Origin of the sequence: Brachybacterium sp. J153 (genome assembly GCF_036311905.1) — a bacterium.
Lineage (GTDB): Bacteria > Actinomycetota > Actinomycetes > Actinomycetales > Dermabacteraceae > Brachybacterium.
This window is the reverse complement of record NZ_JAZDCH010000002.1, coordinates 55,849-166,049: the sequence shown is the minus strand read 5'-3', so window position 1 is coordinate 166,049 and position 110,201 is coordinate 55,849. Positions and strand designations below refer to the sequence as shown.

The window sequence follows — 110,201 nt, the reverse complement described above, 5'->3', positions numbered from 1 at the left end:
GATGTACGGCTGCTCGAGGGCGCGCTCGTTGGGCTGGACGCGGAACTGCTGGATCGCCCACGGGTAGGCGTTGCCGACCACCAGGGTGGTCAGCAGCATCAGGCCGGCGCCGACGGCGGGGATCCGCCAGTCCGCCCGCAGGATCCACAGCACGAACAGCGCAGCGACGACGATCGAGGAGATCGCGATGATGGTCTGGGCAGGCAGGATCGCGGTGACGTCGGTGAAGCTCGCCCCGTCGAAGCGGTCATGCTCGTTGACCAGCATGTCGTAGCGCTGGAACCAGTGCCCCGCACCGAGGAAGAGCACGTACAGCGCAGCGAGCACGCCGAGATGACGGCGGGCGGCGGTGGTGACCTCGAGGCCGCGCTCCTGGCCCCAGGCGACGCCGCCGTAGATGAAGTGGCCGATCACGGCGCCGACGATCGCGACCAGGAGCACGAACTGCCCGTAGGACACGACCATGTCGATGACCGGCAGGGTGAACACGTAGAAGCCGATGTCGTTGCCGAAGACCGGATCGGTCTGCCCGAAGTCCTGGGAATGCATGAACAGCTGCACGTCCTGCCAGCGGCGCGAGGCGGCGAGACCGCCGAAGGCCCCGATCACGACCGGCGCGGCGTAGGTCAGTCCCCGGCGCAGCGGGTCGACGGCCGCGCGGAACTGCTCCAGCGCCTCCTGCTCGCGGGTGATCGGCGGATAGACGGGACGCTGCGTGTAAGAGATCCGCAGGCTGAAGAAGAGCGGGACGGCGAGCACCGCGAAGGCGATCGCGAAGAGGACCGCCTGCGTCCCCCAACGCACCAGGAGGACGTCGGCCGCGCCCAGCTGATCCATCCACAGGTACTTGGTCCACACCTCCGAGGCGATGACCAGGCCGACGAGCAGCAGACCGATCGCGAGGGCGGTGATGGCCAGCGGGGAGATCCGACGCGGCCCCTCCTCGCCGGCGCCCGACGCCGGTCTCGGAGAGGGGCGGGGGACGTCGCCGAACGGGGCGGAGAAGCTCACGGGGTACCTCAAAGTGCCTCGGGGTCGGAGCCGTGGTGGTCACCCGCCGCAGCGCGGGACCGGTCCTCGACGTCCGGGTACAGTGGAGTGCCCCCGCGCAGGGCGAGGGCCACACCATTCTGTCAGGCCTTCCTGGAAGAGAGTTCTCGATCTGATGACGATCCCCGCCCAGGACCCCCTCGACGCCCCCACCGCGGCACTGGCCGCGAGCGTGCTGGAGATCGCCCGCCACGTCGGCGAAGGAGACCTCCCCGCACCGCGCCTGTTCGCCCTGGCCCGCAGCGCCGAGCTGATGGCGGCCTCGCCCTCGCTCGCCGCCCTGCTGGGCATCGGGCAGGAGACCGCTCCGGATCCCCTGCACCTCACCCCGATCGACCTCGACGACGGCACCGCGGACCAGCCCACCGATCCGCTGGCCGCCCTCGAGCAGGTGCAGTGGCCGGACCTGGCCGCCGGTGGCGCGCTCGCCGGTGACCTGGCGCCTTCTGCGGTGGAGCTTCGCGGGAGCGAGGCGACAGATGCCCGGCCTCTCGGAAAGCTGCGGGTCGTCGTCGCGGCCCTGGCGGACGGCACGACCTGGTCTGCGGTCGACCGGGGCGACGGGCGCGGATACGCCCTGGGCGCTGCTCTGCTGCCGGACATCACCACGGCCCTGCAGCAGACCTTCGCCTCGGACTGAGCGCCCGCCGCGGTCGCTGCGCTCAGAAGGGCGCGGATCCGGCGAGCTCGCGTTCTTCGGAGGTCTCCTCCTCGGCCTCGTCCTGGCGGAGATCCTCCGCTCCGTCGGAGACGTCCTCCGGCAGGATCACGCCGGTGTCGTGGTCGAACACGGGCACATCGGCGGCGCGGGTCGGGCGGGTGAACACGGCACTGCCGTAGCGGAGATCGTGGCCGATGGTCTCGGCCCACAGGGTGAGGCTGAACCGCGTCACGCCCTCCTTGTCAACCCACTCGGAGCTGCCGAGGCGACCGCTGACCACGAGCGGCTGCCCCTTGCGCACGGAGTGGGCGAGGTTCTGGCCGAGTCCGCGCCGGGCGTACACGGTGATGAACTCGGTGCGGCGGTCGACGAACTCGCCCTTCTCGCGGTCGAAGTAGCTGCCGGTCACCGCGATCCGCACCGAGGTGCTCTCGCTGCCGTCGCGATGCTTGTGGATGGCCGGGTCGGCGGTGGCGTTGCCGGTGATGCTGGTCTGGATGTCGCGCATGGTGCGTCGTCCTTCCTGAGGTGCCGGGACCGTCCCGGCCTCGGCACGGTGCCGATGGACTTCAGCGTCCTCGGCATGACGCGGCGCTTCCAGGGCGGCGCGGATCCTGTGGATGAACGGGGTGTGGGGAGGAACGGTCCACGGCTCGACCCTGCTGGAATTCCGCGCCTGGCGTGACCTCACCGCCCCACAGGCCCTGAGGTCACGCCACACGCAGTCTTTCAGCAGCGGCAGCAGGGACCGGGCCGCAGAACCCCGGTCACAGAAGTGGCCGGCTCCGGACCGGGCGTCACCGGCGGCGGAGACCCCCGGAACACACGAAACGGCCGGCCCCTCCGGAGAGGGACCGACCGTCCGACGGCAGAGCGGATCAGGCGCCGGGCACCACGATCGTGCTCGCGTTCGCCCGCGCGTTCTCGAACCGCGCCTGGACATCCGCCCAGTTCACGATGTTCCAGACCGCCTTCACGTAATCAGCCTTCACGTTCTGGTAATCCAGGTAGAACGCGTGCTCCCACATATCCAGCTGGAACAGCGGGATCGTCGCCACCGGCACCCCGTTCTGCTGATCGTAGAACTGCTCGATCACCAGGTTCCCGCCAGCCGGCTCATAGGCGAGCACCGCCCAGCCCGAGCCCTGGATCCCCAGCGCCGCGGCCGTGAAGTGCGCGCGGAACGCATCGAAGGACCCGAAGAACTCGTCGATCGCGGCCGCCAGCTCACCGGTCGGCTTGTCGCCGCCCTCCGGGGAGAGGTTCTTCCAGAAGATCGAGTGGTTCGTGTGACCACCGAGGTTGAACGCGAGATCCTTCGACAGCTGGTTCACCGTGCCGAAATCGTTCGCCTCACGCGCCGCCGCCAGCTTCTCCAGCGCCGTGTTCGCACCCTTGACATAGGTCGCGTGGTGCTTGGAGTGGTGCAGCTCCATGATCCGGCCCGAGATCGAGGGATCCAGAGCGCCGTAGTCGTAATCGAGATCGGGAAGCGTGAACTCCGCCATGTGGATCATCCCTTCGTCAGAAGTGCGCAGGACCAGCCGCTGCGGGCCCCGCCGTGCCGTCCATCCTGCCACGCGGCGCGGAGCGGCGGCAGGCGTGGTCGCGGGGCGATCGCCGGTCGCGCGACTCCGCCCCCGTCGGCCTCGGCGGATCCGCACCGGGCGTCGGCCCCCCGCGCGACAATGGACCGATGGCCCGCCCCCGCAGCGCCCTCCCCTCCTCGTTCTCGCGCTCCACGGCGACCTGGTTCGAGGAGTCCTTCGCGGCACCCACCGCCGCCCAGGAGGAGGCGTGGACCGCGATCGCCCGGGGTGAGGACACGCTCGTCGTCGCGCCGACCGGCTCCGGCAAGACCCTCGCCGCCTTCCTCAGCGCGATCGATCGGCTCTCCGCCGCACCGCCCCCGGACTCCCCACGCACCTCCGTCCTGTACATCTCGCCGCTCAAGGCGCTGGGCGTCGACGTCGAGCGGAACCTGACCTCGCCGCTCGTGGGCACGGCGCGCATGGCGGAGCGGCTCGGCGAGGATCATCGGCCGCTGAGCGTGGGCGTCCGCACCGGGGACACCCCGCCCGCGGAGCGCCGTCGGCTCGCCGCCCGTCCGCCGGACATTCTCATCACCACCCCCGAGTCGCTGTTCCTGTTGCTCACCTCGCAGGCGCGCAAGACGCTCACCGGGGTCGACACGGTGATCCTCGACGAGGTCCACGCGGTCGCCGGCACCAAGCGCGGCGTGCACCTGGCTCTGTCGCTCGCACGGCTCGACGCGCTGCTGGAGCGTCCCGCGCAGCGGATCGGGCTGTCGGCGACGGTCGAGCCCGTGGACGAGGTGGCGGCCTTCCTCAGCGGCTCCGGGCGCGGGCGCTCGGCGACGGTGGTGCGCCCTGCCTCGACCAAGCGATGGGACCTGAGCATCTCCCTCCCCGTCCCGGACCTGCAGGCGATCGAGCCGCCGGCCGATGCCGTCGACGACGAGGACGTCTCGGGGACGATCTGGCCGCACGTCGAGCGGGCGGTGTACGAGGAGGTCCTCGCCCACCGCTCCACGATCGTGTTCACGAACTCTCGCAGCCAGGCGGAGCGCCTCACCGGGAAGCTGAACCGGCTCCACACCCGCCGTCTCGCCGCCGCGTCGGACGACTCCGCGGGCTCGTCCGACGACGCGGAGCTTGAGGAGGCGCCGGACATCGCCCGTGCCCATCACGGCTCGATGGCGAAGGAGGTGCGCGCGCAGATCGAGGACCAGCTGAAGGCGGGGACGCTGCGCTGCGTGGTCGCGACCAGCTCCCTCGAGCTCGGCATCGACATGGGCGCGGTCGACCTCGTGCTGCAGGTCGCGGCCCCGATGTCGGTCTCGAGCCTGCTGCAGCGGGTGGGCCGGGCCGGGCACGACGTCGGCGCCGTCTCCACCGGGTCCCTCCACCCCCTGCACGCGGCCGACGTGCTCCGCTCCGCGGTCGCGGTGCAGGAGGCCGTCGCCGGACGGATCGAGCCGCTCGCCGTGCCCCGCAACGCCCTGGACGTCCTGGCCCAGCACACGGTCTCGGCCGCCGCCATGGAGGACCTGCAGATCGACGCCTGGTTCGATCTGGTCCGCTCCGCGCATCCCTATCGGGCCCTGCCGCGCGTCGCCTTCGACCAGACGATCGATCTGCTCGCCGGCCGCTACCCCTCGACCGCCTTCACGGAGTTGCGCCCACGGCTGGTCCACGACCATGCCACAGGCACCCTCACCGCACGTCCCGGAGCGCAGCGCCTCGCCGTGACCAGCGGTGGCACCATCCCCGATCGAGGTCTGTACCCGGTGCACCTGGTCGCCTCCGACGGCGACTCCCAGCCGCGGCGGGTGGGAGAGCTCGACGAGGAGATGGTCTACGAGTCCCGGCGAGGGGACGTCATCACGCTCGGGACCAGCAGCTGGCGGATCGAGGAGATCACCGCGTCACGCGTCACGGTCTCCCCCGCCTTCGGGCTCAGCGGCCGGATCCCGTTCTGGCATGGCGACGGGGACGGCCGTCCCGCGAGCCTCGGCCGGGCAATCTCCACGGCGCAGGCCGAGCTCGCCGCCCTCCCCCGCGCCGAGGCCGAGGAGCGGCTGAGCGGACTGGGACTGGACGAGAACGCGCGCACCGTCCTCCTCGACCATCTCGCCGAGCAGCTGCAGGTCACCTCCGTGATGCCGGGTCCAGACCGGCTCGTGGTCGAACGCTTCCTCGACGAGCTCGGGGACTGGCGGGTGGTGCTGCACTGCGCGGCCGGGCAGCGGATCACGGCGCCGTGGGCGCTCGCGGTCGGTGCCCGCGTCGAGGAGCGCTACGGCCTGGACGGCCAGGTGATGGCGGCCGATGACGGGATCGTGCTGCGCATCCCCCACGGTGAGCAGCCCCCGGGAGCGGACCTTTTCACCTTCGAGCCGGAGGAGATCGCGGAGGAGGTGCGGCGTCTGGTCGGCTCCTCCGCACTGTTCGCGGCCCGGTTCCGGGAGTGCGCCGCCCGGGCGCTGCTGCTGCCGCGCCGGGACCCGAACCAGCGGGCGCCGCTGTGGCAGCAGCGACAGCGGTCGGCACATCTGCTCGAGGTGGCGCGTCCCTATCCGGACTTCCCGATCATGCTCGAGGCGGCGCGGGAGTGCCTCCAGGACGTGTACGACCTGCCGGCCCTGGTGGAACTGATGACCCAGGTCGGGCGCCGACGGGTGCAGGTGCACGAGGTCGAGACCCCCTCCCCCTCCCCGTTCGCCCGCTCCCTGCTCTTCGGCTACATGGCGCAGTTCCTCTACGACGCCGACGCCCCGCTGGCCGAACGGCGCACCGCGGCCCTCGCCCTGGACCAGTCGTTGCTGGCCGAGCTGCTGGGCACGGTGAGCCTGCGGGAGCTGTTGGACGCCGAGGTGATCGCCGAGGTCGAGCGGAGCCTGCAGGGGCTCACGGCGGAGCGGGCGCTGCGCAGCGCCGAGCAGCTCGCCGACGCCCTGCGGCGCCTCGGCCCGCTCACCGTGGGGCAGATCGCCGAGCGCGCGGCCGACGAGCTCGACGTCGAGGAAGCGCTCGCGGAGCTCGAGCGGGCGCGTCGCGTCATCCGGGTGCGGATCTCGGGCACCGAGCATCTGGCGGCGGTCGAGGATGCGGGACTGCTGCGCGATGCGCTGGGCACGGCGCTGCCGACGGGAGTGCCCACCGCTCTCCTCGCCCCGGTGGACCGGGCGGTCGCGCAGCTAATCGCCCGCTGGGCCCGGGGGCGGGGCCCGTTCCCGGCCGGGGCGCCGACGGAGGCCTTCGGCCTCGCGCCGGGGGTGGCGCGGGCGGCGCTCGAGCAGCTCACCGCTGAGCGCGTCCTCTCCCAGGGCGAGTTCACCCCGGGCCGCGAGGGGGAGGAATGGGTCGAGGTGGATGTGCTGCGCCGCATCCGTCGGGCGAGCCTCGCCGCCTCGCGCCGCGAGATCGCGCCGGTCCCCGGCCCCGTCTACGCCCGCTTCCTGGGTCAGTGGCAGCACCTCGTGGGGCGTAGGGCCGACGGCCGCCGCGAGCGCGCATCCTGGTCCGGACACGACGGACTGCTCTCCGTGGTGGACCAGCTGGCGGGGGTCTCGCTACCGCTGTCCGCCTGGGAGCGCCAGGTGCTCCCGGCCCGCCTGCCCGAGATGACCCCCGCCCTGCTGGATGCCGCCTTCGCGAGCGGGGAACTGGTGTGGACCGGGCACGGCCGCCTCGGCGCCGACGACGGCTGGGTCCGGCTCCACCTCGCCGACGCGCTGCCCCTGGGCCTCGACGCCGCAGCCCTCGAGGAGGCCGCGGACGCCCTGCCGCAGGACTCGCTCGCCGCGCGCGTCCTCGCCCTGCTGCGCGCCACGCCCGGCGCACTGCGTCACGGGGAGATCCTCGCGGCACTGGCGGGCGAGGACGGCACCCCGGTGGACCCCGCCGCGCTCGAGGAGGCGGTGTGGGATCTCGCCTTCCAGGGACTGATCACCAACGACTCCTTCGCGGCGCTGCGCGCCCTCGCCCACGGACCCTCGGGCAGCGGTGCCGCCCGCACCGGGAGCGCCCGACGCTCGGGCACGCCGTCCCGGTCACGGACCCTCGGCCGACGCGGCGCCGCCCGGCTCTCCGCGGCGATGATGCGCCAGCGCGTCACGAGCAGCGCGGAGCTCGCCAGCACCGCGCTCGGCACCGGCCGCTGGTCCGCAGTGCGGGTCGATGCGGTGGATCCCGCCGCCCGGGCGGCGGCCCTCGCGGCGCTGCTGCTGGACCGCCACGGCGTGGTCACCCGCGGCGCGATGGACGTGGAGGACGTCCCCGGGGGCTTCGCCGGCGTGTACCGAGTGCTCTCCGCGCTCGAGGACAGCGGCGGCTGCCGCCGGGGCTACTTCGTGGACCATCTCGGCGCCTCCCAGTTCGCCCCCGCCGAGGCGGTGGACCTGCTCCGCGACCGCGACCGGGAGGCCTCGGCGAGCTCCGGGGCCGAGGCGGCGGGGACGGGCCCGTCGGCCGATGCCGTCGCGGTGGCGCTCGCGGCGACCGATCCGGCGAACCCCTATGGTGCGGCCCTCCCCTGGCCTGCGCTGCCGATCGCCCCGCCGGAGGGCCGGGCGGTGCGCCCCGCGCGCCGCGCCGGAGCTCTCGTGCTGCTCCGGGACGGCCACGTGCAGGCGTTCGTCGATCGGGGCGGGAAGCACCTGATGTGGTGGGCCGACGAGGCCGCGACACCGGAAACCGCGGAGCAGCTGGTCCGCGCCGTGGCGGAGGACTCCCGCCTGCCGCAGCTGCGGATCGAGCGCATCACCGGCCACGGCCTCGACGCGGAGCCGGTCGCCCACGTCACCGCAGCCCTCGCGGAGGCCGGCTGCTACCGCTCCCCCCGTTCGCTGCGGCTGCGGGCGGGTGAGCGCTGATGCCCGAGGGCGACACCGTCGCGCGTCAGTGCCGGATCCTCGACGAGGCGCTCGCCGGCGCCGTGCTCACCACCTGCGACCTCCGGGTGCCGCGCGCGGCGACCGCCGACCTGGCCGGCTGGAGCGTGCTCGAAGTGCGACCGCGCGGCAAGCACCTCCTGATCCGGCTCGCCCCTCCCGGGCCCGGACCGAGCCCGCTGACCCTGCACAGCCATCTGATGATGGACGGGATCTGGCACGTCGACGGGCGGGCGCTGCGCTCGAGCGACACCAGCGCCGGACCTCGCTCCCCCGACACGATCCGCATCGAGCTCCAGGCCCGGCACGGGGACGGGAGGTCGGTGCGGGCCGTCGCCTACGACGTCAAGCAGGTGCGGCTGCTGCGCACGGCCGACGAGGAGCAGCTGCTCGGGAGCCTGGGCCCCGATCTGCTGGACCCGGCCTGGGACACCGATGAGTCACTGCGCGCGCGAGCGATCGCGAACCTCGCCGCCGAGCCCGCACGTCCGATCGGCCTCGCCCTGCTGGACCAGCACGTCCTCGCCGGGATCGGGAACATCTACCGCAGCGAGTTGTGCTTCCTGCGCCGGGTGCATCCCGCCGCCCCCGTCTCCGCCGCCGGGGACCTCGGGGAGCTCGTCGACCTCGCCCACCGGCTGCTGGTGCTGAACCGAGACCGGGAGGTGCGGGTGACCACCGGCGGGATGCTCGGCCGGGACGGCGACCTCTGGGTGTACGGCCGCGGGGGCCGCCAGTGCCGCCGCTGCCGCACCCGGATCGAGCGGGGAGAGCTGGCCGAGCCGCGGCTCGAGGGGACCGAGGCGCGAGTGCTGTGGTCCTGTCCCCGCTGCCAGGCAGGACCGGGTGCGCCCGAGGTGAGCGGGACGCCACCGGCCTCTCGGGCCCGGGGTCGACGCGCGCCTCGGTAGACTCGTGCGCCGTCAGCCTCCATAGCTCAATGGATAGAGCAACGGCCTTCTAATCCGTAGGTTGCAGGTTCGAGTCCTGCTGGGGGCGCCGCCCGTCGGCACACCGCCGATCCCCACCCGCCGCAGAGGTGCCGCACTGATGATCCTGAAGGTCCTCACGTTCGGCGCGATCGCCCTGCTGATCCTGCTGCGCCTGACGCGCACGCCGCTCGGTGCCCGGCTGCTCGGTGTCTCCCGGAGGGTGCTCGACGCCGTCTACTTCGGGGCGCTGCTGGTCACCGGCGTGCTCGCCGCGGCCTTCGAGCAGTGGATCCTGCTCGGCGCGGTGGTGGTGCTGCTCGTGCTCGGCCTCGTCGAAGAGGTCCGCCGACGCTCGCGAGCCGCTCGCCTCGTCACAGACCCCGGCCGTGCGCCGAGGAGCCCTCGTTCCAGGCGATGACCCAGGCGGGCAGCTCTCGGTCCGCGGGCATCGGACCGGAGAGCTCGAGCACCTCGGAGACCGGGACGGAGCCGCCCTCCTCGCGCAGGAAGCGGGCCCGCACGACCGCGTCGGCGATGACGCGGCCCTCGCGGCGGAACACCTGCTCCATGTAGATCCACCGCTCGTCGTGCCCGATCACCCGCGTGTCCAGATCGAACTTCTGCCCGAGCGTGAGGGAGCGGCGATAGGTGATGGTCTGGCCCGCAACGACCGGGTACCACCCGGCATCGGTGATCCGCTTCCAGAAGCCGGAGCGGAGCATGAGGTCCATCCGGCCGAGGTCCATGATCGAGAGGTAGCGGCCGTTGTTCATGTGCCGCTGCACGTCGAGATCGGCGGGGTTCACGCGAAAGTGCGCCCTCGAGGTGTCCCAGATCGAGAGCGGGGTCTTCCCGCGCACCCGCACCAGGAACAGGAGGAGGCGGATGTACATGTTCACGGCAGGATCCTCCCCGGGCCCCCGTCGGCCCGCCCTCGACTCCGGATGACCACAGGGTAATCTCTCGCGGCCCGCGTCCCGGCCGCCGGGCGGGACCGGCCCTCGCGCTACTGTTGCCCGGTGACCTCCAGCTCCTCCCGCTCCGTGAACGACCGCATCATCTGGGTCGACTGCGAGATGACCGGACTCGACAAGCAGCGCGATGCGCTCGTCGAGATCGCGGTGCTCGTGACCGACGCCGATCTGAACATCCTCGGAGACGGCGTCGACGTCGTGATCAAGCCGCCCGCAGAGGCGCTCGAGGGCATGGACCCGTTCGTGGTCGACATGCACACCACCTCCGGTCTCCTCGACGAGCTCGAGGCGGGCATGACCCTCGAGGAGGCGCAGGAGCTGTGCCTCGAGTACGTGAGGGAGTTCTGCCCCGAGCAGGGCAAGGCGCCGCTCGCCGGCAACAGCGTCGGCACGGACCGTGCGTTCCTGGACCGCGACGTGCCCGAGTTCGCGAGCTGGCTCTCGTACCGCACGATCGACGTCTCGAGCCTCAAGGAGCTGGCCAAGCGCTGGTTCCCGCGCGTCTACTACAACATCCCCGCGAAGCACGGCGGCCACCGCGCCCTCGCCGACATCCGCGAGTCGATCCAGGAGCTGAAGTACTACCGCGAGGTGCTGCTCGTCGACGAGCCCGGACCGACCTCCGCCCAGGCCCAGGCCGCCGCACGCACCTTTGAGCTCACCGACGAGGAGAACCCCGTGACCCCTGCCCCCGGCCCCCACCAGCCCTGGCTGTCCCGCCCCTCCCACCGCTCCTGGCTCGAGGGCGAGGGCGACGAGCTGCTCGTCTTCGGCTCCGAGTCGGTGCGCGAGGACGGCGGCTTCGCGTGGCTCGACGAGGAGGGTGCCCCGGATATCTCCCGCCCCGCCGAGCTGTGGATCACCTGCCGGATGACGCACTGTTTCGCCCTCGGCCATCTGCTGGGCCGCCCCGACTTCGGGCGCTTCGCCGACCACGGCATCGCCTCGCTGCGCGGGGTCTTCCGCGACGCGGAGCACGGCGGCTGGTTCGCCTCCGTGCAGGACGGCGCGCCGGTCGACGACACCAAGCAGGCCTATGCGCACGCCTTCGTGGTGCTCGCCGCCGCCTCCGCGACGGCCGCCGGTCGTCCCGGCGCCGCCGAGCTGCTGGAGGAGGCGCTCACCGTCCTCGAGGAGAAGTTCTTCGACGAGGCCGCGGGGATGAGCGTCGACACCTTCGACCGCACCTTCACCGAGTGCGAGGAGTACCGCGGGATCAACGCCAACATGCACACCGTGGAGGCCCTGCTGGCCGCCGCGGACGTCACCGGCGAGCGTCGCTGGCTGGACCGGGCCGTCGGCATCGCAACCCGGGCGATCGACGAGTTCGCCCGCGCGAACGACTGGGCGCTGCCCGAGCACTTCGACGTCGACTGGAACCCGCTCCTGGACTACAACCGGGACGAGCCGAACCACCCGTTCCGCCCCTACGGGGCGACCGTCGGCCACTGGATCGAGTGGGCGCGCCTGGTGCTCCACGCACGGGCGGCGCTCCTCGCGGCCGACGGCGTGGCGCCCGAGTGGATGCTCGAGGCGGCGACCGCGCTGATGGAGAAGGCCGCGGCCAGCTTCGGCATCGACGGCGCCCCCGGCTTCGTCTACACGGTCGACTGGGACGGCTCCCCCGTCGCCCGCGAGCGCATGCACTGGGTCGCCGCGGAGGCCGTGGGCGCCGCCGCCGTGATGCACGAGGTCACCGGCGAGCGGATCTGGGCCGAGCGCTACGAGCAGTGGTGGGAGTACATCTCCACCTTCCTCCTCGACGCGGAGGACGGCTCGTGGTTCCACGAGCTCGATGCCGACAACGAGCCGCAAGGCGTGACCTGGCCGGGTAAGCCCGACATCTACCACTCCTTCCAGGCGACTCTGATCCCCCGCCTGCCCGTCACGCCGACCCTGGCCGCCGCGCTGCGGGACGGTCTGCTCGACGCGAACCTCTGAGACGCCGGGGTGCCCGCGAGGAGTGCAATGCGACTCACACTCCTGCGGGCCGCCGGACGGCTCGGAGCAGGCCGCGGAGACGGTATGCTTGCTTCTCGTTGCACGGCATCGCCGCGCACATGGTGGTCGTAGCTCAGTTGGTAGAGCTCCTGGTTGTGGTCCAGGCGGTCGCGGGTTCAAATCCCGTCGATCACCCCAAGAAACGCCCTGGTGACAGGGCGTTTTCTCGTTTCCCGGCAGAGTGCGGGATCTCCGGGATGAGCACCTGAGGGATGGGAGACGGCCCCGGACTCCCGGCCCGGGCTCGGCCCCGCAGCGACCTCGACTCCACCTCGCATCCAGTCCGTTCTGGCAGGATCGATCCTCCGACCCCGACCCGCGAGGAGTGCCCCGGATGGACGACGCAGCGTCACCGCAGGAGAGGCCCTCGCCGGTCGTCGCGGCCCAGCCGGTCCGCGACCTCGTCGCCGCTCGCGCGGAGCAGGCCGTGCTGACGGAGTCCGAGCAGGACGAGATCGCAGCGGGGCTGCGACAGGTGTACGAGGAGTTCATCGCCCTGCGAATGCACTACCAGTTCGGCATCGACGAGGTGCTCACGAAGGTGGAGATCCTCCGCAAGGAGTTCGAGCAGATGCACGACTACTCCCCCATCGAGCATGTGCGCACACGGCTGAAGTCCGTCGAGTCCCTCATGGACAAGGCACTGCGCACCGGCGGGGAGATGACGGTGCGCGCGATCCGGGAGCGGATCCACGACATCGCCGGCATCCGCATCACCACGAGCTTCGTCGCGGACGCGTACTGGATCGCGGACATCCTCGCCTCGCAGGGGGACCTCGAGGTGCTCACCGTCAAGGACTACATCGCCGCCCCCAAGCCCAACGGCTACCGCTCCCTGCATCTCATCGTGCAGGTGCCGGTGTACCTGTCCACGCATGTCGAGCAGGTGCCGGTCGAACTGCAGATCCGCACGATCGCCATGGACTTCTGGGCGAGCACCGAGCACAAGCTCTCCTACAAGTACGAGAAGAACCTCCCGCCCGCGCTGCGCGAGGAGCTCGACGACGCGGCCCGGGTCGCGAACGAGCTGGATGCGCGGATGGAACGGCTGCGCGGGGAGATCCGGCCGCAAGCCGCGCCCGGTGGGGGCAGCGGCCTGTTCTCGGGCCGCCCCGGCTCCCCCGCCTGAGCCCGGTCGCGTGTGACTGGGGTCATGCGCGCCATACTGGGGGCATGTCACGGAACACTGACCGACGACGTGTACTGATCACGGGGGCCACCGGAGGCGTCGGCTCCCACCTGGCCAGCACCCTGGCCGACGACTACGAGCTCGTGCTCCACAGCCGCAGCCCGGAGAAGACACCCGAGGGCACGGCGCTGAAGATCGCCCAGCTCGGCGAGTACCAGCAGGTCCTGGATTTGATGGACGGCATCGACACGGTAGTCCACATGGCCGGGGCGGCTTCGCCCGAGTCCAGCTGGGAGCTCGTGCTCGAGGCGAACATCATCGGCGTGCGCAACGTCCTGGAAGCCGCCCGGGAGGCGGGTGTGCGTCGCGTGGTGCTCGCCTCCTCCAACCACGCTATGGGCATGTACGACCGCCACGAGCAGTGGCCGGTCTACCCCCACCAGCTGCAGCGGGCCGACTCCCTGTACGGGGTCTCGAAGGTCTTCGCGGAGGGGATCGGACGCTTCTACCACGACGAGCACGGCCTGGACGTGATCGCCCTGCGCATCGGCTGGTTCACCGAGGACCCGCTCGCCGCGGAGGAGGACATCCTGCGCGCCATGTGGCTCAGCCCCCGCGATTGCACCGAGGTGGTGCGCTGCGCGATCGAGGCCGAGGTGACCTTCGGACTGTTCTACGCCATCTCCGACAATCCCAACCGTCGCTGGTCCACGACGAACACGCAGCTGGAGCTGGGGTATCGGCCGCAGGACTCCTGGACCCGCCTGCCCGGGGCCGGCGAGCACGTGGTCGAGGGCGGTGCCGAGGTGCGGGACGACTGGCCGCTCGGGTCATGACCGCCGTCCCCGGGCGAGGTCCGGGCGAACCCGGCCCACATCGACGCCGCGACGCACTCACCACGGTGCTGCGAGCGGCGGTCGCGGTGCTCGTGCTCGCGGCGCTCGCCTGGAGCTCCCTCGAGGCGGCCCGCGCCGGGACCCTCCCTCAGCACGTCTCCTTCTTCACGAACCAGTCGAACTTCGCCTTCGCGCTCGTGCTCCTCGCGATGGCGATGCTCCCGCCGGCGCGGCACCCGAGGTGGTGGGAGCACCTTCGGGGCGCGGTCGCGTTCTACCTGGCGATGACGGGGATCATCTACGCCCTGCTGGTCGCCCCGCTGGACGAGCTGCTGCGCTGGGACATCGGCTGGACGGGCATCGTGCTGCACCGGGTGGCGCCCGTGGTCGCGGTGCTCGACTGGCTGCTGACCCCGCGGCGCTCCCGCCCGCGACCGGTGCGTCTGCTCGTCTGGCAGGGGTACCCGGTGCTCTTCCTCGCGCTGACCTGGATCCGGGGCGCGGTCACCGGCTGGTACCCGTACGACTTCCTCGACCCCACGGCGTCCTCGTGGGGGCAAGTGCTCGTGACCACCGCCGTCGTGCTGGTCGCCTTCCTCACGGTTGCCCTCGGGATCCATCTCCTGCAGGGACGGCTCGTTCGCCGCCGACCCGCTCCGAGAGACGGCGGATCGGCCGTCCGGTCCTCGACCGAGGAGCGGACCGGCTGAATGACCTGCCCGGGCCCCGGCGACCGGTGCCGCTCCCCGCGGAGAACCCCGGCCCGCGGGTCAGCTCAGTCGTGCCCCTCGGCGATCAGCGCCTCGAGCTGGGCGACGGCCTCGGGATCGCCGTCCACATTCACCGTCTGGGGTCCGCCCGGGAGTCGGTCCAGCGCCCGGACCCTGCCCCAGGCCCACAGGTCCAGGGCCTGCGGGGTGCCGGCGGCCCGCGCACGCGGCAGGCCGTCGGCGTCCGCCGGATCGGCGAGGGGCCGGCCGACGGGGGCGTCGAACTCCTGACCGTCGCGGGGTCGGGCCCCGGACCAGCGGCTGATCAGCAGCTGCCGGACCTCGTAACCCGCGGGGGCGATCTCGACCACGGCGACGGGGCGCAGCGTCGCCCAGTCGGGGATCCACTCGAAGCCCGCCGGCCACATCACCTGCAGGACGTGGTCGAGTCCGGCGAGAGCGTCCTCGGGAGCGATTGGGCTGAGCTGGTCGAGATCCGCGGTGAGCTCGGCGTCCACCCTGTGCACCGTCGCCTCGTGGGGCTGCATGCGACGGGTCGCGCCGACGCCCTGCACCTCGGAGAACCAGAACCAGGCGGGGTCCTCGTCCTCGTGCGCCCCGAGCTGCTCGAGCAGGGCCGCGGTGGCCGCCGCGCGACGGGCCAGCAGCTCCTCGCGATCCTCGGGCCGCGGGGACTTGGCCTCCTCGATCCGCTGGACCTCCTCCTCGCTCGTGACGCCCTCGCGGAGGATGGCCGCCCAGAACTCGTGGACCTCGGTGAGGTGCCACAGCAGGTCGTCAGCGGTCCAGTCGGGGCAGGTGGGAACGCGTGCGGCGGGGTCGGTCCGGGCGAGGACGGCGGCGAGGCGATCGGCCTCGCGGGCGATGGTGGCGTGCGCGTCGATGCTCATGGGCCCATCGAAGCACCTCGGGGTGACGCACGACACCCGATCGGGGGCAGGAGACCTTGCGGCACATACCCCCAAGGGGTATAAAGGACCTGTGCGGAGCGACCGCCCGCCCATCGTCGACCCGAGGAGAACCCCATGACCACCGCCACCTTCCAGGTCTCCGGGATGACCTGCGGCCACTGCGAGATGTCCGTGCGCGAGGAGGTCTCCGAGCTGCCTGGCGTGCAGGACGTCCAGGTCAGCCACGAGTCCGGGATCCTCTCGATCTCCTCCGAGCAGGAGCTCGAGGACTCCGCCGTGCTCGCCGCCGTCGAGGAGGCCGGCTACACCGCCGTCCGAGCCTGACCCGTCCGGAGGCCCTGCGCCGCGACCTCCTGCCCCTCCCGGGACTTCCCCGTCTCGCACCCGACCTCCCGTCCCACCCGCCCCGAAGGAGGACCCATGTCCGCCGGATCGTCCCCATCGCCCCTCGGCGCCGAGATCGACCTCGAGATCACTGGGATGACCTGCGCCTCCTGCGCGAACCGCATCGAGCGAAAGCTCAACAGGGTCGAGGGCGTCTCCGCGAGCGTGAACTACGCGACCGAGAAGGCCAGGATCACGGCCCCCGCGGGAACCGACCCCGCCGCGCTCGTCGCCGTGGTCGAACAGGCGGGGTACGGGGCGACGCTCCCCGCTCCCCCGACTCCCGCGCCGGGTGAGGACGGCTCCGGCGCGGACGCGTCGGCCGATCCGGACGACCCGGAGCTACACGCGCTCCGGCAGCGGCTGATCGGTGCGGCGGTGCTCGGGATCCCGGTGATCCTGCTGTCGATGATCCCGGCGCTGCAGTTCCCGAACTGGCAGTGGGCGGTCCTCGCCCTGAGCGCGCCGGTCGTGGTGTGGGCAGCCTGGCCCTTCCACCGCGCGGCGCTGATCACCGCCCGTCACGGCGCCACCACGATGGACACCCTGATCTCCGTGGGCGTCTCCGCGGCCTTCCTCTGGTCGCTGTACGCCCTGTTCCTCGGCGAGGCGGGCATGCCGGGGATGGCCCACGAGTTCTCCCTGTCCCTCGCCCGGACCGACGGCTCGGCCAACATCTACCTCGAGGTCGCCGCCGGGGTCACCCTGTTCATCCTGCTCGGCCGCTACCTCGAGAAGCGCTCCAAGCGCCAGGCCGGGGCGGCGCTGCGGGCCCTGATGGACCTCGGGGCGAAGGATGTCGCGGTGCTCCGCGACGGCGTCGAGACCCGCATCCCGATCACCGAGCTCGCCGTGGGCGACGAGTTCGTGGTGCGCCCCGGCGAGAAGATCGCGACCGACGGCACCGTCCTGACCGGCACCTCCGCGGTGGACCTGGCCATGCTCACCGGGGAGTCCGTCCCGCAGGAGGTCGCCGCGGGGGACGCGGTCACCGGGGCGACCGTGAACGTCGGCGGCCGCCTCGTGGTCCGCGCGTCCCGCGTCGGCGCCGACACCCAGCTCGCCCGGATGGCGCGCCTCGTCGAGGACGCTCAGTCCGGGAAGGCCGCCGCCCAGAGGCTCGCCGACCGGGTCTCCGGGGTGTTCGTGCCCATCGTGCTGGTCCTCGCGGTCGTCGTGCTCATCGCCTGGATCGCGACCGGGCACCCGCTCGAGACGGCGTTCACCGCCGCGGTGGCGGTGCTGATCATCGCCTGCCCCTGCGCGCTCGGCCTCGCGACCCCCACGGCGCTGCTCGTGGGCACCGGCCGCGGCGCCCAGATGGGCGTGCTGCTGAAGGGCCCCGAGGTGCTCGAGTCCACCCGCCGCGTCGACACGGTGCTCCTGGACAAGACCGGCACAGTCACCACCGGCACGATGACCCTCGTGGACACGGTGGCCGCCGAGGGCGTCTCCCCCGAGGAGCTGCTGCGCGCCGCGGGCTCCCTCGAGGACGCCTCCGAGCACCCGATCGCCCGGGCCGTCGCCGACGGCGCCCGCGAGCGTCTCGGCGGGCTGATCGTCCCGACCGGCTTCAAGAACCTCCCGGGCCGCGGGGTGCGCGGCGAGATCGAGGGCCGCGAGGTCCTCGTCGGCCGCGAGTCGCTGTTCCCCGGCGCCCTGCCCGCGGAGCTCGCCCTCGCGAAGTCCGAGGCGGAGGCCGCCGGACGCACCGCGGTCGTCGCCGGCTGGGACGGTGCCCCGCGCGGGGTCCTGATGGTGGCCGATGCCGTCAAGCCCACCAGCGCCGAGGCCGTCGCCCGACTGCGGGACCTGGGCCTCACCCCGATCCTGCTCACCGGGGATCACCGCGCCACGGCCGAGCAGATCGCCGCCGAGGTGGGCATCGACGAGGTGATCGCCGAGGTCCTCCCCGAGGACAAGGTGCAGGCGGTCGCCGATCTCCAGGCGCAGGGACGGGTCGTGGCGATGGTCGGGGACGGCGTGAACGACGCCGCCGCTCTCGCCCGGGCCGATCTGGGCCTCGCGATGGGCACCGGCACCGATGCGGCGATCGAGGCCTCGGACATCACGCTGGTGCGCGGCGATCTGCGCGCGGCGGCCGACGCGATCCGCCTCGCCCGCCGCACCCTCGGCACCATCAAGGGCAACCTGTTCTGGGCCTTCGCCTACAACGTCGCGGCGATCCCGCTCGCGGCGCTGGGGCTGCTGAACCCGATGCTCGCCGGGGCCGCGATGGCGTTCTCGAGCGTGTTCGTCGTCGGCAACAGCCTGCGCCTGCGCTCGGTGCGCAGCCTCTCGCGCGATGTCCCGCCGGCGCCGTCGGCCCCTTCCGGATCAGATGCCCCCGCCCTCTCGTCGGTCTGAGGGCGCCCGCCGCCGACCGCTCTCGAAAGCGCCCTCCCACGACCGGTCCCGCCGGTCCCGGGTGCACTAGGGTGAGCGAGGACAGAGCGCGGACGAGTACCGCGAGCACCTCGCTCAAAAGATGCGATTCCCGTTGCCTCTGACCCGTGCAACCAGGGACGAGGAGAACCGTGTCCGACAGCGAGGGCCCTCCGGGGGCGAACCCGGATCAGCCGCAAGGGCGGCGCGAGCACATCATCGACGGCGCGGCCGAGATGTTCGCCGAGCACGGCTACTACGGCTCGAGCCTGCGCGACATCTCCCGCCACGTCGGCATCTCACGCTCCGGGATGCTGCATCACGTCGAGTCCAAGGACGTGCTCCTCGGCGCCGTGATCGATCGGCTGGAGGACCACGCTGAGATGGCCATGAAGCGGGTCCGGGACGTCGAGGGGAGCCGCGAGGCCTTCCTGCAGATCCTGGCAGAGGTCTGGAATCCCTCCTCGCTGCCTGTGCGCCTGCTCGCGACGCTGGACGCCGAGACCGTGAGCGAGGACCACCCGGGGCGGTACCGTCTGGCGCGTCTGCGCAAGGTCCACGAGCACCTGCTCGAGACCTGCTTCTCCCGCCTCGACCAGGAGAAGCTGCCGGACGGGGAGAGCGATGCGGCGTTCGCCGGTCGCGCCCTGTTCGCGATGGTGCTGAATCTCGCGGTGCGCGAGAAGACGGTGCGGTCCTATCAGCATGCGGACGCGGACGACGCCCCGCTCGCGGACCTCGCCCGTCTGGTGGACGCCGTGCTCGCCCCGGAGACCCTCGAGCCCCCGGCCGGCGAGACCTCTGAGTCGGCGGTGACTCGGCCTCAGGACCACCAGCGCTCGAGGGCGTCCTCGACCGTGACCACCTCCGCCTGACGATCCGCGACCAGCAGGTCCAGGACCGCGTGCATGTGGTCGACGCGCTCGTCGGCCACGGCATCGGCGACGACCCCCGCGCGGACGTTGTGGGCGTAGGCGTCCCGCGCGGTCTGCGCGATGCAGGCGTGCGTGGACACGCCGGCGATGAGCACCCGGTGCACGCCGAGGTTCCGCAGCCGCAGCGACAGGTCGGTGCCGAACCACGCGCTGTCGCGGGTCTTCTCGATCCTCGTCATCCCCGTCGTGTCCAGCTCGTGGACGACCGCCGTGCCGGGATCGCCGTGGAACAGGTAGCCCTGGTCGTCCTCGAGCATGCTCAGCGTCCAGGTGGAGCGGTCTTGGCTGTGCTCCGTCGTGATGAGCAGGACGGGGGCTCCGGCCGCACGAGCACCCTGCGCGAGCGTCCGCGCCGCGGCGACCACCGCGGTGCGTGACGCGGCGAGCGCCGGGTCCTCGAAGAAGGCCTCCTGCAGGTCGACCAGCAGCAGCGCGGTGGCCGTGGGCGGCTCGCCTTCCACGACATCCGGGCGGCTCATGGCGTGGGGCTCCCTCCCGTCACGGCGAGGGTCTCCCCGAGCACGTAGCTGGATTCCGAGGAGGTCAGGAAGACGTACGCCGGCGCGAGCTCGGTGGGCTGGCCGGCCCGGCCGATCGGGGTGCTCTTCCCGAACTCCGGCAGCGCCTCCTTCGGCTGCCCGTCGGAGACCTGCAGCGGGGTCCAGATGGGTCCCGGAGCGACCGCGTTGACGCGGATGCCGCGCGGGGCGAGCTGCTGGGCGAGCCCCTTGGTGAAGTTGTTGATCGCGGCCTTGGTCGAGGCGTAGTCCACGAGCGTGGGCGAGGGGTCGTAGGCCTGGATCGAGGTGGTGTTCACGATCGTGGCGCCGGCGGGGAGGTGCTTCAGCGCCGCCTTGGTGATGCGGAACATCGCGTGGATGTTGACCGCATACGTGTCCTCCCACTGCTGGTCGTCGATCTCCTCGAGGGACTCGACCGCGATCTGACGACCCGCATTGTTCACGAGGGCGTCGAGACCGCCGAGCCCTTCCACCGCGTCCTCGACGAGCCGGCGGCAGAACTCGGGATCGGCGAGATCGCCGGGCAGCAGCACGACGGTGCGGCCGGCCTCCCGGATCACGCCGGCGACGTGCTGGGCGTCCTCCTCCTCCTCCGGGAGGTAGTTCATCGCGACATCCGCTCCCTCGCGGGCGAAGGCGATGGCGACGGCCGCGCCGATGCCGGAGTCGGCGCCGGTGATCAGCGCGCGGCGTCCCTCGAGACGACCGGTGCCGCGATAGGACTTCTCGCCGCGGTCGGTGCCGGGGATCAGCTCGGCATCCAGTCCGGGCTCGGGCTGGTCCTGCTTCGGCGGGGTGATGTCGGGGAAGCGGGTGACGGGGTTCGTGAAGGTGAGCTGGTCGGACATGGGTCATCCTCGGGATCGGTGGCTGGTGTCCGCGGCGGTGGGCCGGCGGCGGTTCAGAGGGCGGGCGTGGGAGCCGCGGGGATCGTGGGGTCGAGGACGACCTTGATGCAGCCATCGTGCTTGCGCTGGAAGAGGTCGTAACCTGCGGCCGCCTCGTCCAGGGGGAGCCGATGGGTGACCAGGTCGCCGACGCCCAGCGGGTCCGCGGGATCCTCGACCAGCGGCAGCAGCGTGTCGGTCCAGACCCGCACGTTGCACTGGCCCATGCGCAGCTGGAGCTGCTTGTCGAACATGGTCAGCAGCGGCATCGGGCTGGCCGCACCGCCGTAGACGCCGGCGAGGGACACGGTGCCGCCGCGCCGGACCAGGTCGATGGCGGTGTGCAGGGCAGCGAGCCGATCCACCCCGGCGCGCTCCATGAGCGGCTGCGCGACCGCGTCGGGAAGCTTGCCGGCGAGGGTCTGGGCGAGACCGGCGACCGGGCTGCCCTCGGCCTCCATACCCACGGCGTCGACGACGGCGTCGGGCCCTCGTCCCTGGGTGCGCTCGCGGATCTCGCCGACGGTGTCCTCGGTCAGGTCCAGCACCTCGATGCCGTGACGCTCGGCCATGGCCCGGCGCTCGGGGACGGGATCGATGCCGAACACCCGGGCCCCCAGGTGACGCCCGATCCGGGCCGATAGCTGGCCGACAGGTCCCAGGCCGATCACCGCGAGGGTGCGGTGCGCCGGAACACCGGCGTACTGCACGGCCTGCCACGCGGTGGGGAGGATGTCGCTGAGGAAGAGGTAGTTGTCGTCGGGCAGCTCAGTGCCGACCTTCATCAGACCGTAGTCGGCGTGCGGCACCCGCAGGTGCTCGGCCTGACCGCCGGGGACCTGGCCGTAGAGCTTCGAATAGCCCAGTAGCGCGGCTCCCGTGCCGCGCTCGGTCACCTGCGTGGTCTCGCACTGGGAGGGGAGCCCCTGCCCGCACATGGCGCAGTGCCCGCAGGAGATCGTGAAGGGGACGACGACCCGGTCCCCGGGGCGCACCCCGGTCACCTCGGAGCCGACCTCCTCGACGATCCCCATCGGCTCGTGGCCGATGATGTCGCCGGGTGTCATGAACGGTCCGAGCACCGAGTACAGGTGGAGGTCGGAGCCGCATATAGCGGTGGAGGTGATGCGGACGATCGCATCGGTGGGCTGCTGGAGGATCGGGTCGGGCACGGTCTCGACGCTCACGTGCTCGTTGCCCTGCCAGGTCACTGCTCTCATGGTCCCGCCTTCCGGTGGTGATGCCGCGGCTTTCATTCCACCCTAGGGGGCACCGTCGGCCCCCGTCCGCAGTGTCGACCGAAAGGTCTGCGTCGGCGGCAGCTCGGGAACGGGGGCGATGACGACGTCGTGCACCTTCCAGTCGAGCTCCTGGATCCGGTCGCGCAGCGCGGCGATCCGGTCGAGGCTCGGCTCGATCCCCGAGGCGGGGACCACGAACACCTCGGCATGGAAGACGTGCCCCTCGTCGCGGACCCGGGCCGAGGCCTCCCCCACCCAGGACTCCTCCTCCGCCTGCTCCTCGATCCGGCGCGTCAGCGGATGCGGTGCGGAGTCGTCGAAGGTCCGCGCCTCGGCATCGGTGAGCCCGCCGATCGAGCTGCGAAGGTTCTTCACCCCGTCATGCAGGATCGAGACGGACACCAGCAGCGCGGCGGTCGCATCCGCCCACCAGAGCCCGAGCCCCACCCCGATCACACCGGCGATGGTGGCGACCGCGGTGGACCAGTCGGCCTTGCTCATGTCGGCATCGGCGTACAGCACCTTGTCGTGAAGCGTCTCGGAGAGTGCGAGCTTCTTGTACCCGAGGAACACCGGGCCGATGCTGGTCACCGCCATCACGGCGATCATCAGCCAGCCGGACCAGATCGCGTGGCCCCCGAGGATTGTGAGGCCCATCGGGGGTCGCTCGACGGTCACCAAGGTCATCGCCGAGTCGATCGCGAGATAGGCGCCCATCGCGATCAGCGCCAGCGCGGCGACCAGATGGGCGACCCCGATCGAGCGGTGGTGGCCGTAGGGATGCCGGCGGTCGGGCGTCTGGCGGATCCGACGCACCGCGACGAGGAAGGCGATCGGGGGCAGAAGCGAGAGCAGGTCCTCCGCCCAGGCCGCCCGCATCGCCTGGGACTGCCCGGCGACCAGCCCGACCAGGACGACGGTCGCCGACATCCAGGCGAGCGTGAGCCATTCCAGGCGGGTGGCGCGGCGCAGGGCGTCCCGCTGCTCCTCGCCGAAGGCGTCGTGGCCGGAGCCCGTCGCCTCCTCGCCGCCCTCTCCGTCGGAGCCGGTCACAGCTCTCCCCCGCGCTCGGCGAGGAATCGCTCGATGTCGATCATCAGCGCGTTCTCCCCCGGCCTCACCCCGAGGACGATCCTGACCTCCCTGCCGTCGGGACCGGTGGTCGTCGTATAGGGGCGCGTCGTGGCGATCTCGGAGGTCCACGGGACATCGGAGGCGAGTCCGCCGACGACCACGTCGAGCTGTCCCTCCCGCATCATCGCCGCCAGGGTGCTCTCCCCGGCGGGCACCCACTCGACGGCGGCGTCGATCGACTCGGCGTAGTCGGTGACGAGCTCGACTTCCGAACCGCTGACGGTCCCGTCGGGTGCCACGACAGTCCACGGGGGGTTCTCGCTGACGCCGACCCTCAGCACGCCCTCGCGGGCACGCTCGAGGGTGCCCTGGGAATCCGCGGGGAAGGCGCCCTGGCAACTGGTCAGCAGGACCATCGCCGTCGCGACCGCGAGCAGCACCCGGATCCGTCGGGAAAGGATCATGCCTGCACCTCCGTCTCCGCAGTGCCTCCGCCCGCTGCCAGCAGCAGAGCCATCGCCCAATCCCGGGGCTCGGCCCTCGTGCGCTCGATCCTACTCAGCGAGTCCCGCGCAGAGCCGGACGATCGGTCCTGCCCTGCGACCTGCAGGGGCGCCTCGATCTGTTGACCGCCCCGACGCCGAGTCGTGGGATGGCTCCGCGGGCCCTGCTCCGACGACGGGCCCAGACCATCGGCTGACGACCGACGAGGGAGATGATCATGCATCATGCCGAAGACGGTGGAAGGATCACCGGCACGAGGGACCGGGACTACGACCTGATCTGGTTCGTGGAGCAGTGCCTCTCGAACGCGCGGCGCCTGGGCGCCCACTGACCCGCCACCCCCTTCGACGAGAGAGGACGTGCCGTGCTCGACGATTCCGAGAACGACGTCTCCGTGAGCACTATGCAGTCGCTCCTGCTCCAGAACCCTGACATCCAGGACTTCCTCCAGGACTTCACCGATCTGCTCGCCCGGCAGCTCTCGCTGGGAGGTCCGGACCGCTGGTGCGCGGTCAGCCTGTTGAGGGAGCGCAAGGCCGCCACCGCCGCCTCGTCCGGCCCTCAGGCGCTGGCTCTCGACGAGCTGCAGAACAGCTTCACCGACGGGCCGTGCATGACCGCCATCCGCGAGAACACGGTGATCCGAGCGGGCGACCTGCGCAGCGACGGCCGCTGGCCCGACTATGCCGCCGCCGCGCAGGAGCAGGGGGTCAGAGCCGTGCTCGGGCTTCCCTTCGATCTGGAGGACGACGCGAAGGCGGGCCTGAACGTCTATTCGGCCACGCCGCACGACTTCGACCCCGTGACAGTCGAGTCGATCGCGCTGCAGGTGGAGCAGGCCTCGAGCGCGATGCGCCTCGCGGTGCGCCAGGCGCTGCACTCCGAGACGGCCCGGGACCTGCGTGCGGCGATGGAGTCGCGCACGGTGATCGACCTCGCGGTGGGGATCCTCATGGGCCGCAACCGGTGCAGCCAGGAGGAGGCGATCGGCATCCTCAAGAGCGCCTCGAACCACCGCAACGTCGCGCTGCGCGACCTGGCCGCGACGCTCGTCGCCTCGGTGGGCTCCGCGCCCGCGCGCACCTCCTTCGACGCGTAGGAGCGGGTCGTTCCGGGGTGGGCTAGGCTCACCGAGAGGTCTAGCAGGAGGCCTCTTCGTCAGCGCGCACGGAACGGCCTCCTCCCATGACCCACGTCCTCTCGGTGACGGTCCGCGTCGATCTGGACCTCCACGAGGTGGTCCTCGCGATCGAGGGCTGCCTCACCGCCCGGACCTACGCCTCCTTGCTCCCCGTCCTCGCCCAGGCACGGGCGCTCGATCCGGTGCCGCGCATCGCGCTCGATCTCCTGGGGGCGCAGCACGTCGACCTCGACGGGCTCCTCTCCCTGCGCCGGGCGATCGACCTCGCCGACCCGGAGCAGATCGCGCCCCTGAGCGTCCAGGTCCCCGACGAACTCCCGGCCTGCCCGCTCGCTCCGGCCGCCCCGACCGCGGAGAGGTCGGAACCGTCGGCTCCGAGGGACCCCGGCGGGGACGTGGACGCCGCCGCCCTCCCCGAGCGCGCCCGCCGCGGACTCGCGCCGCGCGGTCGACGGGAGGAGATCCTCGACGGTGCCGCGGAGATGATCGCCGAGCACGGTTACCACGGGTCGAGCCTGCGCGACATCGCCGCTCACATCGGCATCTCGCATCCGGGACTGATGCACCACTTCCCCTCGAAGGCCAGCCTGCTCCATGCCGTCCTCGACGGGCTCGAGGACTGCGCGCAGCAGGCGCTCGAGGAGCTCGGGCAGCTCACGGACCGCCCCGAGTCGCTCCTGCAGGCCCTCACCGCGGCGTGGCACCCGAGCTCGCTGCCGGTACGGCTCCTGGCCACGCTCGTCGCGGAGACCGTCAGCGGGGACCATCCCGGACGTCTGCGCACCGCACGACTGCGCCGTGTCCACGAGCACGTCCTCGAGCAGTGCTTCGCCGCCTACGGCGAGAGCGGGATGCTCCGCCGCGGCCTCGACCCCGCGTTCGCGAGCAGGGCGATGCTCGGACTCGTGCTGAACCTCGCCGTCCGGGAGAAGACGGTGCGGGCGATGCAGGGCGGGACCCACGATGACGCCCCCGCCCAGGAGATCGCCCGGTTGCTGCGCTCGTTCCTTCAGGGCGATCCCGTGGACTGACCCTCGTCGGGCCGGGCCGCCGCGGCGGTCGACGCCGCGTGGCGGGCGCGTCCCGCGCCGTCCGCCGGGAGGTGGCACTCCCCGCGCCGGTCCAGTCGGGGTGGCTACAGTGCCCCTGGCCCGTCATTCCGCGAGAAAGCCTCCTATGCCTCCTCCCACCAGCCTCGTCGCCACCGCCGTCCACGCCGGGTACCCGGGAGAGACCGTGCTCGAGGGCGTGGACCTCGAGCTCACCGCGGGCAGGCCGCCGCTCGGACTGCTCGGCGACTCCGGCTCGGGGAAGACGACGCTGCTCGCCGTGCTCGCCGGGGAGCACCGGCCGAGCCACGGGCGCGTCACGTGGGAGGGCCGGGACGTCAGCCGACTGCGGGGGAAGGACAAACGGCGCTTCCGCGCGGCGGTCCGCTCCGTCTCCCAGTACGCGATGACGATCGTGGACCCGCGGGAGACCGTCGGCTCCCGGCTCGAGCTCGCCGCGAAGGAGGCCCGCAAGGGCGGACGCACCCATGCCGTCTCCCCCGCCGAGCTGCTGGAATCGGTGGGACTGCCCGAGGGATTCCTCCCCCGCACCATGCGCACTCTCTCCGGCGGGGAGACCCAGCGCGTATCCCTCGCCGCCGCGCTCGCCACCCGTCCGGAGCTGCTGCTCCTGGACGAGCCGCTGACCGCCGTGGATCCCGCGACCCGGGTCGAGATCGCGCGTCGGCTCGCCGGGACGATCGAGCGGCTCGGCATCGGGACCCTGATCGCCTCGCACGACGTGGAGCTGCTGCAGCGGCTCTGCCCGCAGATCGCCTTCCTCGGCCAGGGGCGGCTGCTGGCGAGCGGCACCCTCGCCGAGGTGCTCTCCCGCACCGAGCACGAGCCGATCCGGGAGCTCGCCGAGGCGAACCCGCTCGCGGTGCAGCGCTTCCGCTGACCTCGTGAGCCCGGCCGTCGGCTGCGGGCGTGCGGCACCTCAGGAGGTGGCGGCCCACAGCCTCGCGGTCGCGTAGCTGCGATATGGGCTCCACCGCTCGGCCGACGGCGCGGCGGATCGCTCTCTCGGCTCCGCGGCGAGCGCGCGCCGGAGCACGGCGTCGGTCGCGGGGAACGCGTCCCGGTCCTCTCCCGCGCGGATCGCGAGGCAGTCCAGGGTCCAGGGTCCGACGCCGTGCAGGGCGTGCAGTGCCTCGCGGGGCGGGAGCGGCTCTGCACCCGTGGACGGATCGATCCCTGCCTCCGCGAACAGGGCGGCCACCTCGTGGAGGGTGCGGGCTCGGCCGCGGGTCAGCCCGACCTGCTCGCGCAGCTCGTCGACGGGGACCGCGGCGAGCACCGCAGGAGCGGGGAGATCGCGGAGCGCGCCCATCGTCTCGTCGCCCACCGTCTCCTCGCCCTTCGGCCGGATGCCGTGCGCCGCGATCAGGCGCCCGGCGAAGACCCGGCCGGCGGCGAGCGAGACCTGCTGGCCGAGGACGATGAGCACCGCCGCCTCGAAGGGCGAGGCGAAGCGGGTGAGGCGGACGCCGGGCCGCGCCCGGACCCGCTCGGCGAACAGCGGATCCCGTCCCAGCAGGGCGTCGATCGGCTCGATCGGGGTGTCGAGGTCGAACCAGCGCCGCACCCTCGCGGCGACCACCGAGCGCACGCCCTCGTCCCGCGTCTCGACGCGCAGCGCGACGCCGTCGGGGACGAAGTGCAACGTGATCGGGAAGCTGTCGCCCGCGACCGTGAGGCGCCGGGTGAGCGTGCCCGTGCCCGCCTCGAGACGGTGCAGCCCGTCGATCGCGTGCGCGCGCACCGTGGCGAGGGCGGCGGCCATGTCGACGGGACCCTCCGCGGTGAGGAGCAGGGCGTCGGCGTCGCTCACGCTGGCCAGACCCCGGACGTGCCGCGCCGGTGCGCGCCGAGCAGGTGCGTGTCCACGATGCCGATCGCCTCCATGAGGGCGAACATCGTCGTCGGTCCGACGAAGGCGAACCCCTCCTTCCGCAGGGCCTTGGACAGCGCGATGGACTCGGCCGATGCGGTCGGGACCTCAGCGGGCGTCCTCGGGCGCGGCGTGTCCGCGGGCTGGAAGGACCACACCAGGTCGACGAGCCCGCCCTTCTCCCGCAGCCTCAGGGTCGCGTTCGCGTTGGTGATCGTCGCGAGGATCTTGGCGCGGTTGCGGACGATCCCGGCGTCCCCGAGGAGACGGCCGACGTCGGGTTCGTCGAAGCGCGCCACCGCCTCGGGGTCGAAGCCGGCGAAGGCGGTGCGGAAGGCGGGCCGCTTGCGCAGGATCGTCGCCCACGAGAGACCCGCCTGGAAGGCCTCGAGGCTGATCCGCTCGAAGAGGCCCTGCTCGTCACGGACGGGCATCCCCCATTCGGTGTCGTAGTACTCGCGCAGCAGCGCGTCCGTGCTCGCCCAGACCGGTCGGGCCAGGCCGTCCTCGCCGCGCACCAGGCCGGTGCCGTCCGCCGCCGGGCCGGCGGAGCGATCGCGGGTCGGCTCGGGGGTCGCGGGGTCTGGCGTGCTCATCGGCGGGTCCTCTGCTCTCTCGGGGTGCTCCGGGCAGTGTGTCAGCCCGCGGTGCGGTCGTCCGCCTCGAGCTCCAGCAGCGTGGTCTTCGCCGCGAGACCGCCGAGATAGCCGCCGAGGCGGCCGTCGCTGCGCAGCACACGATGGCAGGGCACGACGACCGGCAGCGGGTTGGTCGCGCAGGCGGTGCCGACGGCGCGCACGGCCCGGGGGTTCCCGACCAGCTCGGCGACCTCCCGGTAGGACAGGGTGCTGCCGTAGGCGATGCGTGGCAGGTGCTCCAGGACCCGCTGCCGGAAGCCGCTCGAGAGAGAGCGGTCCAACCGCAGGTCGAAGCTGCGGCGCGTCCCGGTGAAGTACTCCTCGAGCTCGGCGGCGGCCGCGTCGAGGCGGCGCGGCGCCTCGAGCACGCGGGGGCTGAGCGTCGCGGCGAGGGAGCTCAGCACGGCGTCGAAGTCCTCGAGCGCGAAGGCGACCCGGACCAGCCCGGCGGGGGTCGCGGCGAGCAGGAGCGGGCCGAGCGGGCTGTCGATCGTCCGATAGGCGATGTCGAGGAGACCGTCCTCCTCGGCGCGGCGGGCGAGTCGCTCCCGGAGCGCGGTCAGCATCGCGCCCGGGACGGGGAGGTCCCGATCGAGGTCGACGGACGGGTGGGGTGCGGTGGCGGGATGGTCGGCCGGGTGGGGGGAGCTCATCGAGGGTCTCCTGTGCTCGGGTCTGTCGGGGCGTACTGCCGACGGAGGGTGCGCAGGCCGTCGGAGGCGGCACGGCGGACGGCGTCGGCGCTGCCGCCGATCAGCGCGGCGGTCTCGGTGTGCGGTAGCCCGCCGAGATAGTGGTAGGCGAGGGCGAGACGCTGTCGTTCGGGGAGCGCGGCGACGGCGGTCCAGAGGTCGTCCCCCTCCCCCGGGTCCCCCTGGGAGGAGGCGCGCTCGGGCAACTCTGCGGTGGGGACGGCATGGCGCGCCCGACGACGCGTCACGTCGATCGCCTTGCGCTGCGCGACGCGGACGAGCCACGCCTCGACGTTGGTCTCGGCCGGGAGCTGGGGCCAGGCGGTGAGCGCGGCGAGGAAGGTCTCGGACCAGGCGTCCTCCGCGTCGGGCCCGGGGCCGAGGACGGCTCGGCAGACCCGCAGCACGGTCGCGCCGTGGCGGTCGACCGCGGTCTCGAAGGGAAGGGTCATCGGCATCGGCGCTCCCTTTCGCGGGGGTCGCTGCACCCGGGGACGTGGGCCATGGCGTTCCCGGCTCAGAAGAGCCGTGCCTCGCTCGCCGCGGTGGGCTCCTCGAGATCGAGCAGGAGGCGCTTGCGCGGAAGGCCGCCGGCGTATCCGGTGAGGGAGCCGTCGGCCCCGACCACCCGGTGGCAGGGGATGACGATGCTCAGCGGGTTGTGGCCGACGGCCTGGCCCACGCGCTGCGCGAGGTGCGGATTCCCCAGCTCCTGGGCGATCCGGCCGTAGGTGGTGGTCGTCCCGTAGGGGATCTCCTGCAGGCGGTCCCAGACGGTGCAGGAGAAGTCGTCGCCGCGAGGGGCGAGCGCGAGGTCGAAGTCGTGGCGGTCGCCGTCGAGGTACTGGGCGAGCTGCTGAGCGGCGCGGGCGAGCACCTGACGGGCCGCGGCGTCGACGCGGTCGCCGATGGAGTCGGGGGCGGGCGGGTAGCGGTGCTGGGAGAAGTAGACGCCGGTGAGGGCGTCCTCCTCGGCGACCAGGGTCAGGTCCCCGAGGCGGGTCTCCACGAGCGTGTGGCAGGCGGTCGTCATGGTCACTCTCCTCGTCTCCCCCGGTAGTCGCGCGAGCGGCACGGGATGTGAGGTCCCCTCCCCCGGCGAGTCAGGCTCAGCGCTCCCGGCTGACGATGCGCCGCACGGCCTCGGCGATGTCCGCGGCGTCGAGCATGCCCGGGCCGAGCGCGTGATGGATGGTGAGCCCCTCGATGAGCGCATCGAGCAGCCGGGCCGTGAGCGGGTCGACGTGCCGCTCGAGCGCGGCGCGACTGCGGGCCATCCACGCCATGGTCAGTTCGCGGAAGGCGGGCGAGCGGGCCGCGAGGGTGTAGAGCTCATGGGTCAGCACCAGGTCGCGCGGGGTGGGGAAGACGTCCTCGAGGATCAGGGCGACGAGCTCGTCGACCACCCGGTCCTCGTCGCCGCCGACGGGCAGGGCCGCGAGCCGCGCCTCGAAGCGATCCGCGACCGAGTCGGCGAAGAGCATCAGCGCTTCGCGGAGCAGCTCGTCCCGCCCGGTGAAGTGGTAGGTCGTGGACCCGAGGGGCACTCCCGCCCGCTGGGCGACCTTGCGATGGCTGGTCCCGTCGACCCCGTTCTCGGCGATCACCTCGACGCAGGCCTCGATGATCCGCCGGCGGCGCTCCGGGTCGTATCTGCGTTCGGCGGCCATGCCTCAGGGTATCCGGCGCAGGACGCGCGCCGGGTTCCCGACGGCGACGACGTTCGCGGGGATGTCCCGGGTGACCACGGACCCCGCGCCGATCACGCTGTTCTCGCCGATGGTGACGCCGGGGCAGACGATGACCCCGCCGCCGAGCCACACGTTGTCCCCGAGGGTGATCGGCTCGGCCGCCTCGAGCTTGTCGCGGCGGAGCTCGGGGTCGATCGGGTGGGTGGGAGTGAGCAGCTGGACGTTGGGGCCGAGCTGGCAGTCCTCCCCGATCACGATGGGGGCGACGTCGAGGGCGGTGAGGTTGTTGTTGATGAAGGTCCGCGCGCCGATGCGGATGTTCTCCCCGTAGTCCACGGCGAGGGGCGACCTGATGTAGACGTCCTCACCGAGCTCGCCGATCAGCTGCTCGAGCAGGTCCCGGGCACCGGGCTCGCCCAGGGAATCGGCGCGATGGTACTCGTGGGCGAGGCGCCGGGCGCGGGCATGGAGTCGAGCATTCTCGGGGTCGTCGGCGATGTACAGGTCGCCGGCGAGCATCCGCTCGCGGTTCGTGCGGGGGTCACCCGCGAAGTGGGGATGGGTCATCGATCCTCCCGGCTCGGCACGGTCGGGACGATCGTACACATCCGGATGCGGCACGTGAGCGGGGACCGCGGCCGCGGCGGACAATCCCGGCTCCCGAGCACCGGACGACGACGAAGCCCCCGCCGCATATGCGACGGGGGCTTCGTTCTCGGGTGCGCCAACAGGGACTCGAACCCCGGACCCGCTGATTAAGAGTCTCGAGCCGCGCACCTTGGGGTCTCTGATCGAAGTCGACTTCGGCAAAGCCCGAGGTCGACGCATCATGGTTGGGTGACTCTTGGATGACCCCCTTGGCGGAGCAGACGCTGTAGCGGCGCCCCTGCGCCTTCTTTCCTCCACACACCCCAGTTATCCCCAAGACATCGGCGCCGCTCGAAGCCCGACAGAGCTGTCAGGCAACGTGGAAGCCATGGACGTCATCGCACAACTTCCTCTCTGGACCGCTTGGCTTCGTGCCTCAGAGCGCTCCGAGACGACTGTGCGACTGCGCGAGTACCACGTGCGGCGCTACTTGAATGGTGTGCCTGCTGAGACGGATCCGCTAGATCTTGAGTGGCTTGTCGCGTATCTCGCGAATCCGCGCTGGAAGGCCGCAACCCGACGGAGCGCCCGCACCAGCCTGAGGCGGTGGAGCTGCCGGGACGGCCTGTCCGCAAGGGCGACAAGGTGCGCATCCTGCCTCCGAGAGGCTCGACGTCCCAGGGAGACCAGCGGCTGCGGCGGGTCACTCGGGTAGAGGCGTCCGCGAGTGCCCGCGTGGCCCTGCTCGAGCTCCCAAACCAGCCGGCAGGTGAGCCGGCGGTAGCCCCTCTTGAGGATCTCGTTGTTGTGGCCGAGTTTCGGGACACGATCTATCCGGGACTCGTCTCCACCGGCAGGCTCGAGTGCGATGGCCCCCGGCCCTTCCACACCGTAATTAACGCCGAGAACCTCCACGTACTCCGCACCCTGCAGTACACCCACCGCGGGCAGATTGACGCGATCTACATCGACCCGCCGTACAACACCGGGAACGACGACTGGATCTACAACGATCGCCACGTCTCCGGCGAGGACATGTACCGACACTCCAAGTGGTTGGCCTTTATGGAACGCCGCTTGCAGCTTGCACGGGATCTCCTGAAGGACACCGGGGTCATCATCGTCGCCATCGGAGACGACGAGCACCACCGCCTACGCATGCTCATGGACCAGGTGTTCCACGAGTCAAACTTCATCTCCAACGTGGTCTGGCAGGGCGGACGCAAGAACGACTCTCGGTATGTATCGAACGGTGCCGATTATATGCATATTTACGCCAAAAATGAGCCGGAGATGTCTGCCGCGGGACTCCGATGGCGCGAGCAAAAGAGGGGCATCGATCTAGCTAGGGAAGCCGCCAGGAATATCTGGAGAGAGTCTAACGGCAACCCCGAAACCGCGACCAAAGCGTATTCTTTGTTCCTCAAGCAGCACAAGTCGGACCTGGACCCCGGCGTTTCTCGTTACAACAAGGTTGACGAGCACGGACGACTCTACAGCGCGGACGGAAATCTTACATGGCCGGGAGGCGGCGGCCCGAAATACACTTTCCCACACCCCGTCACAGGCAATCCAGTGGCAGTCCCCTCGGGCGGGTGGCGGTATCAGGAGAGCAGAATGCTTGAAGAGATAAAGGCTGGTCGCGTCGCCTTTGGTGAGGATGAGAGAAAAATCCCACGCGGGAAAGCATTCCTGGACGACCTCGAGACTCAAGTGGCGTCGTCCGTGTTTGACTCGGTACGCACTCGGGGAGGGAGTCACCTTTACACCCATACAGGGTCCGGAGTCTTTCGAGAAAAAAGGTTCCCAAATCCTAAGGACCATGAAGTCCTCATGCGGTGGTTGAGTTTGGCGGCGCCGAAAGAGGCGACGATCCTCGATTTTTTCGGTGGCTCCGGCTCCACGATGGAGGCCGTGATGCGCCTGAACGCCGAGGACGGCGGCACCCGACAGTGCATTCTCGTGACGAACAACGAAGTCGGCGCCAAGGAGGAGAGAAAACTCCGCAAGGCGGGGCTCCGCAAGGGCGATCCGGAGTGGGAGGCCCAGGGCGTCTACGAGTACGTCACCAAACCGCGGATCACGACAGTCGTTACCGGTGAAAGGCCTGACGGCTCGCGGTACGAGGACACGGTGAACGCGAACGTGGAGTTCTTTGCGCTCACCTACGAGTCGCCGTGGCGGGTCGCGCGAGGGCGCGCGTTCGACGCCATCGCTCCGCTGCTGTGGTTGCGGACCGGCGCCCGCGGACGCCGCATCGACGCCATCCCGCACACGGGGTGGGATGTCGCCGACGTCTACGCCGTGATCGCAGACCTCGACCAGACAGGACCCTTCCTCAACGATGTCGCCGCTGCAGAGAATGTGCGGGTGGTGTTCGTGGTGACAGATGACGACCGCGCCTTCCAGTCCGTCTGCGCCGCCTTGCCGGACGGCGTGGAGCCGGTGCGGCTGTACGAGTCCTACCTGCGGAACTTCGAGATCAAGGGACAGGGGTGACGCCGTGCAGTACACGCTGAAGGACTACCAGGCCGATGCCGTCCGCGAGGTGATCGACCGGCTCGGTGATGCGCGCAAGCGCTTCCGACTGCTCGGCGACCGCTCACAGTTCGCGCTCACGGCGACCACCGGTGCCGGCAAGACCGTCATGGCCGCGGCCGCGATCGAGGCCCTGTTCTACGGTGACGACGCCTTCGATGTCGCGCCCGACCCGAGCGCAGTCGTGCTGTGGTTCTCCGACGATCCGAACCTCAACGAGCAGACCCGGTTCCGTCTGATGGCCGCGTCCGACAAGCTCAAGCACTCAGATCTGGTGACCATCGAGCACCCGTTCTCCATGGAGAAGCTGGCGCCGGGGACGGTGTACTTCCTGAACACCGGCAAGCTGACGAAGTCCTCGCTGCTGACCCGGGGGCACGACACCGGCGACGAGACTCAGCAGTTCCCCGAGCTGCGCCCCTCGGCGTCGCCGGACCTGCAATCGTTCACGATCTGGGAGACGCTGGCGAACACGATCGCGGACCCGAGCCTGACCCTGTTCATGGTGCAGGACGAGGCCCACCGCGGCTTCGGGACGAAGAGCTCGAGGGACAAGGCGACGATCGTGCGCCGGCTCATCGACGGGCACGGCGGCGTGCCGCCGATGCCGGTGGTGTGGGGCATCTCGGCGACCGTGCAACGCTTCGAGGCCGCCATGGCCGAGGCCGACCTCACCGGCCAGCGCATCGCGCTCCCGCGCGTGACGGTGGACCCAGCGCGCGTCCAGGAATCGGGCCTGCTGAAGGACACCATCGCGCTGGACATCCCCGCCGAGACGGGCGCGTTCGACACGGTGCTGCTGACCCGCGCGACGCAGAAGATCGTGGAGTCGACCCAGGCGTGGGCGGACTACGCCGCGACCCAGCCGTCGAATGCTGCAGGGTCACCGGTGGACCCGGTGGTGCCGCTGATGGTGCTGCAGGTCCCCAACACCCCAGACGAAGAGCTATACGTGCGCGCGCTGGACACGGTTTTCGCGCACTGGCCAGGTCTCAGCGAGGACGCGATCGCCCACGTCCTCGGCGATCATTCGATCCAGCAGTGGGGCCCGTACCAGGTCCGCTACCTCGCTCCCGAGCGGGTGCAGGATGCCACCAACGTGCGGGTGCTGATCGCCAAGGACGCGATCTCGACCGGATGGGACTGCCCCCGCGCGGAGGTGCTGGTCTCGTTCCGGCCGGCGCGGGACGCCGTCCACATCACCCAGCTGCTGGGCCGGATGGTCCGCGCGCCCCTAGCGATGCGGATCCCGGGCAACGAGAAGCTGAACGCGGTCGAATGCATCCTGCCGCACTTCGATCGCAAGACTGCCGAGACCGTCGTGCAGGTCCTGACCGCCGGCTCCGAGGACTTCCCCGACTCCGGCGGGGAGCGCAAGGTCCTGATTGACCCGCGCGAGTTCGGACAGAACAGCGCCATCCCAGAAACCGTCTGGGCCGCCCTAGAGGCCCTGCCGTCGCAGTCGCTGCCCCGCAAGGGCGCCAAACCCATCCACCGACTCCTCGCCCTGGCCCACGCCCTCGCCACCGACGGCCTGCGCCCGGACGCCGGCAAGCAGGCGCTCGAGGAGATGTGCGCAGTGCTCGACGGCTGCGCCGCCCGCTACCGCTCCCGGATCGAGGAAGCCGTCCAGGACGTCTGGACCGTCCAGGGCCAGACCGTCATTGGCACGTACGGCAGCGAGACCTCGCTGGTCGAGCGTTTCGCCATGGTCGCCGACGATCGCGCCATCCAGTCCGCCTACCGCGATGCCGGACGCATCCTGTCCAAGGCGATCGCCGGCGCCTACGTCGACTATCTCGCGGGCCCCGACGACCCGAACACCGACGACGACGGACTGCGCGAGGCCCACGTCCGCACAGCAGCACTCTCGCTCGTCCACGAAGTACGCGAGACCCTCGGCCAGGAAGCCGACAGGCTCACGACCGCCTGGTTGGATGAACATCGGGTCGCGATCATGGATCTCGCCGATGACCGTCAGGCCGTCTACAACGACATCCGGGCCATGTCCACCGACCCGCAGCGCATGACGATCACCCGGCCGACCAACGTGGTCGCCGAGACCATGGGCTCCACCGACGACGGCGCCCGCGTCCCGCTCCCTACACGGACACGCCATCTGCTCGCCGACGAGGACGGAAGCTTCCCGGTCGGCGAGCTGAACCCGTGGGAGATCGAGGTCCTTGACCACGAGATGACTCGTCCCGGAGCGGTCGCGTGGTATCGCAACCCCGCGCGGAACGCCCAGGAAGCGGTGTCCGTCGCCTACCAGGACGGCAAGGGCGACTGGCGCACCATGCGCCCCGACTTCGTCTTCTTCGACACCGCACCTGGCGACGGCACCGTCCGAGCCTCGCTGGTGGACCCGCACTCACACCACCTCGCGGATGCACTCCCGAAGCTACGTGGCCTGGCACGCTTTGCGGTCGAGTTCGGCGATGACTTCCACCGCGTGGAGGCGCTCACCAGGGTCGACGGGCAGCTGCGTGTGCTCGACATGAAGAACGAATCCGTCCGCTCCGCGGTCAACGAGGCAACGGACGCGCTGGCGCTGTACGAGTCCCGCTACGCCAACAATTACTGAAATATCCAATCACTCATCCGCAGAATTCGGCGCTTCTGGAGGCATGTCGGGAGGGTCATAGGGTCGCGACCACCTCACACCGGGCTCACGCACGGCGGCACCCCGGACTCGTGCACACCCCTTTGACTAGCTAAAACGCTAAGCAAACCGCCCGATAACTTCAACAAGCCTCGGCCCGGCGGGCACCTCGACCGACTCAGACCCCGCACGGTCCCATAGTTGATTTTTATAGAACGCGACCTCGGTGGCTGGCCGGACTTTGAGCACCGCCACGGACTTTTCTTTATACGTAACCAGGCGCGCGTCGCGCGCCACATTTGCAGCCATCCACGACGGAATGTCTGAGCTGGAGGAAATTCGCTGAATTATCCACGCCCAGTAGTCGTTCAAACTGGTGCCCCGCAAAGTTGCCTCGCGGCCAATGCCAACTACACGAAACTCTCGAACGGTGCTCGCCGAAATGCCGTCCAATTCCCGGACTCGGAGAGCGTCCATTTCGCTGTCAGCCACGCCAAGCACAACATAGCCCGTCGATTCTGGCCCAACGTTCGAGATCGCAGTAAGTGTCCGCAGAATCTTATTAAACGAATCGGCGTCAAACTCTCGTGCACTGTCGAGGCGATGAAGCCCCTGCTTGCAGTCGAATGACTGCTGCTCAACCAGTGCATTTGTAAGAAGCTGCTCCAAATGCGTTGCCCATCCGAATCGCTGCAGATCTTCGTCGGTCTCCGAAAATTCCTCTAAAGAGTCGAGGACGATTCCTTTGAAGGCGTCGACTGTTTGGCGCTTTAATTCTGCGCGCCAGTCGCCCCCACTAGTAATCGATGCATGAGTCGCGAGATTGCGGAGCTTCTGCCTCGTTGCCAACGGATCATGAACGCGCCGCTTGTGCCTCACATCCTTAAACCGCAGCTCCCATAATGCGATGAAAAGCGCGTGATAGTAACGAGCACTACGGCCTGAGGGGCGCAGACCGATCAGGCGCGAAAACCCATCATCGCCTTGGTCGAGCACGCTTCGCAGGTCGTCATGAACGGCGAGGAAGTCTGCTATAAGCTTCTCTGCGCCATACGCGCTAACAAGTGCATTGATGGAAATAGTGGAAGCAGTACGGTCTTCAGCTGGATCGTCCGGCGCAGCCTCAAAATCATAGGCCGCGTCCCGCGCCGAGCCGGTGCTCGCCGCCAAAGGATCAATTAAACAATCCAGAACCATGTCCAAGATTAGCTGCTCGTCTAAAGATTCCCGCACATCGTTGCTTCGAAGTATATTCTGACGCACCCAGAATATATCGTTAACATTTACACCATACCCTAGGCCCCGGTTACTAATGCTCAGGAGCGGCATTTTGCGGAGCGGGATTACGTCACCTGGAGAGTTATCGCCACGAATGGTCGACGCGATCTGACGAACTAAGTCAGCGAGTGTTGACAACGTCCCCGCCTGACGCAACTCCTGCTTGGACAGACGACGTCCGCCCGAGTTAATTCGGCGGAATACTTCATCGACCGAAGCCTGTTGCTCCGCTCTAAAAACGGAAAGCGCCAAAGAATAGTTCGAAATGGCGACCGACACTTCTCGGCTTACTATCGGTGTCTTCTGGGACAGCGCGCCGGAATCCTTTAACGCTTTCGTGTCTGCGAGCGTGTCGAGATCAAAGTATCCGCCTTTGTACTCATACTCCTGCTCGATGAACGAGAAGATCGCGTTAAGACGCTGCATCCCATCGATTAGCTCAAGCGTCGCATCCGGGCCCGAAGAGGTTTCGGCGACCAAAAAAAGCGGAAGAGGGAGTGCTAACACAATTGAGTCTATAAGCCGCTGCTTCTCTTCGACAGACCATACTAATTTACGCTGATAGCGTCGATTAACACGGTACTGATCGGATCGATAGGCAGAGTAAGCGCGCTGGACTGATTCACTCCGTACGGTCAGTGCGACTGCGGGTGGCGCTTCCGGCATTATTTCTCCTCTGACGTGCGCGGCAACGGACTTCTACACTTATACTAGAGCGCCGTCGGCGCCTTACTTTGACGTTTCGACCTCAGAAGTTGCTCGGTCGAGATCTAGAGTTTTTGTTCCTTCCGTGATCGACAGGGCGGCCTCAGTGATCGGCCTTGACGTCGATCACGCTGACCCGGCTCCTCGACCAGCTCACCACCCCAGCAGCAGGACGCGTCGGCGTTAGCGCTCGAGCTGAGTGCGCATTTCGCTGGAGACGACGTCCACGAAGTCGTTGACCGCTATCTGTGCGAGTAGGCCAGCTTCTGTGCCGGTCGTCCTCAGCGCAGGGTCGCTTACGTCGACGTTCAGTGCAGCGTCCACCATGCGATTGTATGCGTCTTCGACCTTAGTGAAGGATTTCCGGTCGGCCACCTTGCTTAGCATGAACAAGCAGTCGTTGAGCTCGTTGTGTGTTGCTTCGAGAGCTTCGACATCGGCCGCTTCTCCGTGGTCTAGCTCCTTCACGGTGTTGTCCCGGAGTGTCCGGGCCCACCTATAGGCGGAGGTGCTGAGGTTCTTGTACGCCTCGTCTCGTGCGGAGGCGACTCGTTCGCGGCGCCATCGGCGAACCGCGAGGTGGGAAGTGATCAGCGTGACCACCACGGAGACGACAAGGCTCGAGACAAGGGGCCAAAGCACCGCGAACGCTCCGCTCATCGGCTGCGCGCGGACTTGCTAGCGATGCTCCCGTGGAGCACGGGCAAGTTGCAGCAGATCCAGTCAATCGTCATGCCCCCATTATCGGGGACACGCCCGGAATTCACAGCGCAGCTGAGAGTGGATCTTGCCTGAGGTATCGGTACAGCGTGGATCGGCTGATGCCGTGTTCACGGGCGATTTGGGCCTTGGGGGTGCCGGCGAGGGCGGCGTTGCGGACGGAGCGGATCTGGTCGCTTTCGAGGCTGCGGGGCCGGCCCTTGTAGGCGCCGCGCTTCTTCGCGACGGCGATGCCCTCGGCCTGGCGCTGACGGATGAGCTCGCGCTCGAACTGCGCGAAGGCGCCCATCATGTTCAGCTGGAACGCGGCCATCGCATCCGCGTGCCCGGGTTCGAAGGTGAGCCGCTCCTTCAGGAACTCGACGCTCGCGCCTTTCCGGGGGTGCTGCTCGGTGTGCTCGGCGGGATCGCCGGTGATCTGCTGGACGATGTCGTTGAGGTCGATGACCGACCGGGCCAGCCGGTCCATGGATGCGACGACGACATGGTCGCCGCGGCGGACGTGCCGGATGAGTGCCTGCAGCTGCGGGCGGTCCATGGCGCTCTTGCCAGACTGCTTCTCGGTGAGGACTTGGTCGCACTCCCCCACCGCTTCGAGCTGCCGGGCGACGTTCTGGCCGGCCGATGACACCCGGAGGTACGCGACGCGCTGCCCCGGGGCCCGAGGTGTTCCATTCATGTCTTAGACCCTAGCCGAGACATGTGCCGAAACGCGTGAATGGACTTTGTGGAACAGCGGCGATGGCTGTGCACCGAGTGTCGCGTTTGGGTATACCCAAGAGAGACACCAGAGCGTCCGACTCTCCCGCAGAAGAGCAGGAAAGCGCCGGTCTCCGAACAGATGCCACGCTCGGCCGTGGCGGGGCTGTGAGAGTAGTTTTCGTCTTGCGACGACTCGATTGAGCGTCAACGACTATGCGTGATAGTCGACTCGGGGCATACTGGCCCCATGACTCCCCTTACCGGTTCGTTCGGGATGACCTCGGGATCGTTGCGTTTGGCGGCGCTGGCGCTGCGGGGGTGGCGGGCGCGTCAGGTGCTCGTCGCCGCCGGCGCAGCGCTCGGGATCGGGTTGCTGATGGGGTTCGCGACGGTGTTGATCCCGAATCAGGTGTTCGCGCGCGACATCCCCACGGTGTGGTGGAACTACCCCGTGTGGGTGCTGTCCTCGGTCCTGCTGGGCATGCTCGTCGCCACGTACGTCACCTCGCCGGTCCCCGAGCAGGCGCGAGGGATCGAGCCCGGGAGTCGGTCGGAGGCTCGGGAGGTGAGGACCGGGACGGCTGCCGGGGTGCTGGCCTGGTTCGCGGTGGGGTGCCCCGTATGCAACAAGATCGCGCTGCTGGCGTTGGGCTACACCGGAGCGCTGACCTGGTTCGCGCCGCTGCAGCCCCTGCTTGCGCTCGTCTCGTTGGTCCTGGCCGCTGTGGCCGTGCTCTGGCGGCTCAAGGGGCAGGTGTCCTGCCCACTGCCAGCTACCTCTGCTGCGGCGATGGCGAGGACGCGATGAGCGGCACCGAGACCGGAGGGGGCGCGGAGCGGCTGCGCCTGGGTTCGCTGGAGCAGCAGGTGATGGAGCAGCTGTGGGAGCGCGGTGAGTTGACCGTCCGCGAGCTGATCGCGCAGCTGGGCGACCGGCATGCCTACACGACGATCGCGACGGTGCTGACGAACCTCGATCGCAAGGGGCTGGTGGCGCACCGCCGAGTGGGCCGGTCCGCACACTACGGGCCGCGGCTGTCGCGCGCGGAGCATGCGGCCCGACTGATGGGCGAGGCGCTGTCGGGCAGCACGGACCGTCGCGCCTCGATCCTGCGGTTCGTCGAGGGCATGGACGCCCAGGACGTCGCCCTCCTGCGCGAGTTCCTCGGACGGGAGGAGCCCACGGCTCCCTCCATCGAGAAGCCCACATGATGCAGCTCGCGCTGACCGCTGTCGCGGTCCTGGTTCCCGCCCTGCTCGGGCCCGTACTGGTGCACCGTGGGGCTGCTGTGATGGCGCGCGCCCCGCAGGCAGCCTCCATCGCACTCCTCGTGGTCCTCGGGATCTGGCTGGCCGCTTCGGCGAGCCTCATCGTGGCCCTCGCCGGAGCGGTCACCGGCCCGCAGGTGCTGCCCGCTCCGTTCGCCGACGTCTGTCAGCGGTGCCTGGCCGCGGCGACCCCCTTCGCCTCCTCTCCCGGATTCACGCTGCCCCTGCCCGCCGCGGTGCCGGCGCTGCTGCCGCTGCTGGGCCTGCTCGCTCTGACTGTCGGCGGTACCGTCCACCTGGTGGCACGCACGAGGTCGACCCGCTCTCTCGGCCTCGAGCTGGCAGCGACCGGCCGACGGGTCTGGGTGGGCGGGCGCGAGGTCCTCCTGATACCCGCCCGGGATGCGCAGGCGTTCACGCTGCCACGGCGACACGGTGGCATCGTGGTCTCCCAGGGGCTCCTCGACGTCCTCGACGACCGGGAGCTCTGCGCCGTCATCGAGCACGAGCACGCGCACCTGCGGCTGCACCACCACGAGATCATGGCGGTGCTGCAGGCGATCTCACAGCCGCTGCGGCTGGTGCCCCTGGTCCGCGCCGTCCAGGACGTGATCCCGCATCTGGTGGAGATCGCGGCCGACGACCTGTCGCGCCAGCGCTCCAGCACCTCGGCCCTGGCCAGCGCGCTCCTGGCCCTCGGCACGGCCGCTCCGGACAGCGCACGAGCCGATGTGCTGCTGCATGCCACCGGCCGGCCGGGCTCCGGCCCGGACCGGATCCGCCACCTGGTCGCGCCCGCCGAGATCAGGCCCGCGGTGGCTCCGGCACTGCTGCTGATGACGTTGCCGGCGGTGCTGGTCGGGGTCGCCGTGCTCGCGTCCTGGCCGTACGCGACGCTGCTGCTGACCGGCTGCACCGTTCCGGCCTGAGGCCGCCTACTCCCGGGTGCCGAAGTGCTCGTCGAAAACGGTGGTGACGAGGCAGCGCCGCTCCCCGGCCCGGACCACTGCCGCGGCGTCCGCAGAGAAGAGTTCCGGCATCGCGATCGGGGCGCTGCTGTCGACGTCGAACGGGTTGACCATGAGGCCCTGCAGAGTGTCCAGAACCACCAAGGTGCCCTCCTCGCGGCGCACGGCGTAGGCGAGGCGCTCCCCAGCGCTGATCAGGTCCAGCGGCTCAGGGTCCTCGTGCCGCCACTGTTCACGCCCGTCCGCATCCAGTCCCCACACCGTCGTGCCCGCGGCCAGGACCGTCACGTCGTGGATATGGTCGTGCGCGGCCGCCGAGACGTCGGTGGCAATCTGTGCCCCGCTGCTCAGGTCGATGACGAGCCCGGCGCCGCGCGGGTCGGCGATGACGGCATGGGGGACGACGGTGTCGATGGTCCCGAGCACGCGGAGGCGTCCGAGGTCCCAATCCGCGGGCAGCTCCTTCGTCCACAGGCGCTGCCCTGCGATGTTGCTCGCGATCAGCGTCGCACCGTCGCTGGTCAGGATCGTGCCCAGATGCTCGGCGAGGATCCGCCCGCCGTCCAGCTCGACCTCGGCCACAGCCACCTCGCCATCGGCGCCGGAGAGAGCAGTGCGCGGACCTCCGGCACCCATCGGGGTGTCAGTCGGCTCGGCGAACACGAGCCCGAGCGCGGCCTGGGCCCCGAGCGCCGCGACCGGCCCCCAGAGCGGCTCCGCCGTGCGCAAGTCATAGCCAGTCAGCGTCATGGCGCCGAGGGCGTCCGGCGCGGGGGCGAGGTCGGCGAGTACGACGAAGGGCTGGTCGTCCGCTCCGCGGGTCAGCGTGAAGCCGGTGCAGCTCAGCGGCCGGTCGGCCTCCCAGAGCACCGTCCCGTCCTGATCGACGGCGAGGTAGGTGAGCCGGTCCTCCCCTTCGCGATAGCCGACGAAGACGCCGTCCAGCTGCTGCGACGGCGCCGTCCACCCCGGGTCCACGACGATCATCGGGATCATCTCCAGCGGCAGCCGCATCTCCTCGGGCGCCACGCGCGGGGCGACCTCGCCCCGACGCCGCGGCGTCGGGTCCTCGACCGGCGCTGCCGGCGTCGGCTGCGTCGGTGCCGGCTCCGAGGAGCTGCACGCGGCAAGCAGAGCCAGCAGCGGCGCAGTCGCCAGAAGCGTCCGCCGCCTCATGCGCGCGGTCCGGGAACGCGGATCTTCACCTGCGCCGCGCGATCCGGCTGGCGTCGGCGGTCGTGCCTAAACCAGATCCCGAGCGCGAGCGCGCCGAGGGCGAGGAGCATGCCGGCCTGCACCAGCGGGCTGGACAGGCCGGCGGTGCTCGCCTGCCAGCGGGCGAGGGTGCTGGTGGGGACCAGCGAGGGCATCGTCACCAGGCCGTTGGTGGTCCAGAACAGCACACCCAGCGCGATGATCAGCAGGCCGGTCGCGAAGGTCGTGGTGTGCAATCGGCGTCCCAGGAGCGTGAACTCCCGTCCCCGCAGCCGGGACCGGCCCCGCGCTCCGAGCCGGTGCCAGACCGCGGCCAGGATCATGAGCGGCACCACCATCCCGGCGCCGTAGATCGCCAGCAACAGCCCGGCGATCACCGTGCTGCCCTGGCCCATCGCCAGCGTCAGCACAGCGCCCAGGATCGGGCCCGCGCAGAACCCCGCGACGCCCCCGACCGCTCCCAGCAGCAGGGTGCGACCGAAACCCCGACCCTGCGCCGAGCTCTGCTGGAGCCTCTCGAAGCCGGGCAGGAGCCGGCCTAGGTCGAAGCCGAACCCGAGTGCATGGGCCGCACCGAGGACAACCAGCAGCACCGAGGTGACCGTGACCAGCAGCGTGTGGTGGCCCGCCAGGAGCGAGCCCAGCGCTCCGACGCCGAGGCCGAGCGGCACCAAGGTCAGGGCGAGGCCGAGGTAGAACACGAGGGCGTGCGGCACGAGACCCGCCCGGGTGGTCACGGTGGAGGCGAAGAAGCCCGGCAGCAGCAGCGCCCCGCAGGGGCTGAGCAGGGCCAGCGCGCCGCCCAGGAAAGCGGTGAGCAGACCGACCTCCATTTCAGTCCTCTTCCGCCAGCGCTTCATCGACCATGTCGACGAAGACCTCGGTGGGCTGGGCCCCCATGGTCGGGGTGCCGCCGATGAGGAAGGCCGGGGTGGACAGGGCACCGAGCTCGATGCCCTGCTGGGCGTTCGCTGCGATCGTGCTGGCGACCTCCTCGGAGTGCAGATCCTCCGTGAACCGGTCGGTGTCCAGTCCGAGTTCACCGGCGAGATCGATCAGCGCCTCCTCGCTCAGGTCCGCGGAGGAGCGGATCTCGCCGCCCTCGAACAGGCGCTGCTGGTACGCCTCGTGCTCGCCCTGCATGGCGGCTGCCAGAGATGCTCGGGCGGCGCGCTCGGAGTCCTCGCCGTATACGTTCACGTCCCTCCACTCGATGCGCAGCTCCCCGCGTTCGACGTACTCGCGCATCACCGGCGCGGTCTCATGGGTCCACTGGGCGCAGTAGGGGCATTGGTAGTCGGTGAAGACCACCAGCGCGACGGGGGCATCGACCGGGCCCTCGGCCAGCAGATCCTCGGGGTTGCGGGACTCCTCGCTGCTGAGGTCCGGCGCGGCGACCTCCGAGGGAGCCTCGACGACCACGGCCGCCGGCTCACCGCCCTCGGCCGCAGTGCCCTCGCTCCCCGGGTCGGTGGAGGCCGAGTGCACCACGAACACCCCTGCCACCAGCGCCAGGGTGCTCAGGACGATCAGCACCGGGGTCAGCCAGCGTCGACGGGGCGAGCCCATCGTCGTGGACGGTTCATCGGCGGACCGAGGATCGGGGCGGGTCACAGGGATCTCCGTTCGAGGGGGGACATGATTACTATCGCACATAGTAAGTGCAACTAGTGAGCGAGCGTCAACGCGAGACGAAGAGGTTCGCCGGAAATGCCTGGAGGTGCTCTACTACGAGCTCGCCGGGGCTGAGGTGCTTGAGGTGACGCTTGAGAGCCGAAGCTCAGTGCAGGACTCGAAGGACCGGGCGCGCGTCGTCGCTCTGCACAACCAAGGCCTCGACCGGGGGTGCGGATCCGACACCTGAGGGGCGGGGGCGAACCACTGTTGCGGACTGCGGACGCGGTGATCGGATCTATCAACGCTGCTCACTAGGGCAATTCGGCGCACCTGGCGGCCTTGCGGAGCACGATCCTGCTCGAGCAGCGAACCCCTGAGTCTTTGACCCCTTGCGCAGGAGCAATCGAAAGACCCTAGATCCAGTCGTCCGGCTGGGGTCCTAAGGCCTTCTTCCGCACCCGTCGCAACGGGGGCGATCCCATCGTGGCCAGCGCTCACCGGACCGGCACGTCCGCTGAGCCGCTGAGCGTCAGTCAGTGCGCCGTAACGACGCCAGGGCTGCGCGTAGCCGCGTGTCGGCGTCGTCGGCCACCGCGCGGACGTGGTCGCTGTCGCTGAGCTGGACCATGACCTTCGGATCCATCGCCTCGACGATGCTGTGGCCGTCGTCGGCGCCGGCCCGGACGATCACGTTGCAGGGCAGGAGTGCGCCGAGCTGCGGCTCTGCGGCGAGAGCCCGGCGAGCAAGGCTGGGATTACAGGCGCCGAGGATGATGTAGTCGCCGATCTCCTCGGCCGCGTCGGCGTCGAGCTTCTTCTCGAACGTGGCCCGCATGTCGATTTCGGTGATGATCCCGAATCCCTGCTCGGACAGCGCTGCACGCACACTCTCGACGGCCTGCCCGTACGGCTGGTCGAGGGTGAGGTGATGGGTGTAGGTCATCGTCTTCTCCTTCGGGTCGTCGTGCCGGACCTCAATCATCTCGAGGCCCTGGGTCTCAGGCCAGGGTCAGGAACAGCTTCTCGAGCTCCTTGCGGTCCAGATCCTTGTCCGGGCTGGTCATGCACTGCTCCATCCCGCTGGCGATGATCGCGAAGCCGGTGCGGTCCAGCGCCTTGGAGACGGCTGAGAGCTGGGTGACGACGTCCTTGCAGTCACTCCCCTCCTCGATCATCCGGGTGACGGCGGCGAGCTGTCCCTGAGCGCGCTTAAGGCGATGGATGACGGGAGTCATGTCTGAAGGGTCGAGTTCCATGGCGTTCTCCTGACGAGCCGAGGCGTTGACACCACACTATACCCCCGGGGGTGTCTTGCATACCCCCCTGGGTATATGAGAGTGTGCGTGGCAGTGGCGATGGTTCGCCTGCCGCGACGGATCCTGTCGCTGGCTCTTCGATGCTCGAGAGGGAGTTGTCATGTCTGAGATCACTGTTGCCGAGGTAGACGTCCGTCGCGTGCGGGACCAGATCGTCGATGTCCGGGAGGACGAGGAGGTTGTCGAAGGGATGATCCCCGGGGCACTCCACATCCCGCTGGGTCAGCTGGCCTCGCGGACGGCAGAGCTGGACCGTGCGCGGCCCGTGGTCACGGTGTGCCGCAGCGGCAAGCGCAGCGCGCGCGCAGCGGAGGAGCTCACAGCGGCCGGTTTCCAGGCCGACACCATGAACGGCGGCATGATCGCCTGGCGAAACGCCGGCCTGCCGACCTCCTGACGCCCCACCTCGACAGAAAGGTCCTCCGTGACGTTCACCCTCGTTTTGACCCTGCTGCTGGCGGTCCTGATCGGCGTCTCGCTCGGACTGCTCGGCGGCGGCGGCTCCATCCTGACCGTACCGATCCTGACCTATGTGGCGGGACTCCCGCCCAAGGAAGCGATCGCCGCCTCGCTGTTCATCGTCGGGACCACCTCGGCAGTCAGCGCCATCAGCCACGCCCGCGCAGGCCGGGTGCGGTGGCGCACCGGGTTGATCTTCGGGGCAGCCGGGATGGTCGGCGCCTTCGGCGGCGGCATCCTCGGCGGCTACATCCCGGGCACCGTGCTGATGATCGCGTTCGCGCTGATGATGGTCGCGACGTCGATCGCGATGATCCGCGGCCGCAAGGGCGCCCGCGCAGAGGATCCCTCCGCACGCGAGCTGCCCACGGCGAAGATCGTGATCGAAGGACTCGCGGTCGGACTCGCCACCGGACTGGTCGGCGCGGGCGGAGGGTTCCTGGTGGTGCCCGCCCTGGCGCTGCTGGGAGGGCTGCCGATGCCTGTGGCCGTGGGCACCTCGCTGGTGGTGATCGCGATGAAGTCCTTCGCGGGGCTCGCCGGTTACCTCACCTCGGTCTCGCTGGACTGGGCCCTGGTGGGCGGGGTGACCCTGGCCGCGATCCTCGGCTCACTGCTCGGATCCCGCCTGGCCGGGCGGGTCCCCGAAAACGTCCTGCGGAAGGGCTTCGGCATCTTTGTCCTGGTGATGGGGGCCTTCGTCCTGGTCCAGGAGCTGCCGGGGATCGCCGGCACCATCGCCGGCGCGGTAGCGGCGCTGCTCGCCCTCGCGGCCGCCGGATGCTGGTTCCTGCTGCCGAGCTGCCCCCTACGCGCGACGCGGCGGCCCGCATGAGCGCCGCCGCTCCCCACGCACCCGGGCGCGTCCTCGCTCTGACGGAGACCACGTTCGGCTCCGCGATCCGTTCTCATGAGCTGGTCGTGGTGGACTTCTGGGCCTCCTGGTGCGCCCCGTGCCGACGCTTCTCCCCCATCTTCGCCGGCGTCGCCGCCGAGCACCCGGAGGTGCTGTTCGCCGCCGTCGACACCGAGTCGGAGCCCGGACTGGCGGCTGCCGCGAACATCCGGGCCCTGCCCACGCTGATGCTCTTCCGTGACGGGCTGCTGGTGCAGACCCACCAGGGCGGGCTCCGCGCCTCCCGCCTCACCAGGATGCTCGAGACAGTGCGCGCCCAGGACATGGGTTCCGTGGGCGCGCCGGCCCCGGAGGCTGATCAAGGATGACCCATCGCACCATCGCTGCTCCGCTCCGATGGGGGCTGCGGGAGAACCTTCCCCAGTTCCTGCTGCTCGTGGCAGTCAACGCCCTGGTCGGGGCGACCCTCGGGCAGGAGCGGACCGTGCTGCCGCTGCTGGCCACGGAGGAGTTCGGGCTGGACCACTACTCCGGGGCGCTGACGTACATCCTCGCCTTCGGCCTGGCCAAAGCCGGCGCGAACTACCTCGCCGGCACCCTCAGCGACCGCCACGGGCGCAAGCCCGTACTGGTCGCAGGATGGGTGCTCGCCCTGCCGGTCCCGGTTCTGCTGATCCTGGCCCCGACCTGGGGGTGGGTCGTGGCCGCGAACGTCCTGCTGGGTATTAGCCAGGGTCTGACCTGGTCCACCACCGTGGTGATGAAGATGGACCTGGTCGGCCCCCATCGTCGCGGCACCGCCATGGGCCTGAACGAGGCCGCCGGCTACCTGGGGGTCGCCGGGACCGCTATGGCCACCGGATACCTCGCCGAGGTCTATGGACTGCGGCCTGCACCGTTCCTGCTGGGCGCCGCCTTCATCGCCCTGGGCCTGGGACTGTCGGTTCTCCTGGTGCGCGAGACCCGCGATCACGCGCGCCACGAGCCTGGCGGCGCTGAGGCGCCCGATAGGAAGGGCCGCAGCGACCGGGAGGTCTTCGTGCTGACCAGCTTCCGAGATCGGTCACTGTCCTCGATCAGCCAGGCCGGCTTGGTCAACAATCTCAACGACGGCCTCGCCTGGGGGCTCTTCCCCGTCCTCTTCGCCACCGCGGGGCTGCCACTGGGGCAGGTCGGCGTGCTCGCCGCGGTCTATCCGGCCGCATGGGGCGCTGCGCAGCTGGTGACCGGGGCGCTGTCTGACCGGTGGGGCCGTAAAGGCCTCATCGTCGCCGGCATGCTCACCCAGGCACTGGCCCTTGCCCTGATCGCTGCCGGCTCGAGCTTCCCGTCATGGCTCGGGGCGATGGCGCTGCTGGGACTGGGCACCGCGATGGTCTACCCCACCCTGCTCGCCGGCATCGGCGATGTCGCCCATCCGTTGTGGCGGGCACGCGCGGTGGGCGTCTACCGGCTGTGGCGGGACGGCGGCTTCGCCATCGGCGCCCTGGTCGCCGGCATCACGGCCGATGCCCTCGGACTCGAGGCCGCGGTCATCATCGTGGCCGCTCTGACTGCCGCATCCGGAGTTCTCGTCGCGCTGCGCATGCGCCGCAACGACCACCTCCCGACCCCCTCGTTGCATACCCCCGGGGGTACCTGATACCCTCGGGGGTATAGATCGACTGTTATCGCCCACACCGCACAGGAGGAATCATGCTTCTCGAACGCATCTATGACGAGGACCTGTCCCAGGCCAGCTACTTCATCGGCTGCCAGTCCCAGAGCGTGGCACTGGTGGTGGATCCACGGCGCGACATCCAGGTCTACCTGGACCTCGCCGCCCACCACGGGATGACCATCACCGCCGTGACCGAGACCCACATCCATGCCGACTTCCTCTCCGGCACCCGCGAGCTGGCCGCCGCCACCGGCGCCACCGCATACGTCTCCGGCGAGGGCGGCGAGGACTGGACCTACGGCTTCGACGCCGAGCTGCTGCACGATCGCGACACGATCACCCTCGGCAACATCACCGTCACCGCGCGGCACACCCCGGGTCACACCCCGGAGCATCTGTCTTACCTGGTCACCGATGGTGCCTTCACCGACCAGCCCGGCTACTACCTCACCGGCGACTTCGTGTTCTCCGGCGACCTGGGCCGCCCGGACCTGCTGGACGAGGCCGCCGGCATGGAGGACACCCGCTTCAAGGGCGCCAAGCAGCTGTTCGCCTCGCTGAAGAGCGCCTTCCTCACCCTGCCCGACCATGTGCAGGTCTTCCCCGGCCACGGCGCTGGCTCGGCCTGCGGCAAGGCGCTGGGCGCTCTGCCCTCGACGACCGTCGGCTATGAGCGGAAGTTCGCCTGGTGGGCCACCTACCTCGAGCGCGACGACGAGCAGGGCTTCATCGACGAGCTGCTCGACGGCCAGCCCGACGCGCACGCCTACTTCGCCCGCATGAAGCGCCAGAACAAGCAAGGTCCCGCCATCCTCGGCCGCCGCCCCACGCCGGGAGTGGTCGGCGTCGAAGAGCTCACCCGCGGACTCAAGGACGGCACCTACGCCCTCATCGACACCCGTCCCGTGGACCAGGTCCACACCGGGACCGTGCCCGGCGCGCTCAGCATCCCCTCGCTCGGCAAGGCCGCCACCCACATCGCCTGGGCCTTCGACCCCGAGGCCGATGACGCCGAGCTCGTCGTCCTCGCCGAGGACGCCGAGACCGCCACCGAGTACGGCGATCACTTCGTGCGCGTCGGCGTGGACTCCCTGACCGGCTACGTCACCTCCCTCGACGGCCTGCCCACCACGGTCCCGGCGGTGGTCTCCCCCGGCGACCTGGAGGCGCTGCGCGCGGAGGACTCCACCGCCCTGCTGCTGGATGTGCGAAACCGCAGCGAGCACGCGGACGGGACCGTCCCCGGTGCCGAGCAGCTCTCCGCCGGGAAGGTGCTCTTCCACCAGGACGACCTGCCCGACCGTGAGGCGGGCCGGCTGATCACGTTCTGCCAGTCCGGACTGCGCAACTCCGTCGCCGCCGCGGCGCTGCGCCGCGCGGGCTACGACGTCGTCGAGCTCGACGGCAGCTACGCCGCCTGGTCCCGCTGGACCGCGCAGCAGCACGACCTCGCCACCACCGGAAAGGACGCCCGATGACCACCCCCCTGCGAAACGCCCCCCGCACCGTGGCGCCGACCGAACTCACCCGACGCCTCTCTGAGGATCCGGAGCTGATGATCGTCGACGTCCGCACCCCGGGCGAGTTCGACACCACCCACATCCGCGGCTCCTACAACGTGCCCCTGGACCTGCTCACCGAGCACACCGCCGACCTCGCCGAGCGTCTGCACGACCACGTCGTGCTGGTGTGCCAGTCAGGTGCCCGAGCGAGCAAGGCCTGCTCGGCTCTGCATGAGGCCGGCTTCGACGCGGTCGACGTGCTCGAGGGCGGCATCGCCGCCTACCAGGCAGCCGGCGGCACCGTGGTGCGACGCGGAACCCGCTGGGCGATGGACCGCCAGGTCCGCATGACGGCCGGCTCCCTCGTCCTGCTCGGCACCCTGGCCGGCCAGCTGATCCACCCCCGCCTGGGACTGCTCGCCGGCGCCATCGGCGCGGGCCTGACCTACTCCGCCCTCAGCGACTCCTGCGCCATGGCCTCGGTCCTCTCGAAGATGCCCTGGAACCGCGTCGCACCGGACCCCTCCCTCGCAGCCCTCTTCGAAAAGGCACCCTCGCAGGCCGCTTGAACCACCCCGCCATCACCGCTAGGAGAACCCCATGTGCAGAGCCACCACCTGCCGCACCTGCGGCAAGACCACCTGGGCCGGCTGCGGCCAGCACGTCGACCAGGTCATGAAGAACGTCCCCCGCCAGGACCGCTGCCCGGGCCACGCGAAGGAGGAATCCCGCGGAGGATTCTTCACGCGGCTCCTCGGTCGCTGATCCCACCAAGCGCTCGACCTCAAACCGGGGCCCTCCACGAGCACTGACGTGCCCGTGGAGGGCCCCTCTCGGAGCAGAGCGCGCCGCACAGCATGGCGCGTATCAAACTAGGGCACTCCAGCGGAACAGTTACTGAGCGGTCGTTTACGGTTCCCGATAGGGCCCAAAAGTGCACTTTTGCGACACATCTGTCGCACTAGGTATACCCCAGCGGGACGCCCATTGGCCGTCCCGCTGGGGCGGTCATCGACTGAGAGTGAGGGTGATTGGCTGGGGGCTGCTGCAGCAGGTGTCCTCGGCGGGCGCCGGTGCGCAGCAACTGTCGGTCGTGGCTGCGGGGGCGTCGCAGCTGCCGCCGAGGTCGGTGGTGCACACCCCGGTTTCGGGCAGCTCGAGGTGGACGGCGTCTGCGGCGGCGCGGTCGCCGGCCAGGGCGGCAGCGATGGAGCGGACCTGCTCGTAGCCGGTGGCCATGAGGAAGGTGGGGGCGCGTCCGTAGCTCTTCATACCGACGATGTAGAAGTTCTTCTCTGGGTGGGCGAGGACGCGTTCACCGTGGGGTTCGACGGAGCCGCAGGAGTGGAACTCGGGATCGATGAGCGGGCCCAGTTGGGCGGGGGCCTCGACCGCGGTGTCCAGGTTCAGGCGGAGCTCGGAGAGGGTGGCGAGGTCGGGTCGGAAGCCGGTGGCCGGGATCAGTGCATCGACAGTCACGGCGCGTTCACCGTCCGGGGTGTTCGCGTGGACGATCAGCGCGTTCTCCAGCGTGAACTTCGTGATCGTGAAGGACGTCTGGACCTCGATGCGCCCGGAGTCGACGAGGTGGCGCAGCCGGGTGCCGATGGCGCCGCGTGCAGCGAGTTCGTCCTGGTCGCCTCCTCCGTATACGCGGGAGGGGTCCGCGGCGCGGAGCGCCCAGGTGATCCGGGTGTCTGGGTTGTGCTCAGCGAGGTCGAGCAGGGAGTTGGCGGCCGAGTGGCCAGCGCCGACGACCATGACGTGCTGTCCGGCGAACTGGGCGCGGTCTCGTCCGAGCACGTCGGGCAGGGGCCGGGTGATGCGCCCGGCGGTGCGCGCCTCGTGTTCGCCGGCGGCGGGGAGGCCGGCCTGGCCGAGGGGGTTGGGCGTGGCCCAGGTGCCGGAGGCATCGATCACGGCGGAGGCGATGATGTCCTCGCTGACCCCGGTAGGCGTCTGGATGCGGACCAGGAACGGGGTCTCGTTGCGGCCAGCGGTGCGGGTCTTGTCCACGCCGACCCGGGAGACAGCGGTGACCCGCGCTCCGTACCGGATCGACTCGACGAGTCCGGGCAGCTGGGAGAGGGGTTCGAGGTACTGCTGGCGCAGTTCCTGACCGGTGGGCAGCGCCTCGCTGTCCGGCGCGGTCCAGCCGTTCGCCTCGAGCAGTCGCTGGGCGGCGGTATCGAGGTTGTACTGCCAGGGGGAGAAGAGGCGGGTGTGTCCCCAGTCGCTGATCGCCGCTGCCGCGGAGGGGCCGGCCTCCAGGACGAGGAAGGGCAGGCCTCGTTCGTGGAGGTGGGCGGCGGCGGCCAGCCCGATGGGGCCGGCGCCGATGATGACGATGGGCTGCACGGTGGTTGCGGTGGTGAGCATGGTGAGGCTCCTTCGCCCGAGGGGTCAGTTCGAGGATCGAGTGAGGTCGGCCAGGAGCTCGTGGACGCGGGCGTCGATGTCGTCGCGCACCAGTCGCATCCGCTCCATGCCTTCGATGCCACGCTTGGAGGGTTCGTCGGTGTGCCAGGTGGTGACCGGTGCGGTCATCCCCTCGACCGGCTCGATGACGGCCTCCTCGCCGAGGACGATGACCTGGTCGACGCTGCGCAGCAGCTCGGGCGTGACCGGCTGCGGGATGGCGGAGGACATGTCCGCACCGACCTCCGCGATCGCGTCGGCGGACTGCGCGTTGATCGTCGATCCCGGCTGGGTGCCGGCGGAGTAGACCTGGACGGCGTCGCCGGCGTGGTGGCGCATCAGCGCGGCGGCCATCTGGGATTTGCCGCCGTTCTTCACGCAAACGAACAGGACCGCGGGGGGCTTCGTACTCATCATCGGGTGCTCCTTGAGAGGGGGTCAGCGGGTGGGGACGGTGGCGTCTCCGGGGAAGAGCCGCCGCCCCAGCCACCGGGACACGTAGACCAGCGTGACCAGGACGGGTACCTCGATCAGGGGGCCGACGACACCGGCGAGGGCCTGTCCGGAGGTGACGCCGAAGGTGCCGATCGCGACCGCGATCGCGAGCTCGAAGTTGTTGCCCGAGGCGGTGAACGCGACGGTGGTGGACTTCGCGTAGTTCAGGCCGATCGCACGTCCGAGCAGGAACGAGCCGAGGAACATGACCACGAAGTAGACCAGCAGCGGCAGCGCGATCCGGGCCACGTCCAGCGGGTTGGTGGTGATCGCTTCGCCCTGCAGGGCGAACAGCAGCACGATGGTGAACAGCAGCCCGTACAGGGCCCACGGGCCGATCCTCGGCAGGAAGTGCTCCTCGTACCAGGTGCGTCCCTTGACCCGCTCCCCCACCACCCGGGTCAAGAACCCCGCGACCAGGGGGATGCCGAGGAAGATCAGCACGCTGAGGACGATCGCGCCGATCGAGAACTCGGCCGAGGTGGTCGGAAGGCCCAGCCAGGACGGCAGCGCCTGGAGGTAGAACCAGCCCAGGGCGCCGAAGGCGATCACCTGGAAGACGGAGTTGATCGCCACCAGCACCGCGGCGGCTTCCCGGTCGCCGCAGGCGAGGTCGTTCCAGATCAGCACCATCGCGATGCATCGCGCGAGCCCGACGATGATCAGTCCGGTGCGGTACTCCGGGAGGTCGGCCAGGAAGATCCAGGCCAGCGCGAACATCAGGGCCGGGCCGATCAGCCAGTTCAGCACCAGCGAGGAGATCAGCAGGCGCTTGTCGGCGCCGATGCGGCGGGTCTCGTCGTAGCGGACCTTCGCCAGGACCGGGTACATCATCACCAGCAGTCCGATCGCGATCGGCAGCGACACCGAGCCGATCTTCACGGCCTCCAGCGCGACATCGAGGCCCGGGATGAACCGCCCCAGCAGCAGACCGACCACCATCGCGGCGATGATCCACACCGGCAACCAGCGATCCAGGAAGGACATCTGTCTCATCACCCGTGGCTGCTCCACGTCCGTGACCGTTGTACTCATCAGCTCCCGACACCTTCCATCGACAAATATCGATGCGAACACTATGCTTCACATCGAAGGCTGTCAATGTAAGGTGAGGCCATGACCACGACCATCGAACTCGACGCTGCCACGGGGATGCCCGGCGACACCGAGGGGTGCTGCACGCTGTCTGCGGGGCCGCTCGAAAGCGCCGAGGCCGAGCGGATCGCGAGCCTGCTGAAGGCCCTGTCGGATCCCACGCGGCTGCGCCTGCTCTCGCACGTGGCGGCGCAGGGCTGCGAGTCGGTGTGCGCCTGCGACCTCACCGAACCGCTCGGCATCAGCCAGCCCACCATCAGCCATCACATGAAGAAACTCGTCGACGCGGGCCTGCTCACACGCGAGCAGCGGGGCCGCTGGGCCCACTACTCGCTCATCCCCGCCGCCTTCGCCGAGCTGCGCGCCTTCCTCGACCTCGCCTGACTCCGAATTCCCACCCATCCTCACCTCTTGGAGGCTCCCCATGACCACTCGCCCCAGTGTCCTGTTCGTCTGCGTCCACAACGCCGGCCGCTCCCAGATGGCCGCGGGCTGGCTGCGGGAGCTCGCCGGTGACCGCATCGAGGTCCGCTCGGCCGGCTCCACCCCCGCCGATTCCATCAACCCCGCCGCGGTGGCCGCGATGGAGGAGGTCGGTATCGACATCTCCGACCAGGCCCCGAAGATCCTCACCACCGAGTCCGTTCAGGCCTCCGATGTAGTGATCACCATGGGCTGCGGCGACGCCTGCCCCTACTACCCCGGCAAGCGCTACGAGGACTGGAAGCTTGACGACCCAGCGGGCAAGGGTGTCGACGAGGTCCGCCCGGTACGGGACGAGATCAAGGCGCGCATCGAGGAGCTCATCGCGAGCCTCCTTCCCCAGGGCGCACCGGCCGGCACCCCCGGGCGCGGTGACTGACCATGTCTCCCTCACGCGAGACTCCCGCGCTGCTCAGCGCCGACCACGTCCTGCACACCATCGCCGAGGATCTCGCGCAGCGCTTCACGGGGGTGTTCGCCCCGGAGACCGTTGAGCGCTACGTCTTCGAGTCCTACACGGCCCTGGCCCGCACCGCTCGGATCACCTCGCACCTGCCCTCGTTGACGGAGCGCTTCGCGCGGGACCGACTGACCGCCCTCGCGCAGGCCAAAGGCGCGGCCCCTCACGACGTGCCCGAGGTCCTCTTCGTCTGCGTCCACAACGCCGGCCGCTCCCAGATGGCCGCAGCCCTCCTGAACCGCCACGCCGCCGGCCGCGTACACGTCCGCTCCGCCGGCTCCGCACCCAGCGCCGACCTTCACCCGCGCGCCGTGGAGGCCATGCAGGAGATCGGCATCGACCTCCATGCCGCCTTCCCCAAGCCCCTCACCGACGACGTCGTCCGCGCAGCCGACGTGGTCATCACCATGGGCTGCGGCGACGCCTGCCCGCTCTACCCCGGTAAACGCTACGAAGACTGGGACCTCCAAGACCCCGCTGACACCACCCTCGAGCAAGCCCGCCGGATCCGCGACGACATCGACACCCGCGTCCGCCATCTCCTCGACGAGATCCTCACGCACAAGACCCCAACCACCCCGTAAGCACACCCTCGGAGCACGTCCCACTAGAGGGAGACCGACCGCGACAGTTACGCAGCAGTCTTTTACGGTTGCCGATAGGGTTCATCAGGGCCGTTTTGCGACAGATCTGCGCCACTGGGTATACCTCAGCCGGACAGTTCAAGCAGACGCATCGTGCGGTCGCGGATAGGGCGTGGATCTGATCGGTAGATGGCGGCTCTCTGTACTCGCTTAGTGGCGGTCGCGGTGCCGAATGGTTGCCCTTGCGTCAGGGCAGCCCAGGGCAGGGCTGCGAGTCGCCCGCAGCTCGAGCCACGATCCGCGCTGTGCCGTAAACGGTCGGTTATTGCACGCGCCACCGCGTGTCATAACCACGACCTATAGCCATCCGCATCAGGATTGCGCCAGGACCGCTCTTTATGGCACGGAAAGCTCCCGTAGACCGCATCGATAACGAACAGGGCATTGCCGCCGCCGCTGCCCGCTCCCGCCGGACGGTCATCCCGCCCGCGCGCCCATCACCCCTCCACGACGGCCGCGCGGGGGTGAATTCCTCAGAGTCCGAATGCCCCGCCGCTGATGAGGATGAAGATGCCCAGGCCGATCAACACGATCGGGAACAGCACGTGCTCCCAGCGCTCCAGGGCTTCGGCGATCGGCCGACGGGTCGCGACGAACTTGGCCACCAGCACCAGGGCTGCCACCAAGACGAGGAACACCACGCAATACGCCACCACGGCCGCGGGGCTGACACTGAGGAAGACCGGAACGTAGACACCGATGTTGTCCCCGCCGTTGGCGAAGGTGACTCCCGCGACGGTCAAGATCGTCACGTTCTTACCTTCGATCTTGGCGTCGTCGTCATCGTCATCGTCGCCGCGCCAGGCGTTCCACGCTGCCCACATTCCTAGGCCCAGCGGGATGAGACCGAAGTACGGGATGGCCTGCTGGGGAAGGAAGGCTCCTGCCCCCACTGTCACCAGGACCGCGGCGCCCAGAATCGCGGCGAAGCCGAGGTACTGGCCAACCAGGATCCGGAGCGTGGTGCCACGTTGCCCTCTGCCGCGGGCGAAGAAAAGCGAGAGCACGATGATGTCGTCGATGTTGGTTGCGATGAACAGGCCGATCGCCTGCAGGATCGAAGTGAGCATCACGCCTGCCCCTCCGCACTGCAGCATCCCGGGACAGAGCAGGCGGGATCGACGCACGGCGCGCTCTCATCCACCGCCAAAGTCACTTCGATGAGCGCGGTCATCGCCCGCGCGAGATGGGGATCGGCGAGCTCGTAACGCATCTGGCGACCCTCGGGCTCAGCGACGACGATGCCGCAGTCCCGTAGGCACGTCAGATGGTTCGACACATTCGACCGCGTCAGCCCCAGATCAGAGGCCAGCTCCGCTGGATACGCAGGCCGCTCCAGCAAGGTCATCAGGATTCGGGACCGCGTCGGATCGGACATTGCCCGACCGAGGCGGTTCATCACGTCTAAACGAGAAGCAATAATCAGCACAAGCTGTACAGTACAGCAGACGCTGTATCGAGGCGGCGCCGGGTATGCGGAGGAGACTCAGATCACTGACGAGCTGGGCCCGGTTGTTCTCCTGGGTGTGGATGTGAACGGCAGATGGCGGCTTTCTGTGCTCGCTCATTGGCGGTCGCCGTGCCGAAAGGCTGTCCTCGCGTCAGGGCAGCCCAGGGCGGGACTACGAGTAGCCCGCCGCTCGGGCCGTGATCTGGGCTGTGCCGTAAACGGTCGGTAGTAGCACACAGCCGGCGACCGGCCGCGAGCGACGATCGCCGCAGGTCGGCCTGAGTCATAACGGCGCGCCATAATGTTCTGTGCCAGAAGTCCTCTGACTCACGGCATTAAGACACACGGGAAGGCGCGAGCCGATGACGCGCTACGGGTACGCCAGGGTCTCCACCGACTAACAGAACCTTGGGCGACAGATCGACGCACTGACCGCCCACGGCGTGCTCCCCGAGCACCTGCACCAGGAGACGGCATCGGGAGCAGCGCCACACCGTCCCGTCCTAGACCGGCTCATGTCGGACGTGCTGACCGAGGGCGACACCCCGGTGGTGACCGACCTCGATCGCCTCTCTCGGCGCACGAGCCGGCTCATCCTCACCTTGGACGAGCTGACGACCCGCGGGATCACAGTGGAGTCGCTGCACGAGCGCGTGGACACCTCCACCGCTGACGGCATGTTCTCGGTGACGCTGCTCGGAGCCCTAGCGCAGCGCGAGCGAGACCGCATCAGGGAGCGCACCATGGCAGGGCTCGAAGCAGCTCGGAACCGCGGCCACCGCCCCGGCCGACCGATCGCCGTCAAGCCCGAGCAGTACAAGACCGTCTTGCTCTCGCGCGCCCAGGGCCGGGCGTACCGAGCGATTGCCCCCGCTACGGGACTCTCTGCCAGCACCGTTGCCCGCATCTGCCGTGGCGACACCCCCGGCCACGAGTGTTACCGTCAGCACCAGGAGATTCAGCCTGTTCTGCGCTGACCACTGCGCCGAGCGAGTGCAGTAGTGCAGTAAGTCAGTACATCAGTAGTTCCGTATCGCGAGCGGATCGCGGGGCATGACCTCGCGGGCGGCATCCACGCATCCGATGACGGTGCGCTGCCCGCACTCTTGGCAGTGCCAGGTCCGATGCCCGAGCGTCATCGGTCCCCCGCCGCACAGGCACGCCGCCCATCCGACGAGGTATCGAGTCGAGCCGCAGCCGCAGCGTGGCGGTGTGGGCTCGCTCCAGCCGTGCGGCCCGCGCCGCAGCCATGACTCAGTCATAGCGCCATGGTGCCCCGAGGGTCCGACGCCGGCCCTCGATCGGCACGGTGGGGAAGATGCTGCCGCGGGCCGCTCCGCGCCCCTTGCCTCCGAACGACCGAGGGTTGCGCCAGCAGCCGTACCCGACGCTCTGGGTCCGCAGCCGGCCCCTGTCGCCTTCCAGCGACCGCGGGGCCGTGGTCCGGTCCCGCGAGGGGAGGCTGTGGGAGTCCAACATTGCAGTAGCTCAGTAATGCAGTAGATCCGTAGTGCAGTAGTTCGGTGGGCTGTTCTGGGGGAGCTGTCGTGATGGGCGCGCTTGTCTGGGCATGCGATCAATCCGAGCAGTTCCGATAGCGGCCGCGGCGCTCTTGATGGTGGGATGCAGCGGCCCGGCCGATGTGCCGGAGCCAGAGCCGACCACCAGCGAGGCCCCGGCGACCACGACGAGCGAGCCCGCCGAGCCGGAGGAGTCCCCGACCGAATGGGACGTGGCTCCCAGCGAGGAGGCCCCCGCGGTGCCGGGCGACGAGGGTCCGCCCGAGGCCGAGGCGGGAGACGCCGAGGAGGCTGGCACAGCCGCTCATGCGGCCGTCGAGGCGTACTTCGCCACCGACGATCCCGACGCCTGGTGGTCGAACTTCTCCCAGCACCTCACGCCGGCAGCGCAGGAGGTCTGGCAGTACACCGATCCTCGCCGCGTGCCTGCCGGAGCCCCGGAGGGCAGCGCCGAGTACGGCTTGGTCAGTGGGACCGATGCCGAGATCACATTTCCGACGACCATCGGTGACTTCCAGTTGCTGATGGTCCGCGCGGACCCCGCTGACCCGTGGAAGGTCTCGTACTTGGAGCCGCCGGAGGAGGTGGCCTGACGATGAAGACGAAGGCGATCGCGGCGACCTTGGTAGTCGGTTGCGCGGCGCCGCTGGCTCTAGTTGCCGGGGCCGGTGTCGTCGGTATCGGCATGTTCGCCGGCAGCGTCGGCAGCAACGACGCGATCTGCGCGGGCAGCTCGCTGTCGGTCAGCATCGATGGTGAGCTACCCGCGTCAGTGGGCGGGTACACGCCGCGCGCGATGGAGCAGGCCGCGATCATCATGACGGTGGGCGAGGCCGAGGGGATATCGGCCCGCGGGCAGCTAGTCGCACTGATGACCGCGATGCAGGAATCCCGTCTAGGGGACCACCCGAGTACCTTCACGCCGGACGGGAATGGTGACGCGGGAGTATTCCAGCAGCGGCAGCTCCCCGGCTGGTATGGCTCGCTGGAGGAAGTCAGCGATACCGCGAATGCAGCCAAGGTGTTCTACAAGGGAAAGACCCTCACCGAGGCGATTCCCGGTGGGGCCGGCCCGAAGGGGTATCACATTCCCGGATTGGTGAATGTGGAGGGTTGGGAGTCGCTGGCTCCGACCGTGGCCGCGCAGCGCGTCCAGCGCAGCGCGCACCCGCAGGCGTACGCCAAGCACGAGCCGGTGGCGCGGGAGATCATGTCGGCCCTGTCGGGCGTGGACGTGTCGATCGACCAGGACGAGGCCGGGTCCGCGGTGTGCGGCGACGGCAGCTTCACTGCGACCGGTGACCTTGCCGCTGTGATCGAGCGTGCCCACACGACCCTGGGGCAGCGCTACGTGTTCGGTGGCGGCGGCTGGGACGGCCCGACGCGAGGCGGGCAGGACTGCTCTGGGCTGACGACGTACGCCTACGCGGCCGCGGGGATCAGGCTTCCCAGAACCGCCCGCGCGCAGTGGGCGGCGCTGCGCTCCCACGCGGTCTCTCCGAGCGAGGCGCAGCCCGGCGATCTGATCTTTGAGTCATGGGGACGGCTCGGTGCTGACGTGTCCCACGTCGGTATCTATCTGGGCGACGGGAAGATGATCGAGGCGAGCCGCGGCGCGGCCATGACGAAGATCAGCGATGCCCGCCTCAGTGGGGGTCAGTTCGTGGGGATCGCCCGCGTCCCCGAGGGGTTCACCCAGTGATCCCCGATGACCCGACCACAGAGGGCACCCCCGACCAGCCGGCCACGCCCATCCCCACCACCGAGGAGGACCCGATGAACGTCACCGTGTACACCAAGCCGCAGTGCGTGCAGTGCGATGCCACCAAGCGCGCGCTGACGAGCAACCGCATCGAGTACGAGACCGTGGACGTGACCGAGGATGCCGCGGCTCTGGCGAAGGTCAAGGAGCTCGGCTACGCCCAGGCCCCCGTGGTCGTCACGAGTCAGGATCACTGGAGCGGATTCCGGCCCGACAAGATCAAGGCACTGGCTCCCGGCCGCAGCGCCGGCCGCGGAGGGCAGATCGGGTTAGATCCGGCAGCACCGCGAGGGCGCATCGCCCTATGACCACACCGCGCCGCACCGCACAACAGTGACCCCCGTCCTCGAGGACGGGGGTCACTGTTGTGTGGGGGCCGGCTAGACCATCGTGGCGATGAACGCAGCTAGAGCGACGAGCGGAGTCGCCAGGACCATTCCGACTACGGCCACCCCGCATGACTTCAACAGTCGCCGGCGACGGACGAAGACCAGGGTGAGGAAGCACGCGACCAGAAGAAGGAAGGCGAGGCCCCCCAGGGTTCCGACGAACACGAGCAGCCCGGTGTTGCTGAAGCCCTCGACTTCACTGTCCATGACCGTCTCCCTCGCTCCACTCCGGTGCCACATGCTCTCAGCCACCGCACCTCCGGTGCGGCCCCCCTTGCTCAGTTGGAGCCTTCCGGCTCCCGCACAGCATCGCGCACCGTGAGGACGGCCGACAGGTCCGGGGGAGGCCCAACGTTGCTCTCAGGCACGGCGGCGAGGCCCCCGATCTCGTCTCGCATGGCGATACTCGCTCGGGTCGGGTAGGTCGATTCCAGCAGCTCCAGGAGGTATCCCTGGCGCGGGTCGATGTCGGCGTTGCTCATGCTCATGTCGCCTCCATCGTCGCGTCCACCGCTTCCTGGTCATAGAACACCCAGCACCGCGCCGAGTCGTCCGTGTCGTCGCTCAGCAGCAGGACCGCCCGCAGGCAGTCCGGGCAGTAGCCCACGTTCCAGGCCAGCGGCCCGTCGTCCGGGAGCGAGAGTTTCGTCGTCAGCATGCGGTGCCCCTGAGGAGCGCAGAGAGGACGGCTCAGGATCGCCTGAGCGTCGGTGGCTGTCTCCGGCTCCGGCTCGTCCAAGGCATACCCCCAGCCGTCGCAGAGATAGGCGATCGCTTCCTGTTCGTTCACCTCCAGCCAGCGCCGCATCAGCGGGTAGTCGAGCGCCGCTGGGCGGGGGGTGACCACCGCCCGGTCTACGTCCTCCCACATCACCTCGGACAGGAACGGCGCAGCTGCCGCCCGGCACTTCTGGACCGCGTTGCGGCCCGCTCCTAGCAGCGTCATCCAGTCCGGCTCGATCGGCCGTCCCTCCAGCCGGATGAGCTGTTCACGATCCACGTAGTTGCTCTGCTCATCCATCGCTGTCCCTCTCGTTGCCGTCTCCTCGACAAGCCGCACCGCCACGACAGCTCGCCGCCCACGCGCCCGCCACCGTCGCCGCCGCTCCTCCGCCACGACGACCACTCCGGCTGCTTCGTCGCCACCGGCTCGCTCCGCTCCCTGCACCGTCCCACCTACCAGCCCTCCCAACAACTACTGCTATGCACGCAAGCACTACGTGGTGGATGCGCTACGCTGGCCGCATGCGCGGAGGGGTTCAGGTCTGGCGACGTGGCGTCGACGGCCACGGAATCCGCCACGCCACGGCCTACGCCCTGCAGGGCGGCTGCGACGCCGCCGAGGTCGAGCGCCAGGTCTCGGCCGGCGCGGATGCCGCCGCCGCGTACGGCCCCGACGACGCCCCCACCGTGGTCCGGCACACCGCCCGGGCAGACGGCATCCAGCGCGACCGGCTGGACGCCGAGCAGCTGCGCGCGTGGATCGACGGCGTGGACCCCGAGACCGGCGAGCAGCGCGGCCGGACGATGACTTCCCCGGACGCCCATCTGCTCTATGACGCGACGATCAACGCCCCGAAGTCCTACTCGCTGGCGGCGGTGCTGCACCCCGAGCTGCGCGAGGAGTTCGACGCTCTGATGGACCGGGTGACCGAGGAGACCGTCACCGCCTGGAGCGAGGAGCTGACCACCCGCCGCGGCGCGGGAGGGAAGCAGCGGATCGGCCTGGCGCAGGTCGAAGTCGTGACCCTGGACCACGAGCGCTCCCGGTCCCTGGACCCCCACGCCCACCGCCACCTCTGGCTCAACGCCAAGGTGCAGGGGGCCGATGGAAAGTGGTCCAACGTGGACTCGCAGCAGGTGTTCCGCCACCAGGTTCTCGTCAACGCCCGCGGCGAGCTGGCAGCGCGCACCGACGCCCGCTGGAGGGCAGCGCTGGCCTCGCACGGGTACACGCTGAACGACGAGGGAGAGATCGCGGAGCTGTCTCACGTCGTGGACCCAATGAGTAAGCGCGCGGCCCAGATCGGCCGGAACAAGGCCCGTTTCGAGCGCGAGTGGCGGGCCGCGAATCCGGGCCAGGAACCGTCCCCGCGGCTCATCGAATCGTGGGACCGGCAGGCGTGGGCGCTGGATCGAGCGCCGAAGCCGGACGAGCTGGACGAGGACCAGTGGCGCGATCAGGTGCGCCGCGAGATCGCTGACGTGGACCCCGCGGTGCTGGTGGCCCGCCCGCCGGCCCCGGTGCAGCCCCGCGAAGCGCACGAGGTGGACCGCGACCAGCTGACCGCCTACGCGCTGGGTTGGACCGATCAGCGGGCCGTCCGCTCGCAGGGCCGGTTCTCCCGCGTGGACCTCCGCGCCGGGGCGACCATGGCCGTCGCGCAGGCGCAGCTGACCGTCGCTCCCGAGGAGCTGCACCGCCTCATCGGAGAGGTCGAGACCCGGGCGCTGCTGGAGGTCGAGTCGCTGGCTCCGGCCGGCGTCCGCGGCCCCGAGGACGTGAAGGCCCTCCGGCTCACCGCCGTGGGCGAGGCCCGCGCCCGCATCACCGAGCGCGCCGCCGTCCGCGCCGCGATCGGTGACCCGACGCCGGCCCCGGTCGAGGCGATCGCCGCGGCCGTCGCCGTGGTGGACGCCGAGCGCGCCGCCGCTGGGGATGATCCGGTGCAGCTCGATGATCGCCAGATCGCCGCGGCCCGCGCCGTGGCCGGCAGCTCCCCGCTGGTGACGATCGAGGGGCCGGCCGGGGCCGGCAAGACCACGATGCTGACCGTCGCAGAGCGCGCGATCGCCGCCGAGGGACACCGGATGCTGACCGTCGCGCCGACGATGAAGGCCGCGCAGGTGGCGCAGGCCGAGATCGGCGCCGACGGCTCCAGCCTCCACGCGCTGCTCTACCAGCACGGGTTCCGGTGGCGCACCGCGGCGTCTGGGCAGACCACCTGGCAGCGCCTCGCGTCCGGGGACACCGACACGGACGGCTCGATCTACTACGGCCCCAGCGCCGCCGCGCAGCTCGCCTCCGGTGACGTGATCGTGTGCGACGAGGCCGGGATGGTGGACGTGGATGCCATGGCCGCGCTGCTGACCGTGGCCGACGACACCGGGGCACGGCTCGCCCTGGTCGGTGACCCCCACCAGGTCCGCCCGGTGGGGCACTCCGGCGCTATGGCCCTGGTCCAGGCCCAGGTGCCCGAGGACGCCCGCGTGGACCTCCACTCGATCCACCGGTTCCGCCGCGCCGATGACCCCCGCCAGGCCGACACCGCCTACGCCGAGATCTCCCGTGACATGCGGGCCGCGGCGACCCCCGCCAAGGCGCACGAGGTGGCCCTGTGGCTGCACGAGCACGGCCATGTGGACCGGCTCAGCGACACCGCCGCCCAGACCGAGCAGGCCGCGGCCGCGTGGCTCACGGCCCACGGTGCCGGCGAGTCGATCGCCGTCTTGGCCACCAACAACGAGACCGTGGACGCGATCAACACCGCGATCCAGGAAGCCCGGATCGAGGCCGGCCAGCTCGACACCACCACCACCGCCGCCGGCCGCGACGGCGCAGTGCTGCACATCGGAGACGTGGTGACCACCCGGCGGAACCACCGCGGCGAGGACTTCACCGTCGCCAACCGCGAGGTATGGACCGTGCGGGACGTGGCCGAGGACGGCACCGTGACGCTCTCCGGTGGCATCGACCAGCGCACCGAGCAGATCCCCGCGGATTACGCCGCCGCGAGCGTGGCCCTGGGCTACGCCAGCACCATCCACGGCGCGCAGGGCGTCACCGCCCGCCGCGCCGTCACGGTCGTCTCCGAGGACACCACCGCCGCCCAGCTCTACGTGGGGATGACCCGCGGAAAGCTCGAGAACCGCGCCCTGGTCGCCGGGGCCGATGACACCGCGGTGCTGACCCAGCTCAGTGACGCGATGCTCCGAGAGCGCAACGACCTGACCGACGAGCAGCTGCGCCAGCTGGTCGCCCGCGACCTCGACCGCGCCGGCACCGCCGCCGAGGCTGAGCCGGCCCGGGACGCCGAGGCGTGGCGGCAGCGCCCCTACGGGGACCTCCCCGACCCGGGAGTGGTCTACGACCGCCTCACCCGCCGCCGGGACCGGCTCACCGCCACGGTCCGCAGCGATGAGAGCCGCCGCCACACGCTGGCCGAGAAGATCAGCGTGGAGCTGGAGCCGGCCGTGGCCGTCGCCCGCCGCGACCAGGCCGATGCCCTGACGATCCGCACCGCCGAGAAGCGCCACGAGATCGCCCAGCGGCAGCTGGACGAGGTGGACGCCCGGCTGGAGAAGTCCCGAACCCAGCTCGGTCGCATCGACCATCACCTGTCCGGTCTGGCCGAGGAGATCGAGACGAGGACCGTGATGGACCCCGAGCTGGCCCGGACCGAGCAGCACGCCCGCGAGCACGCCGCGATCTACGAGCCCGCGAAGCCCACCGACTCGCTGCGCCGGCCCTTCGGCCTCGCCCCTAGCCTGGCCACGGAGCATGTCCGCATTCGCGCCGAGCGCGACGAGGCCCGCATGACCATCGCCCGCGCCTCGGCCGAGCAGAACAGCGCCGGGGCACACACGGCCGACATGCGCCGCGAGGCCGAGCAGGCAGCAGCCGCCGGCCGCGCCGCCCAGCAGCAGATGGACGCCGCCGCCGAGGAAGCAACTCGCCAGCACGCGACGACCCTCCGCGCGGAGCTGACCGCTCTCCAGCAGGCCCGCGAGGCAGCAGCATCGGCCGGGATGCTGCGCCGCCGCGGCGCTCAGCGCACCGCCGTTGAGGTCGAGGAGCGCTTCATCGCCGCCCACGGCACCGTGCCCGAGGAGACCGCGGCCGAGACCTGGGTGCAGGCAACCGCGGCCGAGGCCGCACACCACGCCGTCAGCGCGGCAGGGCTCCCGGGCCGCGTGGAGCAGGCCACGGCCCAGGCCGCGCGCGCTCAGTCCGAGGTCGAGAAGGCGGACCGCACCGAGGTGTCGCTCGCGCAGTCGATCCACACCGCGCGCCTGGATCTCACCGACCTGGACGCGCAGGAGAACGAGCTGCGCCAGGAGGCGAAGGTGCGGCGCGAGATGCCCGAGGAGCCGGCGGCGAAGGAGAACCGCCAGCGCCAAGCCCGCGCCCGCCAGAGCACCCCGACGCCCGCCCCGGCACGCACCGCACAGCCGCAGCGGCCGATCCAGGACGAGGACGCACAGCGCCCGGCCCGTCCGCTGCGCTAACAGCCGGCTCCACAGAGAAAGGCCGGGGCATCCGCCCCGGCCTTTCTGTGTGCTCTCGGCGTTTTACCGCCCGTCGATTTCCTCAGCGATCCTTGGTGAAATCGACAAACACCACATTCAAAGGACCGCCCGTGCGGCCCTTGTTGAGGTGATTCTGTACCGCCATTTCCACGCGAGAATCAGCAGCCGCCGCGTATTCGCTCGACTCGCCTTCCTCTGCGATGGACCGAGCCCAATCCTGGAGCTTGTCGGCGCGATGCTCGGTCGGCGTGCACCGCAGCGCCCCGGTGATCGAGGCCAGTTCTGCGCGCCCCCCCGCCCAGTACCGCTGCCAGTCGATCGAACCCGTGCCCGGCTGCATCTCGTGGTAGAGCGTGTCGTACCCATCGCGCAGTGCGCCGAGCAGCTGCACCTGTCCGGGATGCTGCTCCCAGCAGGGCGGGACCACCGACGCCGGCAGAGCCCACTCCGTGACGATCTGCGCGACCCAGAGCCGCAGCCGGCCGATCTCCTCGCCCCACTCGTGGATCGACAGCCCCATCCAATCGACGGGCGTCGGCAGCTCCGCGACCTCCGGCTCGTCGGTCTGCTCGATCTCCAGTTCCAGGTCCGCGAAGTCGTCCTCGTGGTCACTCATCCCAACACCCACCTTTCGTACGTCTGCCACGGCGGAGCCCCACCCAGCGGAGCCCCCACCGTGACCAGTTGCGGTCTCTTAGCTACTGCATCGACAAGCCGTTCCACCACGACGGCATGCGCCGGGAACCGCGCGCCGAGGGCATCGACCTCCGGCACCGGGGAGGTGTCGGCCGCGATCGTGAGATACGCCCGCACCACCGCCTCCTCATCCAGCGAGCCCGTCACGGCGCGGGCCGCTCGGTGCGCGCCGGCCTGTTCTAGCAGCCGCGGCAGCTCCTCGCTGACCCCGGGAGCCCCGATCTGCTCGACGTGAGCCCGCAGCAGCCGGCGCAGCAGCGCCGACAGTGCCGCCTGGCTCACCGCGCACCCGTCCTCGAGGACTCCCATCACGCTCTCCAGCCGCCACGCATCCACGTCGCGCACCATCAGGGACCGCCACCGCTCCTCGACAGCCACCACGCGCTGCACGAAGGGGTACACCTTCTCCAAGTGGTTGAAGTTGGCGCGGGCGGTCAGCTCACGGTGTCGCTGGCCCCAGCGGGTGCCCGGCACCTCCAGCCAGGACTCCGCATCCGGTAGGCCGCTGGAGGTGTGCAGCGCGTGGAACGGCACCGCAGGACGGCCCTGGTCCTCGACCAGACCCGCCCCCTCGCGCATCCACCATCGCGTCATGCTCGCCGCCGTTCGTGCTCCTCGCGCGCCAGACGCAGCAGTCGCCGCATCACCGCTTCGTAGCCTAAGTGCCGCCAACGACCAGCGTCATGGGCCCGATGCAGCTGTTCATGGTGAAGACGGCACATCGCCACCATGTCGCCGTGGCGCTCCTGTCCCATCCGGTCATAGGTCAGGTGGTGCAGGTCGTCCCAGTCCTCGCTGCCGCAGACGGCGCAGCCCACCGGGGCCCCGGTGCGCTGCTCCTCGTCCTCGACCCAGCGGCGCCGGCGGATATGCCACTCCGCGGAGGCCATGTACTCGGCGTACTGGCGTCGGCGGCGTGCCCGCTGCTGGCCCACCACGGCGTGAGCCCGAACTCTCCTCATCGGCTCGGACGCGGCCCACTGGAGCGCAGCGACGCCGGGTCCTCGTCCCGGATTCCCGCCGGCACCTGTCGCGCCATGCGCTCGGCGTTGCGCTCTCGCAACGTCGCGGCCGGCGCGCGATCGGCGGGCGTGCGCCCGGCGGCTGCTTCGGACTGTTCCAGCCCATCGAGGACCGCCAGGCGTGCGCCGCGCAGCGTGGGGCCGTTGACCGCGAGCAGGTCAGCGGTCTGCCGCAGCGAGAGCCGCTGCCCCGCGGAGTCGTGCTGGAGGATCGACGGCCCATCGTCGCGGCCCAGCGACACCGTGACCTCATCGGCGGTGTCCGGTAGTCCCTCCCGGCCGAGGACCACCCGTGGCGGTTCGTCGGTCAGCATCGCGCGGCGTACCTCCAGGCCGGTGCTGAACCCGGCCTCGCGTTCCCACTGATCGGTCCACGCTTCCCAGCGTGCGTCGAAGGCGCGCCGCTGGGCGCGCTCCAGGTCGTCGGGATCTCGGTCGGTCGGTGTGCTCATCGCTGCCTGCCTTCCTCATCGCCGGGCGCGCAGCGTCGGCCGCGGCCCGTCCTCCACTGGCGATTCCTCGCGGATTCTCGCCGGGGCCTGCGCTTCCATGCGCAGAGCGTTGCGTACGCGCCGCTGCTCGAGGCTCGGCGTGTCCTGTCCTTCGGGCTTCGGCGGTGCCCCGGTGCGAAGGTCACCGCCCACCGGCATCCGGTCGATAGTGCCGTTGACCGCCTTCATCACCCGATCGGCCGCACTGACGGTCATTTCTGCGGTGAGGCTGGGATCGGCGTGGTTCTGCCCGAACGTCCAGCCGGCGGCATAGGCGTCCGACGAGGCCGAGGTGTCCATGCCGTGCAGGCCAGCGATGACGTGCGCGAACGTCTCCGCTTCAAACTCCATCTGCCCCCGGTGGGCTGCGCTGTTGAGCATGTCGGAGCCGGCCACCGGGGAGTGCAACTTGATGTGGCCCAGCTCGTGCAGCAGCGTGGCCACCTGTTCGTTCTCGGCGCGGCTCGCATCGAAGGTCACGACCTTAGAGCGGAAGTCTGTGTAGCCTTCCGCGCCGGTCTGTCCGTTGGCGGTGCCCGAGAGGGTGTACCCCTCGGCCGCGATCTCGGCTTCCACGGCCTCGCGTAGCCCCTCGGGCATGAGGCCGGGAGCCAGCGGCTCCCACGCCGGCAGCGCCGGGATCTCCGGCCCGACCGTCTGGGAAACGTCGAAGACGGTCGCGGGCTTGACCCCGACCATCTTGGACTCGACGCGCTCTCCCGGGTTGGGCTTCTCGCGCGGCGCGAGCCGCCGCCACGAGTTCGCGTCCTGGGGTGTGGCCGAGGCGAACTTCGCCGTGACGGGCGAGAGGATCTGATAGCCCTTCTCGCCCTTGCGGACCTGCCGGCCCATCTCCTGAAACTGCTTGTAACCAGCGATCATGCTGGGACGCTCCGGGCGCTGCGCGGGGTCCTCCTGCGCCTGGCAGCGCGCCTCCCACTGCTGATAGATCAGCATCGCGTTACGGGGAGAGCGGGACCGGAACTGCGCCACGAACTCCACGAGCTCGCGGGCCTCGGCCCCGGTGGCGATCGCGGCCACGCGATCGGCCATGGCCTCGGTCAGCTGCTCGACCTTCTGGGCTCGCTCAGCGAGATACTCCTCGCGCGATTGCTTCGGCATCACTGCTCACTCTTCGGGGTCTCGGTGTTCGTCTCGGTCGATCCCGGCACTGCCCGCGCAGCCACCACACGAGAGTCCCCCGCCTCCCGATCCTTCTTCTTCGTGGGGCAGCGCCGGAAGGCCGGCTCCAGCTCCACCACGATGAGGTGCTTCGTCGCCTCCACGACGCAGGCCAGCCCGCGACGCATCGTCTCGATCTGACTCTTCTCCAGCACGTTCTCCTCGCGCTCGGAGTATGACCGACCCGGCTGTTGGCCCCCTCGATTGGTGCTCACCGACTCCTGCACGATGGTCCGCGTCCCAGCGATCCGGGACAGGGCACTGAGCACCGAGTCATCGACCACGCCACCGAGCACGAACCGCTGGGTGGATGCCTCCCACAGCGCACGAGCGCCGGCCGCGCCGTAGCGCAGCTCGGCCTGGGCGAGGGACTGGAACCCGGCCGTGGTCTGGATCCCCAGACCGCCACCCTCGCTCATCATCCGCGGCAGCACCGGCAGCGTGCCAATGTTCCCGATCTCATCGAGACTCAGGTGCATCGGCGGCTCGATCCGCCCGCCCGGGGCGCTGTTGGCCTGCACCACCGCGCGCCGCCACACCGCATCGACCAGCGTCAGCACCAGCGACGAGGCGTTGCCGTTCTCCTGCGCAATCAGGTAGATCGTGCCCGAGCGGCGCAGGAAGTCATCGACGTTCAACTGCTCCCCATCGGGGCCGAACGTGTCGCAGATACGCGGGTCCACCAACGCAGTGCCGACGTTCGCCGCCGGAGCCCACATATTCGCGCGCGTCTCCAAGTCGTCCATCTTCACCACGGACTCCAGCATCGCCGCCAGATCCTCCGCGCCGGGCTGCTCCTGGAGGATCGTCAGCGCGTCCTCCGCGAACTTCGGATCAAAGCACCACTTCTGGAAGTCGGCCATGGTCGTCTCCGACAAGAGAGCCGCAGCGTGCAGCAGCGGGGTGAACACCCGCTTGGTGACGTTCTCCCAGAAATCGCCGTTCTGGACCCCGGTCGAGCCGCCGGCAGCGAGCACCTTCGCCCGCGACAGCGCCTCGGTCACGTCCTCGCACCCGGACCACAGGCACCACCGCACCGTGCCCGGGAGGCCGGCCTCAGCGCCCACACCTTCGGGATCACAGATCAGCATGGGACCGCCCAGCTTCTCCCGGTGCTCCCACGTCAGCCGCACCAGCTCCGTCTTCGTGGAAGTGGACAGGACCGCGCCGGGGGCCTCGATCAGCCGCGGCGCGATCACGTTCTGCGTCTTGCCGACCCGGCTCGGTGCCAGCAACATCGTCGGGGTCTCAAAGGTGGTGTACACCTTCACGCCCTGGCAGCGACCGTCATAGAAGGCGTAGTCCGCGACCCGGGGACGCCGACCCTCGGGCACGAAGTCGGGCCGGATCTGCTTGCGCCGCGTCATCACGGAGCGCTCTCCGTACTCCCGCGCGACCACGCTCTTGTCCGGCAGGCCCTTCTCCTTCTGGATCTCGTGGCGCTGCTGCGCGCGCTGCCCGCGCACCGTGCGGAACATCGCCACGGCGAGGCCCCCCACCGCCGCCAGCAGCACCGCGAACACCGCCCAGACGGCCACGGTCGAGCCCGCGCCGAGAGCGGCCCCAGCCTGCCCGGGACCGGTGATCGCCGCCCACAGCTCCCCCGGGCCGGCGCTGTACGCCCGCCCGGTCAGCTTCGCCACGATCCAGCCGGCTCCCCACAGCAGCCCCGGCGGCACCAGCACTGCCAGCAGCAGATACGGCAGTGCGGCATCGAGCCCTCCAGCTCGACGCCGCATCTCATCCCGCGTGTCACGCCGCGCCATGGCTCACCATCCGCTCGTCGGTATCGAACAGGGCCGCTTCGCGCTCGGTGCGGGTGATCTGGACCAGGCTCATCCGCTGCCCGATCCGCCAGAGCGACTGCCCGCGCCGGAGCCGGGTCAGCAGGCTCGAGGCGGTGTCGGTCAGATCCAACATCTCCTGCGCCGCGGCCACGGCCTTCCCGGACTGCCGGAACGAGATCACGGTGGAGGAGTCGTTGACGAGGTTCGCGGCCATGGCCCGGGAGGCTTCCCCACCGTCGCCGGCCGTCTGGAGGTCCCCGAACCCGTGCATCACCAGCACGTTGGAGATGCCCCAGTTGCGCGCCACCTTCCAGTGCTCCTGCATCCGGCGCAGCAGTGGGGGCCGCGCGAACACGCGCCACCCCTCGTCATAGATCATGTACCGCCGCGAGTCGGTGCCGTCCATCAGCGCCGACTCCATCCACGACGACGTGCAGGTCATCACCACGTCCAGCAGCTCACTGCCCCGCAGCCGCGACACGTCCACCGAGACCATCGGGTCGGACGGATCGAACTGCACCCCATCCGAGCGGCGATCCAGGACCCCGCTCAGCGCGCCGGTCGTCAGCCGCGCCAGCGCGTGCCCGACCTCCCGCGAGTTCGTGGCGACCTCAACGAGGCTGCCGAACCCATCAGGCACCTTGCCGTCGCTGTTCGTCTCCGGGGTGAACAGCTCATGCACCACCTCAGCGAGCGTCGGTTCCTCCTGCTCGCGTCGCTCGACCTGCTCCAGCGCGTAGGCCAGGGCGCTGCGCTCCATCGCCCACAGCTCCCGGTTCAGCAGCCGCTCCGCGATCGACTCCAGCAGCATCGCGCGCCGGTTCCGGGAGGTGATGACCCACTCCTCCGGGCTGATCGAGGGAGGCCGGTGGATTGGGTTGGCCAGCGGGTTGATCCGCGCCGGCATCCCCGGCCCGATCTCAAACGCCGAACCACCGATCGCGCGACACGGACCGGTCCACTCACCCTTCACGTCGGCCGGTACGTAGGAACGGCAGTTAAACGCCGCCCCACGGCTGGTCAACACCTTGACCAGGGTCGATTTCCCCTCCCCCACCTTGCCGCTGATGATGATGTTCGGATCGGAAATGATGCCCTCCTTGTACAGGTCAAACGGCCCGTACACGAAGGCGCTGCCCCCCAGCAGGTTCCTCCCCACCATCGTCCCCTTGGTCCCCAGCCCAGGGTCCGCCAGGAACGGATACGCCAGCCCCAGAATCCCCGAATCCGCCCGATGGGTCGGCGCGACGAACGACCGGGGCGTGCGCAGCGCCGCCGGCCCGTCCTCGCCGGCCGCGGGCAGGAAGTCCCGCGACCGCCAGGCCGCTTTCTCCTGCTCCGCGACCCGTGACCGCAGTGCGGCCTCCTGCTTGTGGGCATCGGAGAACAGCCGGCGCTCGGCCTTGCGCAGCTCGCGCAGCTCCTCCTTGGACAGCTCCCCGAACCGGGCGCGCATCACCCGGCGCTTGGTGCGTTCCTCGACCATCACAGACCCCTTCCGAACGGCAGCGCCCCGGCGATGAACGCCGACGCCTGCTCTCCACCGATGATCCGTAGCTCGCACCCTGACCGCAGCGCGGCCGTGCGAACCTGCTCCGTGGCCATGCGCAGCTCATCGAGGGTGTGCCCCGAGACCGTCACCAGGCCCGCGAAGTTCAGCGCCCCGTGCCCGGACTCCAGCGCCTCCTCCTCACGCGCCAGCGCCGCCCGCTCGCGCTTGCGCTCCACGGTGTCCACGGCCCCCGACTTGCGCTCCCAGATCCGGGACGTCTCGGCCGACGTCGAGGCACGCCGCGCCTGCGCCATGGCCTTCCGCGTCGGGATCGGCTCGCAGATCAGCGCGAACGTATGCCGCACCTGCGCAACGACGAGGTGCTGGAGGAACCCCGCCGTGGTGGCCTTGCGAGGCCACTCCACCGCCAGCAGCACCCGCTGATAGCCGGCCTCGGTCCGCAGGTAGGTGAAGGACTCATCCAGCCCCATCGGACCGGCCCCCGCCAGGGACCGCCCCACCTCCCGGTGGGCCTCCAGCTCCGGCTGCACGTCCGGGTCATAGGCGGTGCGCGCCAGGACCGCCACGTCATCCGAACCGACCCAGGAGACGAACGACAGGGACGCCTCCGTGAACTGCGACCGCACGTACTCCATGCGGCTACGCAGCACCTCCGCGCCGCCGGCCACACCGCCGCCGGCCTGACGGATCAGCGCGGCCACCCCGCCGACCTTCATATCCAGCGTGATCGAGACGAACGATTCATGCCGGATTGAATCGGTGCGGGACCGGGAGAGGTAGTCGGCGTACGCCTCATAAGCCGCCGGGGAGACCTGATCGCTGCCGTGCTCTTGGAACCACGCATTGATCTCCTCGCCGCCGTCGCTGACGGAGCGCAGCAGCACCCCGACGCGGGTCACGCCATTGGAGGAGTCGGTGCAGAAGCTCGACAGCAGCGATCCCCACGCACCGGCCACCACGTCCTGCCGGGACCCCTCAGCGAGAGCGAAGGAGTCTATCGGCTCGACCTTGGCGATCGCCGTCAGCGTCCGCGTGCTCGGATCGTGCAGCAGCCCCGCCCCGGTGCGCTGATCGACCAGCACCCGCAGCCGTGCCGCATCCCCGGGAAGGCCCAGCGTCCCGGCCGGGCGAGGGGCCAGCGGCCGCACCCGGTAGGACGCCTGCCCGCGCGCACTGCGCCGGACCCACTGCCACAGCAGCGGCACCCACGCGATCAGCGGCCGGCCGGTGAACCAGGTCGGCACCAGGGCCAATGACACGACGATGACGGCCGCGAAGAACAACCACCGCCCCGTCATGAACGCCGCGATCAGGCTCACGAACGCGACTCCGACCAGCACGAGCTGGGCCGGCCCCAGGCCCATGATGACGCCGCGGCCCGACAGCCTCGGGAACCGGGCAGTGACCCGGCGCTCCTCTGTATCCACAGCCATACCGGCCTCCCTCCTCCGCTCTCCTGGTCAGGAGAAGATCGCCACGCCCTGGCCCGCGAAGAACCCGATGAACGCGTTTGCGCCCGCGCACACGATCGCGACGACCGCTGCGATCGCGAGGATCTTCACGCCGATACTGCCGACGCCGGGCCGGTTGCTCACCGAACCGAAGCCCCACACGAGCGCTCCCGCGATCAGCACGGCCACGGCCGCGAGGATGCCGACGTTCATCAGCGTTCCCACCACATCGACCAGGAACGTCCGCACCCCAGGGGGCAGCGCCTCCCACGTCGGCTCGACCCCCGGGTCGGTTCCTGCCTGCAGTTCGTCCAACATCGCTGGCTCCTTCACGACTCAGCGGCGGTGCCTCTCACCGCCCATGAAGGGACAAGCCAGCCCGTCACGACACACAACGAGGGGGTGCCCCGGCTTCCGCCGGAACACCCCCTGTTGCTGCCCCTGCGCTAGTTCCAGATCGAGATCGCCTGCTGCCCGAACCATGCGATCCACGCATTGAGTCCCGCCGCGACGATCGCGCAGGCGACCGCGCCGACGATGGTCTGGACGCCGTTCTGGCTCAGGCCGGGACGCTGGCGCACGATGCCAGCACCCCAGAGGATCGCCCCGAAGATGAGCGCGGCAACGGTCGCCAGGATCGCCGTGTTGGCGATCGTTCCCGCGATGGAGATCAGCAGCTCGCGCGCCGTGTCCATGCCGTCGCTCACTGGCACCAGCGGCCTGATCGGATCATCGCCGTCACCCATCACGTGCTCCCTTCCGCGTTCTCACCGGTCACCGGAACCTCCAGCGGAGCGCTTGCCGGTGCGGGAGGGAAGTCCGAGGAGACCGGTTCTTGCGAGGTCCCCGTGTCCGTGGCCACTGGTGCCGGCTCCGGCAACGGCATGTGCGCCGCCGGTGCCGCGTCCACCGGGACGCTGCTCTCCGTGCCACCCGGCGGTGCCTCGACCGGTGCCGGCTCCCCCGCCGCCGGCCCCTCGCCACTCATCGGCACATCGGACATGACCGGAGCGGAGCTGCCACCGTCCCCGGCGCTCTCCCCCGGCGCCGACCCCTCCGCGGAGTACGACTGCTCGCCACCCGCCGTGCTCGATGCACCTGCAGGGCCGTCGCCGTCCGTCTTGGTGGTTTCGGTGGTCTCGGAGACCGCGCCGCCGATGTTCTCCTGCACACCGTCTGCGACACCCTCTCCAGCCTCTCCGGCCTCAGAAGCGACCTCACTGGCGACCACCGCGCCGGCAGCGAGGCCACCGGACCCGGCCGTCGCGGCGACCGCCGCACCCTTGCCGGTCTCAGCGGCCGTGTCAGCGTCTCCACCGCCGCCGCTGTCACCGCCGGCCTCTCCACCGACTAGGCCCGAACTACTGCCCTGGCCCGAGCCGCCTCCACCATCCAGCAGCGAGGACAGCCGTCCGGTGGCCGTCTGTCCCGCGGACAGCGCCGTCACCGGCACTGAGGTGAGCGCTCCCTGCGCGCCGGAGGCAGCTCCCTGGAGTTCCCGCACGCCGGCCTCGCCCATCCAGCCGAACAGAGCGAAGCACGCCACCGGCATGAATGCCGCCAGGATCAGCATCAGCACCCCGGACAGGACCGTGGTCAGCCCCGGCAGCGGATCAGCGCTGATGGCACCGGCCTGGATCGTCGAGGTGACTGCCAAGACTCCCAGACCCATGACGACGACGATCGCCAGCTTCGTGAAGATCAGCGCCACCATCCAGCCCAGCCAGATCGACGCCCACCGCCGGGTCGGCCCCCACGCCAGCCCGGACAAGCACAGCGGCCCGACCACGATCACGATGTACAGCAGCATGTTCCGCGCGACCAGCGCCAGCCCGATGATGACGCACGCGACTATCAGCAAGAACGCCGCAGCCAGGCAGATCAGCGACGTGGCGATGACGCCTCCCGCCGGCACTTCCCACGGCGAGATCGGGCCGGAGATTTCCGAGCCGCCGACGAGGTTCCCCACCAAGGTCCCCAGCTGCACGACCGCTGCCATGACCTCATCGACGAACTGGTCACCATCAGCGAGTGTTGCTCTCAGCATCCCGTCTGCCACGGCATCGACCGCTCGCACCGCTATGGCCGTCAGCGGCACCAGCGCCACCGTTCCCAGCACCGACACTCCCGCGCCGATGAAGGCATCCCGCGCCCCGGTGAGCGCCTGCGCCCGGACCGACGCCGAGATGATGCGCAGCGCCGCGAACGCGACGATCAGCGGCAGGCTAATGAAGAAGATCCGCCCGCCCATCGTGTAGATGAACTCCCCCGTTACCTGGGGCTCGGACAGTTGGAGCATCAGGTCCACGATCATGTGGAACAGCACCTGCGTGCCGTCCACGACGCTCTGCGCGAGGTCCCACAGGAACTCTTCGGCCTTGCCCTCGATCGCATCACCGATCGCATCCTGGGCCGCGTTGCCGACCAGGTTCAGCGGGGAAGCATTGCCACCAACGACGGTCCCTAGCGCCGTCCCCGGACCACCGACAAGGGTGCCAGCCCCTCCGGCGAGATCCTTCAACAGATCGCCCATGGCTCAGCCCTCCTCCGCTGCTTCTTCGAGCGTGCCGGGCACCGCGAGGAACACCTTGCAGTCCTCGCCCTCGGCGCACAGCATCGCCACCGTCCAGGTGACCGTGCCCATGTCCTGCTGCTTCCGCACGCCGTCCTCGGGGTCAGTCAGCTCGCGCCGCATGACACCTTCGACCTCCATCACCACCAGTCCCTCGCCGGTCAGGTACTCCCGCGCCTGCTCGGAGCCCTGCGCCGTGGCCGGCGCGAAGTAGTCCAGGAACTCGGCGGTCTCGACCGCCGTCACCTTCTGCGCCGTGAACTCATCGCTCGTCTTGTACTGCGCCCGATCGGCCCACGGATCGGACTTCCACGCCGTCGTCACGACCTGCTGCGCCCACTGCTGGGGAGTCGTAGGCTCCGCACCCTCGTTCGGAATCTCCGGCGCGGCCGACGCGATGGTCGCCACGTAGTACTCCTCCTGGAACCGGGCCGTGTCCGCGCTACCAAGCACCTCGGCGACCGCGGGAGCTAGCTCCTGGGGCTCGCTGGTGCTCGGCAGGGGCAGCACCACCGGGTTGGCTTCCTGGGTCGGATCATCCAGCCCGACCACGCTGTGCTCCTCGCTCGTCGGTCTCACGTCGATCCTCTCGTCCTCCCGCACCGTGGAGAACTGGCCCACAATCGCCAGGCCGATGAGGACTAGAACGATCGCCCCCACCGCAGCCAGTGCGATCTGCACCTTGCGCACCCTGAAAATCCACATGGCAGCTCCTCCTTCTCTCTGTCCTCATCGACAAGCGCGCCCACCACGACACCGCGCTACGCGACGCTTACTAGTTCCGGCTCCAGGTCTACATCGGGCGGCGGACCATCCCTCACGACCGCAGCCCACCACTCGGCCGACACCGCGTGGCGCGACAGGTGCTCGATCCACGCGCGCCGCTCGGCGCGGAACCGCTCGACCAGCAGCCCCACGACCAAGACCGCACCTACGCGCTCGGCCACCTCTCCCAAGCGGGACGGCACCGCCAGGAGCCGGCCCGTGCCGTCGCGCTCGATCAATCCCCAGGCCAGCAGCAGCTCCAGTGCTTCATAGGCCGCTGACCTCGACACCGCCGCGCGCACCCGGGCCGCCTCGATCGAGCGAGCCCCGTGCTCGATCGCCTCGAAGACGAGTGCCGCCACGACACCGAGCTCACGGAAGGCCGGCCGCAGGGCGTGAACCTTCCCGCTCGGCAGCTCGACGCGCTCGACGCGCTCCGCGTGACGGGCAGGAATGCGAAGTTCGTATAGGTCAGCTCGGGTTCCTTCGCCTTCTCGTACCAGCACCAGCCAGGGGTCCTCGGCAGATCGCAGCTCGGCTAGGACGCGAGAGACCGTCGAGGGCTGAACCGGGAGAGCCAGTGACAGAGAGCGCACCCCGAACTCGATGTGCCGGAAGCCCTTCTGATGAGCGGCAGCAGCCAGAGCCCGCAGCAAGAACCGTGCATGCATCCCCCGTGGCCCGGACAGCTCCAGCGCCTCTACCTCCGCCAGCACCGCTCGCCAACGCCGGATGAAGCGATGCTCGTCAATCGCGATCTCCTCGTTCGTGCGAGCCCTGGGTGCCCCCCTCGTGACTTCTAGCTCCTCGCTTGTGTTGCAGTGGCGGACAGACTTCTTGGTGCGCTGGCTGTTCGCCACGAAGGCGATCGCCTTCCGCCACTCTTTGCCGAGTAGCTGCCCTGGCTTGCTGGCGTTCTGGAACAGCTCGACCAGGCCCGCCCAGCGCCCGTCCTCCACCCGGGCCACCACGTCCTCAAACCGCAGCCCCGCCCGCGCTGCCGCGCACAGCACCGCCATACGCGCCGTCGAGCGATCCCCATAACCGGCCTCCCGGTACAGCCCCTCCTGAGCCAGGGTCACGAAGCGCGGAGCCATGACACGGCCGACGAACGGCGCGTTCAGCACCGCCGCCTCCTCCTCCAGCTCCTCCAGAGGACGCGCCAGCGTCATCCCCTCGCGAGCCCCCGCAGCCAGCTCCTCGGTCAGCTCCCGGCGGAGCGCCCCGATCACCTCGGAGCCGTTGCGCTCCAGCAGCACCCGCCGCGCCGTATCCAGGGGCGTCTCCAGCTCCTGGTAGCCGCTGCCGTCCTTGTACGGAGATCCCGGCGTGCGGATGCAGCCCGAAATCGCGCCCGTGGTGTGAGGCAGAGGATCGACGCCCGGGAAGCGGCGCGCCAGTGCTTTCGCCAACGTCCCTGCCTCGTCGACGCTCAGACCGTCGCGCAGGGGCACGTAGACGTGATGCTTGCCCGCGGGAGAACGGTCTACGACGACTCGTGCCCCGCAGCGCTCCAGCAGTGCCACGATCCGCTGCAGCAGCTCCAGCCCCTCGGCGCCCGGCACGTCCACATCGACCACCAGCGTCCGGCACCGCGCCTGCGAGTTATACAGCAACACCGCCGCCGGCCTGTCCGGCACTTCTGCCGTCAGGTCCCGCTCGTCGCGCGTGGAGTACTGCCACTTGCTCTTACGGCCATCCCAGCGCCCGATACGAACGCGGGACCGGCCCGCGATCAGCAGGCCCAGAGCCCACAAGGATTCTTGATCCTCTGCCACCGTCCGACGTAGCATGGGCACGTACCTCCCGTTGATCTTCTCGATTGATGGGGTTCAGGACTCGGAACAGGCCGCCAAAACCTTGAAGTTCCGAATCCGATTTTCGGAGCGCCGACCCCACGGGTCGGCGCTCCGTTTGTCTAAGCCGATATGCGACACGGCCGTACCGTCTCGCCCGTGAGGGGGAACAGGGCAGGCTGCCGGCCTTCCTCGCGCCGCACCTGGCCAGGACGTGCAGCAACCGTGCGTGCGTGACGCGCGTGCCACGGAGAGACCGTCACTGCATCTCCCTTGCGCACCGCCCGGGCGCACTCCGCGAGGAACGACCACTCCGGGTGCCGCTCCGTGCCGAACACGAGCCACGCGAACGCCTGAGCCTGAACCCGATCGAAAGCCCCACGCATCGCCGGCAACTCCTTCACGAACCGACTCGCCCGCCGCCGCGCCGTCGCAGAGGTCAATCCCACGCCCATATCGCCATCGACGGCAGACGTCCCCGCTATCTCGAGCGCACGCCTCGACAGCTCCGGCCGGACCTTGAACCGCTGCGCGAGAATCGCCACGAAGGAGTCGATGGTCGCGCGGGCCTCACGCGACGCTTCGCCCTGCCCACGTACCCATGCGGGCTCCGCAGAGAGTCGATCCAGAGGATCCGACTCCATCGAGCTCTCCAGCTCGTAGAAATGCAGGATCCGCGCGGTGCCGGGGGAGACCTGCCGTGAGCCGGCACCCATCTGGCTGGCCAGATCTGCACGAGCGAGGTTCTTCGCAACCGCGCCGACTACGTAGCCGAGCGGCCGCTCCATCTCCAAGATCCTCTGGACGTTCTGCGCCATCGGCAGCTGCCCCGACCCCGCGACCACCAGCACAGCCTCGGTAACCGCATCGGCCGCCTCGACAGATAAGCCGCCACCACACGCGCTTCGGCCCCGACTCGCGATCATGCGAGCGAGCACCCGGTGCATCAGAGAGACGAACGCATCGCCGGCCGCGCCGCTCCACTCATCGGGATCGGAGGCCAGCGCCTCCATGACCCGACGGAACTCCGCAGCCTCACCACCGCGGCCCGCGCTCATCGTCGAGCCCCCTCGGGCATCGCGCTCTCCCGCCATTCGGCGCGGGCGTCCTCCGCGGCGAGCAGCCACTTCCGCAACATGTCGCCCTTCACGACGACTGCCCCCTCGGTCTCATCAGCGAGCCGCTCAGCGAGCTCGGCCCAGTTGGGAGGCCGCACGGAGCGTCGCTGCTCCATGGCCCAGTCCCAGAGCCCCCCGTGCCCTGACAGCCGGAGGAGAAGATCTGCGTACGGCGCCTGACTTCTCATGAGGCCAGACTGTAGTCCAGAAATCTAGACGCGACAACAGTCTTGGCTCAAAGTGTCTAGGCGTGGCTCGACAGCGGCGGTACCCTTGGACTCATGAGCGAACTTTCGAACCGTGAAGAGTCCCCGGCTGCAACCGCCGACCAGCGGATCGCCGCTGCCGTTCGGGCCTTGGCTGCCGGCCGAGGGGTCAAGAATGCGGAGCTCGCTCCGATCATCGGGGCAAGTCGCGCCACTGTGTTCGCCAAGGTCAAGGGCGAGGCCCCTTGGAAGGCGAACGAGGTAGAGCTGGTCGCCGAGTACTTCGACGTGTCCGTGGGGGACCTCTTTGACGGCCTCGGACTGTTCCGAGACACGAAGAAGCCCCACCGGCTGACCGGTGGGGCTTCTTCCTCGGGTGCGCCATCAGGGACTCGAACCCCGGACCCGCTGATTAAGAGTCAGCTGCTCTAACCAACTGAGCTAATGGCGCCAACGGAGAAGAACTCTACCCCCAAGTCCCCTCCCGTCCAACCGCAGCGGCCCTTCTGTGAGCGAGCGAACAGCGGCGATGCTGCATCCCCTCCCTGTCTCGTCCGCCACGGACCTCCCCGGGATCTGCACGCGCGGGACGGTCGGCGACGCGTCGACCGGACCGGATCCCCTAGACTCGAGCATCCAGGAAAGTCGTCGCGCGAGGCCCCGGCCAGGGCACTCGGGAAAGAGGTCAGCGTGAGGATCGCGATCACCGGTGCCACGGGAGTTCTCGGCCAGGAGGCCGTCGAGGCGCTCGTCGCCGCCGGCCACGAGGTCACCGGGATCACTCGACGCGACTCCGGGGTCCCGATCATCGAGGGGCGCGGAGCTTCCGCGATCGTGGCCGACGTCTTCGATCACGCCGACCTCGCCCGGGCCTTCCGCGGTCACGACGTCGTCATGAACACCCTCGCCCACGTCCCCGTCGGGATGGCGGGACTGCGTCCGCTCGCCTGGCGGGAGGACGACCGTCTCCACCTCGAGGCCTCCGTCGCCATCGCGAAGGCGGCCGCCGAGGCCGGGGCACGCCGCCTGGTGCAGGAGTCCTCGATCTTCATGTACCCGGACAACGGCACCGACTGGATCGGCGAGGACCTCCCGCTCAGCGTCCGCAACCAGGCGTTCCGCCCTCGGGTCCGGGAGATGCGCGCCGCCGTCGACTTCGCGACCGCCGGCCGCACCGCGGTGGTCCTGCGCCTCGGCCAGCTCTTCGGCCGCGATCAGCACACCACCCACGCCCTGCGCGCCACCCGGGCTGGGGACCCGATCCTGCTCGGCCGGCCCGACGGCTACATCACCCTGCTGCACCACTCCGACGCGGGCACCGCCTTCGTCGCCGCGCTGCGGGCGGGCAGCGGCTTCTACAACGTCGGTGGCGAGCCGATCACCCGCGGCCGCTGGGCGAAGGATCTCGGCACCGAGGCCGGCGCGTCCGGGCCCGCGAAGTTCTACCCCGAGATCACCCAGGCCCTCGTCGGGACCCGGCTCGACACCCAGCGCCGTTCCCTGCGGGTCTCCTCGCTCCGATTCATGTCCGAGACCGGCTGGCGGCCGACGGTGGGTCCGTCGACCAAGGGCTGGTCACGCCGCTGAGCCGCTTTCAGCGGGGCAGGCGCATGCCGAGGCTTGGCGTCGAGTCGACAAATCCGAGGGAGCGGTAGAGCCGCTGCCCGGGCGGATCGGCGAGCAGGGTGATGTACGGATGCGGGGGCGCCGCCGCCTCGATCCGCGCGATCAGGTCCTCCATCACGGCTCGCCCGAGCCCCTGCCGCTGATGCCCGGGATCGGTCGCGATGTCGGCGAGGTGGAAGTACCAGGTGCCGTCGCCGAGCGTGCGGCCCATCGCAGCGAGATCGCCCTCCGCGGTGCGCACCGTGGTCCAGGCCCAGCTGTTCGCGAGCGCCCCGGCGGCCTGCTCCGGGGTGCGCGGGCTGAGCCCGGCGATCTGCCGGAGCCGCACGTACTCCGCGCTCGTCGGCGGCTCGGCACTCTGCTGATAGCCCGGCGGGAGCGGGGCGGGCGAGGGTGCAGCGGGAGTCATGTCGGACGAGGCCATGCCCCGATCCTGCCACCGGGGCCGGACGGGCCGGGATACTGGGGCGATGACCCACTCCCCCGCTCCCCTGCCCGATGACGCCCGCTGCCCGTGCGGGAGCGGGGAGGTGATCGGCGCCTGCTGCGGTCCGGTGCTGCGTGGTGCGCGCCGGGCCCCGACGGCCCAGTCGCTGATGCGCTCCCGCTACACCGCCTTCGCCACCGGCGACGTGGAGCATCTGCTGCGCTCCTGGCATCCGAGCACCCGGCCCGACGAGGCCGAGCTCGCGGACTCCCTCCGCGAGGAGCGGCGCTGGCTGCGCCTCGAGATCCTCCGCACCGAGGCGGGCGGCCCCTTCGACGACGCCGGGGTCGTCGAGTTCGCCGCCCACGCGAAGGGCCCGGGCGGCCGCGAGCGGCAGCACGAGGTCTCGCGGTTCCTGCGCGAGGACGGCCTCTGGCTCTACGTCGACGGCGAGGTCGACTGAGCCCGCCGTCCCCCGCCCCGTCGGCCGCGGACAGCGAGACGCCCCGGTCCGAAGGGACCGAGGCGTCTCGTACAAACTCCGCGAGGGCGATCAGGAGCCGGCCGAGGCGACCTTCTTCTCGGCGCGCTTCGCGGCCTCCTGAAGGATCGCGCCGAGCTCCGAGGCGTGCTTCTCCGCCTCCTTCGGGACCGGCAGCGAGGACTTCCGGACGGACTTCCGAGCCTTCTTCGCCGAGCGCTCCGCGCCGCGGCGGGCGTCCTTCATGACCGCGGCGACCTTCTGCCCGCGGGTCGGCTCGCGGCGCGACAGGGCCACCGCCGCGGCGATCCCGCCACCGATCACGACCAGGCCGATGACGCCGCCGACGACCACGGGGAGGGTCGCGGCGGTCTTCCCGTCACCGGCGTCGGAAAAACTCTTCACCGATCCGAGCAGCTCGTTCTTCCAGCGCGTCACGGCGTTCTTGGGGTTGACGCGGTCGAGCAGCTCGTCGATGTCCGCGGCGAGGTTGTCCTGCCGGCGGAACGCCTCGTCGCGCATGTCGTCCAGGCTCTGCTTCTTGGCCACCACTTGCCTCCGGTGCTCGTCGGTTCGTCAGGGGAATCGTAACGTGCCGGGCGTCTCAGCCCTGCGTGCGGGCGAGAAAGTCCTCGGCCCCGCCGACCAGCTCGACGTGACCGGTCTCGACGTCGGCCGTCGCCATCCTCGCGACCTCGGCCGCGAACTCCTCGACCGAGTACAGCTTGCCGGCCGCCTCACGCCGCGCCTCGAGCGCCCCGGGACGGGCGCGGTTGAGCAGGGTCGCGGTGACGGTGCCCTCGATCATGTCGCCGGAGACGACCACGAAGGACACTCCCTTCGCGCTCAGCTCGTGGATGCGGGCGGTCAGCGCGGTCTCGCCGGCGCGCTTGGACCGGGCGACCTGCTCGTACTCGGGCATGGTCTCGACCTCGTCGATGAAGTGCGCCTGGTGGCTGGTCACGAAGACCACGCGGCCGCCCTCGGTCAGGTGCTCGAGGCCGGCCGTGAGCGCATCGTCCTGCGCGTCGCGGTTCAGCCGCATCGCGTAGTCCTCGCCGAGGTCGGACTCCATGCCGCCGGAGGCGTTCAGGACCAGGAGGTCCAGGGAGCCGAAGGTGTCGACCGCCGCGCGCATCAGGGCGCGCACGCCCTCGGGGTCGGTGAGGTCCGCGCCGACGGCGAGGGCTCGGCCGCCGGCCGCCTCGATCTTCTCGACCACCTTGTTCGCGCGGGGCGCCTTCTGGCGGTAGTTGATGACGACGTTCGCGCCCTGGGCGGCGAGGAGCTCGGCGGTCGCGGCGCCGACGCCGCGGGAGGATCCGGTGATGACGGCGGTCTTGCCGGCGAGGGGGCTCATGGGGGTCTCCTGGTTCTCGGGACGGATGCTCGGGACGGGGTCCGGGTCGGGCGGGCGCCGGGCTCCGCCGCGGAGTCCTCCGCGAGCGGGTCGGCCTGCGCCACCGACCCTCGAGCCTACCCGTCGGCTCCGCGCGCTGCGGCTAGGCTGGTCCGGCGCGCGAGTGGCGGAATTGGCAGACGCGCTGGATTTAGGTTCCAGTGCCCGAGGGCGTGAGGGTTCGAGTCCCTTCTCGCGCACCGTCCGTCGGCCCGGGATCCCGGGCCGACGGGGCCTCCCCGCCCGTGGCCAGCGCGGTTGTACCCTGGGAGCCGCAGCGGCCGGGCCCGCTGCGCGACCCGTCCGCGATCATCCCGTAGGAGCCTCCATGACCCTGTTCGGTCTCGTCCGCCACGGCCAGACGGAGTTCAACCGACAGGGACTCTTCCAGGGCGTCAGCGACGTGCCGCTGAACGACACCGGACGCGAGCAGGCGCACCGGGCACTGGACGCGCTGCCGCCGATCGCCTGGGACGCCGCCCTCTCCTCGACCCTGTCCCGCGCGGAGGAGACCGCGCGCATCATCGCGGAGGACCACGCGATCCCCTTCGCCGGCACCGACGCGCGACTGGTCGAGATCGACTGGGGTGCCGCCGAGGGGAACCCCGTCGGCGAGATGGAGGACCGCTACCCGGGGCGCACCTTCCCCGGTCGCGAGACCACGCAGTCCGTGATCGATCGCGCGACCGCCGCGCTCGACGAGATCGCCTCCCAGCGTCCCGACCAGAACCTCCTGGTCGTCGCCCACGGCACCCTGATCCGGCTGCTGCTCTCCGGCGTGACCGGCGAGCACCTGCCCTCGATCCCCAACGGCACCCTGTCGCAGCTCGAGGTGGTCACCGGCCCCGAGCAGGAGACCTGGACCGTGAGCATGGTCGCGGGCGAGGAGCTCGCCCCGCGCACCCGCACCGTCCCCCGCGACGGCACACCGCGCTTCGCCCTGCCGGACCACCACCTGCGCCCGCGCGGCCTCGAGCCCGCGCGCGACTGACCCGCGCACGACGGAGCGACCCCAGCGTCTCTCCCCGTCCCCGTCCCCGTCCCTGTCCCCGTCTTCTCAATCCGACCGCAGCACCCGCACCCCAGGAGCAGCCATGAACCGCACCGCCGTCGACTCCGAGGGAGCCTGGTTCGAGCGCGAGCGCATCGATGAGCTGCGCCGGCGTCTGCCCATCACCTACGTGGACGTGGTCCCCGTGCGGACCGACCTCGACGGCTCCGTCACCGAGGTCGGGCTGCTGCTGCGCGCCTCGGGCGACGGGGAGATCGTGCGCGCGATCGTCTCCGGCCGCGTCCTGATCCACGAGACGATCCGCGAGGCGATCGGACGGCACATCGAGAAGGACCTCGGCCCCATGGCGATGCCGCGCATCCCCGTCTCCCCCGTCCCGTTCACTGTCGCCGAGTACTTCCCGACCCCCGGGGTGTCCCCCTTCCACGATGCGCGTCAGCACGCGATCTCCCTCGCCTACGTCGTGCCGATCGACGGGGAGACCGCCCCGCAGGAGGACGCGCTCGAGCTGTCCTGGTTCGGGATCGACGAGCTGCTCGGGGACAGCTCTCCGCTCGAGGAGATGAACGGCGGCCGCGACCTGCTCGTGCGGCGGGCGCTGGCCCACGTCGGCGTGGTCTGAGGCGGACCAGCCGCCCCACCATCAGGACCGGCCGGCGGTTCAGCCCAGCAGTCGCGCTACGTGCGGGGCGATCGCGCGGAAGGCACGCCCGCGATGGGAGATCGCGTCTTTCGCCTCGGGGCTGAGCTCCGCCGAGGTGAGCTCCTGCCCGTCGGGCACGAACAGCGGGTCGTAGCCGAAGCCCCCCGCCCCGCGCCGCTCCCGCAGCAGGCGCCCGGTCATCTCGCCGCGCTCGACGAGCTCGGTCCCGTCGGCCGCCACCAGCGCCGCCGCGCACACGAACCGTGCCCCGCGATGCGCGTCGGGGACGTCGGAGAGCTGCGCGAGGAGCAGGTCGTTGTTCGCCTCGTCGTCCCCGTGCCGACCCGACCAGCGGGCCGAGAAGATGCCGGGGGCTCCGCCGAGCACGTCCACGGCGATGCCCGAGTCGTCGGCGACCGCCAGCAGCCCGGTCGCCGCGGCCGCGGAGCGGGCCTTGAGCAGGGCGTTGCCCTCGAAGGAGACCTCGTCCTCGACCACGTCCGGGAGCGCGATGCCCGCCGAGGAGATCACCTGCTCCGGCGCGAGGCCGGGCACGGCCGCCGCGAGGATCCGCTGCAGCTCCCGCAGCTTCTTCGCATTGTGGCTCGCCAGGATCACCCGCGCCCCGGCCGGGACCTCGGCGGTGCTCATCGGGAGGCCGCCAGCACCTCGCGCTGGATCCGGGCGAGATCCGCGCAGCCCGCGGTCGCCAGGTCCAGGAGAGTGCCCAGCTCGGCCCGGTCGAAAGGGGCGCCCTCGGCGGTGCCCTGCACCTCGACGAAAGAGCCCGCCCCGGTGACGACGACGTTCATGTCCGTCTCGGCGCGCACGTCCTCGCGGTACTCCAGGTCCAGCAGCGGCCGGCCGTCGACGATGCCGACGCTGATCGCGCTCACCGAGTCGGTGAGCACGTCCTTCGCGGCAGGGATCGAGGAGTGCCGCTTGCCCCAGGAGATCGCGTCGGCGAGCGCCACGTAGGCGCCGGTGATCGCCGCGGTGCGGGTGCCGCCGTCGGCCTGGAGCACGTCGCAGTCCAGCTGGATCGTGTTCTCACCGAGCGCGTCGAGGTCGATCACGGCGCGCAGCGATCGGCCGATGAGGCGGGAGATCTCATGGGTGCGCCCGCCGATGCGTCCCTTGACGCTCTCGCGGTCCGAGCGGGTGTTGGTGGAGCGGGGCAGCATCGCGTACTCGGCGGTGACCCAGCCCGATCCGGAGCCCTTCTTCCAGCGCGGCACGCCCTCGGTGAAGGAGGCGGCGCACAGCACCCGGGTGCGGCCGAACTCGATCAGCGCGCTGCCCTCGGCGTGGTCGAGCCAGTCGCGCGTGATGCGCACCTCGCGCAGCTGCTCGGGGGTGCGGCCGTCGACACGGTCGCCGGTGGGGGTGGGGGTCTGCGAGCTCACGGAGCTCCTCTCCTCGAGGGTCAGGATGACAGCTCGAGGATATCCATCGGTCGCACCATCGTGATCTCCCCCGGGAAGGCGGCGCGGGCCTCGGCCAGCGGCACCTCCGGATCGGTCCAGGCGGGGATGTGGGTGAGCGCGAGAGACCGTGCCCCGGCGCGCGCGGCGCAGTCCCCCGCGCGTCGGCCCGTCAGGTGCACTCCCGTGAAGCGGTCGTCGCGCCCCTCGACGTACCCCGCCTCGCAGAGGAAGAGGTCGGCGTCGGCGGCGAGCTCGTCCAGCGCCGGGCAGGCGTCGGTGTCCCCCGAGTAGGCGAGCACGCTCCCCCCGGCGCGGATCCGGAAACCGTACGCCTCGACCGGGTGCTGGACCTCGCGAACCGTCATCTCGAACGGGCCGATCCGCAGTTCCTGACCATCGGTCAGCGCCCCGTACTCGAAGGGCACACGGTCCGTGCCGTCGGGGATCCGGCCGTCCCGGCTGAGCACCGCCGAGAGCCGCTCCGGGAGCGGTGCCGGCGCGTGGATGGGCAGCTGAGGGAGGTCGGTCCGCTCGTGGTAGGCCCAGAACACCTCGAGACCCGTGAGGTCGAGATAGTGGTCCGGGTGGAGGTGGGAGATGATCACCGCGTCGAGATCCGCGGGGTCGATCACGGACTGCAGCGGGCCGAAGGCACCCGAGCCGAGATCCATGAGCACCCGCCAGACGCGACCGTCGGCGTCCTCCTGCTCCAGCAGGTAGCTGGAGGCGGCGCCGTCCGGGCCGGCGAAGCTGCCCGAGCAGCCGATGACGTGGAGCCTCATGCCGAGATCACCGGGAGCGTCGAGGTCATGTCCAGGGCCGGGCCGAGGAAGCGCCGGGACAGCCTGGCGAAGGACTCCCCCGCCGTGCCCGTCGCGGTCTGGGCGAACACGTGCCGCGGCAGGTGCGCGTCCTCCCGCAGCAGTCCCGACCCGCGCAGCTGGCGGTAGACGTCCAGCGCCGTCTCCTCCGCGGACGAGACCAGGGTGACCTCCGGGCCCATGACATAACTGATCGGACCGGCGAGCATCGGGTAATGGGTGCATCCGAGCACCAGGGTGTCCACGCCCGCCGCACGCACCGGCGCGAGGTACTCCTCCGCGACCTCGAGCACCTCCTCGCCCGTGATCACGCCGCTCTCGACGAACTCCACGAAGCGCGGGCAGGCCTGCGTGGTGATCTCCAGGTCCGGGGCCGCCGCGAAGGCGTCCTCGTAGGCCCGCGAGTTCACGGTGCCCTGGGTGCCGATCACCCCGATCCGACGGTTGCGGGTCGCGGTCACGGCACGGCGCACGGCCGGCTGGATCACCTCGATGACGGGCACGTCATAGCGCTCGCGCGCATCGCGCAGCACGGCCGCCGACGCGGTGTTGCACGCGATCACCAGCATCTTCACGCCCCGGCCGACGAGATCGTCCATGATCTCGAGCGTCAGCGAGCGCACCTCGGCGATCGGGCGCGGGCCGTACGGACCGTGTGCGGTGTCGCCGATGTAGACGAGCTCCTCGCGCGGCAGCTGGTCCAGGATGGCCCGGGCCACGGTCAGCCCGCCCACCCCGGAGTCGAGGATCCCGATCGGCGCAGTATTCATCCCGGACAGGCTAGTGTCCCGGCCCCCGTCCCGCCGTGACGGCGCACGCACTGGGTGCAGTCTCACAACGGATTCGGACAGGTGTCAGGAATGGAGTGCTCGTCCCTCGCCAGTACGTCGATCAGTCCTGCGTCCGATCGACTGATCTCCTACCGGCTCGTCCCTCGCCAGTACGTCGATCAGTCCTGCGTCCGATCGACTGATCTCCTACCGGCTCGTCCCTCGCCAGTACGTCGATCAGTCCTGCGTCCGATCGACTGATCTCCTACCAGCTCGTCCCTCGCCAGTACGTCGATCAGTCCTGCGTCCGATCGACTGATCTCCTACCAGCTCGTCCCTCGCCAGTACGTCGATCAGTCCAAAGCACGCAGGAGGCTTTCCTGCAGCCAGCTCAGCAGCTCGTACACCGCGATCACCACGTCCGAGCCGACCATCTCGTCGTCCCGCTCGGGGAGGTCCTCCACCCGCTCGCCGATCTGCTGGAGCATGCGCACGGTGTCGAAGTCGCCGTCGCGCTGCAGGCCCAGCCGGTCCGCGAGCACGATCCGCACGTCGTTCAACGCGCGGAGCACCACCACGGCCTCGTCGGCCGCGACCACGACCTCGCCGTGACCGGGACCCGCCCCGTCCAGCAGCGCGATCACCCGATGCAGATCCGACAGCTTGCCCTCGGCGAGATCCTGCTGCCCGAGCCGCCGGTACTCCCGCGCCAGGTCCGGATCCTCCGACGCATCGGGGAACAGCCGCTTGACCGCGCTGTCCGAGGGGACCCGCGCATCCCGGCCCGCGAACTCCGCCTCGAGCCGACGCAGCGGATCCTCGCTCTCGGCGGCCCGGCGGACCGCCTCCCGCTCCGGGTCCAGGCCGAGATCCGCCCGGATCAGATCGGCGGTCTCCTGCGCGACCTGGGCCAGGATCGCCTTCTCCTCGCCGTCCAGTCGGCAGGCGACGGTGCCGTCGGGCCGACGGCGGAACGCATGCGCCATCAGCCCTCCCCCGCCCGCTCGAGCGTCGCCCGCAACCCGAAGGAGTGCATCGCCTGCACGTCCCGCTCGGCCTTCTCTTTCGACCCGCGGGAGACGATCGCCCGCCCCTCCTCGTGCACCTGCATCATCAGCTGCTCGGCCACGAGGTGGGAGTACCCGAAGTAGCTGCGGAAGACGTACACCACGTAGCTCATGAGGTTGACCGGGTCGTTCCAGACGACGGTGCGCCAGGGCCCGTCCACCTCGAGCGTGGCCTGCGCGCCCGGAGAGAGGTCGCCGAGAGGCCCCGTCCCCGGGTCCGCTCCTGCCACCACGTCCTGCATGCGCGCTCCTCACCGGCCGGGGCCGCCCGCGGAGACCCGGCGGACGGCAATGCCGATGATTCTACGGCGACCGTGCACGCCCTGCCCGCCCCGCACCCATTACGGTGGACGCGTGACCTCCGCCCTGCTCACCGACCTCTACGAGCTGACCATGCTGCGCGCCGCCCGCGAGGCCGGCACCGCCTCCCGTCGATGCGTCTTCGAGGTGTTCACCCGCTCCCTCCCCGAGGGGCGCCGCTACGGCGCGCTCGCCGGCACCGGCCGCGTCCTCGACGCGATCGCCGACTTCCGCTTCGACACGGCGGACCTCCGCTACCTCCGCGGGCTCGAGCTGCTCGACGAGGACACGCTCGACTTCCTCGCCGACTACCGCTTCCACGGCGACGTCCACGGGTACGCCGAGGGCGAGCTCTACTTCCCCGGCTCCCCCGTGCTGCGCATCGAGGGCACCTTCGAGGACGCCGTGATGCTCGAGACCGTCGTGCTCTCGATCCTGAACCACGACAGCGGCGTCGCCTCCGCCGGATCGCGCATGGTCACCGCCGCCCGCGGCCGTCCCTGCATCGAGATGGGCGGCCGACGGGTGCACGAGGACGCCGCGATCGCCGCCGCGCGCGCAGCGTACGTCGTCGGCTTCGACTCGACCTCGAACCTCGCCGCGGGCGCCCACTACCGGATCCCCGTCGCCGGGACCGCCGCCCACGCCTTCACCCTGCTGTTCGACGAGGAGTCCGAGGCCTTCTCCGCCCAGATCTCCGCCCAGGGCCCCGGGACGACCGTCCTCGTGGACACCTACGACGTCGAGGAGGCGGTGCGCACCGCCGTCGAGCTCGCCGGCCCCGAGCTGGGCGCGGTGCGGCTGGACTCGGGAGACCTCACCGAGCAGGCCGTCCGCCTGCGCGCCCTGCTGGACGGCCTCGGGGCCACCGGCACCCGCATCACCGCCACGGGCGACCTCGACGAGCACCGCATGGAGGACCTCGCCGACGCCCCGCTCGACGGCTACGGCGTCGGCACCCGGCTGGTCACCGGCGGCGGGCACCCCGCCCCCGGCTTCGTGTACAAGCTCGTCGAGCGGGAGGGCTCCGACGGGCTCATGCATCCCGTCGGCAAGCAGTCGAAGGACAAGGCCACGCTCGGGGCGGGCAAGCACGCCTACCGGGTGCTGGTCGGCGATCGGGCGCACGCCGAGCTGGTGCTGCCCGGCGAGTCCGAGGTGGCCGAGTTCGAACGGGAGCTGATGGCCGAGCTGACCTCGGCCGACGCCTCCCCGGACTGGGGTCGCACCTCGCTGCGCCCGCTGCAGGTCCCGCTGATCCGCGACGGCGAGCCCGTCGAGGACCTGCGCGGTCCCGAGCGCGTGCGGCGGGCACGGGAGCGGCACCGCGCCTCGGTCGCCGAGCTGGGCCTGGTCGCCGACGACAGGCCCGACGGGCCGATCGCGATCCCCACCGTCACCGACGGCACGGAGGCCGCCCGCGTGCTGCGCTGAGCGCAGAACGATCGACCGCCCTCCCGCTCGCTCGGCCGGTCGGTCGGTCGGATCAGCGTCGGCCGACGAACCAGCCGCGGACGATGTCGATCCGCGCCTGGATCTGCTCGGCGCTGGCCTGCGCGACCGCCGGGCCGCCGCTGCGCGAGCGCAGCGTGTTGTGGACCGAGCCGTGCGGGGAGCCCGACTTCTTGGACCAGGCCGAGACCAGCGAGGACAGCTCCTTGCGCAGGTCCATGAGCCGACGATGGTCGACCACGCCGGGGGTGACGGGAGCCTGCTCGGCGCCGTTGCGGCGGCGGCGCGCCTGCTGCTCGGCCTGCTGCTGCTGGAGGACGGCGCGCATCTGGTCCGCATCCAGCAGACCGGGGATGCCGAGGAACTCCTGCTCGTCCTCCGAGCCGATCATGCCGCCCGCGCCGTACTCGCCACCATCGAAGAGGACCCGGTCGAAGGAGGCCTGCGACTCGAGCGCCTCGAAGCTCATCTCCAGTTGATCGGAGGCGCGCTCGGTGCGGTTCGCCTCCTCGATCAGCGACTCGTCGAGCCCCGTCTCGGCATCGCCCTCGGCGGGACGGAGGTCGAGCACGTGGTCGCGCTCCTCCTCCATCGCCGCCGCGTGGGCCATGAGGATCGGCACCGTCGGCAGGAAGACGCTCGCGGTCTCGCCACGGGTCCGCGAGCGGACGAAGCGACCCACCGCCTGCGCGAAGAACATCGGTGTCGCGGTCGAGGTGGCGTAGACGCCGACGGCGAGGCGGGGCACGTCCACGCCCTCGGACACCATGCGCACCGCCACCATCCAGCGGTCCTTGGAGGCGGAGAAGTCCTCGATGCGCTTGCCGGCGCCCGCGTCGTCCGAGAGCACCACCGTGGGCGCCTCCCCGCACAGCTCGCGCAGCGTCTCCGCGTAGGAGCGGGCGGCTTTCTGGTCGGTCGCGATGACGAGCCCGCCGGCGTCCGGCACGTGACGGCGCACCTCGGTGAGCCGGCGGTCCGCGGCGGAGAGCACCGACTGGATCCACTCGCCCTGGGGATCGAGCGCGGTGCGCCAGGCCTGCTGGGTGATGTCCTTGGTCTCGTGGGCGCCGAGCTGGGCCGAGACCTCGTCGCCGGTCTTGGTGCGCCAGTGCATGCGCCCCGAGTAGGTCATGAACAGGACGGGGCGGACGACGTGGTCGCGCAGCGCCTCCCCGTAGCCGTAGGTGTAGTCCGCCTTCGAGCGGGAGAAGCCCTCGCCGTCCTCCTCGTAGGTGACGAAGGGGATCTGCGAGGAGTCCGAGCGGAACGGTGTTCCCGTCAGCGACAGGCGGCGGGTGGCCCGATCGAAGGCGTCCCGGACCCCGTCACCCCAGGTGAGGGAGTCACCGGCGTGGTGGATCTCGTCGAGGATGACCAGGGTGCGATCGGCCTCGGTGCGGGCGCGGTGCAGCGCCGGGGCCATGCCCACCTGCGCATAGGTGATCGCGACCCCCTGGTTATGGGCGCCGTGGGTGCCCTGGGCGTTCGAGAAGTTCGGATCCAGGGAGATGCCGACGCGCGCCGCGGAGTCCGCCCACTGGGTCTTCAGATGCTCGGTCGGGGCGACCACGGTGATGCGCCGGACCGTCCCTTCCGCGAGGAGGCCCGCGGCGATCTGGAGCGCGAAGGTGGTCTTGCCCGCACCGGGCGTCGCGACCGCGAGGAAGTCCTTCGGCGCGGTGCGGCGATAGAGGTCGAGAGCCTCCGCCTGCCAGGCACGGAGCTTCGGGACCGTGCCCCAGGCGGCGCGCTCGGGGTAGGCGACGGGGAGCGATCGCGCGGCGGCCTCGGAGGGCCGACGGGGATCGCCGGTGGAGAACAGGGATGGTGTCGTCACAGCGTGCTCCACCGTACCGCTGAGGACCGACGACCCGCCCGCGCGACCGATGTGAGGAAGTCCCCCGGGCGTGTCGGGCGGACGGAGGGGAGAGAGCGTCGCCGTCCGGGGTCAGCGGCGCCCGCCGAAGAGACCGCGGAAGCCGCCGCCCCCGCCCTTGCCACCGGAGCCGCCCGCGCCGTCTCCGCCGTCGTTGGGCTCGCGCAGACCCTCGTAGATCTCCTTGCACTCCGGGCAGACCGGGTACTTGTTGGGGTCGCGGCCGGGGACCCACACCTTGCCGCAGAGGGCGATCACCGGGGTGCCGTCGAGCGCGGCCTGCGTGATCCGGTCCTTGCGCACGTAGTGGGCGAACCGGTCGTGATCGCCGTCGTCGGTGGTCTGCTCCCGCTCCTGGACCTGCCGGTCCAGCACGGCGGTGCTGCCGGGCGCGGCACCGGGCTGGTCGCTGTACGGGTCCATGCGGGACGGATCAGAGGTGGAGGACATGGCTGCTCCCGGGGTCAGGGGTCGATCTCTCGAGACACGTCGAGACTAGCGGAGTCCCTGGGCGGCGGACGGCCCCGCCTCCCCGATCCAGGTCACGGTTCCGGAGAGAATGCCGCCCATGTCAGCGCCGCTTCGCTTCGCCCTCGACCTGCCCGTCCAGATCCGGGAGGTCGGCGGATCGCTGCCGCTGCGGATCGTGCTCGCGGTGCTCGCGCTCGTGCTGAACAGCGGCTTCTACCTGCCGTCGATCCCCTCCGGGACCCCCGGCGTCGGGGTGCCGGGACTGGACAAGATCTACCACCTGGTGGTCCTCGCCCTCACCGTGTGGGCGCTCGGTCGGCTGCTCGCGCCGCGGCGCCGCTTCCCGATCGGCTGGGTGGTGATCGTCGCGCTCGCGCAGGTGCTGCTGGTCGAGCTGGTCCAATCCCTCGCCCTGCCGGAGCGGTCGGGAGACCTCGGCGATGCGGTCGCGGGCGTGCTCGGGATCGGGGTGGGTCTCGGCGCGTGGATCCTCGAGCGGCGCCGATCCGTCACGGCCGCTGACGCCGACGCCGACGCGTTCGACGGCGACATGGTCTGAGGCCTCCGGCGGCCGGTGCCGCCGGAGGGCCCGGCTCAGCTCTCCAGCGTGATCTCGTCGGCGTAGACCGGCCGCATCGCACCGGTGATGGTGTCGACCGTCCCCGCCTCCTCGCGAGCGACCTGCTCGACCGCGCTCGCGACCGCCTTGGTGACCCCGTCGTGGAAGACGCTCGGCACGATGTAGGTGGGGTTGAGCTCCTCGGTGGAGACCACGTCGGCGAGCGCCTTCGCGGCGGCGAGCAGCATGCGGTCGCTGACCTTGGTGGCGTGCGCGTCGAGCAGCCCGCGGAAGACCCCCGGGAAGGCGAGGACGTTGTTGATCTGGTTCGCGAAGTCGCTGCGGCCGGTGGCGACGACCTCGGCGTGCTTGGCCGCCTCGGACGGGTCGATCTCCGGGGTCGGATTGGCCATGGCGAACACGATCGAGCGGTCGGCCATCGTCGCGACGTCCGCGGCGGTGAGGATGTTGCCGGCGCTGACGCCGATGAAGACGTCGGCGTCCACGACGGCGTCCTGCAGGGTGCCCGTGAGGTCGCGGGGGTTGGTGACCTCCGCGATCCAGGGGAGGCGACCCTCGAGCTGCTCGCGTCGCTCGTGCACGATGCCGTGGATGTCGGTGACGACGATGTCGCGGGCACCGGCCGCGCGCAGCAGACGCAGGATCGCCGTGCCCGCGGCGCCCGCGCCCGAGAGCACGATGCGGGTCGTGGCGATGTCCTTCTCCACCACGCGCAGGGCGTTGCGCAGGGCCGCGACGACGACGATCGCGGTGCCGTGCTGGTCGTCGTGGAAGACGGGGATGTCGAGCTCGGCCCGCAGCCGGTCCTCGATCTCGAAGCAGCGCGGCGCGGAGATGTCCTCGAGGTTGATGCCCGCGAAGACCGGCGCGATGGCCTTCACGTGCGCGACGATCTCGTCGACCGTGTGCGCGTCGAGGCAGATGGGGAAGGCGTCGATGCCGGCGAAGCGCTTGAAGAGAGCGGCCTTGCCCTCCATCACCGGCATCGCGGCGAGCGGGCCGAGGTCGCCGAGGCCGAGGATCGCCGAGCCGTCGGAGACCACGGCGACGGTGTTGCGCTTGATGGTGAGGCGGCGCGCGTCCTCGGGGTTCTCCGCGATCGCCTTGACCACGCGGGCGACGCCCGGCGTGTAGATCATCGACAGGTCGTCGCGGTGGCGGATCGGGAGCTTGGACTCGACGGTGAGCTTGCCCCCGAGGTGGGCGAGGAAGGTGCGGTCGGAGACCTTGCCGAGCTCGACGCCGTCGAGTCCCTTGAGCGACTCCACGACCTCGATCGCGTGGTCGTGGCCGGCCGTGAGCACCGTGATGTCCGCGCGCATCCGCTCCGGGCCGGAGGCGGAGACGTCGAGGGCGGTGACGGTCGCCCCATGCTGCTCGATGCGACTGGTGATGTCGCTGACGGCGGCGGACCGCGCCTCGAACTCGAGGCGGATCGTGATGGAGTAGCTGACGGATGGCGACGGTGACATGAGGCACAGCGTAACGAGCGCATCGGGCCCCGTGCACCCGCGCCGCGCCGGGCGTGCCCGGCACCCCGGACAGCCGCTCCGCCCGCGGAGAGCGCGTGCCGATCAGGCGGTGTACGGCACCACGCTGTCGGCGAACCGGTCCCACAGGGCGTCCGCGGCCGGGATCTGCTCGTGATAGCGCTCGGGGTGGGCCGAGGCCTGCACGGCCTGCGCCGCGGCACCCGGGTCCCACGCCTCGTACTCCGGGACGACCTGCAGCAGGCCGGGCGCCTCGGAGTGCTCGGAGAGGCCGAGGAAGGCGTCGACGGCGAGCTTCTTGTGGCGGACCTGAGCGGCGGTGCCCCAGCCCATCGAGGGCCGCTGCTGGAAGAGACCGCCGGAATCGAGGTCGACGGCGGGCTCGTAGTTGCGCAGCCAGGACTCGACGATCGCGGTGATCAGGGTGATGCGCGCCGCCTCGCGCCCCAGGCCGTGCCCGGCGATCACGGAGAGGATGAACCGCGCGTTCTGGTCCTGCCAGGAGTCCAGGGCGTTCACGTCGAAGCCCTCGCGGGTCTCCGGCCGGGTCATGAACTCCTCGGTCCACACGTCATCCGCCCGAGCCGGCGCGGTCACCCCGAGTCCGAGGAGGGCCCCGGCGCCGAGCGCGCCGACGAGCAGCGTGCGACGTCGCGGGAGCGGGGACGGCGCCGAGGCGACGAGGGCGGTGGAGCGGGAGCCGAGCATGCGGGAGTTCCTTCGGGAGACGGCGGATCGATCGCCCGGGACGCGGGCCGTGCCACCGTAGGCGCGACCCACGCCGCAGGGAAGAGAGCGATGTCGCAGGTCGGAGCCGTGCGCCGCCCTTCTTGGGATCGCCATGACCACCGCTTGGGGTCTCTGCGCAGAACGGTCCGGGCGACGTCCGCACCGGTCGGGGACGCTTCCCGGCCGTCGCGGCCGGGGCGGCCGAGCGGAGACGCCGACGGATCACGGCGCGCGGGTAAAACTTCCGCAAGGTCCCGCTCCGGCGCAGGCGGCGGAGGCGTGGCTCACCCCGCGCGGGCCTCGGTCCGTCCGGGGCTCAGAGCGCGGCGATCGCCTGGCGGATCCGCTTGTCCGAGACGGAGACGCGGGTGCCCAGGGTCTGCGCGAACAGGCTCACCCGCAGCTCCTCGAGCAGCCAGTCGATCTCCTGCGCCTCCTGCTCGGCGCGCCGACGGGCACCGAGCGCCGCACGTCGGGTCGCCCAGTACCCCTCGAGATCGGCGATCTGCCAGGCGGCCTGCTCGTCCCGGCGCGGGTTCTCCGGCAGCTTCTCGAGCCGGACCCGATCCGCCTCGAGGTAACGCCGCAGGTCCGGGAGGCGATCGACGCCGGTGCGGGAGATGAAGCCGTCCGCGAGCAGGCCGGCGGCGTGCTCGCGGATCTGGGTCAGGTGGGACAGGATCGCGAGGGACGAGACCCGCGAGAGCTCCTTCTGCAGCTTCGCGTCGACGGCGAGGGCCGCGGCGGCGTCCTTGACGGCCTGCGCCGCGAGCTCGGCGTGCCGGGGTCGGGCCGCCTCGAGCAGCTGCTCGTACTGCGCGCGGGTGCGGATGGTGGCGGCGTCGCCCGCGAGATGGATCGTCGCGGCGCGCGTCGCGTCGGCCAGCAGCGCCGCCGTGCTCGCGTACTCGGAGCCGGCGACGGCGAGCTTGGTGGGGTTGGGCAGGGCGTTCAGCACGGTCGACAGCTCGGTGCCGAGGTCGCGGTCCAGCAGCGCGATGACCCCCTCCCGGTGGGCGAGGGTCTGCTCGTCGGCGCTCGCGAGCACCGCGAGGTCGACGCGCTCGAGGCGGCCGTCGGAGCCGCGGCGGGCCACGAGCGCGGGATACCCCGTGACCTTGAGCCCGCCGACGGTCGACTCGTGCAGCGCCGGCACGCCGCTGTCGGGGAAGCCGTCGAGATCCCGGCGGGCCAGGTCGTCGCCCTGCGAGGAGACGGAGGCGTCGACCCGCTGCTTGAGCCGGCCGCGCAGCGCCTCCAGATCATCGCCCGCTCCGATCTGCTTGCCCTGCGCATCGACCACCCGGAAGTGCATCCGCAAGTGGTCCGGCAGCTTCGCGAGGTCGAACTCGGGTCCGTACAGCGGCAGGTCGTCGGGCACGCCGGGCAGGGCCACCAGCTCGTCGGCGACCGCCTCGACGAAGGCCTCCCCGGACTCCGGGTCGTCGTCGTGGAGGGTCGCGGCGACGGTCTTCGCGCGCTCGGGCGCGGGGACCAGATGCCGCCGGATCGGCTTCGGGAGCGAGCGGATCAGCTCGGTCACCAGCTCCTCACGCATGCCGGGCACGAGCCAGTCGAAACCCTCGGGCCGCAGCCGGTTCAGCACCGCGAGCGGGATCGTCGCGGTGACGCCCTCGGCACCCTTCGACCCGACCTCGCCGAAGGAGTAGCTGAGCGGGAGGGTGATATCGCCCTGGACCCAGGTGTCGGGGAAGTCCGCGGCGATCGCGGCCGTGGTCTCCTCATCGGCCGCTAGGAGGTCCTTCTCGGTGAGGGTGAGCAGGTCCGGGGTCTCGTGGCGCTGGGACTTCCACCAGGTGTCGAAGTGGCGGCCGGAGACGACCTCGCGGGGGATCCGCCGGTCGTAGAAGGAGAAGACCTGCTCGTCGCCGATCAGCAGGTCGCGTCGGCGGGTCTTCGCCTCGAGCTCCTCGAGCCGCGCGATCAGGGCCCGGTTGTCGCGGAAGAAGTGGTGGCGGGTGCGCCAGTCCCCCTCGACGAGGGCGTTCTGGAGGAAGATGTCGCGGGCCGCCTCGGGATCGATGCGTCCGTAGCCGACCACGCGGTCCGCCACGAGCGGCACGCCGTAGAGGGTGACCTTCTCGTGGGCTATGGCGCCCGCCTGCTTGGAGGACCAGTGCGGGGCGGAGTGGGAGCGCTTGACGACGTGCGCGCCGATCTCCTCGGCCCAGGCGGGGTCGATGCGGGCGGCGGTGCGGCCCCAGAGCCGCGAGGTCTCCACGAGCTCGGCGACCATCACGTAGTCGGGGCGCTTCTTGGCGAGCGCAGAGCCCGGCCACAGGGCGAAGCGCGCGCCGCGCGCGCCGGAGTACTCGCGGGTGCGGTCGTCGAGGAGGCCGACGTGGCTGAGCAGCCCCGCGAGCAGCGACTGATGGATGGCCTGCGGGGTGGCGTCGTGCTCGTTGGCGCGCAGATCCGCGTCCTTGGCCATGTCGCGCAGCTGGGCGTGGAGGTCCCACCACTCGCGGATGCGCAGGTAGTGGAGGTGGTCGGCGCGCACCTCGCGGCGGAAGGCGCTCGAGGAGAGATCCTTCCGACGCTGCTGCAGGTGGTTCCAGAGGTTGAGGTAGGCGAGGAAGTCGCTGGTCTCGTCCTCGAAGCGCTTGTGCTTCTCGCGGGCCTGCTGCTCCTGCCCGAGGGGCCGCTCGCGCGGGTCCTGGATCGAGAGGGCGGCGACGATGATCAGCACCTCGCGCAGGGCGCCGAGGCGGTTCGCCTCGAGGAGCATGCGGGCCATCCGTGGGTCGAGCGGGAAGCGGGCGAGATCGCGGCCGATGCGGGTGAGGCGGCGCCCGCCGGGCGACTGCGGATCGTCCTCGATCGCGCCGAGCTCCTCCAGCAGGCGCACGCCATCGGCGATCGCACGGCTCGCGGGCGGCTCGACGAAGGGGAAGGACTCGACGTCGCCGAGGCCCAGCGAGGTCATCAGCAGCACCACGGAGGCCAGCGAGGTGCGCAGGATCTCCGGCTCGGTGAACTCGGGCCGGCTCTCGAAGTCCTCCTCGGAGTAGAGGCGGATCGCCACGCCGGGATGGGTGCGCCCGGAGCGGCCGGAGCGCTGGTTGGCGCTGGCCTGGGAGATCGGCTCGATGGGGAGCCGCTGCACCTTGGTGCGCTGGGAGTAGCGGGAGATGCGGGCGAGGCCGGAGTCGATCACGTACGTGATGCCGGGGACGGTCAGGGAGGTCTCGGCGACATTGGTCGAGAGGATGATGCGACGGTAGGTGCCCGACGGGGGCGGGGAGAAGATCTTCTGCTGGTCCTGCGCGGAGAGCCGACCGAAGAGGGGCAGCACCTCGACGGGCAGCGCCGCTCGGCCGCGGGTCCCGCGGGCCAGGTGCGCGGTGAGGGCGTCGGAGATCTCCCGGATCTCCCGCTCACCGGGCAGGAAGACGAGCATGTCGCCGGGTCCCTCGGCGGCGAGCTCGTCGACGGCGTCGGTGATCGCCTGGGTGAGGTCCCGCTCGACGGAGTGGACGTCCTCCAGCTCGTCGTCCTCGTCCATCTCCGGCTCGAGCACGAGCGGCCGGTACCGGACCTCCACGGGGTAGGTCCGGCCTGAGACCTCGATGATCGGCGCCGGGCGCCTCTCTCCCGAGGGCAGCACCGCGGCGAAATGTTCGGCGAAGCGCTCCGGGTCGATGGTCGCCGAGGTGATGACGACCTTGAGATCCGGACGCTGCGGCAGGATCTGGCGGAGGTAGCCGAGGATCACGTCGATCGTGAGGGAGCGCTCGTGGGCCTCGTCGATGATGATCGCGTCGTAGCGCTTCAGCAGCCGGTCGCGGCCGATCTCGGCGAGCAGGATGCCGTCGGTCATGAGCTTGAGCCGGGCTCCGCGGGCGGTCTGCTTGGTGAAGCGGACCTGGAAGCCGACGGTCCCCTCGCCGAGGGTCTCCCCCAGTTCGCTCGCGATGCGCCCGGCGACGGAGCGGGCGGCGATCCGGCGGGGCTGCGTGTGCCCGATCAGGCGGCGGCCTTCCCCGTACCCCATCTCCAGCAGCATCTTGGGGATCTGGGTGGTCTTGCCCGAGCCGGTCGCCCCGGCGATCACCACCACCTGGTGGTCCCGGATCGCGGCCTGGATGTCCTCGCGGCGCTGCGAGACGGGGAGGTCCGACGGGTAGGAGATCCGCGGGCCGGGGGACCCGGGGGACGGAGCCGGGCCGCCCGGGGTCGCGACGGACGGATCAGGGCTCGAGGGGGGCGTGGTCATGGCGGAGTCGAGTCTACGGGCCGGGACGGGGCGAGGTCCCGTGCTCCCCCGCGCGAGGGGTCGCCGCGCCGTATCCTCGTCGCGTCGGCGTCCCACCCGGGGCCGACGGACCGCCCGACGCGATGCCCACCCCCGCACCGCGCCCCGGCGCCGGTCCCACGATGCTCCGGACGGAGCCGGACGAGGAGGTCTGATGCGCGCACTGCGCAAGCTCGCTCTCGGAGAGGGCCTCGAGCTCACCGAGGTCGAGGAGCCCGGCTGCGGGCCCTGGGAGGTCAAGGTCAGGGTGCTCCGCACCGGGATCTGCGGGACCGATCTGCACATCCTCGCCTGGGACGCCTCGGCGGAGTCGATGTGCGACACGGTCCCCTTCACCCCCGGCCACGAGTTCTACGGCGAGGTGGTCGAGATCGGCGCCGAGGTCACGGACGTGCGCGTCGGCGATCGGATCTCCGGCGAGGGCCACGTGGTGTGCGGGACCTGTCGCAACTGCCGCGCCGGGCGGCGCCAGATGTGCAACCGCGTGTGCTCCGTCGGCGTGCAGCGCGACGGCGCCTTCGCCGAGTACGTGACGCTCCCCCACGAGAACGTCTGGGTGCACGAGCACGACGGCCGCACGGACCTGATCAGCCCCGAGCTCGGCGCCGCCTTCGACCCGCTGGGCAACGCCGTCCACACGGCGCTGAAGTTCCCGCTCGTCGGCGAGGACGTGCTGATCACCGGGGCCGGACCGATCGGCCAGATGGCCGCAGCGGTCGCGCGCCACGCCGGCGCCCGCTACATCACGATCACCGACATCTCCCCGCAGCGCCTGGCGATGGCCGAGGAGTGCGGGGCCGACGTGGTCCTCGACGTCTCCACGACGCGGGTGCGCGATGCGCAGCGGCGCCTCGGGATGCGCGAGGGCTTCGACGTGGGCCTCGAGATCACGGGCCAGGCCCGCGCCCTGCAGGAGATGATCGAGAACATGAACCACGGCGGGAAGATCGCCCTGCTGGGACTGCCCGCGACGCGGTTCGAGATCGACTGGACCGTCGTCGTCACCCGCATGCTCACCCTGCAGGGCATCTACGGCCGCGAGATGTTCGAGACCTGGAACGCGATGAGCGCGATGCTCTCCACGTCCCCCACGCTGCGCGGCGCGATCGAGCGCACCATCACCCACGTCCTGCCCGCGACCGACTGGGAGCAGGGCTTCGCCCTCGCGAAGGCCGGCTCGGCCGGGAAGGTGCTCCTGGACTGGAGCGCCCTCGACGACTGACCGCGCCCGCTCCCGCACCCCACGACCCGAACGACCCGGAGGCTCCCATGTACACCGCCCTCAAGGACCAGCTGACCGCCGAGCTCGCCGCCCTCGAGGAGGCCGGCACCTACAAGCACGAGCGGGTGATCACCACCGCCCAGGGCAACCGCATCACCGCCGGCCCCATCGGCCGCGACGGCGCCGAGGTGCTGAACTTCTGCGCCAACAACTACCTGGGCCTGGCGGATGATCCGCGCCTGGTCGAGGCGGCGAAGCGGGCTCTCGACGAGCGCGGCTTCGGCATGGCGTCGGTGCGCTTCATCTGCGGCACCCAGGATCTGCATCTTCAGCTCGAGCAGGCGGTCTCCGCCTTCCTCGGCACCGAGGACACCATCCTGTTCTCCTCCTGCTTCGACGCCAACGGCGCCGTCTTCGAGCCGCTGTTCGGCACGGAGGACGCGATCATCTCCGACGAGCTGAACCACGCCTCGCTCATCGACGGCATCCGGCTCTCGAAGGCCGCTCGCTTCCGCTACCGCAACGCCGACCTCGCGGACCTGCGCACCCAGCTCGAGGCGGCCGCCGCGCTCCACGACGGGCACGGCGCGCGCCGCACCATCATCGTCACCGACGGCGTCTTCTCGATGGACGGCTATCTCGCCCCGCTGCCCGGTATCTGCGACCTGGCCGACGAGTTCGGGGCGCTGGTCCTCGTCGACGACTCCCACGCGGTCGGCTTCATGGGCGAGACCGGGGCCGGCACGCCCGAGCACTTCGGCGTCTCGGATCGGGTGGACCTCTACACCGGGACCTTCGGCAAGGCCCTCGGCGGGGCGAGCGGGGGCTATGTCTCGGGCCGGGCCGAGATCGTCGCGATGCTGCGCCAGAAGGGCCGCCCCTACCTGTTCTCCAACTCGCTCGCCCCGGCGATCACGGCTGCGACGCTGCAGGCCCTCGAGCTCGTCGAGGGCAGTGCCGAGCTGCGCGCGACACTGTTCCGCAACGCCGAGCTGTTCCGCACGCGCATGAGCGAGGAGGGCTTCGAGCTGCTGCCGGGAGAACACGCGATCGTGCCGGTCATGTTCGGGGACGCCGCGCTCGCGGCGCGCATCGCCGACCGCATGCTCGAGAACGGCGTGTACGTCACCGCCTTCTCGTACCCGGTGGTGCCGCAGGGGAAAGCCCGGATCCGGGTGCAGCTCTCCGCCGCGCACACCGAGGCCGATGTCGAGGCCGCCGTCGCCGCTTTCGTCAGGTCCCGGGCCGCCGAGCAGGGGTGAGCTCTCCCTCCTCGACCGCCCGCAGCAGCTCCGTTCCGCTCCGCCCGAGCGGGTGCGCGGAGTCGTAGGCGGTGACCAGGGCGAGGGAGAGGCGCACCGACCAGGCCCGGGCGCGCTCGAGGAGCGCCGACCATAGCGCCTCGTCCTCGATGCCGTTCCAGGTGGCGTGCCGGCGGTAGCGGGCGAGGAGATCCCCGCGGGGATCGTGCAGCAGCAGGGCCCCGAGGTCGCTCGCCGGGTCGCCGAGTGTCGCATCGCCCCAGTCGATCAGCGCTCCCGCCCGGGCCCTGTCGCGGACCGCGTCGTGGTCCTCGTCGGGTGCCGGGTCGCGGTCCGGGTCGACCGTCGGGACCACGACGTTGCCCGGATGCGGGTCCCCATGGAGCAGCCGGTCCTCGCCGTCCCAGACCGGTGCCTCGAGCCCCCGGTCGGCCACGTCGCGCGCGGCACGACGGAGGTCTGCCGGCAGCTCGGCCCGCTCCAGGTCCGCGGCGAGGGCCTCGGCACGGCCGGCGAGCGGCACGCCACGCACCGGGTTCCGCTCGAGGTCGGCCAGGTCGCGCGGAGGGAGCGAGTGCAGGGCTGCGAGCATCGAGGCCAGGCCCGTGGCGCTGCGGCGGCGGTGCGGCGGCCTCGACTCCGCCGCACTGCGTCCGGGAACCCAGGGGATCAGCAGGGCGTCGGGGGCGGTGGCCAGGATCGTCGGGATCCGCAGCGGGAGCTCGGCGGAGAGCGGGGCCAGTCGCCGCAGCACGGCCAGCTCCCGATCCCGCAGCGGGCGCGCGCTGCGGCGGCGGACGACGCGCAGGACCACCGGGAGGCCGTCCACGGTGCCGACCGGCCAGAGCACGTTGTCCCACCCCTGGCCCGCGGGCCGCGGGGCGAGATCGACGTCGACATCGAGCAACCCGCGTCGGACCCCCGGCTCGGGCACGAGCTGCATCAGCAGATGCCGGACGCGCTCCCGGTCGACCGGGAGGTCCGCCGCGGGCGGGGCGGGTCGGAAGGCGGGCATCCGTGAAGGCTACGCGCCCGCGGTCGGCGTGTCCCCCGTCGGACCCACCGGATCGCTCTCGCACCGCGCGGACGCACCGCACGGACGCACCACGGTCCCGCCCCCCTCGGGAGGACGGGACCGCGGTGCGGAGGAGACGAGGGGCGGCGTCAGCCCTGCGCCGAGGTCTCCTCGGTGGGCTTCTCGCCCCGGCTCTCGAGCTCGGCGAGGATCTCGCGGTGCTTGGCATCGCTCATCGGGTAGAAGTGCATGACCACGATCGCGAGGACCATCGAGACGGCGGGCAGCAGGCCCGTGGCCACGTTGATGCCGAAGATCGTCTCGGCGCTCTGCGCGGCGGCGGTGCCGTCGTAGCCGAACCAGCCCAGGATCCACAGGCCCACCGCGCCACCGAGGGCCTGCGAGCATTTCCGCACGAAGGAGAACACCGCGTAGGTGGTGCCCTCGTTGCGGATGCCGGTCTTCCACTCGCCGTACTCGACGGAGTCCGCCTCCATGTTCCACATGAGGGTGTTGGCCGTGCTGTTCGCGATGCCGAAGAGCCCGAAGCCGACGAAGGCGAGCCACACGAGCTCCTGCGAGGCGAGGAACAGCAGCACACCGGCGACGATGCCGACGACCCCGGCGACCTGGAACAGCCGCGTCTTGCCGAGCTTCTTGGCGAGGACCGGGATGAACGCGCCGGTCACGAGGATCGCGCCGGACATGAGCACCTGGTTCACCGCGATGAGCGTCGCGTTGCCGAGCACGTCGCGGGCGTAGTACGCCATCATGCCCGAGGCGCCGAAGACGCCGACCAGCATCAGGAAGGAGGACAGGGCGAGCATCTGCAGCGCTCGGTTCGAGGCGATGGTGGCCACGCTCGCCCGCAGGCTCACCCGGTCCACGGAGCGCTGCACGTTCTCGCGCGCGGTGAGGAAGAGGAAGACGTAGAGGGCGATCGCGAGGACGCCGAGGGGGATCAGCGCGGTGAGGATCGCGTTCTGCAGCCCGGCGGGATCGCCGCGGAAGGAGTTGATCGCCGGGGCGATCGCGAGGGCCACGACGATCTGCATCAGGGCCGAGCCGACCGACCGGGCGACGGCGAGGCGCGAGCGCTCGGCGCGGTTGTCGGTCATCGCGGCGGCGAGCGAACCGTAGGGGATGTTCACCGAGGTGTAGGCGACCGACCCCATCAGGAAGTACATGATGAAGGCCCAGGCGACGCCGGCCGCGGTGCCGTAGAGCGACGCGGGCATCGCGAAGTTCAGGATCGCGAGGACCACGAGGGGCACGGAGCCGGCGAGGATCCAGGGTCGGAACTTGCCGAATCGGGTGCTGGTGCGCTCGATCAGGGAGCCCATGAGCACGTCGGTGACGGCGTCGACCGCGCGCATCAGCAGGAACATGAGGCCCACGACCGCGGGGCCGATCTGCGTGACGTCGGTGAGGTAGACCGCGAGGAAGGACATCGCCAGGGAGAAGGCGAGGTTGTTCGCCGCGTCACCGCCAGCGTACGCGACGTAGTTCAGCGGGTTCAGCCGCTGCAGGCCGCGGGCCGACGTGGCCTGGGGTGCGGTGTTCGAAGTGGTGCTCATCATCATCCTTGATCCGGGAGCTCTCGAGCGGGGTGTGCTCGGGGAGGCGCCCTTGCCGTTGCGGAGGACGCTCCCAGAGCGCAGATGCCCCCTCACCCAGTTGTCATGGGTTGCCACATTTTCCGGCGAGATCGTCAGCACATTGCGACGCCGCTCACATCGGACCTCATCGCGGCCCGTGCGGGATGGCAACCGGCGGCGTCCTCCCGGGGTGCGTTCCGCTCTCCGGGCGCTCCTCGGCAACGGACGGGAAGACCGCGATCGCGGCGACGGCACGCCGTACGGTGGCGGAGTGGACGGAGCGCGCCGTCCCGGGGCGACGTCGCCCCTCACCCCCAGGAGGTTCGCATGGCCCGCATCGGGATCCAGCTCATGATGCTCAAGGACCACATCGCCCGCGAGGGCGTTCTGCCCGTGCTCGAGCAGGTGAGCGAATCCGGCTTCCAGGTCGTGGAGGTCTCCCAGATCCCCATGACCGAGCAGAACGTCGCCGACATGGAGACCGCCCGCGAGCAGCTCGGCATCGAGTACGCCGCGATCTCCGCGAAGACCTCCGCCCCCGCCGGGAGCGAGGACCTCACCCTCGAGCAGCACTTCGACCTGCACGTCGAGCACGCCCGTCGCCTCGGCACCTCGATGCTCCGCATCGGCATGATGCCTCTGCCTGCCATGCGCTCTGCGGAGGCGATCGACGCCTTCGCCCGCGAGGTCGACGAGTACGCGCAGCGCTTCGCCGCGCTGGGCCTCTCCCTCAGCTATCACAACCACCATGTCGAGTTCGCCCGGCTCGAGGGTCGCACCGTCCTCGAGCGGCTGCGCGAGCAGGCCCCGCACCTGCGCTTCGAGATCGACTGCCACTGGGTCCAGCGCGGCGGCCGCGACCCGCAGCGCACCCTCGCCGCCTTCGACGGCGTCCTCGACCTGGTGCATCTGAAGGACTACCGCATCGTGCTCCCGCCCGCGGAGGTGCTCGACGCCGTCGAGGCCGGGGACCGCGGCGCCTGGGGCGAGTTCTGGTCGGGCTCGATCGTGCAGTTCGCGGAGGTCGGCTCGGGGACGCTCGACTGGGGCCCGATCATCGAGCAGGGCATCGCCGCCGGCGCCCAGCACTTCCTCATCGAGCAGGACCAGACCTACGGCCGGGACATCTTCGCGTCCCTGGCCGACTCCCGCGCCCACCTCGTCTCCCTCGGATACGAGTCCCTCCTGACCGGATCGGAGCCCGCATGACCGCTCAGCGCCACCTCTCCAGCCGCCACAAGACGATCCTCGAGGTCGACGGGCTGCGCTTCCGCGACCTCGACGCCGACGGCGCGCTGAGCCCCTTCGAGGACTGGCGCCTCTCCCCCGCCGAGCGCGCCGCCGATCTCGTGGCCCGCATGGCGCCCGACGAGAAGATCGGCCTGATGGTCATCTCCTCGCGCCCCATGGGCATCTCGCAGCACAACAAGGACTTCACCAGCCACGACGGCGTCCTCGACGAGCAGCACCTGCCGATAAAGCTCGACCCGCACACCAGCGCCGGGATCCCCTTCGAGGGCACCACCGAGATGATCGCCGAGAAGCACATGCGGCACTTCATCATGCGCGAGGAGCCCACGGGCGCTCGCATCGCGACCTGGATCAACACGATGAACGAGGTCGCCGAGCAGACCCGCTTCGGCATCCCCGTCGTCGTCGCGGCGAACTCGAAGAACGAGGCCGGCGGCTTCAAGATGGGCGGCACCCCCGAGGACCAGCCCTTCGCCCAGTGGCCCGGGACCCTCGGGCTCGCGGCGACCGGCTCCCTCGAGCTCATCGAGTCCTTCGCCCGGCACTCGCGCGCCGAGTGGATGGCCTCCGGGCTACGCAAGGGCTACATGTACATGGCCGACGTGTTCACCGACCCGCGCTGGTTCCGCGGCCACGGCACCTTCGGCGAGGACCCCCGCTTCGTCGCCGCGGCGATCGGCACCATCGTGCGCGCCTTCCAGGGCGAGGACGGTCTCGAGGCGGACGGCGTGGCGCTGACCACGAAGCACTTCCCCGGCGGCGGCGCCCGCGAGAACGGCACCGACCCCCACTACGCCGAGGGCCGTTTCAACATCTATCCGACCGAGGGCTCCCTCGAGGAGTACCACCTGCCGCCCTTCCAGGCCGTGATCGACGCCGGCACCGCCTCGGTGATGCCGTACTACGCGATCCCCTCGGCCGAGAAGTCCGCGACCCCGCAGGGCCGGGTCACCGACTTCGAGCAGGTCGGCTTCGCCTTCAACCGGGAGATCCTGGGCCTGCTGCGGAACATGGGCCACCGCGGCTACATCAACTCCGACTCGGGTGTGCTCTCGAAGATGGCCTGGGGCGTCGAGGACCTCACGACCCCCGAGCGCGTCGGCCGCGCCGTCATGGCCGGGACCGACATGTTCGCCGACACCAACGACGTCGCCTCCGTGCGCGAGGCGTACCTCGCCGGCGAGTTCACCACGCAGCGCCTCGACGAGGCCGCTCAGCTCCTGCTAGCGGAGCTGTTCGCGCTGGGCCTGTTCGAGAATCCCTACGTCGATCCCGAGCGGGCCGACGAGGTGGTCGCGAACGCCGAGGCCGTCGCCGCGGCACAGGAGGCCCACCGCCGCTCGGTGGTGCTCGCCAAGAACCACGATGCGACCCTGCCGCTGGCCGCCGCGGACCTCTCCGGGAAGCGCGTCTACCTCGAGCTGTTCGCCCGCGACCTGCGCGTCAAGGAGCTCGACGCCCTGAGGTCCCGGATCGCCGCCGCCCACCCCGAGGTCGAGTTCACCACCGACTACCGCGGCGCGGACGTGGCGATCGTGCTCATCGCCCCGTTCATCGGCAGCTACTTCGAGTTCGTCGGCATCGGGGACCTCGCAATCGACGAGCACTCGCACGTGGACCTCGAGAAGGTGCGGCGGATCCGCGAGAGCGTTGGCATCCTCGTCGTGGGGCTCAACGCGAAGTTCCCCTGGCTGCTCGACGGCGTCGAGCCGCTCGCGGATGCCCTGCTGATCGGCTTCGACACCGACTGGGACGCGATCGTCGACG

At 70.5% G+C, this 110,201-nt stretch carries 107 protein-coding genes, 4 tRNA genes and 2 pseudogenes (2 of these 113 only partly in view); 48 read left to right on the top strand and 65 right to left on the bottom strand.

Annotated features, from left to right (window positions below; genetic code table 11):
- A protein-coding gene (locus tag V1258_RS01280; RefSeq protein WP_329747996.1) for a UPF0182 family membrane protein crosses the window boundary here: on the bottom strand, positions 1-1,011 show its 5' portion. It extends 2,100 nt beyond the left edge of the window; the window shows 1,011 of its 3,111 coding nt (coding positions 1-1,011); the start codon lies at positions 1,009-1,011; the stop codon falls past the left edge of the window.
- 154 nt (positions 1,012-1,165) lie between these two features.
- Between V1258_RS01280 and V1258_RS01275 the strand changes: the two genes are divergently transcribed.
- Positions 1,166-1,690 (top strand): PPA1309 family protein, encoded by a 525-nt coding sequence (locus V1258_RS01275; RefSeq protein ID WP_329747995.1) that lies wholly within the window; start codon positions 1,166-1,168, stop codon positions 1,688-1,690.
- Between the two features lie 22 nt (positions 1,691-1,712).
- Here V1258_RS01275 and V1258_RS01270 read toward each other — a convergent pair whose 3' ends face one another.
- The gene (locus V1258_RS01270; RefSeq protein WP_329745252.1) at positions 1,713-2,219 is read right to left on the bottom strand and encodes a single-stranded DNA-binding protein; all 507 of its coding nucleotides are present in this window, start codon (positions 2,217-2,219) and stop codon (positions 1,713-1,715) included.
- Positions 2,220-2,589: 370 nt separating this feature from the next.
- On the bottom strand, positions 2,590-3,219 hold the full coding sequence (locus V1258_RS01265) for a superoxide dismutase (protein ID WP_329745251.1): 630 nt from the start codon (positions 3,217-3,219) through the stop codon (positions 2,590-2,592).
- A 188-nt stretch (positions 3,220-3,407) separates the two neighbouring features.
- On the opposite strand from V1258_RS01265, the gene V1258_RS01260 reads away from it, so the two are divergent.
- The 4 genes from V1258_RS01260 to V1258_RS01245 all read left to right on the top strand — a co-directional run bounded on the left by V1258_RS01260 (position 3,408) and on the right by V1258_RS01245 (position 9,476).
- Entirely contained in the window at positions 3,408-8,108 is a 4,701-nt protein-coding gene (locus V1258_RS01260; RefSeq protein ID WP_329747994.1) for an ATP-dependent helicase, read from the top strand.
- Positions 8,108-9,037 (top strand): DNA-formamidopyrimidine glycosylase family protein, encoded by a 930-nt coding sequence (locus tag V1258_RS01255; protein ID WP_329745249.1) that lies wholly within the window; start codon positions 8,108-8,110, stop codon positions 9,035-9,037. The genes V1258_RS01260 and V1258_RS01255 overlap by 1 nt, the downstream gene beginning before the upstream one ends.
- A 15-nt stretch (positions 9,038-9,052) precedes the next feature.
- Positions 9,053-9,125 (top strand) — tRNA-Arg (locus V1258_RS01250).
- A 51-nt stretch (positions 9,126-9,176) separates the two neighbouring features.
- Positions 9,177-9,476 (top strand): hypothetical protein, encoded by a 300-nt coding sequence (locus V1258_RS01245; protein WP_329747993.1) that lies wholly within the window; start codon positions 9,177-9,179, stop codon positions 9,474-9,476.
- Here the strand turns inward: V1258_RS01245 and V1258_RS01240 are convergent.
- Complete coding sequence (locus V1258_RS01240) at positions 9,430-9,951, bottom strand: acyl-CoA thioesterase (protein WP_329748000.1); 522 nt, start codon at positions 9,949-9,951, stop codon at positions 9,430-9,432. The two genes, V1258_RS01245 and V1258_RS01240, sit on opposite strands and share 47 nt — an antisense overlap.
- Before the next feature lie 126 nt (positions 9,952-10,077).
- Here V1258_RS01240 and orn point away from each other — a divergent pair, with 126 nt between their 5' ends.
- The 5 genes from orn to V1258_RS01215 all read left to right on the top strand — a co-directional run bounded on the left by orn (position 10,078) and on the right by V1258_RS01215 (position 14,708).
- Positions 10,078-11,973 (top strand): oligoribonuclease, encoded by a 1,896-nt coding sequence (gene orn / locus V1258_RS01235; RefSeq protein ID WP_329747992.1) that lies wholly within the window; start codon positions 10,078-10,080, stop codon positions 11,971-11,973.
- A 122-nt stretch (positions 11,974-12,095) separates the two neighbouring features.
- Positions 12,096-12,171: transfer RNA gene (locus V1258_RS01230), tRNA-His, on the top strand.
- A 196-nt stretch (positions 12,172-12,367) separates the two neighbouring features.
- Complete coding sequence (locus V1258_RS01225; RefSeq protein WP_329747991.1) at positions 12,368-13,162, top strand: GTP pyrophosphokinase; 795 nt, start codon at positions 12,368-12,370, stop codon at positions 13,160-13,162.
- 44 nt (positions 13,163-13,206) lie between these two features.
- The gene (locus tag V1258_RS01220) at positions 13,207-13,998 is read left to right on the top strand and encodes an NAD-dependent epimerase/dehydratase family protein (RefSeq protein WP_329747990.1); all 792 of its coding nucleotides are present in this window, start codon (positions 13,207-13,209) and stop codon (positions 13,996-13,998) included.
- Complete coding sequence (locus V1258_RS01215; RefSeq protein ID WP_329747989.1) at positions 13,995-14,708, top strand: Pr6Pr family membrane protein; 714 nt, start codon at positions 13,995-13,997, stop codon at positions 14,706-14,708. The genes V1258_RS01220 and V1258_RS01215 overlap by 4 nt, the downstream gene beginning before the upstream one ends.
- Before the next feature lie 65 nt (positions 14,709-14,773).
- On the opposite strand, the gene V1258_RS01210 is transcribed toward V1258_RS01215, so the two are convergent.
- Positions 14,774-15,619, bottom strand: coding sequence for a maleylpyruvate isomerase N-terminal domain-containing protein (locus V1258_RS01210; RefSeq protein WP_329747988.1), 846 nt, complete (start codon positions 15,617-15,619; stop codon positions 14,774-14,776).
- A 135-nt stretch (positions 15,620-15,754) separates the two neighbouring features.
- On the opposite strand from V1258_RS01210, the gene V1258_RS01205 reads away from it, so the two are divergent.
- The 3 genes from V1258_RS01205 to V1258_RS01195 all read left to right on the top strand — a co-directional run bounded on the left by V1258_RS01205 (position 15,755) and on the right by V1258_RS01195 (position 19,284).
- Positions 15,755-15,964 carry a heavy-metal-associated domain-containing protein gene (locus V1258_RS01205; RefSeq protein WP_329745242.1) on the top strand — a complete coding sequence of 70 codons (210 nt, stop codon included), beginning with the start codon at positions 15,755-15,757 and terminating at the stop codon, positions 15,962-15,964.
- A 96-nt stretch (positions 15,965-16,060) separates the two neighbouring features.
- Positions 16,061-18,391 carry a heavy metal translocating P-type ATPase gene (locus V1258_RS01200; protein ID WP_329747987.1) on the top strand — a complete coding sequence of 777 codons (2,331 nt, stop codon included), beginning with the start codon at positions 16,061-16,063 and terminating at the stop codon, positions 18,389-18,391.
- A 170-nt stretch (positions 18,392-18,561) separates the two neighbouring features.
- The gene (locus V1258_RS01195) at positions 18,562-19,284 is read left to right on the top strand and encodes a TetR/AcrR family transcriptional regulator (RefSeq protein ID WP_329747986.1); all 723 of its coding nucleotides are present in this window, start codon (positions 18,562-18,564) and stop codon (positions 19,282-19,284) included.
- Here the strand turns inward: V1258_RS01195 and V1258_RS01190 are convergent.
- From V1258_RS01190 to V1258_RS01170, 5 genes are read right to left on the bottom strand one after another with little or no spacing between them, the layout of a single operon-like run.
- Positions 19,233-19,823 (bottom strand): cysteine hydrolase family protein, encoded by a 591-nt coding sequence (locus V1258_RS01190; RefSeq protein WP_329747985.1) that lies wholly within the window; start codon positions 19,821-19,823, stop codon positions 19,233-19,235. The two genes, V1258_RS01195 and V1258_RS01190, sit on opposite strands and share 52 nt — an antisense overlap.
- On the bottom strand, positions 19,820-20,713 hold the full coding sequence (locus V1258_RS01185) for an SDR family oxidoreductase (protein ID WP_329747984.1): 894 nt from the start codon (positions 20,711-20,713) through the stop codon (positions 19,820-19,822). Before V1258_RS01185 ends, V1258_RS01190 begins: the two co-directional genes overlap by 4 nt.
- Positions 20,714-20,766: 53 nt before the next feature.
- Positions 20,767-21,972, bottom strand: a complete 1,206-nt coding sequence (locus tag V1258_RS01180) for an alcohol dehydrogenase catalytic domain-containing protein (protein ID WP_329747983.1) — start codon at positions 21,970-21,972, stop codon at positions 20,767-20,769.
- Positions 21,973-22,014: 42 nt separating this feature from the next.
- Entirely contained in the window at positions 22,015-23,046 is a 1,032-nt protein-coding gene (locus V1258_RS01175) for a cation diffusion facilitator family transporter (RefSeq protein ID WP_329747982.1), read from the bottom strand.
- Complete coding sequence (locus V1258_RS01170; protein ID WP_329747981.1) at positions 23,043-23,531, bottom strand: transporter substrate-binding domain-containing protein; 489 nt, start codon at positions 23,529-23,531, stop codon at positions 23,043-23,045. Before V1258_RS01170 ends, V1258_RS01175 begins: the two co-directional genes overlap by 4 nt.
- Positions 23,532-23,935: 404 nt before the next feature.
- Here V1258_RS01170 and V1258_RS01165 point away from each other — a divergent pair, with 404 nt between their 5' ends.
- The 3 genes from V1258_RS01165 (at position 23,936) to V1258_RS01155 (ending at position 26,662) form a co-directional block, all read left to right on the top strand.
- Positions 23,936-24,670, top strand: a complete 735-nt coding sequence (locus tag V1258_RS01165; RefSeq protein ID WP_329747980.1) for a GAF and ANTAR domain-containing protein — start codon at positions 23,936-23,938, stop codon at positions 24,668-24,670.
- An 86-nt stretch (positions 24,671-24,756) separates the two neighbouring features.
- Positions 24,757-25,743: a TetR/AcrR family transcriptional regulator gene (locus tag V1258_RS01160; protein ID WP_329747979.1), complete on the top strand. Its 987-nt coding sequence runs from the start codon at positions 24,757-24,759 to the stop codon at positions 25,741-25,743.
- A 145-nt stretch (positions 25,744-25,888) separates the two neighbouring features.
- Complete coding sequence (locus V1258_RS01155) at positions 25,889-26,662, top strand: ABC transporter ATP-binding protein (protein ID WP_329747978.1); 774 nt, start codon at positions 25,889-25,891, stop codon at positions 26,660-26,662.
- 39 nt (positions 26,663-26,701) lie between these two features.
- Here the strand turns inward: V1258_RS01155 and V1258_RS01150 are convergent, their stop codons facing one another.
- The 7 genes from V1258_RS01150 to V1258_RS01120 form a co-directional block, all read right to left on the bottom strand.
- Positions 26,702-27,595, bottom strand: a complete 894-nt coding sequence (locus V1258_RS01150) for a DNA-3-methyladenine glycosylase family protein (protein ID WP_329747977.1) — start codon at positions 27,593-27,595, stop codon at positions 26,702-26,704.
- Entirely contained in the window at positions 27,592-28,251 is a 660-nt protein-coding gene (locus V1258_RS01145; RefSeq protein WP_329747976.1) for a DNA-3-methyladenine glycosylase I, read from the bottom strand. The genes V1258_RS01150 and V1258_RS01145 overlap by 4 nt, the downstream gene beginning before the upstream one ends.
- A 41-nt stretch (positions 28,252-28,292) precedes the next feature.
- Entirely contained in the window at positions 28,293-28,859 is a 567-nt protein-coding gene (locus V1258_RS01140) for a methylated-DNA--[protein]-cysteine S-methyltransferase (RefSeq protein WP_329747999.1), read from the bottom strand.
- Positions 28,860-28,942: 83 nt separating this feature from the next.
- Positions 28,943-29,437 (bottom strand): RNA polymerase sigma factor, encoded by a 495-nt coding sequence (locus V1258_RS01135; RefSeq protein ID WP_329747998.1) that lies wholly within the window; start codon positions 29,435-29,437, stop codon positions 28,943-28,945.
- A 65-nt stretch (positions 29,438-29,502) separates the two neighbouring features.
- Positions 29,503-30,018 carry a methylated-DNA--[protein]-cysteine S-methyltransferase gene (locus V1258_RS01130; RefSeq protein WP_329747975.1) on the bottom strand — a complete coding sequence of 172 codons (516 nt, stop codon included), beginning with the start codon at positions 30,016-30,018 and terminating at the stop codon, positions 29,503-29,505.
- Positions 30,019-30,094: 76 nt separating this feature from the next.
- Entirely contained in the window at positions 30,095-30,655 is a 561-nt protein-coding gene (locus V1258_RS01125) for a TetR/AcrR family transcriptional regulator (RefSeq protein ID WP_329747974.1), read from the bottom strand.
- Positions 30,656-30,658: 3 nt separating this feature from the next.
- Positions 30,659-31,243: a sugar O-acetyltransferase gene (locus V1258_RS01120; RefSeq protein ID WP_329747973.1), complete on the bottom strand. Its 585-nt coding sequence runs from the start codon at positions 31,241-31,243 to the stop codon at positions 30,659-30,661.
- A 756-nt stretch (positions 31,244-31,999) separates the two neighbouring features.
- Here V1258_RS01120 and V1258_RS01115 point away from each other — a divergent pair.
- Both V1258_RS01115 and V1258_RS01110 read left to right on the top strand, forming a co-directional pair.
- Positions 32,000-33,763, top strand: coding sequence for a site-specific DNA-methyltransferase (locus tag V1258_RS01115; RefSeq protein WP_329747972.1), 1,764 nt, complete (start codon positions 32,000-32,002; stop codon positions 33,761-33,763).
- A 4-nt stretch (positions 33,764-33,767) separates the two neighbouring features.
- The gene (locus V1258_RS01110; protein ID WP_329747971.1) at positions 33,768-36,386 is read left to right on the top strand and encodes a DEAD/DEAH box helicase; all 2,619 of its coding nucleotides are present in this window, start codon (positions 33,768-33,770) and stop codon (positions 36,384-36,386) included.
- A gap of 138 nt (positions 36,387-36,524) precedes the next feature.
- Here the strand turns inward: V1258_RS01110 and V1258_RS01105 are convergent, their stop codons facing one another.
- The 3 genes from V1258_RS01105 to V1258_RS01095 form a co-directional block, all read right to left on the bottom strand.
- The gene (locus V1258_RS01105) at positions 36,525-38,348 is read right to left on the bottom strand and encodes a DUF262 domain-containing protein (protein ID WP_329747970.1); all 1,824 of its coding nucleotides are present in this window, start codon (positions 38,346-38,348) and stop codon (positions 36,525-36,527) included.
- A 222-nt stretch (positions 38,349-38,570) separates the two neighbouring features.
- Positions 38,571-39,047: a hypothetical protein gene (locus V1258_RS01100; protein WP_329747969.1), complete on the bottom strand. Its 477-nt coding sequence runs from the start codon at positions 39,045-39,047 to the stop codon at positions 38,571-38,573.
- A gap of 103 nt (positions 39,048-39,150) precedes the next feature.
- The gene (locus V1258_RS01095) at positions 39,151-39,786 is read right to left on the bottom strand and encodes a recombinase family protein (RefSeq protein ID WP_329747968.1); all 636 of its coding nucleotides are present in this window, start codon (positions 39,784-39,786) and stop codon (positions 39,151-39,153) included.
- A 270-nt stretch (positions 39,787-40,056) separates the two neighbouring features.
- Between V1258_RS01095 and V1258_RS01090 the strand changes: the two genes are divergently transcribed.
- Genes V1258_RS01090 through V1258_RS01080 form a run of 3 tightly spaced genes read left to right on the top strand, consistent with a single transcriptional unit; the run spans position 40,057 to position 42,007 of the window.
- Positions 40,057-40,617: a hypothetical protein gene (locus tag V1258_RS01090; protein ID WP_329747967.1), complete on the top strand. Its 561-nt coding sequence runs from the start codon at positions 40,057-40,059 to the stop codon at positions 40,615-40,617.
- Entirely contained in the window at positions 40,614-41,021 is a 408-nt protein-coding gene (locus V1258_RS01085; RefSeq protein ID WP_329747966.1) for a BlaI/MecI/CopY family transcriptional regulator, read from the top strand. Before V1258_RS01090 ends, V1258_RS01085 begins: the two co-directional genes overlap by 4 nt.
- Positions 41,018-42,007, top strand: coding sequence for a M56 family metallopeptidase (locus V1258_RS01080; RefSeq protein WP_329747965.1), 990 nt, complete (start codon positions 41,018-41,020; stop codon positions 42,005-42,007). The genes V1258_RS01085 and V1258_RS01080 overlap by 4 nt, the downstream gene beginning before the upstream one ends.
- Before the next feature lie 6 nt (positions 42,008-42,013).
- Here the strand turns inward: V1258_RS01080 and V1258_RS01075 are convergent, their stop codons facing one another.
- The 5 genes from V1258_RS01075 to V1258_RS01055 all read right to left on the bottom strand — a co-directional run bounded on the left by V1258_RS01075 (position 42,014) and on the right by V1258_RS01055 (position 46,134).
- Entirely contained in the window at positions 42,014-43,075 is a 1,062-nt protein-coding gene (locus V1258_RS01075; RefSeq protein ID WP_329747964.1) for an outer membrane protein assembly factor BamB family protein, read from the bottom strand.
- 143 nt (positions 43,076-43,218) lie between these two features.
- On the bottom strand, positions 43,219-44,094 hold the full coding sequence (locus V1258_RS01070) for a cytochrome c biogenesis CcdA family protein (RefSeq protein ID WP_329747963.1): 876 nt from the start codon (positions 44,092-44,094) through the stop codon (positions 43,219-43,221).
- Position 44,095: 1 nt separating this feature from the next.
- On the bottom strand, positions 44,096-44,875 hold the full coding sequence (locus tag V1258_RS01065) for a DsbA family protein (protein WP_329747962.1): 780 nt from the start codon (positions 44,873-44,875) through the stop codon (positions 44,096-44,098).
- 532 nt (positions 44,876-45,407) lie between these two features.
- Complete coding sequence (locus V1258_RS01060) at positions 45,408-45,821, bottom strand: DUF302 domain-containing protein (RefSeq protein WP_329747961.1); 414 nt, start codon at positions 45,819-45,821, stop codon at positions 45,408-45,410.
- A 55-nt stretch (positions 45,822-45,876) separates the two neighbouring features.
- The gene (locus V1258_RS01055) at positions 45,877-46,134 is read right to left on the bottom strand and encodes a metal-sensitive transcriptional regulator (protein ID WP_329747960.1); all 258 of its coding nucleotides are present in this window, start codon (positions 46,132-46,134) and stop codon (positions 45,877-45,879) included.
- Between the two features lie 160 nt (positions 46,135-46,294).
- Between V1258_RS01055 and V1258_RS01050 the strand changes: the two genes are divergently transcribed.
- From V1258_RS01050 to V1258_RS01020, 7 genes are read left to right on the top strand one after another with little or no spacing between them, the layout of a single operon-like run.
- A complete protein-coding gene (locus V1258_RS01050; protein WP_329746944.1) occupies positions 46,295-46,591 on the top strand; it encodes a rhodanese-like domain-containing protein in 297 nt (98 codons plus the stop codon).
- A 27-nt stretch (positions 46,592-46,618) separates the two neighbouring features.
- Complete coding sequence (locus V1258_RS01045) at positions 46,619-47,488, top strand: sulfite exporter TauE/SafE family protein (protein WP_329747959.1); 870 nt, start codon at positions 46,619-46,621, stop codon at positions 47,486-47,488.
- Positions 47,485-47,877 carry a thioredoxin family protein gene (locus V1258_RS01040; RefSeq protein ID WP_329747958.1) on the top strand — a complete coding sequence of 131 codons (393 nt, stop codon included), beginning with the start codon at positions 47,485-47,487 and terminating at the stop codon, positions 47,875-47,877. Before V1258_RS01045 ends, V1258_RS01040 begins: the two co-directional genes overlap by 4 nt.
- Complete coding sequence (locus tag V1258_RS01035; protein WP_239206767.1) at positions 47,874-49,151, top strand: MFS transporter; 1,278 nt, start codon at positions 47,874-47,876, stop codon at positions 49,149-49,151. The genes V1258_RS01040 and V1258_RS01035 overlap by 4 nt, the downstream gene beginning before the upstream one ends.
- A gap of 53 nt (positions 49,152-49,204) precedes the next feature.
- Positions 49,205-50,647: an MBL fold metallo-hydrolase gene (locus tag V1258_RS01030; RefSeq protein ID WP_329747957.1), complete on the top strand. Its 1,443-nt coding sequence runs from the start codon at positions 49,205-49,207 to the stop codon at positions 50,645-50,647.
- On the top strand, positions 50,644-51,240 hold the full coding sequence (locus V1258_RS01025; RefSeq protein ID WP_329747956.1) for a rhodanese-like domain-containing protein: 597 nt from the start codon (positions 50,644-50,646) through the stop codon (positions 51,238-51,240). The genes V1258_RS01030 and V1258_RS01025 overlap by 4 nt, the downstream gene beginning before the upstream one ends.
- Before the next feature lie 31 nt (positions 51,241-51,271).
- The gene (locus V1258_RS01020; protein WP_329747955.1) at positions 51,272-51,436 is read left to right on the top strand and encodes a hypothetical protein; all 165 of its coding nucleotides are present in this window, start codon (positions 51,272-51,274) and stop codon (positions 51,434-51,436) included.
- Positions 51,437-51,679: 243 nt separating this feature from the next.
- On the opposite strand, the gene V1258_RS01015 is transcribed toward V1258_RS01020, so the two are convergent.
- From V1258_RS01015 to arsB, 3 genes are read right to left on the bottom strand one after another with little or no spacing between them, the layout of a single operon-like run.
- Positions 51,680-53,050, bottom strand: a complete 1,371-nt coding sequence (locus V1258_RS01015) for an FAD-dependent oxidoreductase (RefSeq protein ID WP_329747954.1) — start codon at positions 53,048-53,050, stop codon at positions 51,680-51,682.
- A gap of 24 nt (positions 53,051-53,074) precedes the next feature.
- A complete protein-coding gene (locus tag V1258_RS01010) occupies positions 53,075-53,503 on the bottom strand; it encodes an arsenate-mycothiol transferase ArsC (protein WP_329746950.1) in 429 nt (142 codons plus the stop codon).
- Between the two features lie 24 nt (positions 53,504-53,527).
- On the bottom strand, positions 53,528-54,619 hold the full coding sequence (arsB, locus tag V1258_RS01005; RefSeq protein ID WP_329747953.1) for an ACR3 family arsenite efflux transporter: 1,092 nt from the start codon (positions 54,617-54,619) through the stop codon (positions 53,528-53,530).
- Positions 54,620-54,700: 81 nt separating this feature from the next.
- Here arsB and V1258_RS01000 point away from each other — a divergent pair, with 81 nt between their 5' ends.
- Genes V1258_RS01000 through V1258_RS00990 form a run of 3 tightly spaced genes read left to right on the top strand, consistent with a single transcriptional unit; the run spans position 54,701 to position 56,206 of the window.
- Positions 54,701-55,063 carry an ArsR/SmtB family transcription factor gene (locus V1258_RS01000; protein ID WP_329747952.1) on the top strand — a complete coding sequence of 121 codons (363 nt, stop codon included), beginning with the start codon at positions 54,701-54,703 and terminating at the stop codon, positions 55,061-55,063.
- Between the two features lie 40 nt (positions 55,064-55,103).
- Positions 55,104-55,541, top strand: coding sequence for an arsenate reductase ArsC (locus V1258_RS00995; RefSeq protein ID WP_329747951.1), 438 nt, complete (start codon positions 55,104-55,106; stop codon positions 55,539-55,541).
- Between the two features lie 2 nt (positions 55,542-55,543).
- Positions 55,544-56,206 (top strand): arsenate reductase ArsC, encoded by a 663-nt coding sequence (locus tag V1258_RS00990; protein WP_329747950.1) that lies wholly within the window; start codon positions 55,544-55,546, stop codon positions 56,204-56,206.
- A gap of 533 nt (positions 56,207-56,739) precedes the next feature.
- Here V1258_RS00990 and V1258_RS00985 read toward each other — a convergent pair.
- Both V1258_RS00985 and cmtR read right to left on the bottom strand, forming a co-directional pair.
- Positions 56,740-57,339, bottom strand: coding sequence for a cadmium resistance transporter (locus V1258_RS00985; RefSeq protein ID WP_329747949.1), 600 nt, complete (start codon positions 57,337-57,339; stop codon positions 56,740-56,742).
- On the bottom strand, positions 57,336-57,695 hold the full coding sequence (gene cmtR, locus V1258_RS00980; protein WP_329747948.1) for a Cd(II)/Pb(II)-sensing metalloregulatory transcriptional regulator CmtR: 360 nt from the start codon (positions 57,693-57,695) through the stop codon (positions 57,336-57,338). Before cmtR ends, V1258_RS00985 begins: the two co-directional genes overlap by 4 nt.
- A 434-nt stretch (positions 57,696-58,129) precedes the next feature.
- Between cmtR and V1258_RS00975 the strand changes: the two are divergent.
- From V1258_RS00975 to nrdH, 4 genes and pseudogenes are all read left to right on the top strand, one after another.
- Positions 58,130-58,693: pseudogene (locus V1258_RS00975) on the top strand (recombinase family protein); the annotation flags it as partial.
- A gap of 638 nt (positions 58,694-59,331) precedes the next feature.
- Entirely contained in the window at positions 59,332-59,829 is a 498-nt protein-coding gene (locus V1258_RS00970) for a hypothetical protein (RefSeq protein WP_329747947.1), read from the top strand.
- Positions 59,830-59,831: 2 nt separating this feature from the next.
- Positions 59,832-60,938, top strand: coding sequence for a C40 family peptidase (locus V1258_RS00965; protein WP_329747946.1), 1,107 nt, complete (start codon positions 59,832-59,834; stop codon positions 60,936-60,938).
- Between the two features lie 74 nt (positions 60,939-61,012).
- Positions 61,013-61,306: a glutaredoxin-like protein NrdH gene (gene nrdH, locus V1258_RS00960; protein ID WP_329747945.1), complete on the top strand. Its 294-nt coding sequence runs from the start codon at positions 61,013-61,015 to the stop codon at positions 61,304-61,306.
- A gap of 72 nt (positions 61,307-61,378) precedes the next feature.
- On the opposite strand, the gene V1258_RS00955 is transcribed toward nrdH, so the two are convergent.
- From V1258_RS00955 to V1258_RS00945, 3 genes are all read right to left on the bottom strand, one after another.
- The gene (locus V1258_RS00955; protein WP_329747944.1) at positions 61,379-61,594 is read right to left on the bottom strand and encodes a hypothetical protein; all 216 of its coding nucleotides are present in this window, start codon (positions 61,592-61,594) and stop codon (positions 61,379-61,381) included.
- Positions 61,595-61,665: 71 nt separating this feature from the next.
- Complete coding sequence (locus V1258_RS00950) at positions 61,666-61,875, bottom strand: hypothetical protein (protein WP_329747943.1); 210 nt, start codon at positions 61,873-61,875, stop codon at positions 61,666-61,668.
- Positions 61,872-62,408: a hypothetical protein gene (locus tag V1258_RS00945; protein WP_329747942.1), complete on the bottom strand. Its 537-nt coding sequence runs from the start codon at positions 62,406-62,408 to the stop codon at positions 61,872-61,874. The genes V1258_RS00950 and V1258_RS00945 overlap by 4 nt, the downstream gene beginning before the upstream one ends.
- A 224-nt stretch (positions 62,409-62,632) precedes the next feature.
- On the opposite strand from V1258_RS00945, the gene mobF reads away from it, so the two are divergent.
- Positions 62,633-66,616 (top strand): MobF family relaxase, encoded by a 3,984-nt coding sequence (gene mobF, locus V1258_RS00940; protein ID WP_329747941.1) that lies wholly within the window; start codon positions 62,633-62,635, stop codon positions 66,614-66,616.
- Positions 66,617-66,698: 82 nt separating this feature from the next.
- Here mobF and V1258_RS00935 read toward each other — a convergent pair whose 3' ends face one another.
- From V1258_RS00935 to V1258_RS00865, 15 genes are all read right to left on the bottom strand, one after another.
- Positions 66,699-67,253 (bottom strand): hypothetical protein, encoded by a 555-nt coding sequence (locus V1258_RS00935; RefSeq protein ID WP_329747940.1) that lies wholly within the window; start codon positions 67,251-67,253, stop codon positions 66,699-66,701.
- Positions 67,250-67,927 (bottom strand): hypothetical protein, encoded by a 678-nt coding sequence (locus tag V1258_RS00930; protein WP_329747939.1) that lies wholly within the window; start codon positions 67,925-67,927, stop codon positions 67,250-67,252. The genes V1258_RS00935 and V1258_RS00930 overlap by 4 nt, the downstream gene beginning before the upstream one ends.
- Positions 67,924-68,223: a hypothetical protein gene (locus V1258_RS00925; protein WP_329747938.1), complete on the bottom strand. Its 300-nt coding sequence runs from the start codon at positions 68,221-68,223 to the stop codon at positions 67,924-67,926. Before V1258_RS00925 ends, V1258_RS00930 begins: the two co-directional genes overlap by 4 nt.
- A 68-nt stretch (positions 68,224-68,291) precedes the next feature.
- Positions 68,292-68,807 (bottom strand): hypothetical protein, encoded by a 516-nt coding sequence (locus tag V1258_RS00920; RefSeq protein ID WP_329747937.1) that lies wholly within the window; start codon positions 68,805-68,807, stop codon positions 68,292-68,294.
- Between the two features lie 15 nt (positions 68,808-68,822).
- The gene (locus V1258_RS00915; RefSeq protein ID WP_329747936.1) at positions 68,823-69,968 is read right to left on the bottom strand and encodes an ArdC-like ssDNA-binding domain-containing protein; all 1,146 of its coding nucleotides are present in this window, start codon (positions 69,966-69,968) and stop codon (positions 68,823-68,825) included.
- On the bottom strand, positions 69,968-71,794 hold the full coding sequence (locus tag V1258_RS00910; protein WP_329747935.1) for a type IV secretory system conjugative DNA transfer family protein: 1,827 nt from the start codon (positions 71,792-71,794) through the stop codon (positions 69,968-69,970). The genes V1258_RS00915 and V1258_RS00910 overlap by 1 nt, the downstream gene beginning before the upstream one ends.
- Entirely contained in the window at positions 71,781-73,301 is a 1,521-nt protein-coding gene (locus tag V1258_RS00905; RefSeq protein ID WP_329747934.1) for an ATP-binding protein, read from the bottom strand. Before V1258_RS00905 ends, V1258_RS00910 begins: the two co-directional genes overlap by 14 nt.
- Positions 73,301-74,755: an SCO6880 family protein gene (locus V1258_RS00900; RefSeq protein WP_329747933.1), complete on the bottom strand. Its 1,455-nt coding sequence runs from the start codon at positions 74,753-74,755 to the stop codon at positions 73,301-73,303. Before V1258_RS00900 ends, V1258_RS00905 begins: the two co-directional genes overlap by 1 nt.
- 33 nt (positions 74,756-74,788) lie before the next feature.
- Entirely contained in the window at positions 74,789-75,094 is a 306-nt protein-coding gene (locus V1258_RS00895) for a hypothetical protein (protein WP_329747932.1), read from the bottom strand.
- A 131-nt stretch (positions 75,095-75,225) separates the two neighbouring features.
- Complete coding sequence (locus tag V1258_RS00890; RefSeq protein ID WP_329747931.1) at positions 75,226-75,525, bottom strand: hypothetical protein; 300 nt, start codon at positions 75,523-75,525, stop codon at positions 75,226-75,228.
- Positions 75,525-77,312, bottom strand: a complete 1,788-nt coding sequence (locus V1258_RS00885) for a type IV secretion system protein (RefSeq protein ID WP_329747930.1) — start codon at positions 77,310-77,312, stop codon at positions 75,525-75,527. The genes V1258_RS00890 and V1258_RS00885 overlap by 1 nt, the downstream gene beginning before the upstream one ends.
- Before the next feature lie 3 nt (positions 77,313-77,315).
- Entirely contained in the window at positions 77,316-78,056 is a 741-nt protein-coding gene (locus tag V1258_RS00880; RefSeq protein ID WP_329747929.1) for a hypothetical protein, read from the bottom strand.
- Positions 78,057-78,112: 56 nt separating this feature from the next.
- Positions 78,113-79,873, bottom strand: a complete 1,761-nt coding sequence (locus V1258_RS00875; protein WP_329747928.1) for a hypothetical protein — start codon at positions 79,871-79,873, stop codon at positions 78,113-78,115.
- A 161-nt stretch (positions 79,874-80,034) separates the two neighbouring features.
- Entirely contained in the window at positions 80,035-80,925 is an 891-nt protein-coding gene (locus V1258_RS00870; protein WP_329747927.1) for a hypothetical protein, read from the bottom strand.
- A 41-nt stretch (positions 80,926-80,966) separates the two neighbouring features.
- Positions 80,967-81,146: a hypothetical protein gene (locus V1258_RS00865; RefSeq protein WP_329747926.1), complete on the bottom strand. Its 180-nt coding sequence runs from the start codon at positions 81,144-81,146 to the stop codon at positions 80,967-80,969.
- Positions 81,147-81,311: 165 nt separating this feature from the next.
- On the opposite strand from V1258_RS00865, the pseudogene V1258_RS15215 reads away from it, so the two are divergent.
- Positions 81,312-81,536 (top strand): annotated as a pseudogene (locus V1258_RS15215) (helix-turn-helix domain-containing protein); the annotation flags it as partial.
- Between the two features lie 77 nt (positions 81,537-81,613).
- Here the strand turns inward: V1258_RS15215 and V1258_RS00860 are convergent.
- Positions 81,614-81,687: transfer RNA gene (locus V1258_RS00860), tRNA-Lys, on the bottom strand.
- A 239-nt stretch (positions 81,688-81,926) separates the two neighbouring features.
- On the opposite strand from V1258_RS00860, the gene V1258_RS00855 reads away from it, so the two are divergent.
- On the top strand, positions 81,927-82,823 hold the full coding sequence (locus tag V1258_RS00855) for an NAD-dependent epimerase/dehydratase family protein (RefSeq protein WP_329747925.1): 897 nt from the start codon (positions 81,927-81,929) through the stop codon (positions 82,821-82,823).
- A 7-nt stretch (positions 82,824-82,830) separates the two neighbouring features.
- On the opposite strand, the gene V1258_RS00850 is transcribed toward V1258_RS00855, so the two are convergent.
- On the bottom strand, positions 82,831-83,286 hold the full coding sequence (locus V1258_RS00850; RefSeq protein WP_329747924.1) for a GNAT family N-acetyltransferase: 456 nt from the start codon (positions 83,284-83,286) through the stop codon (positions 82,831-82,833).
- A 46-nt stretch (positions 83,287-83,332) separates the two neighbouring features.
- On the opposite strand from V1258_RS00850, the gene V1258_RS00845 reads away from it, so the two are divergent.
- Positions 83,333-83,752, top strand: coding sequence for a YchJ family protein (locus tag V1258_RS00845; RefSeq protein WP_329747923.1), 420 nt, complete (start codon positions 83,333-83,335; stop codon positions 83,750-83,752).
- A 90-nt stretch (positions 83,753-83,842) separates the two neighbouring features.
- On the opposite strand, the gene V1258_RS00840 is transcribed toward V1258_RS00845, so the two are convergent.
- Positions 83,843-84,319 carry a hypothetical protein gene (locus V1258_RS00840; RefSeq protein ID WP_329747922.1) on the bottom strand — a complete coding sequence of 159 codons (477 nt, stop codon included), beginning with the start codon at positions 84,317-84,319 and terminating at the stop codon, positions 83,843-83,845.
- Positions 84,320-84,374: 55 nt separating this feature from the next.
- Positions 84,375-85,130, bottom strand: a complete 756-nt coding sequence (locus V1258_RS00835; RefSeq protein WP_329747921.1) for an SDR family oxidoreductase — start codon at positions 85,128-85,130, stop codon at positions 84,375-84,377.
- A 157-nt stretch (positions 85,131-85,287) separates the two neighbouring features.
- On the opposite strand from V1258_RS00835, the gene V1258_RS00830 reads away from it, so the two are divergent.
- The 3 genes from V1258_RS00830 (at position 85,288) to V1258_RS00820 (ending at position 86,803) form a co-directional block, all read left to right on the top strand.
- Positions 85,288-85,369 (top strand) — tRNA-Leu (locus V1258_RS00830).
- 128 nt (positions 85,370-85,497) lie between these two features.
- Positions 85,498-86,160: a histidine phosphatase family protein gene (locus V1258_RS00825; protein ID WP_329747920.1), complete on the top strand. Its 663-nt coding sequence runs from the start codon at positions 85,498-85,500 to the stop codon at positions 86,158-86,160.
- A 103-nt stretch (positions 86,161-86,263) separates the two neighbouring features.
- Positions 86,264-86,803, top strand: a complete 540-nt coding sequence (locus V1258_RS00820) for an NUDIX hydrolase family protein (protein ID WP_329747919.1) — start codon at positions 86,264-86,266, stop codon at positions 86,801-86,803.
- 39 nt (positions 86,804-86,842) lie between these two features.
- Here V1258_RS00820 and rdgB read toward each other — a convergent pair whose 3' ends face one another.
- From rdgB to clpS, 6 genes are all read right to left on the bottom strand, one after another.
- Positions 86,843-87,475, bottom strand: a complete 633-nt coding sequence (gene rdgB, locus V1258_RS00815; protein ID WP_329747918.1) for an RdgB/HAM1 family non-canonical purine NTP pyrophosphatase — start codon at positions 87,473-87,475, stop codon at positions 86,843-86,845.
- Positions 87,472-88,230 (bottom strand): ribonuclease PH, encoded by a 759-nt coding sequence (gene rph, locus V1258_RS00810; RefSeq protein WP_329747917.1) that lies wholly within the window; start codon positions 88,228-88,230, stop codon positions 87,472-87,474. The genes rdgB and rph overlap by 4 nt, the downstream gene beginning before the upstream one ends.
- A 20-nt stretch (positions 88,231-88,250) precedes the next feature.
- Entirely contained in the window at positions 88,251-89,033 is a 783-nt protein-coding gene (locus V1258_RS00805) for an MBL fold metallo-hydrolase (protein WP_329747916.1), read from the bottom strand.
- Entirely contained in the window at positions 89,030-89,842 is an 813-nt protein-coding gene (gene murI, locus V1258_RS00800) for a glutamate racemase (RefSeq protein WP_329747915.1), read from the bottom strand. The genes V1258_RS00805 and murI overlap by 4 nt, the downstream gene beginning before the upstream one ends.
- 353 nt (positions 89,843-90,195) lie before the next feature.
- Positions 90,196-90,828 carry a DUF2017 family protein gene (locus tag V1258_RS00795; RefSeq protein WP_329747914.1) on the bottom strand — a complete coding sequence of 211 codons (633 nt, stop codon included), beginning with the start codon at positions 90,826-90,828 and terminating at the stop codon, positions 90,196-90,198.
- A complete protein-coding gene (clpS, locus tag V1258_RS00790; protein WP_329745221.1) occupies positions 90,828-91,151 on the bottom strand; it encodes an ATP-dependent Clp protease adapter ClpS in 324 nt (107 codons plus the stop codon). The genes V1258_RS00795 and clpS overlap by 1 nt, the downstream gene beginning before the upstream one ends.
- Positions 91,152-91,263: 112 nt before the next feature.
- Between clpS and V1258_RS00785 the strand changes: the two genes are divergently transcribed.
- A complete protein-coding gene (locus V1258_RS00785; protein WP_329747913.1) occupies positions 91,264-92,643 on the top strand; it encodes a nicotinate phosphoribosyltransferase in 1,380 nt (459 codons plus the stop codon).
- Positions 92,644-92,695: 52 nt separating this feature from the next.
- Here the strand turns inward: V1258_RS00785 and V1258_RS00780 are convergent, their stop codons facing one another.
- A complete protein-coding gene (locus V1258_RS00780; RefSeq protein ID WP_442878549.1) occupies positions 92,696-94,486 on the bottom strand; it encodes a DEAD/DEAH box helicase in 1,791 nt (596 codons plus the stop codon).
- 126 nt (positions 94,487-94,612) lie between these two features.
- The gene (locus V1258_RS00775; protein WP_329747911.1) at positions 94,613-94,990 is read right to left on the bottom strand and encodes a DUF3039 domain-containing protein; all 378 of its coding nucleotides are present in this window, start codon (positions 94,988-94,990) and stop codon (positions 94,613-94,615) included.
- A 118-nt stretch (positions 94,991-95,108) separates the two neighbouring features.
- Between V1258_RS00775 and V1258_RS00770 the strand changes: the two genes are divergently transcribed.
- Positions 95,109-95,570 carry a VanZ family protein gene (locus V1258_RS00770; protein WP_329747910.1) on the top strand — a complete coding sequence of 154 codons (462 nt, stop codon included), beginning with the start codon at positions 95,109-95,111 and terminating at the stop codon, positions 95,568-95,570.
- 35 nt (positions 95,571-95,605) lie between these two features.
- Here the strand turns inward: V1258_RS00770 and V1258_RS00765 are convergent, their stop codons facing one another.
- From V1258_RS00765 to hrpA, 3 genes are all read right to left on the bottom strand, one after another.
- Positions 95,606-97,063 (bottom strand): NAD-dependent malic enzyme, encoded by a 1,458-nt coding sequence (locus tag V1258_RS00765; protein WP_329747909.1) that lies wholly within the window; start codon positions 97,061-97,063, stop codon positions 95,606-95,608.
- Between the two features lie 102 nt (positions 97,064-97,165).
- Complete coding sequence (locus tag V1258_RS00760) at positions 97,166-97,789, bottom strand: hypothetical protein (RefSeq protein ID WP_329747908.1); 624 nt, start codon at positions 97,787-97,789, stop codon at positions 97,166-97,168.
- A gap of 337 nt (positions 97,790-98,126) precedes the next feature.
- Positions 98,127-102,047, bottom strand: coding sequence for an ATP-dependent RNA helicase HrpA (gene hrpA, locus V1258_RS00755; RefSeq protein ID WP_329747907.1), 3,921 nt, complete (start codon positions 102,045-102,047; stop codon positions 98,127-98,129).
- Between the two features lie 193 nt (positions 102,048-102,240).
- Here hrpA and tdh point away from each other — a divergent pair, with 193 nt between their 5' ends.
- Together tdh and V1258_RS00745 are read left to right on the top strand one after the other, a co-directional pair.
- Positions 102,241-103,308 (top strand): L-threonine 3-dehydrogenase, encoded by a 1,068-nt coding sequence (gene tdh, locus V1258_RS00750; RefSeq protein WP_329747906.1) that lies wholly within the window; start codon positions 102,241-102,243, stop codon positions 103,306-103,308.
- A gap of 47 nt (positions 103,309-103,355) precedes the next feature.
- Positions 103,356-104,570: a glycine C-acetyltransferase gene (locus V1258_RS00745; protein ID WP_329747905.1), complete on the top strand. Its 1,215-nt coding sequence runs from the start codon at positions 103,356-103,358 to the stop codon at positions 104,568-104,570.
- On the opposite strand, the gene V1258_RS00740 is transcribed toward V1258_RS00745, so the two are convergent.
- A complete protein-coding gene (locus V1258_RS00740) occupies positions 104,542-105,585 on the bottom strand; it encodes a phosphotransferase (RefSeq protein WP_329747904.1) in 1,044 nt (347 codons plus the stop codon). The two genes, V1258_RS00745 and V1258_RS00740, sit on opposite strands and share 29 nt — an antisense overlap.
- A gap of 149 nt (positions 105,586-105,734) precedes the next feature.
- Positions 105,735-107,162: a glycoside-pentoside-hexuronide (GPH):cation symporter gene (locus V1258_RS00735; RefSeq protein ID WP_329747903.1), complete on the bottom strand. Its 1,428-nt coding sequence runs from the start codon at positions 107,160-107,162 to the stop codon at positions 105,735-105,737.
- A 348-nt stretch (positions 107,163-107,510) separates the two neighbouring features.
- On the opposite strand from V1258_RS00735, the gene V1258_RS00730 reads away from it, so the two are divergent.
- Positions 107,511-108,392, top strand: a complete 882-nt coding sequence (locus V1258_RS00730; protein ID WP_329745210.1) for a sugar phosphate isomerase/epimerase family protein — start codon at positions 107,511-107,513, stop codon at positions 108,390-108,392.
- Positions 108,389-110,201: the 5' portion of a glycoside hydrolase family 3 protein gene (locus V1258_RS00725; protein ID WP_329747902.1), read on the top strand. It continues 215 nt past the right edge of the window; only the first 1,813 of its 2,028 coding nucleotides appear in the window; the start codon lies at positions 108,389-108,391; the stop codon falls past the right edge of the window. Before V1258_RS00730 ends, V1258_RS00725 begins: the two co-directional genes overlap by 4 nt.

What these genes read in the sequence shown, in the direction of transcription:
- V1258_RS01275 (WP_329747995.1), top strand. Translation starts at nt 1,166, where the DNA reads ATGACGATCCCCGCCCAGGACCCCCTCGACGCCCCCACCGCGGCACTG.
- V1258_RS01270 (WP_329745252.1), bottom strand. Translation starts at nt 2,219, where the DNA reads ATGCGCGACATCCAGACCAGCATCACCGGCAACGCCACCGCCGACCCG.
- V1258_RS01265 (WP_329745251.1), bottom strand. Translation starts at nt 3,219, where the DNA reads ATGGCGGAGTTCACGCTTCCCGATCTCGATTACGACTACGGCGCTCTG.
- V1258_RS01260 (WP_329747994.1), top strand. Translation starts at nt 3,408, where the DNA reads ATGGCCCGCCCCCGCAGCGCCCTCCCCTCCTCGTTCTCGCGCTCCACG.
- V1258_RS01255 (WP_329745249.1), top strand. Translation starts at nt 8,108, where the DNA reads ATGCCCGAGGGCGACACCGTCGCGCGTCAGTGCCGGATCCTCGACGAG.
- V1258_RS01245 (WP_329747993.1), top strand. Translation starts at nt 9,177, where the DNA reads ATGATCCTGAAGGTCCTCACGTTCGGCGCGATCGCCCTGCTGATCCTG.
- V1258_RS01240 (WP_329748000.1), bottom strand. Translation starts at nt 9,951, where the DNA reads ATGTACATCCGCCTCCTCCTGTTCCTGGTGCGGGTGCGCGGGAAGACC.
- V1258_RS01225 (WP_329747991.1), top strand. Translation starts at nt 12,368, where the DNA reads ATGGACGACGCAGCGTCACCGCAGGAGAGGCCCTCGCCGGTCGTCGCG.
- V1258_RS01220 (WP_329747990.1), top strand. Translation starts at nt 13,207, where the DNA reads ATGTCACGGAACACTGACCGACGACGTGTACTGATCACGGGGGCCACC.
- V1258_RS01215 (WP_329747989.1), top strand. Translation starts at nt 13,995, where the DNA reads ATGACCGCCGTCCCCGGGCGAGGTCCGGGCGAACCCGGCCCACATCGA.
- V1258_RS01210 (WP_329747988.1), bottom strand. Translation starts at nt 15,619, where the DNA reads ATGAGCATCGACGCGCACGCCACCATCGCCCGCGAGGCCGATCGCCTC.
- V1258_RS01205 (WP_329745242.1), top strand. Translation starts at nt 15,755, where the DNA reads ATGACCACCGCCACCTTCCAGGTCTCCGGGATGACCTGCGGCCACTGC.
- V1258_RS01200 (WP_329747987.1), top strand. Translation starts at nt 16,061, where the DNA reads ATGTCCGCCGGATCGTCCCCATCGCCCCTCGGCGCCGAGATCGACCTC.
- V1258_RS01190 (WP_329747985.1), bottom strand. Translation starts at nt 19,823, where the DNA reads ATGAGCCGCCCGGATGTCGTGGAAGGCGAGCCGCCCACGGCCACCGCG.
- V1258_RS01185 (WP_329747984.1), bottom strand. Translation starts at nt 20,713, where the DNA reads ATGTCCGACCAGCTCACCTTCACGAACCCCGTCACCCGCTTCCCCGAC.
- V1258_RS01180 (WP_329747983.1), bottom strand. Translation starts at nt 21,972, where the DNA reads ATGAGAGCAGTGACCTGGCAGGGCAACGAGCACGTGAGCGTCGAGACC.
- V1258_RS01170 (WP_329747981.1), bottom strand. Translation starts at nt 23,531, where the DNA reads ATGATCCTTTCCCGACGGATCCGGGTGCTGCTCGCGGTCGCGACGGCG.
- V1258_RS01160 (WP_329747979.1), top strand. Translation starts at nt 24,757, where the DNA reads ATGACCCACGTCCTCTCGGTGACGGTCCGCGTCGATCTGGACCTCCAC.
- V1258_RS01155 (WP_329747978.1), top strand. Translation starts at nt 25,889, where the DNA reads ATGCCTCCTCCCACCAGCCTCGTCGCCACCGCCGTCCACGCCGGGTAC.
- V1258_RS01145 (WP_329747976.1), bottom strand. Translation starts at nt 28,251, where the DNA reads ATGAGCACGCCAGACCCCGCGACCCCCGAGCCGACCCGCGATCGCTCC.
- V1258_RS01140 (WP_329747999.1), bottom strand. Translation starts at nt 28,859, where the DNA reads ATGCTGACCGCGCTCCGGGAGCGACTCGCCCGCCGCGCCGAGGAGGAC.
- V1258_RS01135 (WP_329747998.1), bottom strand. Translation starts at nt 29,437, where the DNA reads ATGACCCTTCCCTTCGAGACCGCGGTCGACCGCCACGGCGCGACCGTG.
- V1258_RS01130 (WP_329747975.1), bottom strand. Translation starts at nt 30,018, where the DNA reads ATGACGACCGCCTGCCACACGCTCGTGGAGACCCGCCTCGGGGACCTG.
- V1258_RS01125 (WP_329747974.1), bottom strand. Translation starts at nt 30,655, where the DNA reads ATGGCCGCCGAACGCAGATACGACCCGGAGCGCCGCCGGCGGATCATC.
- V1258_RS01120 (WP_329747973.1), bottom strand. Translation starts at nt 31,243, where the DNA reads ATGACCCATCCCCACTTCGCGGGTGACCCCCGCACGAACCGCGAGCGG.
- V1258_RS01105 (WP_329747970.1), bottom strand. Translation starts at nt 38,348, where the DNA reads ATGCCGGAAGCGCCACCCGCAGTCGCACTGACCGTACGGAGTGAATCA.
- V1258_RS01100 (WP_329747969.1), bottom strand. Translation starts at nt 39,047, where the DNA reads ATGAGCGGAGCGTTCGCGGTGCTTTGGCCCCTTGTCTCGAGCCTTGTC.
- V1258_RS01095 (WP_329747968.1), bottom strand. Translation starts at nt 39,786, where the DNA reads ATGAATGGAACACCTCGGGCCCCGGGGCAGCGCGTCGCGTACCTCCGG.
- V1258_RS01090 (WP_329747967.1), top strand. Translation starts at nt 40,057, where the DNA reads ATGACTCCCCTTACCGGTTCGTTCGGGATGACCTCGGGATCGTTGCGT.
- V1258_RS01085 (WP_329747966.1), top strand. Translation starts at nt 40,614, where the DNA reads ATGAGCGGCACCGAGACCGGAGGGGGCGCGGAGCGGCTGCGCCTGGGT.
- V1258_RS01080 (WP_329747965.1), top strand. Translation starts at nt 41,018, where the DNA reads ATGATGCAGCTCGCGCTGACCGCTGTCGCGGTCCTGGTTCCCGCCCTG.
- V1258_RS01070 (WP_329747963.1), bottom strand. Translation starts at nt 44,094, where the DNA reads ATGGAGGTCGGTCTGCTCACCGCTTTCCTGGGCGGCGCGCTGGCCCTG.
- V1258_RS01060 (WP_329747961.1), bottom strand. Translation starts at nt 45,821, where the DNA reads ATGACCTACACCCATCACCTCACCCTCGACCAGCCGTACGGGCAGGCC.
- V1258_RS01055 (WP_329747960.1), bottom strand. Translation starts at nt 46,134, where the DNA reads ATGGAACTCGACCCTTCAGACATGACTCCCGTCATCCATCGCCTTAAG.
- V1258_RS01050 (WP_329746944.1), top strand. Translation starts at nt 46,295, where the DNA reads ATGTCTGAGATCACTGTTGCCGAGGTAGACGTCCGTCGCGTGCGGGAC.
- V1258_RS01040 (WP_329747958.1), top strand. Translation starts at nt 47,485, where the DNA reads ATGAGCGCCGCCGCTCCCCACGCACCCGGGCGCGTCCTCGCTCTGACG.
- V1258_RS01035 (WP_239206767.1), top strand. Translation starts at nt 47,874, where the DNA reads ATGACCCATCGCACCATCGCTGCTCCGCTCCGATGGGGGCTGCGGGAG.
- V1258_RS01030 (WP_329747957.1), top strand. Translation starts at nt 49,205, where the DNA reads ATGCTTCTCGAACGCATCTATGACGAGGACCTGTCCCAGGCCAGCTAC.
- V1258_RS01025 (WP_329747956.1), top strand. Translation starts at nt 50,644, where the DNA reads ATGACCACCCCCCTGCGAAACGCCCCCCGCACCGTGGCGCCGACCGAA.
- V1258_RS01020 (WP_329747955.1), top strand. Translation starts at nt 51,272, where the DNA reads ATGTGCAGAGCCACCACCTGCCGCACCTGCGGCAAGACCACCTGGGCC.
- V1258_RS01015 (WP_329747954.1), bottom strand. Translation starts at nt 53,050, where the DNA reads ATGCTCACCACCGCAACCACCGTGCAGCCCATCGTCATCATCGGCGCC.
- V1258_RS01010 (WP_329746950.1), bottom strand. Translation starts at nt 53,503, where the DNA reads ATGAGTACGAAGCCCCCCGCGGTCCTGTTCGTTTGCGTGAAGAACGGC.
- arsB (WP_329747953.1), bottom strand. Translation starts at nt 54,619, where the DNA reads ATGAGTACAACGGTCACGGACGTGGAGCAGCCACGGGTGATGAGACAG.
- V1258_RS01000 (WP_329747952.1), top strand. Translation starts at nt 54,701, where the DNA reads ATGACCACGACCATCGAACTCGACGCTGCCACGGGGATGCCCGGCGAC.
- V1258_RS00995 (WP_329747951.1), top strand. Translation starts at nt 55,104, where the DNA reads ATGACCACTCGCCCCAGTGTCCTGTTCGTCTGCGTCCACAACGCCGGC.
- V1258_RS00990 (WP_329747950.1), top strand. Translation starts at nt 55,544, where the DNA reads ATGTCTCCCTCACGCGAGACTCCCGCGCTGCTCAGCGCCGACCACGTC.
- V1258_RS00970 (WP_329747947.1), top strand. Translation starts at nt 59,332, where the DNA reads ATGGTGGGATGCAGCGGCCCGGCCGATGTGCCGGAGCCAGAGCCGACC.
- V1258_RS00965 (WP_329747946.1), top strand. Translation starts at nt 59,832, where the DNA reads ATGAAGACGAAGGCGATCGCGGCGACCTTGGTAGTCGGTTGCGCGGCG.
- nrdH (WP_329747945.1), top strand. Translation starts at nt 61,013, where the DNA reads ATGAACGTCACCGTGTACACCAAGCCGCAGTGCGTGCAGTGCGATGCC.
- V1258_RS00955 (WP_329747944.1), bottom strand. Translation starts at nt 61,594, where the DNA reads ATGGACAGTGAAGTCGAGGGCTTCAGCAACACCGGGCTGCTCGTGTTC.
- V1258_RS00950 (WP_329747943.1), bottom strand. Translation starts at nt 61,875, where the DNA reads ATGAGCATGAGCAACGCCGACATCGACCCGCGCCAGGGATACCTCCTG.
- V1258_RS00945 (WP_329747942.1), bottom strand. Translation starts at nt 62,408, where the DNA reads ATGGATGAGCAGAGCAACTACGTGGATCGTGAACAGCTCATCCGGCTG.
- mobF (WP_329747941.1), top strand. Translation starts at nt 62,633, where the DNA reads ATGCGCGGAGGGGTTCAGGTCTGGCGACGTGGCGTCGACGGCCACGGA.
- V1258_RS00935 (WP_329747940.1), bottom strand. Translation starts at nt 67,253, where the DNA reads ATGAGTGACCACGAGGACGACTTCGCGGACCTGGAACTGGAGATCGAG.
- V1258_RS00930 (WP_329747939.1), bottom strand. Translation starts at nt 67,927, where the DNA reads ATGACGCGATGGTGGATGCGCGAGGGGGCGGGTCTGGTCGAGGACCAG.
- V1258_RS00925 (WP_329747938.1), bottom strand. Translation starts at nt 68,223, where the DNA reads ATGGCCTCCGCGGAGTGGCATATCCGCCGGCGCCGCTGGGTCGAGGAC.
- V1258_RS00920 (WP_329747937.1), bottom strand. Translation starts at nt 68,807, where the DNA reads ATGAGCACACCGACCGACCGAGATCCCGACGACCTGGAGCGCGCCCAG.
- V1258_RS00915 (WP_329747936.1), bottom strand. Translation starts at nt 69,968, where the DNA reads ATGCCGAAGCAATCGCGCGAGGAGTATCTCGCTGAGCGAGCCCAGAAG.
- V1258_RS00910 (WP_329747935.1), bottom strand. Translation starts at nt 71,794, where the DNA reads ATGGCGCGGCGTGACACGCGGGATGAGATGCGGCGTCGAGCTGGAGGG.
- V1258_RS00905 (WP_329747934.1), bottom strand. Translation starts at nt 73,301, where the DNA reads ATGGTCGAGGAACGCACCAAGCGCCGGGTGATGCGCGCCCGGTTCGGG.
- V1258_RS00890 (WP_329747931.1), bottom strand. Translation starts at nt 75,525, where the DNA reads ATGGGTGACGGCGATGATCCGATCAGGCCGCTGGTGCCAGTGAGCGAC.
- V1258_RS00885 (WP_329747930.1), bottom strand. Translation starts at nt 77,312, where the DNA reads ATGGGCGATCTGTTGAAGGATCTCGCCGGAGGGGCTGGCACCCTTGTC.
- V1258_RS00880 (WP_329747929.1), bottom strand. Translation starts at nt 78,056, where the DNA reads ATGTGGATTTTCAGGGTGCGCAAGGTGCAGATCGCACTGGCTGCGGTG.
- V1258_RS00870 (WP_329747927.1), bottom strand. Translation starts at nt 80,925, where the DNA reads ATGGAGGCGCTGGCCTCCGATCCCGATGAGTGGAGCGGCGCGGCCGGC.
- V1258_RS00865 (WP_329747926.1), bottom strand. Translation starts at nt 81,146, where the DNA reads ATGGAGCAGCGACGCTCCGTGCGGCCTCCCAACTGGGCCGAGCTCGCT.
- V1258_RS00850 (WP_329747924.1), bottom strand. Translation starts at nt 83,286, where the DNA reads ATGGCCTCGTCCGACATGACTCCCGCTGCACCCTCGCCCGCCCCGCTC.
- V1258_RS00845 (WP_329747923.1), top strand. Translation starts at nt 83,333, where the DNA reads ATGACCCACTCCCCCGCTCCCCTGCCCGATGACGCCCGCTGCCCGTGC.
- V1258_RS00835 (WP_329747921.1), bottom strand. Translation starts at nt 85,130, where the DNA reads ATGAGCCCCCTCGCCGGCAAGACCGCCGTCATCACCGGATCCTCCCGC.
- V1258_RS00825 (WP_329747920.1), top strand. Translation starts at nt 85,498, where the DNA reads ATGACCCTGTTCGGTCTCGTCCGCCACGGCCAGACGGAGTTCAACCGA.
- V1258_RS00820 (WP_329747919.1), top strand. Translation starts at nt 86,264, where the DNA reads ATGAACCGCACCGCCGTCGACTCCGAGGGAGCCTGGTTCGAGCGCGAG.
- rdgB (WP_329747918.1), bottom strand. Translation starts at nt 87,475, where the DNA reads ATGAGCACCGCCGAGGTCCCGGCCGGGGCGCGGGTGATCCTGGCGAGC.
- V1258_RS00805 (WP_329747916.1), bottom strand. Translation starts at nt 89,033, where the DNA reads ATGAGGCTCCACGTCATCGGCTGCTCGGGCAGCTTCGCCGGCCCGGAC.
- murI (WP_329747915.1), bottom strand. Translation starts at nt 89,842, where the DNA reads ATGAATACTGCGCCGATCGGGATCCTCGACTCCGGGGTGGGCGGGCTG.
- V1258_RS00795 (WP_329747914.1), bottom strand. Translation starts at nt 90,828, where the DNA reads ATGGCGCATGCGTTCCGCCGTCGGCCCGACGGCACCGTCGCCTGCCGA.
- clpS (WP_329745221.1), bottom strand. Translation starts at nt 91,151, where the DNA reads ATGCAGGACGTGGTGGCAGGAGCGGACCCGGGGACGGGGCCTCTCGGC.
- V1258_RS00775 (WP_329747911.1), bottom strand. Translation starts at nt 94,990, where the DNA reads ATGTCCTCCACCTCTGATCCGTCCCGCATGGACCCGTACAGCGACCAG.
- V1258_RS00770 (WP_329747910.1), top strand. Translation starts at nt 95,109, where the DNA reads ATGTCAGCGCCGCTTCGCTTCGCCCTCGACCTGCCCGTCCAGATCCGG.
- V1258_RS00765 (WP_329747909.1), bottom strand. Translation starts at nt 97,063, where the DNA reads ATGTCACCGTCGCCATCCGTCAGCTACTCCATCACGATCCGCCTCGAG.
- V1258_RS00760 (WP_329747908.1), bottom strand. Translation starts at nt 97,789, where the DNA reads ATGCTCGGCTCCCGCTCCACCGCCCTCGTCGCCTCGGCGCCGTCCCCG.
- hrpA (WP_329747907.1), bottom strand. Translation starts at nt 102,047, where the DNA reads ATGACCACGCCCCCCTCGAGCCCTGATCCGTCCGTCGCGACCCCGGGC.
- tdh (WP_329747906.1), top strand. Translation starts at nt 102,241, where the DNA reads ATGCGCGCACTGCGCAAGCTCGCTCTCGGAGAGGGCCTCGAGCTCACC.
- V1258_RS00745 (WP_329747905.1), top strand. Translation starts at nt 103,356, where the DNA reads ATGTACACCGCCCTCAAGGACCAGCTGACCGCCGAGCTCGCCGCCCTC.
- V1258_RS00740 (WP_329747904.1), bottom strand. Translation starts at nt 105,585, where the DNA reads ATGCCCGCCTTCCGACCCGCCCCGCCCGCGGCGGACCTCCCGGTCGAC.
- V1258_RS00735 (WP_329747903.1), bottom strand. Translation starts at nt 107,162, where the DNA reads ATGAGCACCACTTCGAACACCGCACCCCAGGCCACGTCGGCCCGCGGC.
- V1258_RS00730 (WP_329745210.1), top strand. Translation starts at nt 107,511, where the DNA reads ATGGCCCGCATCGGGATCCAGCTCATGATGCTCAAGGACCACATCGCC.